The 113,579-nt window shown below is 69.5% G+C and carries 110 protein-coding genes and 1 tRNA gene (1 of these 111 running past the window's edge); 77 read left to right on the top strand and 34 right to left on the bottom strand.

From position 1 onward, the window contains the following. The 16 genes from ABZX79_RS20305 to ABZX79_RS20230 all read left to right on the top strand — a co-directional run. A protein-coding gene (locus ABZX79_RS20305; protein ID WP_355259201.1) for a phage major capsid protein crosses the window boundary here: on the top strand, window positions 1–192 show its end. 723 nt of this gene lie to the left of the window's left edge; 192 of the gene's 915 nt are visible here — the last part of the coding sequence; its start codon lies off the left edge, out of view; its stop codon occupies window positions 190–192. A gap of 68 nt (window positions 193–260) precedes the next feature. Continuing rightward, a complete protein-coding gene (locus ABZX79_RS20300; RefSeq protein WP_355259198.1) occupies window positions 261–674 on the top strand; it encodes a hypothetical protein in 414 nt (137 codons plus the stop codon). Window position 675: 1 nt separating this feature from the next. Continuing rightward, window positions 676–1,122: a hypothetical protein gene (locus ABZX79_RS20295; protein WP_355259196.1), complete on the top strand. Its 447-nt coding sequence runs from the start codon at window positions 676–678 to the stop codon at window positions 1,120–1,122. Beyond that, window positions 1,119–1,451: a hypothetical protein gene (locus ABZX79_RS20290; protein WP_355259193.1), complete on the top strand. Its 333-nt coding sequence runs from the start codon at window positions 1,119–1,121 to the stop codon at window positions 1,449–1,451. The genes ABZX79_RS20295 and ABZX79_RS20290 overlap by 4 nt, the downstream gene beginning before the upstream one ends. A 98-nt stretch (window positions 1,452–1,549) precedes the next feature. Then, window positions 1,550–1,924 carry an HK97 gp10 family phage protein gene (locus tag ABZX79_RS20285; RefSeq protein WP_355259190.1) on the top strand — a complete coding sequence of 125 codons (375 nt, stop codon included), beginning with the start codon at window positions 1,550–1,552 and terminating at the stop codon, window positions 1,922–1,924. Beyond that, entirely contained in the window at window positions 1,924–2,376 is a 453-nt protein-coding gene (locus ABZX79_RS20280; protein ID WP_355259187.1) for a hypothetical protein, read from the top strand. Before ABZX79_RS20285 ends, ABZX79_RS20280 begins: the two co-directional genes overlap by 1 nt. Window positions 2,377–2,384: 8 nt before the next feature. Continuing rightward, the gene (locus ABZX79_RS20275) at window positions 2,385–2,552 is read left to right on the top strand and encodes a hypothetical protein (protein ID WP_355259184.1); all 168 of its coding nucleotides are present in this window, start codon (window positions 2,385–2,387) and stop codon (window positions 2,550–2,552) included. Between the two features lie 2 nt (window positions 2,553–2,554). Beyond that, window positions 2,555–3,115 carry a hypothetical protein gene (locus ABZX79_RS20270; RefSeq protein ID WP_355259181.1) on the top strand — a complete coding sequence of 187 codons (561 nt, stop codon included), beginning with the start codon at window positions 2,555–2,557 and terminating at the stop codon, window positions 3,113–3,115. A 14-nt stretch (window positions 3,116–3,129) separates the two neighbouring features. Continuing rightward, window positions 3,130–3,534, top strand: coding sequence for a hypothetical protein (locus ABZX79_RS20265; RefSeq protein WP_355259178.1), 405 nt, complete (start codon window positions 3,130–3,132; stop codon window positions 3,532–3,534). Between the two features lie 92 nt (window positions 3,535–3,626). Further along, window positions 3,627–3,821: a hypothetical protein gene (locus tag ABZX79_RS20260; RefSeq protein ID WP_355259175.1), complete on the top strand. Its 195-nt coding sequence runs from the start codon at window positions 3,627–3,629 to the stop codon at window positions 3,819–3,821. A 6-nt stretch (window positions 3,822–3,827) separates the two neighbouring features. Next, a complete protein-coding gene (locus ABZX79_RS20255; RefSeq protein WP_355259172.1) occupies window positions 3,828–8,222 on the top strand; it encodes a hypothetical protein in 4,395 nt (1,464 codons plus the stop codon). Next, window positions 8,222–9,427 carry a hypothetical protein gene (locus ABZX79_RS20250; protein ID WP_355259169.1) on the top strand — a complete coding sequence of 402 codons (1,206 nt, stop codon included), beginning with the start codon at window positions 8,222–8,224 and terminating at the stop codon, window positions 9,425–9,427. Before ABZX79_RS20255 ends, ABZX79_RS20250 begins: the two co-directional genes overlap by 1 nt. 3 nt (window positions 9,428–9,430) lie before the next feature. Next, a complete protein-coding gene (locus tag ABZX79_RS20245) occupies window positions 9,431–12,298 on the top strand; it encodes a hypothetical protein (RefSeq protein ID WP_355259166.1) in 2,868 nt (955 codons plus the stop codon). Between the two features lie 9 nt (window positions 12,299–12,307). Next, window positions 12,308–12,937: a hypothetical protein gene (locus ABZX79_RS20240; RefSeq protein WP_355259163.1), complete on the top strand. Its 630-nt coding sequence runs from the start codon at window positions 12,308–12,310 to the stop codon at window positions 12,935–12,937. Further along, window positions 12,930–13,886, top strand: a complete 957-nt coding sequence (locus tag ABZX79_RS20235) for a hypothetical protein (protein ID WP_355259160.1) — start codon at window positions 12,930–12,932, stop codon at window positions 13,884–13,886. Before ABZX79_RS20240 ends, ABZX79_RS20235 begins: the two co-directional genes overlap by 8 nt. Window positions 13,887–13,896: 10 nt before the next feature. Continuing rightward, on the top strand, window positions 13,897–14,100 hold the full coding sequence (locus tag ABZX79_RS20230; RefSeq protein ID WP_355259157.1) for a hypothetical protein: 204 nt from the start codon (window positions 13,897–13,899) through the stop codon (window positions 14,098–14,100). A gap of 94 nt (window positions 14,101–14,194) precedes the next feature. Here ABZX79_RS20230 and ABZX79_RS20225 read toward each other — a convergent pair whose 3' ends face one another. From ABZX79_RS20225 to ABZX79_RS20195, 7 genes are read right to left on the bottom strand one after another with little or no spacing between them, the layout of a single operon-like run. Continuing rightward, a complete protein-coding gene (locus tag ABZX79_RS20225; protein WP_355259154.1) occupies window positions 14,195–14,380 on the bottom strand; it encodes a hypothetical protein in 186 nt (61 codons plus the stop codon). Then, window positions 14,380–15,240, bottom strand: a complete 861-nt coding sequence (locus ABZX79_RS20220; RefSeq protein ID WP_355259151.1) for a hypothetical protein — start codon at window positions 15,238–15,240, stop codon at window positions 14,380–14,382. Before ABZX79_RS20220 ends, ABZX79_RS20225 begins: the two co-directional genes overlap by 1 nt. Further along, the gene (locus ABZX79_RS20215) at window positions 15,237–16,250 is read right to left on the bottom strand and encodes a glycosyltransferase family 4 protein (RefSeq protein WP_355259148.1); all 1,014 of its coding nucleotides are present in this window, start codon (window positions 16,248–16,250) and stop codon (window positions 15,237–15,239) included. The genes ABZX79_RS20220 and ABZX79_RS20215 overlap by 4 nt, the downstream gene beginning before the upstream one ends. Beyond that, window positions 16,250–17,203 carry an NAD-dependent epimerase/dehydratase family protein gene (locus ABZX79_RS20210; protein WP_355259145.1) on the bottom strand — a complete coding sequence of 318 codons (954 nt, stop codon included), beginning with the start codon at window positions 17,201–17,203 and terminating at the stop codon, window positions 16,250–16,252. Before ABZX79_RS20210 ends, ABZX79_RS20215 begins: the two co-directional genes overlap by 1 nt. Then, entirely contained in the window at window positions 17,200–17,556 is a 357-nt protein-coding gene (locus tag ABZX79_RS20205; protein ID WP_355259142.1) for a hypothetical protein, read from the bottom strand. Before ABZX79_RS20205 ends, ABZX79_RS20210 begins: the two co-directional genes overlap by 4 nt. Window positions 17,557–17,612: 56 nt before the next feature. Then, window positions 17,613–18,125, bottom strand: a complete 513-nt coding sequence (locus tag ABZX79_RS20200; protein ID WP_355259139.1) for a hypothetical protein — start codon at window positions 18,123–18,125, stop codon at window positions 17,613–17,615. Continuing rightward, a complete protein-coding gene (locus ABZX79_RS20195; protein ID WP_355259136.1) occupies window positions 18,122–18,766 on the bottom strand; it encodes a hypothetical protein in 645 nt (214 codons plus the stop codon). Before ABZX79_RS20195 ends, ABZX79_RS20200 begins: the two co-directional genes overlap by 4 nt. 456 nt (window positions 18,767–19,222) lie before the next feature. Here ABZX79_RS20195 and ABZX79_RS20190 point away from each other — a divergent pair, with 456 nt between their 5' ends. From ABZX79_RS20190 to ABZX79_RS20150, 9 genes are all read left to right on the top strand, one after another. Further along, window positions 19,223–20,284 (top strand): hypothetical protein, encoded by a 1,062-nt coding sequence (locus ABZX79_RS20190; RefSeq protein WP_355259133.1) that lies wholly within the window; start codon window positions 19,223–19,225, stop codon window positions 20,282–20,284. Between the two features lie 8 nt (window positions 20,285–20,292). Beyond that, entirely contained in the window at window positions 20,293–20,646 is a 354-nt protein-coding gene (locus tag ABZX79_RS20185; protein ID WP_355259130.1) for a hypothetical protein, read from the top strand. Window positions 20,647–20,667: 21 nt separating this feature from the next. Then, on the top strand, window positions 20,668–21,012 hold the full coding sequence (locus ABZX79_RS20180; RefSeq protein ID WP_355259127.1) for a hypothetical protein: 345 nt from the start codon (window positions 20,668–20,670) through the stop codon (window positions 21,010–21,012). Further along, window positions 21,009–21,695, top strand: a complete 687-nt coding sequence (locus tag ABZX79_RS20175; RefSeq protein ID WP_355259124.1) for a collagen-like protein — start codon at window positions 21,009–21,011, stop codon at window positions 21,693–21,695. Before ABZX79_RS20180 ends, ABZX79_RS20175 begins: the two co-directional genes overlap by 4 nt. A gap of 8 nt (window positions 21,696–21,703) precedes the next feature. Then, window positions 21,704–22,624, top strand: coding sequence for a hypothetical protein (locus ABZX79_RS20170; RefSeq protein WP_355259122.1), 921 nt, complete (start codon window positions 21,704–21,706; stop codon window positions 22,622–22,624). A gap of 338 nt (window positions 22,625–22,962) precedes the next feature. After that, window positions 22,963–23,349, top strand: a complete 387-nt coding sequence (locus ABZX79_RS20165; RefSeq protein ID WP_355259119.1) for a hypothetical protein — start codon at window positions 22,963–22,965, stop codon at window positions 23,347–23,349. Further along, window positions 23,342–23,527, top strand: a complete 186-nt coding sequence (locus ABZX79_RS20160; protein ID WP_355259117.1) for a hypothetical protein — start codon at window positions 23,342–23,344, stop codon at window positions 23,525–23,527. Before ABZX79_RS20165 ends, ABZX79_RS20160 begins: the two co-directional genes overlap by 8 nt. Before the next feature lie 27 nt (window positions 23,528–23,554). Continuing rightward, on the top strand, window positions 23,555–23,806 hold the full coding sequence (locus tag ABZX79_RS20155; RefSeq protein WP_355259114.1) for a hypothetical protein: 252 nt from the start codon (window positions 23,555–23,557) through the stop codon (window positions 23,804–23,806). Next, window positions 23,803–24,951 (top strand): tyrosine-type recombinase/integrase, encoded by a 1,149-nt coding sequence (locus ABZX79_RS20150; protein ID WP_355259111.1) that lies wholly within the window; start codon window positions 23,803–23,805, stop codon window positions 24,949–24,951. Before ABZX79_RS20155 ends, ABZX79_RS20150 begins: the two co-directional genes overlap by 4 nt. A 234-nt stretch (window positions 24,952–25,185) precedes the next feature. Here the strand turns inward: ABZX79_RS20150 and ABZX79_RS20145 are convergent, their stop codons facing one another. Then, on the bottom strand, window positions 25,186–25,464 hold the full coding sequence (locus tag ABZX79_RS20145) for a hypothetical protein (protein ID WP_355259108.1): 279 nt from the start codon (window positions 25,462–25,464) through the stop codon (window positions 25,186–25,188). A gap of 128 nt (window positions 25,465–25,592) precedes the next feature. On the opposite strand from ABZX79_RS20145, the gene ABZX79_RS20140 reads away from it, so the two are divergent. Then, the gene (locus ABZX79_RS20140) at window positions 25,593–26,471 is read left to right on the top strand and encodes a Ku protein (protein ID WP_355259105.1); all 879 of its coding nucleotides are present in this window, start codon (window positions 25,593–25,595) and stop codon (window positions 26,469–26,471) included. Between the two features lie 22 nt (window positions 26,472–26,493). Here the strand turns inward: ABZX79_RS20140 and ABZX79_RS20135 are convergent, their stop codons facing one another. After that, a complete protein-coding gene (locus ABZX79_RS20135) occupies window positions 26,494–26,769 on the bottom strand; it encodes a hypothetical protein (protein WP_355259102.1) in 276 nt (91 codons plus the stop codon). A 60-nt stretch (window positions 26,770–26,829) separates the two neighbouring features. Continuing rightward, on the bottom strand, window positions 26,830–27,162 hold the full coding sequence (locus ABZX79_RS20130) for a DUF6233 domain-containing protein (RefSeq protein ID WP_355259099.1): 333 nt from the start codon (window positions 27,160–27,162) through the stop codon (window positions 26,830–26,832). A 65-nt stretch (window positions 27,163–27,227) separates the two neighbouring features. On the opposite strand from ABZX79_RS20130, the gene ABZX79_RS20125 reads away from it, so the two are divergent. Then, the gene (locus ABZX79_RS20125) at window positions 27,228–27,536 is read left to right on the top strand and encodes a hypothetical protein (protein ID WP_355259096.1); all 309 of its coding nucleotides are present in this window, start codon (window positions 27,228–27,230) and stop codon (window positions 27,534–27,536) included. 124 nt (window positions 27,537–27,660) lie between these two features. Here ABZX79_RS20125 and ABZX79_RS20120 read toward each other — a convergent pair whose 3' ends face one another. The 3 genes from ABZX79_RS20120 to ABZX79_RS20110 are packed head-to-tail and all read right to left on the bottom strand — an operon-like array spanning window position 27,661 to window position 28,367. Then, a complete protein-coding gene (locus ABZX79_RS20120; RefSeq protein WP_355259093.1) occupies window positions 27,661–27,879 on the bottom strand; it encodes a hypothetical protein in 219 nt (72 codons plus the stop codon). A 40-nt stretch (window positions 27,880–27,919) separates the two neighbouring features. Beyond that, window positions 27,920–28,090: a hypothetical protein gene (locus ABZX79_RS20115; RefSeq protein ID WP_355259090.1), complete on the bottom strand. Its 171-nt coding sequence runs from the start codon at window positions 28,088–28,090 to the stop codon at window positions 27,920–27,922. A gap of 31 nt (window positions 28,091–28,121) precedes the next feature. Then, window positions 28,122–28,367: a GntR family transcriptional regulator gene (locus tag ABZX79_RS20110; protein ID WP_355259087.1), complete on the bottom strand. Its 246-nt coding sequence runs from the start codon at window positions 28,365–28,367 to the stop codon at window positions 28,122–28,124. Window positions 28,368–28,512: 145 nt separating this feature from the next. Here ABZX79_RS20110 and ABZX79_RS20105 point away from each other — a divergent pair, with 145 nt between their 5' ends. Continuing rightward, window positions 28,513–28,692 (top strand): hypothetical protein, encoded by a 180-nt coding sequence (locus tag ABZX79_RS20105; protein ID WP_355259084.1) that lies wholly within the window; start codon window positions 28,513–28,515, stop codon window positions 28,690–28,692. 290 nt (window positions 28,693–28,982) lie between these two features. On the opposite strand, the gene ABZX79_RS20100 is transcribed toward ABZX79_RS20105, so the two are convergent. The 4 genes from ABZX79_RS20100 to ABZX79_RS20085 form a co-directional block, all read right to left on the bottom strand. Then, on the bottom strand, window positions 28,983–29,222 hold the full coding sequence (locus tag ABZX79_RS20100; RefSeq protein ID WP_355259081.1) for a helix-turn-helix transcriptional regulator: 240 nt from the start codon (window positions 29,220–29,222) through the stop codon (window positions 28,983–28,985). Between the two features lie 556 nt (window positions 29,223–29,778). Next, on the bottom strand, window positions 29,779–30,831 hold the full coding sequence (locus tag ABZX79_RS20095; protein WP_355259078.1) for an ABC transporter substrate-binding protein: 1,053 nt from the start codon (window positions 30,829–30,831) through the stop codon (window positions 29,779–29,781). A 146-nt stretch (window positions 30,832–30,977) separates the two neighbouring features. Then, complete coding sequence (locus ABZX79_RS20090) at window positions 30,978–32,777, bottom strand: AMP-dependent synthetase/ligase (protein WP_355259075.1); 1,800 nt, start codon at window positions 32,775–32,777, stop codon at window positions 30,978–30,980. 263 nt (window positions 32,778–33,040) lie between these two features. Then, a complete protein-coding gene (locus tag ABZX79_RS20085) occupies window positions 33,041–33,916 on the bottom strand; it encodes a LysR substrate-binding domain-containing protein (RefSeq protein WP_355259072.1) in 876 nt (291 codons plus the stop codon). A 128-nt stretch (window positions 33,917–34,044) separates the two neighbouring features. On the opposite strand from ABZX79_RS20085, the gene ABZX79_RS20080 reads away from it, so the two are divergent. Together ABZX79_RS20080 and ABZX79_RS20075 are read left to right on the top strand one after the other, a co-directional pair. Continuing rightward, entirely contained in the window at window positions 34,045–35,076 is a 1,032-nt protein-coding gene (locus ABZX79_RS20080; protein ID WP_355259069.1) for a bile acid:sodium symporter family protein, read from the top strand. A gap of 175 nt (window positions 35,077–35,251) precedes the next feature. Continuing rightward, window positions 35,252–35,665 carry a (2Fe-2S) ferredoxin domain-containing protein gene (locus ABZX79_RS20075; protein ID WP_355259066.1) on the top strand — a complete coding sequence of 138 codons (414 nt, stop codon included), beginning with the start codon at window positions 35,252–35,254 and terminating at the stop codon, window positions 35,663–35,665. Between the two features lie 68 nt (window positions 35,666–35,733). Here ABZX79_RS20075 and fdhD read toward each other — a convergent pair whose 3' ends face one another. Genes fdhD through ABZX79_RS20050 form a run of 5 tightly spaced genes read right to left on the bottom strand, consistent with a single transcriptional unit; the run spans window position 35,734 to window position 42,740 of the window. Beyond that, window positions 35,734–36,573, bottom strand: a complete 840-nt coding sequence (gene fdhD, locus ABZX79_RS20070) for a formate dehydrogenase accessory sulfurtransferase FdhD (RefSeq protein ID WP_355259063.1) — start codon at window positions 36,571–36,573, stop codon at window positions 35,734–35,736. Between the two features lie 5 nt (window positions 36,574–36,578). Then, window positions 36,579–37,439 (bottom strand): 2Fe-2S iron-sulfur cluster-binding protein, encoded by an 861-nt coding sequence (locus ABZX79_RS20065; RefSeq protein WP_355259060.1) that lies wholly within the window; start codon window positions 37,437–37,439, stop codon window positions 36,579–36,581. Next, window positions 37,436–39,814: an NAD(P)H-dependent oxidoreductase subunit E gene (locus tag ABZX79_RS20060; protein ID WP_355259057.1), complete on the bottom strand. Its 2,379-nt coding sequence runs from the start codon at window positions 39,812–39,814 to the stop codon at window positions 37,436–37,438. The genes ABZX79_RS20065 and ABZX79_RS20060 overlap by 4 nt, the downstream gene beginning before the upstream one ends. Beyond that, entirely contained in the window at window positions 39,805–41,736 is a 1,932-nt protein-coding gene (locus ABZX79_RS20055) for a molybdopterin-dependent oxidoreductase (protein ID WP_355259054.1), read from the bottom strand. Before ABZX79_RS20055 ends, ABZX79_RS20060 begins: the two co-directional genes overlap by 10 nt. Then, on the bottom strand, window positions 41,733–42,740 hold the full coding sequence (locus ABZX79_RS20050) for a 2-dehydropantoate 2-reductase (protein ID WP_355259051.1): 1,008 nt from the start codon (window positions 42,738–42,740) through the stop codon (window positions 41,733–41,735). Before ABZX79_RS20050 ends, ABZX79_RS20055 begins: the two co-directional genes overlap by 4 nt. A 237-nt stretch (window positions 42,741–42,977) precedes the next feature. On the opposite strand from ABZX79_RS20050, the gene ABZX79_RS20045 reads away from it, so the two are divergent. From ABZX79_RS20045 to ABZX79_RS19960, 18 genes are all read left to right on the top strand, one after another. Further along, window positions 42,978–43,925: a beta-ketoacyl-ACP synthase III gene (locus ABZX79_RS20045; RefSeq protein ID WP_355259048.1), complete on the top strand. Its 948-nt coding sequence runs from the start codon at window positions 42,978–42,980 to the stop codon at window positions 43,923–43,925. Window positions 43,926–44,080: 155 nt separating this feature from the next. Continuing rightward, on the top strand, window positions 44,081–44,755 hold the full coding sequence (locus ABZX79_RS20040) for a GntR family transcriptional regulator (protein WP_355259045.1): 675 nt from the start codon (window positions 44,081–44,083) through the stop codon (window positions 44,753–44,755). A gap of 62 nt (window positions 44,756–44,817) precedes the next feature. Beyond that, the gene (locus tag ABZX79_RS20035; protein WP_355259042.1) at window positions 44,818–45,108 is read left to right on the top strand and encodes a hypothetical protein; all 291 of its coding nucleotides are present in this window, start codon (window positions 44,818–44,820) and stop codon (window positions 45,106–45,108) included. 203 nt (window positions 45,109–45,311) lie between these two features. Then, window positions 45,312–46,493, top strand: coding sequence for an ROK family transcriptional regulator (locus tag ABZX79_RS20030; RefSeq protein ID WP_138901409.1), 1,182 nt, complete (start codon window positions 45,312–45,314; stop codon window positions 46,491–46,493). 209 nt (window positions 46,494–46,702) lie between these two features. Further along, window positions 46,703–48,196 carry a sugar ABC transporter ATP-binding protein gene (locus ABZX79_RS20025; RefSeq protein ID WP_355259039.1) on the top strand — a complete coding sequence of 498 codons (1,494 nt, stop codon included), beginning with the start codon at window positions 46,703–46,705 and terminating at the stop codon, window positions 48,194–48,196. Beyond that, window positions 48,193–49,239, top strand: coding sequence for an ABC transporter permease (locus ABZX79_RS20020; RefSeq protein WP_355259036.1), 1,047 nt, complete (start codon window positions 48,193–48,195; stop codon window positions 49,237–49,239). Before ABZX79_RS20025 ends, ABZX79_RS20020 begins: the two co-directional genes overlap by 4 nt. Window positions 49,240–49,298: 59 nt before the next feature. Continuing rightward, the gene (locus ABZX79_RS20015; protein ID WP_355259033.1) at window positions 49,299–50,339 is read left to right on the top strand and encodes a substrate-binding domain-containing protein; all 1,041 of its coding nucleotides are present in this window, start codon (window positions 49,299–49,301) and stop codon (window positions 50,337–50,339) included. Between the two features lie 58 nt (window positions 50,340–50,397). Next, window positions 50,398–51,636 carry a Gfo/Idh/MocA family oxidoreductase gene (locus ABZX79_RS20010; protein ID WP_355259030.1) on the top strand — a complete coding sequence of 413 codons (1,239 nt, stop codon included), beginning with the start codon at window positions 50,398–50,400 and terminating at the stop codon, window positions 51,634–51,636. A 14-nt stretch (window positions 51,637–51,650) separates the two neighbouring features. Further along, window positions 51,651–52,655, top strand: a complete 1,005-nt coding sequence (locus ABZX79_RS20005; protein ID WP_355259027.1) for a sugar phosphate isomerase/epimerase family protein — start codon at window positions 51,651–51,653, stop codon at window positions 52,653–52,655. Between the two features lie 424 nt (window positions 52,656–53,079). Further along, a complete protein-coding gene (locus tag ABZX79_RS20000) occupies window positions 53,080–56,784 on the top strand; it encodes a ThuA domain-containing protein (RefSeq protein ID WP_355259024.1) in 3,705 nt (1,234 codons plus the stop codon). 71 nt (window positions 56,785–56,855) lie between these two features. Next, a complete protein-coding gene (locus tag ABZX79_RS19995; RefSeq protein WP_355259021.1) occupies window positions 56,856–58,028 on the top strand; it encodes an inositol-3-phosphate synthase in 1,173 nt (390 codons plus the stop codon). After that, window positions 58,025–59,092 carry an SCO3242 family prenyltransferase gene (locus ABZX79_RS19990; RefSeq protein WP_355259018.1) on the top strand — a complete coding sequence of 356 codons (1,068 nt, stop codon included), beginning with the start codon at window positions 58,025–58,027 and terminating at the stop codon, window positions 59,090–59,092. Before ABZX79_RS19995 ends, ABZX79_RS19990 begins: the two co-directional genes overlap by 4 nt. Next, window positions 59,089–60,000, top strand: coding sequence for a sugar phosphate isomerase/epimerase family protein (locus tag ABZX79_RS19985; protein ID WP_355259015.1), 912 nt, complete (start codon window positions 59,089–59,091; stop codon window positions 59,998–60,000). The genes ABZX79_RS19990 and ABZX79_RS19985 overlap by 4 nt, the downstream gene beginning before the upstream one ends. Continuing rightward, window positions 59,994–60,758 carry an EboA domain-containing protein gene (locus ABZX79_RS19980; RefSeq protein WP_355259012.1) on the top strand — a complete coding sequence of 255 codons (765 nt, stop codon included), beginning with the start codon at window positions 59,994–59,996 and terminating at the stop codon, window positions 60,756–60,758. The genes ABZX79_RS19985 and ABZX79_RS19980 overlap by 7 nt, the downstream gene beginning before the upstream one ends. Before the next feature lie 6 nt (window positions 60,759–60,764). Then, window positions 60,765–61,616 carry a TatD family hydrolase gene (locus ABZX79_RS19975; RefSeq protein WP_214973620.1) on the top strand — a complete coding sequence of 284 codons (852 nt, stop codon included), beginning with the start codon at window positions 60,765–60,767 and terminating at the stop codon, window positions 61,614–61,616. Window positions 61,617–61,630: 14 nt separating this feature from the next. Further along, window positions 61,631–62,809, top strand: coding sequence for a metabolite traffic protein EboE (gene eboE / locus ABZX79_RS19970; protein ID WP_355259008.1), 1,179 nt, complete (start codon window positions 61,631–61,633; stop codon window positions 62,807–62,809). A 2-nt stretch (window positions 62,810–62,811) separates the two neighbouring features. After that, window positions 62,812–64,236: a nucleotide pyrophosphatase/phosphodiesterase family protein gene (locus ABZX79_RS19965; protein ID WP_355259625.1), complete on the top strand. Its 1,425-nt coding sequence runs from the start codon at window positions 62,812–62,814 to the stop codon at window positions 64,234–64,236. A gap of 17 nt (window positions 64,237–64,253) precedes the next feature. Beyond that, window positions 64,254–65,303, top strand: a complete 1,050-nt coding sequence (locus ABZX79_RS19960) for a sugar phosphate isomerase/epimerase (RefSeq protein ID WP_355259005.1) — start codon at window positions 64,254–64,256, stop codon at window positions 65,301–65,303. Between the two features lie 16 nt (window positions 65,304–65,319). Here ABZX79_RS19960 and ABZX79_RS19955 read toward each other — a convergent pair whose 3' ends face one another. The 4 genes from ABZX79_RS19955 to ABZX79_RS19940 all read right to left on the bottom strand — a co-directional run bounded on the left by ABZX79_RS19955 (window position 65,320) and on the right by ABZX79_RS19940 (window position 71,910). Then, window positions 65,320–66,708, bottom strand: coding sequence for an OFA family MFS transporter (locus ABZX79_RS19955; protein ID WP_355259002.1), 1,389 nt, complete (start codon window positions 66,706–66,708; stop codon window positions 65,320–65,322). A gap of 119 nt (window positions 66,709–66,827) precedes the next feature. Next, on the bottom strand, window positions 66,828–68,978 hold the full coding sequence (locus ABZX79_RS19950) for an acetate--CoA ligase family protein (RefSeq protein ID WP_355258999.1): 2,151 nt from the start codon (window positions 68,976–68,978) through the stop codon (window positions 66,828–66,830). Further along, entirely contained in the window at window positions 68,978–70,207 is a 1,230-nt protein-coding gene (frc, locus tag ABZX79_RS19945) for a formyl-CoA transferase (protein ID WP_355258995.1), read from the bottom strand. The genes ABZX79_RS19950 and frc overlap by 1 nt, the downstream gene beginning before the upstream one ends. 20 nt (window positions 70,208–70,227) lie before the next feature. Continuing rightward, window positions 70,228–71,910 (bottom strand): thiamine pyrophosphate-binding protein, encoded by a 1,683-nt coding sequence (locus tag ABZX79_RS19940; RefSeq protein WP_355258992.1) that lies wholly within the window; start codon window positions 71,908–71,910, stop codon window positions 70,228–70,230. A 168-nt stretch (window positions 71,911–72,078) separates the two neighbouring features. Between ABZX79_RS19940 and sucC the strand changes: the two genes are divergently transcribed. From sucC to ABZX79_RS19925, 3 genes are all read left to right on the top strand, one after another. Next, window positions 72,079–73,212: an ADP-forming succinate--CoA ligase subunit beta gene (gene sucC, locus ABZX79_RS19935; protein WP_355258989.1), complete on the top strand. Its 1,134-nt coding sequence runs from the start codon at window positions 72,079–72,081 to the stop codon at window positions 73,210–73,212. A gap of 12 nt (window positions 73,213–73,224) precedes the next feature. Beyond that, window positions 73,225–74,103 (top strand): succinate--CoA ligase subunit alpha, encoded by an 879-nt coding sequence (gene sucD, locus ABZX79_RS19930; RefSeq protein ID WP_355258986.1) that lies wholly within the window; start codon window positions 73,225–73,227, stop codon window positions 74,101–74,103. Between the two features lie 279 nt (window positions 74,104–74,382). Further along, the gene (locus tag ABZX79_RS19925) at window positions 74,383–75,927 is read left to right on the top strand and encodes an aldehyde dehydrogenase family protein (protein ID WP_355258983.1); all 1,545 of its coding nucleotides are present in this window, start codon (window positions 74,383–74,385) and stop codon (window positions 75,925–75,927) included. A gap of 10 nt (window positions 75,928–75,937) precedes the next feature. Here the strand turns inward: ABZX79_RS19925 and ABZX79_RS19920 are convergent, their stop codons facing one another. Continuing rightward, window positions 75,938–77,266, bottom strand: a complete 1,329-nt coding sequence (locus tag ABZX79_RS19920; RefSeq protein WP_355258980.1) for a DUF2254 domain-containing protein — start codon at window positions 77,264–77,266, stop codon at window positions 75,938–75,940. 181 nt (window positions 77,267–77,447) lie between these two features. Here ABZX79_RS19920 and ABZX79_RS19915 point away from each other — a divergent pair. From ABZX79_RS19915 to ABZX79_RS19875, 9 genes are all read left to right on the top strand, one after another. After that, window positions 77,448–77,535, top strand: a tRNA-Leu gene (locus tag ABZX79_RS19915). Window positions 77,536–77,936: 401 nt separating this feature from the next. Further along, a complete protein-coding gene (locus ABZX79_RS19910) occupies window positions 77,937–80,255 on the top strand; it encodes a hypothetical protein (RefSeq protein ID WP_355258972.1) in 2,319 nt (772 codons plus the stop codon). 28 nt (window positions 80,256–80,283) lie between these two features. Beyond that, window positions 80,284–81,132, top strand: a complete 849-nt coding sequence (locus ABZX79_RS19905; protein ID WP_355258969.1) for a hypothetical protein — start codon at window positions 80,284–80,286, stop codon at window positions 81,130–81,132. A gap of 253 nt (window positions 81,133–81,385) precedes the next feature. After that, on the top strand, window positions 81,386–81,619 hold the full coding sequence (locus tag ABZX79_RS19900; RefSeq protein ID WP_355258966.1) for a hypothetical protein: 234 nt from the start codon (window positions 81,386–81,388) through the stop codon (window positions 81,617–81,619). Window positions 81,620–81,658: 39 nt separating this feature from the next. Continuing rightward, entirely contained in the window at window positions 81,659–83,416 is a 1,758-nt protein-coding gene (gene frdA, locus ABZX79_RS19895) for a fumarate reductase (quinol) flavoprotein subunit (RefSeq protein WP_355258963.1), read from the top strand. Next, window positions 83,413–84,171 carry a succinate dehydrogenase/fumarate reductase iron-sulfur subunit gene (locus ABZX79_RS19890; RefSeq protein ID WP_355258960.1) on the top strand — a complete coding sequence of 253 codons (759 nt, stop codon included), beginning with the start codon at window positions 83,413–83,415 and terminating at the stop codon, window positions 84,169–84,171. Before frdA ends, ABZX79_RS19890 begins: the two co-directional genes overlap by 4 nt. Beyond that, window positions 84,168–84,575 carry a hypothetical protein gene (locus ABZX79_RS19885; protein WP_355258957.1) on the top strand — a complete coding sequence of 136 codons (408 nt, stop codon included), beginning with the start codon at window positions 84,168–84,170 and terminating at the stop codon, window positions 84,573–84,575. The genes ABZX79_RS19890 and ABZX79_RS19885 overlap by 4 nt, the downstream gene beginning before the upstream one ends. Window positions 84,576–84,587: 12 nt before the next feature. Then, window positions 84,588–84,938, top strand: a complete 351-nt coding sequence (frdD, locus tag ABZX79_RS19880; protein ID WP_355258954.1) for a fumarate reductase subunit FrdD — start codon at window positions 84,588–84,590, stop codon at window positions 84,936–84,938. A gap of 411 nt (window positions 84,939–85,349) precedes the next feature. Beyond that, a complete protein-coding gene (locus tag ABZX79_RS19875; RefSeq protein ID WP_355258951.1) occupies window positions 85,350–86,525 on the top strand; it encodes an amidase domain-containing protein in 1,176 nt (391 codons plus the stop codon). A 33-nt stretch (window positions 86,526–86,558) separates the two neighbouring features. Here the strand turns inward: ABZX79_RS19875 and ABZX79_RS19870 are convergent, their stop codons facing one another. Together ABZX79_RS19870 and ABZX79_RS19865 are read right to left on the bottom strand one after the other, a co-directional pair. Continuing rightward, complete coding sequence (locus tag ABZX79_RS19870) at window positions 86,559–87,227, bottom strand: hypothetical protein (protein ID WP_355258948.1); 669 nt, start codon at window positions 87,225–87,227, stop codon at window positions 86,559–86,561. Then, window positions 87,220–87,750 carry a SigE family RNA polymerase sigma factor gene (locus tag ABZX79_RS19865; protein WP_355258945.1) on the bottom strand — a complete coding sequence of 177 codons (531 nt, stop codon included), beginning with the start codon at window positions 87,748–87,750 and terminating at the stop codon, window positions 87,220–87,222. Before ABZX79_RS19865 ends, ABZX79_RS19870 begins: the two co-directional genes overlap by 8 nt. A 181-nt stretch (window positions 87,751–87,931) precedes the next feature. Here ABZX79_RS19865 and ABZX79_RS19860 point away from each other — a divergent pair, with 181 nt between their 5' ends. Next, on the top strand, window positions 87,932–88,411 hold the full coding sequence (locus tag ABZX79_RS19860) for a VOC family protein (RefSeq protein ID WP_355258942.1): 480 nt from the start codon (window positions 87,932–87,934) through the stop codon (window positions 88,409–88,411). Here the strand turns inward: ABZX79_RS19860 and ABZX79_RS19855 are convergent. Next, window positions 88,396–89,802, bottom strand: coding sequence for a pyridoxal-dependent decarboxylase (locus ABZX79_RS19855; RefSeq protein WP_355258939.1), 1,407 nt, complete (start codon window positions 89,800–89,802; stop codon window positions 88,396–88,398). The genes ABZX79_RS19860 and ABZX79_RS19855 overlap by 16 nt on opposite strands. 128 nt (window positions 89,803–89,930) lie before the next feature. Beyond that, entirely contained in the window at window positions 89,931–90,722 is a 792-nt protein-coding gene (locus ABZX79_RS19850) for an FCD domain-containing protein (RefSeq protein ID WP_355258936.1), read from the bottom strand. A gap of 188 nt (window positions 90,723–90,910) precedes the next feature. Here ABZX79_RS19850 and ABZX79_RS19845 point away from each other — a divergent pair, with 188 nt between their 5' ends. Beyond that, window positions 90,911–92,251, top strand: a complete 1,341-nt coding sequence (locus tag ABZX79_RS19845; RefSeq protein ID WP_355258933.1) for an MFS transporter — start codon at window positions 90,911–90,913, stop codon at window positions 92,249–92,251. Window positions 92,252–92,466: 215 nt separating this feature from the next. Here ABZX79_RS19845 and ABZX79_RS19840 read toward each other — a convergent pair whose 3' ends face one another. Next, the gene (locus ABZX79_RS19840) at window positions 92,467–93,828 is read right to left on the bottom strand and encodes an aminopeptidase P family protein (protein WP_355259622.1); all 1,362 of its coding nucleotides are present in this window, start codon (window positions 93,826–93,828) and stop codon (window positions 92,467–92,469) included. Between the two features lie 201 nt (window positions 93,829–94,029). On the opposite strand from ABZX79_RS19840, the gene ABZX79_RS19835 reads away from it, so the two are divergent. The 6 genes from ABZX79_RS19835 to rbsD all read left to right on the top strand — a co-directional run bounded on the left by ABZX79_RS19835 (window position 94,030) and on the right by rbsD (window position 102,152). Next, the gene (locus ABZX79_RS19835) at window positions 94,030–95,997 is read left to right on the top strand and encodes a zinc ribbon domain-containing protein (RefSeq protein ID WP_355258930.1); all 1,968 of its coding nucleotides are present in this window, start codon (window positions 94,030–94,032) and stop codon (window positions 95,995–95,997) included. A 319-nt stretch (window positions 95,998–96,316) separates the two neighbouring features. Continuing rightward, window positions 96,317–97,333, top strand: coding sequence for a LacI family DNA-binding transcriptional regulator (locus tag ABZX79_RS19830; protein ID WP_355258927.1), 1,017 nt, complete (start codon window positions 96,317–96,319; stop codon window positions 97,331–97,333). Then, complete coding sequence (locus ABZX79_RS19825) at window positions 97,330–98,853, top strand: sugar ABC transporter ATP-binding protein (RefSeq protein WP_355258924.1); 1,524 nt, start codon at window positions 97,330–97,332, stop codon at window positions 98,851–98,853. The genes ABZX79_RS19830 and ABZX79_RS19825 overlap by 4 nt, the downstream gene beginning before the upstream one ends. Continuing rightward, a complete protein-coding gene (locus tag ABZX79_RS19820; RefSeq protein ID WP_355258921.1) occupies window positions 98,843–100,801 on the top strand; it encodes a substrate-binding domain-containing protein in 1,959 nt (652 codons plus the stop codon). The genes ABZX79_RS19825 and ABZX79_RS19820 overlap by 11 nt, the downstream gene beginning before the upstream one ends. Before the next feature lie 26 nt (window positions 100,802–100,827). Next, the gene (locus ABZX79_RS19815) at window positions 100,828–101,763 is read left to right on the top strand and encodes a ribokinase (RefSeq protein WP_355258918.1); all 936 of its coding nucleotides are present in this window, start codon (window positions 100,828–100,830) and stop codon (window positions 101,761–101,763) included. Continuing rightward, on the top strand, window positions 101,760–102,152 hold the full coding sequence (gene rbsD, locus ABZX79_RS19810; RefSeq protein WP_355258915.1) for a D-ribose pyranase: 393 nt from the start codon (window positions 101,760–101,762) through the stop codon (window positions 102,150–102,152). The genes ABZX79_RS19815 and rbsD overlap by 4 nt, the downstream gene beginning before the upstream one ends. Before the next feature lie 109 nt (window positions 102,153–102,261). On the opposite strand, the gene ABZX79_RS19805 is transcribed toward rbsD, so the two are convergent. Beyond that, complete coding sequence (locus ABZX79_RS19805) at window positions 102,262–102,771, bottom strand: CHRD domain-containing protein (RefSeq protein WP_355258912.1); 510 nt, start codon at window positions 102,769–102,771, stop codon at window positions 102,262–102,264. A gap of 139 nt (window positions 102,772–102,910) precedes the next feature. Further along, the gene (locus ABZX79_RS19800; protein ID WP_355258909.1) at window positions 102,911–103,801 is read right to left on the bottom strand and encodes a S1 family peptidase; all 891 of its coding nucleotides are present in this window, start codon (window positions 103,799–103,801) and stop codon (window positions 102,911–102,913) included. A gap of 183 nt (window positions 103,802–103,984) precedes the next feature. Between ABZX79_RS19800 and ABZX79_RS19795 the strand changes: the two genes are divergently transcribed. From ABZX79_RS19795 to ABZX79_RS19755, 9 genes are all read left to right on the top strand, one after another. After that, window positions 103,985–104,176 carry a hypothetical protein gene (locus tag ABZX79_RS19795; RefSeq protein WP_355258906.1) on the top strand — a complete coding sequence of 64 codons (192 nt, stop codon included), beginning with the start codon at window positions 103,985–103,987 and terminating at the stop codon, window positions 104,174–104,176. Further along, entirely contained in the window at window positions 104,170–104,340 is a 171-nt protein-coding gene (locus ABZX79_RS19790; protein ID WP_355258903.1) for a hypothetical protein, read from the top strand. Before ABZX79_RS19795 ends, ABZX79_RS19790 begins: the two co-directional genes overlap by 7 nt. An 83-nt stretch (window positions 104,341–104,423) precedes the next feature. Further along, the gene (locus tag ABZX79_RS19785; protein WP_355258900.1) at window positions 104,424–106,679 is read left to right on the top strand and encodes a glycosyl hydrolase; all 2,256 of its coding nucleotides are present in this window, start codon (window positions 104,424–104,426) and stop codon (window positions 106,677–106,679) included. Window positions 106,680–106,828: 149 nt separating this feature from the next. Continuing rightward, a complete protein-coding gene (locus tag ABZX79_RS19780; RefSeq protein ID WP_355258897.1) occupies window positions 106,829–107,611 on the top strand; it encodes an SAM-dependent methyltransferase in 783 nt (260 codons plus the stop codon). A 233-nt stretch (window positions 107,612–107,844) separates the two neighbouring features. Next, window positions 107,845–108,381 (top strand): hypothetical protein, encoded by a 537-nt coding sequence (locus tag ABZX79_RS19775; protein ID WP_355258894.1) that lies wholly within the window; start codon window positions 107,845–107,847, stop codon window positions 108,379–108,381. Then, window positions 108,378–108,878, top strand: coding sequence for a hypothetical protein (locus tag ABZX79_RS19770; protein ID WP_355258891.1), 501 nt, complete (start codon window positions 108,378–108,380; stop codon window positions 108,876–108,878). Before ABZX79_RS19775 ends, ABZX79_RS19770 begins: the two co-directional genes overlap by 4 nt. A 71-nt stretch (window positions 108,879–108,949) precedes the next feature. Continuing rightward, a complete protein-coding gene (locus ABZX79_RS19765) occupies window positions 108,950–109,855 on the top strand; it encodes a LysR family transcriptional regulator (protein ID WP_355258888.1) in 906 nt (301 codons plus the stop codon). Window positions 109,856–109,942: 87 nt separating this feature from the next. Further along, on the top strand, window positions 109,943–110,584 hold the full coding sequence (locus tag ABZX79_RS19760) for a cysteine dioxygenase family protein (RefSeq protein ID WP_355258885.1): 642 nt from the start codon (window positions 109,943–109,945) through the stop codon (window positions 110,582–110,584). A 230-nt stretch (window positions 110,585–110,814) separates the two neighbouring features. Continuing rightward, the gene (locus ABZX79_RS19755; RefSeq protein ID WP_355258882.1) at window positions 110,815–113,442 is read left to right on the top strand and encodes an AAA family ATPase; all 2,628 of its coding nucleotides are present in this window, start codon (window positions 110,815–110,817) and stop codon (window positions 113,440–113,442) included. The last annotated feature ends 137 nt before the right edge of the window (window positions 113,443–113,579 follow it).

Below are 113,579 nucleotides of genomic sequence, written 5' to 3'. Positions count from 1 at the left end.
ACAGGTCGCCCGATCATGGCGTTCGTCAACCCGGAGCTGATGCTCCTCGGCGTCCGTAGCGGACCCGAGTCCGTCTTCATCGACGGCCGCGACGGACTGTCCGCCCTCACCGACGAGTCGATCCTCAAGATGCGCGCCCGCCGCGGCTGGGCATACGGCCACCCCAACGGTGCCGCCATCCTCGTCGGCTGACCTTCCCTACAAGACCTCGTACCGCCCAACGGCTCCGGGCGGTACGGGCTAACCCAGGGAGGTGAGCCGTGGCAACAAGGAAGAGCACCAGCAGCAAGACCGAAAGCCCCGAGCAGGTCCGGCAGCGGCAGTTCCCCGCCAAGGCCGGCGAGGAAGCCGTCGAGGTCGACCAGCGGTCACCGGACGGCGCCAAGGGCACCCGGCACATCAAGGAGTTCGTCGTACCGGCCGCCCGCTGGACCGGCGAGGACTACCAGCACGAAGCCAACCGGGCGGCCCTCGTCGGCGAGGCGATCCAGCGCGGCCTCCACCCGCGCGGCGACGTTGCGTTCGACGGCCAGGAAGACCACCCCGACGGGGTGTCGCTGATCCTTACCTACTCCGTGGACACCGTGCCGTCCTCGGTGGACCACAACCCCGAGGACACCACCACCCCGCGGGACGTCATCGACGGCGACACCAGCAAGAGCAAGGACGACTGACATGGTCGACGCCTGGGCCACCCCGCAGCAGGTCATCGACGTCACGGGCGTCACCGTGACGTCGGCGCTGCTGACTCAGGCGCAGGCCGCCATGGAGGTCCACTCCAACCGGATCTTCGCCGACACGGCACGCATCCGGCCGCGAGACGCGTACTGGCTGGGGCGGGCCGTCGCCTACCAGGCGGCATGGATGCAGGGCCAGTACGACCTGAACACCCGCATGGACGCAAGCCAGGTGCAGCAGGACGGCCTCGTCGCCTCACTTGAGGAAAAGGCCATGGTCCTCGCCCCGCAAGCCAAGTGGGCGCTGCAGCGCTGCTCGTGGATGCGGTCCCGCACCGTCCACGTGCGGTCCCCGCTTGCCGACGGGCAGCGCGGCGTCGCCTCAGCACTCTCGGAAGCTGGCGACGAGCAGCACGCTTGGCAGCCCTTGGGCGGTGGCAGATGATCGCCACGACCCTCGTCAGCGTCCTCCGCGGCACCGAGACCGACGCCTTCGGAGACGAGAAGGACACGGCCACCGTCGCCGCGTCCGGCATCCCGGCCGAACTCGTCGAGTCCACCAGGCGAGCGCAGGAGCCGGCCACTGGCACACCGCGGATCATCCGCACGCACATCTGCCGGGTGCCCCCGACCACGGACGTCACCGAGACCGACCGGATCAAGGATCAGGTCACCGCCGAGATCTACATCGTCGTGTCGGTGACCAAGAACGCCAACCCGGTCATGGCGCAGCCCCTGCGCCTGGACCTGAAACGAACAGGACGAGCCGCCTGACGGCTCCGACAAAGCAACTCGCCCCGCCGGAACAACGGCCCGTAAACGGCCAGCCAGCAGGGCGGCACGACAGCCAAACCGTAAAGGGAGGTGCAGGGATGGGCGCTGAATTCCGCCTGGTCGTCAACAGCGGCTGGCCCGACGAAGTCGATGACGCCACCACCCGCTACCTCCACAAGCTCGGACCCGAGATCGAGAACGACGCCAAACGGTTCGCCGCCGTCGACACCGGGCTGATGCGCTCCCGGATCTACCACGAGGTCAACCGCGGCGAGCTCCGTGTCGGCGTCCGCAACGTCGACTACTGGATGACCGTCGAGTTCGGGTCTGCTCCCCACGTCATCGTGCCGAACACGAAAAAAGCTTTGCACTGGCCGGGGGCCGCGCACCCCGTGGCGCGCGTCAACCACCCCGGCACCCCCGTTCAGCCCTTTCTACGCCCGGCCCTCTATCGGCAGCGGGGGGCGCTCTGATGGCCGTCACCCCGCGCGCGAACAGCGAGCTCGTCGCCGTCGCCTGGCTGCAAGGCGCCACTGGCATGGAAGCCGGCCAGGTCGCCACGACCCTGCCCACGGATGTGTCCGCCTGGGAGGCCAACGGGTTCGTACAGGTCGGTCCCGCGGTAGGCGGTGCGCCGCAGCTCCACTACGCGCTGCGCGAGCCCGTTGTCCAGGTCGACTTCTACGCCGTCAACCCAGCCTCCGGGAAGCCCCCGTGGGGCAAAGCGGCATCGCTCGCCGAGCTGGCGGTGGCCGCTACCTACGACGAAGCGCGGATGCAGCGCACCCTCACCCTCCCGGCCGGCTACCCCCAGGCCCGGGTCATGACCGCCCACTTCATCTCGGAGCCGCGCCGCCTGCCTGGTGACGACTCCTCCTACGCCCGCTTCCAGGCCGACCTCGCCTTCCACTGGATCACCCTCTAGGAGCAGCCGTGCCCACCATCCGCACCACCATCCAGCCCCACGTGGAACTCGAAGTCGATGAAGCCGAGTACCTCGACCTGAAGCGTCAGGGCATCCTCCTCGAGGCGCCTGCTGCTCCTGCCGCCGCACCGGCCAAGCCCAATCCCGCCGCCGCTGCGAAGCCGAAGGAGAGCTGACCATGTCGGTCACCACCACCAACCTGATCATGGGTCCGGCGACCCTCTACATCGCGAACTTCGGGGCCACCGAACCCCTCGACACCGCCGTCAACACCACCCCGGCCGCATCCGCATGGACCGACCTCGGCGGCACCCAGGACGGGGCCAAGCTCAACGTCGACCAGACGTACACCGACCTCGAGGTCGACCAGCTCGTAGATGTCGCCGGCGCGCGCCTCACGAAGCGGCTCTTCACCATCGAGACGAACCTGGCCGAGCCGACGCTCGAGAACCTCAAGTACCTCCTCAACGACGGCACCGCGGCCAGCGGGTCGGGCTACAAGAACTTCGAGCCGATCTACGCCAGCTCGGCCACCCAGCCCACGTACCGGGCGGTCCTGCTAGACGGATTCGGCCCCGGCCAGCTGCGACGCCGGTTCATCGTCCGCAAGGTGCTGTCCAGCGACAAGGTCGAGAGCACCTACAAGAAGGACTCGCAGACCCTCTTCACCGTCAAGTGGTCGGGGTTCTACGTGTCGTCCGTAATCGCACCGTTCAAGGCCATCGACGAGACCGCCTAAGCCCAGGAGCAGCTGTGACCACCAAGACACCCGCACGCCCCGCACGTCCCGCAGTGAAGGCCGAGGCGGACGAGATCTTCCAGATCACCACGTCCGCCCCGGCCCCTGCCGAGGACGACCGCAAGCCGCTGTTCTCGGTCGACGGTGAGAATTTCACCGTCCCGAAGAAGATCGACGAGCGGCTGACGTTCCTCGCCATGAACAAGATTCGCACCGACGGGGCGGTGATGGGGTCGATGTACCTGATCGAGCTCCTCCTCGGCAAGGAGCAGTACGGGCAGCTCATTGCCCTGTACGAGCAGGAGCGCATCAAGCCCCCCGAGTTCGACCAGGTCACCGGCATGGTCAGCGACCTGTTCTTCGCCCACTTCAAGGACGACGAGCCGGACAAGGCGGGAAAAGCTTCGGACGCTTCGTAACCCACCTCTGCAACCACGCCTGGGTCACCGACCACCTGGACGACCTGGACGCCGACTTCCTCGCCATCTACCGCATCGACCTGGAGACCACGGTGGTGGGAGCCAAGCGGTTCCTGCAGCTCGCCAACCGGCTCCCCGCCTACCAGGGCGTCATCGCCAACGCCATGGCCGCCGAACAGAACGCCGAGGAGGCCGCCCCAGGCGGCAGCCCCGGCCAGCCTGAGGAAGTCAGCATTGACGCCATGAACCTCATGATCCCCGGCCTGATTGAACGAGTGGAGGTGTAACCCCCGGTGTCCTTCCTGGTTGCCAGCGGCCACGTCAGCGTCGAAGCCAAAACAGGCGACGCCAAGCGGGACATCGCCCAGCTCATCAGGACCTTGGGCGGGCTGGGGCCTGCCTCCACTACTGCCGCCGGCGGCCTGGAAAAGCTTCGCGACCGCGGGGCAGCGGCAGCCCGAGCTCTCCATTCCCTCGGCAACAAGGCTGACGCCGCTGAGCGCGCGCTGGTGGGTCTACGCGCCGTGGCTGGCACCATCAAGGTCACCGCGGAACTCGATGACGACACCACCTCAGGCGTCGCCGCAGTAAAGGCTGCCCTCCAAGACCTGAAGTCGGAGGGCCCGGTACGGCTGAACGTCACCTTCGACGGGCAGGCCGCCCAGATCATCGCCGCGGCTCGGGCGATGCGCGACCTGCGAGGCGACGCCGTCACTGCAGGCACAGCGCTCGGGCGACTCGCCACGCGGGCTGCTGAAGCTGCCATCGCACTCAATTCACTGGAGCAGCAGGCAGAAGACGCGGCCCGCGCTCTTCGTAACCTGCGGGGCCGTGCCGTTGCCGCCGCCTTCGCGCTCGCCGAACTCCGGGACCGTGCCACCTCGGCGAACAACGCCCTACGCACCCTCGCCAACCGGGCCGGCACAGCTGACGGCCGCCTCGGCGATCTGTCCACCCGCACCCGCAGCCTCCGCGGGGACATGGACGACCTCGATGGCAGCGTGACAAACCTGACCGGCCACCTGGGCGGTCTCAACGGCAGATTCGGCAACCTCGGAAGGTCGGGCGGCCAGGCAAGCGGCGGCATGCGGCAGATGATGATGGCCGCCATCGCGCTGTCGCCCGCCCTGATCCCGGTGGCTGCCTCAGCAACGCTCGTCGGCAGCCAAATGGTCGCCGGGCTGGGCGCCGGTGCCGTGGCCGTGGTGGCGTTCGGTGCCGCCCTGGCCCCGCAGATCGTCGCCATGAGCAAGATCGGCGAGGCTCAGAAGGCGTACACCGATGCGGTCAAGGAGCACGGGGCTGCGTCGAAGGAAGCCCTTGCGGCCGAGGTCACCTTCGGGAAGGCGGTGGGCAGGTCATCACCGGAGGTCCGTAAAGCAGCCGCGAGCCTGTCCGTCATGAAAGACGAGTACAAGGCTTGGTCGAAATCGCTCGAGGGCGACACCCTTGGCGTGGCGACCAAGAGCTTCGCTGTCCTGGGCGCCATCTTCCCGCGGCTGACACCGGTGGTGCGGGGTGCATCCGTTGAGTTGAGCCGGTTCATGACGATCGCCGCCGGGGGTGTGGCGGGCTCTGGGTTCAAGCGAATGATGGACGACTTCGCAGTGTTCGCCCAAGGGTCCCTGCAGAAGGCCAACAACGGCCTCGTCCACATGATGCGGACCCTGTCGCAGGGCGGCCTGTCTAGCGGCGGCCTGGCCGAGTTCATCAAGTACGCGAAGGAGAACGGGCCCCTCGTCGGGCAGGCGCTGCGGAACATCGGCGAAGCCTTCGCAAAGCTGATCGCAGGCGCCTCTGACGTGGGCGTCAGTCTCCTCACAGTCATCAGCGCCATGGCAAAGCTCGTCGCCTCCCTGCCGACCAGCCTGATCACGACGATGCTGCAACTCGCCATCGCGATGAAGGCCGTCACTTTGGCGGCGGCTGGCGCGAGGGCCGTCGGCTTGGCCTATGCCGCGCTGAGGGTGCAGCTGATCGCTATGGGCACTGCGGCGGTCGGGGCATCTGGCGCACTGATGACGCTGAGGGTTGCGTTCGCCGCACTGTCAACCGGGGCCAAGCTGGGCGTCGTTGTCGCGGGTGTGGCGCTGCTGGTCGTGGCCATTAAGAAGATCAGCGACGCGGGGCGAGCAGCCCCCCCGGACGTAGACAAGCTGACAACGTCGCTGGGGCGGCTGGCTCAGACCGGGAAGCTGTCCGGTGAGGCGGCGCGGGTCCTCGGCGAGGATCTGGGTGGACTGTCGACGGCACTGAAGACGCTGTCGGACCCATCGATTGGCGAGGGTGTCGAGAAGTGGCTGTCGGACCTGACCGGCATCGACACGGTGAACATCAAGGAAGCTAAGGCGCCGATCGAGGGCATCGACAAGGCCCTGGCCGGGATGGTCAAGGGAGGCAACCCGCAGCTGGCCGCCGCCGCCCTCGCTGAGCTGGGCAAGAACGCGAAGGCGAACGGCCAGGACATGAGCGAGCTGCGGCCGATGCTCGACAGCTACGACTCAGCCCTCGCTGACTTGGCCTTCGAGAACAAGTTGGTCGCCGACTCAATGGGCGTGTTCGGCCGGCAGGCCCAGGCGACGAGCGCGAAGCTCGACGCCCAGAAGGCCAGTGCGGAAGGTCTGCGTCAGGCGATCACCAACCTGAACGACACCAACCGGGCTGCATACGACTCGCAGATTGCTTTCGAAGGGGCGATCGATGCCCTGACTGCCTCCTTCAAGGAGCATGGCGCCAGTCTCGACTTGGACACCGAGGCGGGGCGCAAGAACGGCACGGCCATGTCGGGGGCGGCGAAGGCCCACGATGAGATGGTCGCTGCGGGGCTGGCGGCTGGTGAATCTCTCGGGTCCATGACGAGCAAGTCGGGGACGCTCCGCGCCGAGATGATGCGGCTGGCTATGACCGTCTTCGACAACAAGCAGAAGGCCACCGCTTACGTCAACACGTTGCTGGGCACCCCGGGTGAGATCAAGACCATGGTCAAGCTGGAGCGCGCGGAAGCTATCAGTGGCCTCAAGAGCGTTCAGGCGGAGATCAAGAAGACGCCGGGCGCCAAGAGCGTCAAGGTCAGCACACTGAATGCCGCAGCCATCAAGGCCCTGGAAGCTGTTGGACTGAAGACACGCAACCTGCCCGACGGACGCACCGAAGTCTTCACGAAGAACGGCCAGTCCCTCGGGGGGATCGGCGCCGTGCTGCGGGCGCTGAACAACCTGGACGGCAAGACGGCCAACACCTACACCACGCACACCGTCACCTACCACAAACGCACCACCTACGACAAAGACGGCAGCGGCATCCCGGACTCCGTGCAGGCACCCAAGGGCGCCACGGGCGGCAGGTACACGGGCCGCTCGTTCACCGGGTACGCGTCGGGCGGCCCTGTGCGAGGCCCAGGCACAGGCACCAGCGACGACGTGTTCGCGCCCTGGCTGTCCGCCGGCGAGTGGGTGATCAAGGATGCGGCCGTGCGGAAGTACGGCGACAAGTTCATGGCGTCCGTCAACGACGGCACCCTCAAGCTCGGCCCTGGCTTCGCGAAGGGCGGGAAGCTCACTGAGAAGCAGAAGGAGGCGGCGCGAACTCGCGCCGATGCTCGCGGCTCGCTGAAGAACAACGCGACCCTTACCGACATGTCGATCATCGCGAGCGGTGGCAAGGGGAACGCGGAGATCTCGTCCACCCTTGGCAAGGAACGCTCCGAAGGGGCGCTGGTCGACTTCCTCAACAAGCTGCAGACCACGGTGTCGAAGGCCGGGTTCTCGCCGAAGACGAACAGTGCACTCCAGAAGCAGATCACCGCCTCGGCGAAGAAGCTGTTCGCCCAGAACGACGCCCTGGACAAGGTCACGGCCAGCCTCGACAAGGCCAAGTCCGGGCTCGACGACTTGAAGGGCAAGTTCGACAGCCTGAAGACGTCGGTCGCCAGCTCGCTGATTGGTTTCGCGAACGTCACGAAGATCGGTAAGTACGGGACGTCGCCCGAGACGCTGATCAAGCAGCTCCAGTCGGACACCACTCGCACCACGGACTTCGCCAAGCAGCTCGAGCAGCTCAAGGCCAAGGGTCTCAACGGAACGGCCATCTCCGACATCGCTCAGGCTGGTGTCGCAGGCGGCGGCATGGCTACCGCAGAGTCGCTCCTCACCGCCACACCTGAGCAGATCGCGAAGATCAACGAGTTGCAGAAGCAGCTCACCGCGTCCGCCAACGCCGCAGGCAAGACGACCGCTGACGCCATGTACGGGGCCGGGATCAAGGCTGCGGAGGGCATCGTCGCCGGGCTGACCGCGAAGAAGGCGGCCATCGAGTCCGCGATGATGTCCATCGCCAAGGCCATGGAAGCCGCGATCAAGAAAGCGCTGGGGATCAAGTCGCCGGCCAAGAGGTTGGAACCGGTCGGTGACTTCGCCTTCCAGGGTGTCGAACGAGGCTGGACCAAGAGCATGACGAAGGGCCGTACCCTCCTGTCCGGCAGTGCGGCCCCCGTGTACCGGCCGAACATGCTGACCGCCCCCGGGGTGTCTATGCCGCAGGGCACAGGGGCGGGCATCGTCGTCAACCTCAGCCCCACATTCCACACCATGACGCTGCCCTCCGTAGGGGAACGGAAAGCGTTCGCCAAGGCCATGGCCGCCGAGTTCAGCGACGCGATCCGTGAGCGCGACAGGGAGAGGCGACGCTGATGCCACAGGGAGACTACGGAGACCTCACCATCGGCCGCCTCCTACTCCGGGAGACGTTCAAAGCCGACGAGACGGCGGGCGACAAGCGGTCCCTCGACCTGGATGGGCAGGAGTCAAGCCCGCCACTGACTCGCGCGGCGCTGGTGTGGCGGCACGACAACGTGATTGCCCTCGAGCAAGGCTGCATCGTGCCGATCACCTTCACGGACAAGCCGGAGCGCAACTGCTACGGGATGATCGACAACGTCAGCGCCGGGTACACCGAATGGCGCGGCGAAGTCCTTACCTGCGACTGGAAGGTCTCCCTCGTCCGCCAGGGGTCCGATACCGAAGTCGACCTCCAGAGCAGGCTCACCGGCGCCGTGCGGCTGAACGACTTTTCGCTGACCGGGGAGCGCTGGCACGCCCCGTCGATTGGCCACTACGCCTACTACACCGGGTCATCCAATCCCACGAGCATGACCCGCACTGGTGCCGATGGCGTCATGACCGTATACCGCACTATCCCCACGGGCGTTTCCCCGCGTTGGGGCTGCGCACCGGCCAGCTACCTCAACGGCAGGGCCAAGCTCACCTCGTCCGGCACCGAGCTATGCGGCATCGACCAGACCCTGTCACCCACCGGCTGGGCGCTCACCAACGGGCTCGTCAACGTTACGACCAGTGCTTCGGGCACCCTCGACGTGCAGGCATACACCGGCGGGGCTTGGCGCTCCAAGCTGTGGAACGTCAGCGTGGCCGGGTCAGCGTCGTCCATCACGTCCTGGGATGGGGCGACGCTCCTCCGCAATGATCCGGAGCACGTCATCCTGCGCCTCACCAAGGGCCTCAACCCTGGACGGGCGACGTTGGATCTGGCCCTGCGCCGGGGCAGCCGGTTCGTCGAGGGCTACCTCCAGGTCGGCACCTCCGCAACCCTGGCCGCCTACCGGTCCACGCTCGAGACGAATACGTCGTTCGCTGCGTCCGGGTACGTGACAGCCACCTCGAACGACGCCGACAGCAACAAGTTCGCCGCCGGATCCGCAAGGACGTTCACCGCGCACGCCAACGGCGGCCTGACGAAGGCGGCGGCAACCAGCCTGGACTTCTGGATCGGCGTGGCAGCAGGCGGCACCGCGGCAGTCTCCGGCGACGCAGCCACCGACCTGCGGAACCAGTACGTGGCCGCTTTGCCCGAGACCATTCACGTTGTGAGGCGGTGACCAATGCCCGTAGCCGAAATTCTGACCGCCCTGGGCAGCTGGGACCTGACCCTCAAGTCCACGACGCCACCTGACCTGTGGGACCGGCTTGACCACTTCGGGCACGTCGCGTTCCTGCCCGGCCGCCTCGACCCCGCCCAGTACGGCGACAACCTTCTCGACGTCGCCCGGTACGTCGGCGTCGTCCGCAAGCGCGACAACTCCGGCGACGACCGCCGCACCAAAGTCATCGAGCAGGGCTACGAGCTAGCCGGCGTCGGCATGGCCATGTGGCTCGGCGACGAGGATGACAAGGGCGACGTCTACGAAAACGCTGTCACCCCAGCCTCTGCCAGCTTCGCCACGGCCATCACCGCCCTGCTGCCTGCCTCCGGGGCCGTCACCGCCGGTACCATCCATGCGGTGCCTGGCGTGTACTCCGGGAGGCACCAGTACGAGACGCCGCGCAGCGCCATCCAGTACGTCTGCGACACCTTCGCCGCCTCCGCGGGGGAACCCGTCTCCTGGCGCGTCAACGCGGACGGGACCCTGGATGCGGGGCGCGAGAGCGACCTGTACGTCACCACTCCCACCTGCGTCATCTCCCGCAAATCCGCAGGCAAGGACACCAGCGGGCTCGAGTCCGTGCCTGGCGCCTTCGGGGTGACCCGCGATGTGGAGGACTTCACGACCCGCGTGGTCCTGCTGGCCGAGGGCGAAGGCGAATCCATCGCCACCGGCACCGCGGACATCGGGCCCGGCCTGAACCCGTACAAGAACATCCACGGCGGGGCGCTCAAGCTCACCAGGCTTGCGTCCGAGTCGGACACGACGGTCACCAACGCCGACGCCCGTGCCGCTGTCGTCCTCAGCCAGTACACGTCCAGCCAGGACGAACTCGTCGTCGAGACCGACAACTACTACATCGAGGGCTCCTTTGCCGTCGGCGACTACGTGTGGGTGTACGACCCCAACGCCGGACTCGTCGACACCGCCAACGAGATCACCTTCCGCGGGGAACGCCTCAACCCCATCAAGTTGCAGGTCACCGAGGTCAAGTGGCCTGTCACCGAGGGATACGCCGTCGCCTACCGGGCCACCGACGGTACCTGGTTCGACCTGACGGACTACGTCGTCTGGGACGGCAGCCACACCGTGTACGTCACCGTCGGAGGCTTCGCCCGCGCCCTCCAAGGCGGCGGCGAACCGGTCGGATCCCGCCCCAACCAGGACACATCCGTGCCTGGCGTACCGGTGCTCGTCGAGCCGTTCGTGGGCTCCGCCTACCTCGACTCCCGCGGCTTCACGAGAGCCAGGGTCATCCTCGCCTGGAACGCCCCGAACAACGTCGACGGCTCCACCATCCTCGACGGGGACCACTACGAAATCCGGTACGCAGTCGACGCCGACATGCTCTACCCCTCCACCTGGGCGCAGGTCTCCCAAATCACGTGGGCTGCGATGGAGACGTGGGCGCAGCCGTTCGTCGCCCCAACGGGCCGGTGGCAGACGATGCTCGTGGCCTGGGGGGAAGCTGCAGCCCAGCTTCAGGACTTGTCGCCCGGCGTGGGCTACGACGTGCAGATCCGCGCTGTCGACAAGATCGGCAACACCGGCGCCTGGTCAAGCATCACAACGTTCGTGGCGTCCGAGGACAACATTCCGCCCTCCGCGCCGGCCGCGCCGTCGGTCGCCGCCTCCCGCATTGCCGTACAAGTCACCCACCAGCTCGGCAAGAGCTCGGGGGGCACGTTCAACCTGGAGTCCGACCTCGACCACCTTGAGATCCACGTCGACTACGAGCCCACCTTCACCCCGAGCACCACCACCCTCAAGGGCAAGGTCCGCGCCAACGCGGGCATGATCCAGGCTCAGATCCCCGTCGTCGCCACCGTCCAGGTGGAAGAGACCTCAGCCCGCTACGTGCGGGTCGTCGCGGTCGACATCACCGGCAACAAGTCCGGACCATCCGACGCGGCGTCCGCAACCGCTTTGCTGATCGACGACGCGCACATCTCCGACCTGACTGTCAGTAAGGTCACCGCAGGCACCATCTCGGCCTCGTGGGTGATGGCCGGTGAGATCAAAACCGCAGACACTGGGGCCCGCGCCCGAATCAGCGGAGCAGGGTACGAGCTGTACAACGCTGCCGGGACCAGGACCCTGTTCGCTGACGCCGCAACGGGCGACATCACCGTTCAAGGACAGTTGGTCTCGGGTACGGCAGGGCGCCGCCTGGAAATCAACCCGACGTCCACGCTCCTCCCCGAGATCCGGTTCTTCGCCAACACTGGTGCGAATTATGGCTACATCAACGCCATCAGCTCAGGTACTGACTCCAATCTCGGAGTCAACGGGGGGACGTTCGACGATGCCGGGGTCACCGTGTTCCCGCGCCTCTTTCTGACGAGCGGCACCAGCGAGTTGGCCATTCTCCGCAGTGACACTCAAGCCCGACGGGGCGGTTTCGTGTGGGCGGCCTCGAGCGGCGTTTACGTCGGCCACAACTCTGGCGGCGTCGAAGGGGGCATCTTCTCCGCCACCGCTGGCGAGGGCGCAATCGGTTTCGATGACGGCGGGGCGAACGAAAACAGGATGCTGTTCGGTAACAACGGGATCACTCGCCACATCGGTAAGTGGCGGGATTTTGTGAGCCCCGACAGCAACGAGGGCCTCTTCACGGGGTCCGTCAGCCCGACAGACGATGCGTCCTCTTTTGCCCTGGGCTACGGGCCGACGATGGCGTCCGCACTTCTGCCACTGACCACGATCCGCGACAACATCGTCCACTCCGACACAATCACCGCCGCAGACACGACCGGGTTCACCGTCAGCATCAGCCCCGCCGCATCCGGCCCCTGGGCGGTCTACTTCTGGTGCTTCAGGATCTGAGAGGCAGGCATGGCGCAAACCTACGAAGTCATCTCGGTCACCGAGTACTTCCCCAACCCGGACACCCCGTGCTGGATGGTGACCATGCGGAGGCCCGACAACGGTCTCCACCAGTTCCTCTTCCCCCAGGCAACCTTGGCGCACCGGGCAGCCGAGTACGGCATCGATGCCGCAGACACCGACACCCTGCTCGACATCGTCCTGCACGAACAGTTCGCGCCGCATCCTGAAGATCCCGTCACTGCGGCGGACGACCCGGTGGCCAAGGCCGGGCTGAGATCCCCGGCCGTTGCATCCCGGGGCACGGTCCGCGTGGGGGACCTAGTGCCCACCACCCTGTACACCGCCAGCACCACGGCCGAAGCGCGTGTCGCGCACCTGATGCGCATCGAGCACGCCAAGACGCACGTCGTCCGAGTCGCCGCACCATCTGACGCACAGGCCGCTGACCCGCTCGACGTCATCCGCCGAACCCCCGTCGACGCTGCCGCCGTGACCAAGCTGCGTGCCCGTGTCGACGAAAACCGCCGACGCCTCCAAGGCGAACGCATCCCACGCCAACCAGAGCGCGCCCTGCCCTATGACACCGCAGCAGACCACCGCACCGCCAACATGACCAAGGAGGCCACCCGTGCCTGAACCGTCCACAACCCGGCTCGGCCTCTACCGGCCGCTGAACAACGGCTCCGAGAACGTCAACGTCCAGACCGACCTGAACCAGAACTGGGACAAGGTCGACCTCGCCGCCGGGTTCCAGATCGTCACCAGCACCACCCGGCCCGCCACGCCCTACGCAGGCAAGGGCATATCCGAAAGCGATACGGCGTACCGCACGTACTTCTCCAACGGGACCGCGCCTGCGTCCGCCTCCTGGGTGGAGATTCCCAACAGCACCGGCAGCTTCGGGGCAAACCTCAACCTGGCCCTCGGTAAGCAGATCAACATTGGGGCCAGCGCCTCGACAGCCGCCCACGCCATCCGCCTTGCGACAGCCACCGACTCCGCCATCTCCAGCCGGGCCGTCGGCGACGCGGCGTCCCGCATCCTTCTCCGCGCCGACGGAGAACTCTCCTGGGGCAACGGAACCGCTGCCGCCGACACCAACCTCTACCGGTCCGCCGCCGACACCCTCAAAACCGACGACGCGCTCATCGTCACCGGCGACCTCACCGTCAGCACCACCACCTGGACCGCTTACACCCCGACCGTCGGGAACGCGGGCACGGCCACCTGGTCGCAGCGCCTCGGCTGGTACAAGAAGATCGGCAAAGTTGTCTGGTTCGAGATCTACCTCGCCGCATCCGGCGTAGGCAGCGGCACTTCGAACCTCTCCGTCACCCTGCCGTCCACCATCTACCGCGACGGCGGCGGCGCCGGAACCACCAGGCAGGCGTTCTTCATGAACGCAGCCAGCGTCGTCGCCGGCACCAACAGCTCCGTCTCCGGCACCGGAAGCGCCGTGTGCCTGGCAGGAGGAACGGGGGCAGTCGTCGACCAGCTGCGCGGACCCACCGATATCCCCATGCGCGGCGAGCAGATCGGCGCGAGCACGATCATCACCATCCAAGGCTGGTACCGAGAAGCATGAGGAGCCTCAAATGGCCATGGACCCGCCCTACATATCCGTCTCAGCAGTCAACTCGGACCTCGGCATGACGTCGACCGTCCACGTCAAGATCGTCACCGACGAGAGCAACCTCAACGAGGCCACACTCATCGACGGAATCAAGGACGTCATCACCGCCAGCGGCCTCGCCAACCCGACGGCCACCAAGTACAGCCTGACCCAGGCAACCGTCTAGACCAGGAGGCCACCGTGTCCACGTTCGAAACGATCGTCGCGATCAGCGTCGCCATCATGGCCGTCTGCGCCCTCGTCGGAGCACTCCGCCGCGGCTAGTCCTGCCCGTCTGCCGGGCGCATCGTGGGGGACTGCTCTACGACGGGCCCGGCAGGCTCCTGCTCCACCTGCGCCTCCAGCTCCCTGACACGCGCCTTCAGCAGGACGTTCTCGTGGAACAGATCCGTCGCCGTCTTGCGGTAGCCGTCGAACGCCGCTTCCATGCTGATCTGCTGGGCCATCACGCCACCTTGTCTGCAAGTTCGCGGTACCGGTCGAGGAGGTCGGTGCCGTTGAGGAAGGGGTGCTGCGGGAAGAAGCTCCAGTGGCTGACCACGGCGTTCCCCCGGATGATGTTGGGGCGGCCGGTGGCGAGCGGGTGGTGCACGGTGTGCCAAGACTCCTCCTCGTCGGGCACGAGGACGCCGGGGCGGTCGAGCGCGGCATAGTCCGCGCCACGACTGGCGAAGCAGCTGACGGAGAACTGGGTGCCGGGCGCGAGAGGGAAGTCCTGGTAGAGGTACAGGTCCTCCACAGTGCCCGCTTCGATGTGGTCGAGGAGCATCTCGTGGAGCTTGACGGCGAAGGGTCCGTTGGCCCAGCCGGTGGGGTCCATGCAGTACGCCTTCACCTCACCCCACTCCATGGGCACCTTGCCGCACATCTGGAGGAAGTGGGAGCAGATCGCGTTGTTGATGATGATCGGGAAGACGGCGATGGGGGCGGGCATCTCGATGCGGGCGCGCACCAGGTTCTCGATGGCGTCCTCGTGCAGGTAGACGACGTCGTCATCCAGGCGCAGGTAGATCGCCTCGGGGTCGGTCATGTACCGGTACGCAAGGCCCGTGTACCGCTGCTTGGGGAGTCTCCCGAGGTTGACGCCGTCGGGCCGGTGCTTCAGGTGGAACCAGGGGAACTGCTCGTCGAGTTCGTGGGCGAAGGCGATGTCGCCTTCCTGGCCCGTGGGGTCGGTGTTCATGAACGCCCACACCTCGTCGACCAAGCCGCGAGCGACATCCCGCTCCAGGTACTTGATCAGGATGCTGTAGGTGCGACGCCGGCCGTAGGGCGACCAGGCAATCACACGCTTGCCATCAATCATGCGGCTGTCCTCTCTACGGCGGGCGCAGAGAGCGCCGCCTCCCATTGACGGTTGAGCGCCTGCAGGATCGCCCCTGAGGCCTCCGCGCGGGCCGCCATGCCCATCCGCTGCCGCAGGTCGGGATCGTCGACGAGCCGCTTGAGGTAGCGCCCCCACTGGTGCTCACGCTTGACGAGGAAGCCGTTCTCGCCGTGCCGGATCACCCGCCGGTACGGCTCAATGTCCGAGGCGATCAACGGAATGCCCAGCATCGACGCCTCCAAGAACTTCGTCGGATACTTCGCCCGGTTGAACGCGATGTCCCGGTACGGGGCCACCCACACGTCGAAGGCGCTGACCGCCTGCAGGTAATGCCCGAAGTTCGGCACCCACCCCAGGGCGCCCATGCCCTTCCCCCGCATGCCGAGACCCACCGCCTGCGCCGCGTCGATCCCGACCAGCCGCACCGCGACCCCGCCCGGCCGCGGGTACTGGGCAATCCGGGTCAGCGCCCGGACCGCCATCGGCAGCTCGGCGACCGTGGAGCTTGTGCCGGCCCAGCCGACGGACAGCACCTCGGGGTCGTAGTCGCGCGGCTGCCCCAGGTACTGGGCGGGCAGCCCGTTCGGGACAACCCGCACATCACCGTGATAGTCGCGCATCACCGCGGCCAACGGCTCCGAGCAACACGTCACCGTGTCAGCCAGGGCCATGTTGTCGAGCAGGCCCTTGCGCATGGCAGGGTCCGACCAGACGCGGTACGCGGCCTCGTTGCTGGGGTCGAGGTGAAGGTAATCGTCGTCCAGGTCGAGGACCAGGCGGATCCCGCGGGCCTTCATCGTCCGCCACGCACGAGACGGCGCCGACTTCGCGACCCGGCAGCCGACCACCACATCCAGCTCCTGCCAGTCCTCCGGGAGCAGCATGCCGCCGGACACCTGGTGCCCCAGCCACTGCAGCGACATGCCGGGCAGGATCGCCCGGTACACGCCCGACCCTGCCTCGTCAGCCGACCAGAAGTGGATGCGCATCACGCCGCCAGATAGCCGGGGAGCCAGGCGTCGTGGAAGTACTCGACGGTGCGGCGGATGCCGTCCTCCAGCGGGACGAAGTCCGCTGCGTCCAAGCCGATCTGCTTGAGCGTCTCAGTGTCGGAGGACACGACGGCGTTCGGGATCTCGCCGGGCCGCATGGGCAGATGCACGACGCCGACCGGCTCGCGGCCGGTGAGCAGTGCGGCGTGCTCGCCGACGAGGCGGGCGATGTCGTTGACGGTGCGCGACTCCAGCGGGCCGACCTCGACGGGGCGCTCGGTGGGCCCGTGCTCGGCGGTGTACTCCAGGGCCGTGACGAAAGCGTTCGCGACGTCCGCGACGTACACGCAGTCGCTGATCTGTGTGCCGTCGCCGTACACCTCGATAGGGGACCCGGTGAGCGCCCGGCATGACAGGGCGGGCAGGATCTTGCGTACCTTGCTGGTGCCGTAGGGGGCGGCGACGGACTGGCCGGGGCCGTAGGCGTTGACGGGGCGGACGATCGTGATGCGACCCCCGTCCCGGTACAGGTTGTACATGCGGGCCAGGTCTTCAGCCGCCGACTTCGTGATGGTGTAGCAGCCTGTGCCGATGAGCCGGAAGGCGTGGTTGCCGACGCCGGCATAGACGGTGGGCAGGTTGTACTGGGCTGCGGCTTCGAAGACGTTCAAGGATCCGATGATGTTCGTCTCGGCGGACGGTCGCGGGTTCGTGATCGTTTCCTGGGTGCCGAGGACGGCGGCGAGGTGGATGATCCCGTCGGCGTGGGCAGCGGCTTCGGTGACGGCGGTGGGGTCGCGGACGTCGGCGAGGAAGAACTCCTCGCTGTCAGCGAGGTGCTGGCGTCGGTCCTGGTGGTCCATGACGATGGCTTGGTGGCCGCGCGCGGTGAGTTCCTTGCGGATCCATGAGGCGATGAAGCCGGACCCTCCTGTGACCAGTACCTTCATGCCTCTTGCTCCTTGTACATGCCGTAGTGATGGAGACGGTCAACTACCCGCCGGGTGAGGTCGCCGACGAGATAGCAGAGGACTTCCTCGTTCTCCAAGGCGTCCTCTGGGCCGCCGTGCTCCGGCAGCCAGTCCATGCGGTAGATGCCCATGGCGGCATGCGTAACCTCGTGCACGATCACGCTGGTCCCGAGTCGCTGACGCCAGAGTCGGATCAACGCCATGGTCGGCCCGGGCGACGTGTAGGCGTGGCAGACACCTAGGGCCTCGGCGAAGTACCCAGGCTCCGCGGCGATGTGGCGGGTAGCCGCCGAGCGCAGTTCGACTAGATCCTCGTACACCTGCACAGCCACGACTCGCCTTTCGCCGGATGAGCGGGACGCGACGCGGAATCGGCAGGCTAGGTCACTCATGAGCCGCTTCTCCATGGCGCTGCCGCCTGTGCGGCGCGGGTGACGGCGTCCCAGAATTCGACAGCCGCCGAGTCGGGCTGGTAGTTGGGGCCGCGCGCGATGCTGCCGTCGGGGCGGATGCCGACGATGAGCGTCCCGTCGTCGGCGCGCAGGGCGATCACGTACTCCGGCTGGGGAGCGTGAAAGGCGACGGGGCTAGCCGAGGCGCCCGCTGGCCGCTGCTCGTCCTGGTCCACAATCTGCGCTGCTTGCTGCGTCGCCTCGTGGGCTGTGGCGTCGTCCACGAGGAAGCGGTGGCCGCAGTGCTCGAACAGGATCCCCAGGTCGCCGGTGAAGTGGTTCGGGGGCCGCCCCGTGCTCACCTCGTCGGGAGCAACGTTGCAGGTCGGGCAAGGGGGAAGCGGGCGGCGGATGAACTGCTGGCCGCGCTTCTGCTGCCGCTGCCGGTGCTCGATGGCCACAGCTAGGGGGAGGAGCTGCTCGACCGTGAGGTACGTCGGCTCGCTCATCGCCCACCTGCCGGCCTGGGGCGATTCTCAAGGACGACGGAGGCCGCGTCAGGGTCCTGGCAGTCGATGCGGGAGCAGGTGACGTAGCCACCGTCGCCCAGAAACAGACTCTGACCGTGGCAGGCGGGGCAACGCCCTTGAATGTTGCCCTGGGTGCGCAACTTGGCGCGCGCCGCTTCGGACTTCAGCAGCTCGCGGCACGCCGTGGTGAGGATGGTCGGCCAGTCTGGGGTTTCACCCACGCCTGGGTTGGTGACGTCAATGCCCAGTGCGTCGCGAACCAGGTTGGCGAGGGCGGGGCTGTCGCTGCCCGCCGACGACTCCTCGCCTTGTCCACTTGGGGAGAACAGATGTCCGGCTGCCCCTCGGGCGAGGGCTTCCTGGCCGGGGTGGTTGATGCAGGCCTCGCTCGAGCCGCAGAAGGCGCATGTCGTCGGTGCTAGCGAGTCGTTGTCGATGCAGCAGCCGGGGCGGCAAGCATCGGCCGGGGGCGGATTCTCGTCTTCCCATGCGTCGACTACGGCCCTGATGGACCGGATGTCGGCTTCGGGGAGCCGGAGGGCGATGACCATTTCGTCGGCCCAGAGGGTGAACCAGCCGTCGCCTTGCTCGATGGCGTCGCCCTCGGCCCGGTAGGTCATGCCCCAAGCGGTACGCACCTCGTACATCGCGACTGGGGGGCGACCGACGTTGCCGGGCTCAGGGGCGCCCTTCCCCGTCGCTGCATCCTCCCTTCCCTGCGGGAGGTGTTCGGGCGCCCACCTGCTCAGGGCGTCGTACCAGGACCAGCCTTCGACGGCCGGTAGAACGTCTGCGCCGACGTACTCGCGGGTGAGGCGGATGGCTTCCGCCAGCTCGATTACGGCTGGTGGGCGTTGCGGGTGCGCTGAAGGGCTCATGTGCTTGCTCCAGGTGCGGGTGAGTGCGGGTTGTGCGGGTTTGGTGCGGCGGGGCCGTGGACCCGCACGGCCGTGGCCCCGCCGCCGGGCCCTGAGCCGACCCGAGGTCAACCATACCCGTAACCTGTGATTCGTAGGTGATAGGCGGGTTGTTAGCTACGATTCAAAGGATGCTGCTGCCGTGCTGAGGAGACCCGCATGAAGACCGGCCCACAGAAATACCCCGGCGCCAGCACCACGTACTGGTACCAAACCCGGTACGGCGGCACCCCGATGGAGTCGAACGTCGGCGTCGTCCACACCACCGAGGGCCGGGTCCTCCCGTCCTACGGCGACGGCGCGAGCGCACCGAACTTCACCGCCGTGCCCGACTTCGCCAACAAGCGGCTCCGCTGGTACCAGCACTTCGACTTCGACGTCTCCAGCCGCGCCCTCGTCAACCGCAGCGGCGGGGTCGACACGAACACAGCCAACGCCGTACAGGTCGAGCTCGTCGGCACCTGCGACGAACGAAACGCCACCACCTGGGACGGCAAGCGGGCCGGCGTCGACTACACCTTCTGGCCCGACGCCCCCGACTGGGCACTCAAGGAACTCGCCCACTTCGTGCGGTGGGCCCACGCCGAACACGGCCTCCAGATGAAGTCCACCATCACCTGGAAGCCCTACAACAAGGGCCAGGTCGGAGGCTCCTACGGGGCCAACGGGGTCCGCCTCACTGGAGCCCAGTGGGGCTCCTACTACGGATGGCTCGGCCACCAGCACGTTCCCGAAAACGACCACGGCGACCCCGGCGACATCGACTTCGCCCGCGTCCTGGCCCACGCCACCGCGAAGCCCACCACGCCCACAGCCCCCGCCGAGGAGGACACCGACGTGCCGCACAACCTCAGCCTCACCGACCAGCGCGACAAGCCGCTGATCCCCGGCAAGTGGACCTCGGTCGCCGTCGAGTCCCTCGACCTGCTCAAGGACGCCAAGGCGTACACGGCAACCGCCTGGCTGAACCTGACCGCGCCCGAGGGCGGCACCGTGCAAGGCCGCTGGTACCACCACCGACCGGACGGCTCCCGCTGGGCCGGGCCCATCACCGAGCGCACCACCACCGGCGGCGGCAGCTTCCTCGACTTCTCCCACGTCGGCTCCGTCGACCCCGGCGAAGTCGTCCGCTTCGAGGCCGTGTACTACCCGGCCGACGACGCCGACCTCAAGTCCACCCTCATCACGACCGCGCGTGTGCGCGGCCTCTACTGGAAGTGAGTCCCCGCATGAGAATCCTCGGCCGCGAACCGGCACTCATCGTGAACAGCTTCGGCGCCCTCCTCGCCATCCTCGTCAGCTTCAACGTCGGCCTCGACAGCACAGAGGCAGGCTGGCTCGTCGCCTCCCTCGCCGCCGTGTTCGCCGCAATTGCCGCAGCCCTCACCCGGCCGATCGCCCCGAACGCCTTCACCGGCCTCGTCGCCGTCGTCGCCGCCACCGTCACCGCGTTCGGCTTCGAACTGTCCGCCGAACTCGTGGCCTCCATCAACGGTGCGGTCATCGCCGGCCTGGCCCTTCTGTCGCGCGGTCAGGTGTCGCCGGTATCCCCGTCGACGCTGGCGCGGCCGACGAGTGTTTGACCCATCTGATCGGAGCCTGCTGTGTCTGATCCGACTGCGGGCGAACTCGAGCGCCGGTACAACGAGCGATTCGCCGACTTCCGCGAGGACTTGCAGAACGTGCAAGCCCAGCTCGACAAGCGGGTGTCGGTCGAGCGCTACCAGACGGACCAGCACTACGGCGACGAAGCGTTCCGGCAGCTCGGCGAACGGGTCAAGGCCATAGAGGAGGCCCGCAGGGAGGAGGCCCGGCAGGTGGACGCGGACCGGCGCACGGCGGAGGCTCAACGCCGCGTCGACAAGCGGCTGCTGCTCACCGCTTTCATCGTCCCGGTGCTCCTGATCTTCCTCCAGGTGTACCTGGCCACGAGGGGAGACGGATCGTGAGCGCCCACAAGCTTTCGCCACGGGCCCATCTCGCGGACCTGCGGTACGCCCTCACGGTCCTCGCCGCAATCAGCGCGTTCGCCTGGATCGTCATCACCATGCAGGGGCAGGGCTCCGAACTCCGCAACGAGCGCGAGGCGCGAGACGCACTTGCGCAGCAGGTGCAGGACATGGGGGGCGACCCCGTCGCCGGCCCGCCCGGCAGCAGAGGCGAGACCGGCCGCGGCGAACCGGGCCCGTCCGGTCCGCCCGGCCCCGAGGGTGAGCCTGGCGACCGTGGACCTGTGGGTGGGGTCGGCCCCTCCGGGAAACCGGGCGACGACGGTAGCGACGGTAGCGACGGCGTGGGCGAGACCGGTCAGCCAGGCAAGTCAGGAGAGCCGGGCACCGACGGCGCCACGGTGGTGGGCCCGCCGGGTCCGGCTGGACCGCAAGGCGAACCGGGCCCGGCCGGACCTGCCGGCGAGCAGGGGCCGACCGGAGAACAGGGCCCGCAAGGCGAGCCCGGCGCGGATGGTCGAGACGGCACGGATGGCCAGGCATGCCCCGAGGGGTACAGCTGGCAGACCCCCGACTACGACCCGAACGCCAAGGTCTGCCGCAAGGACGCCCCCGACCCGGAACCCCCGCCAAGCAACACGCAGCCCAAGGCCCTTGACCCGTTCCGTCGGCAGTACCCGTAGGAGGCCCCATGTTCCCCGTAGGCGTCGAGACCGTCACCGTCACCGCGGGGGCGTCCGGCTACCGCACCCTCGACGGCGACGCGTATGCGGGCACGATCCGGTTCACTCCGTCGGTCAGCCGCGTCACCTCCGCAACCCACGGCGTCATCGCCCTCGGCACGGTCAACGCCACGCTCAACGCCTCCGGCGGATTCAGTGAGACGTTGCTGGCCACCGACGCCGACGACTTCAACCCATCAGGCTGGACGTACCGGGTCGACGAGGAATTCACCAACGCCCCAGGCCGCGCCTACGACATCAGCCTCCCCGCCGGAGCGCCCACCGTGACCCTGCCTGCCTTCTCCCGGGTGGAGTCGTCAGTCGGCACGGTGTCGTCGCCTGCCGTGCTGTCCGTCAACGGCGAGAGTGGCGTCGTCACGCTGACCCCACCCGACATAGGCGCCGACCCGGCAGGCACCGCTGCGGCGGCCGTCGCCACGCACACGGCGGACACCACAGCCGTCCACGGCATCCCTGACACGGCCGCACTCGAGACGGCAGCCGGCGCCCTAGCCAAGATTGCCGCCCACGCCGCAGCCGCAGACCCTCACGGCGACCGGGCGTGGGCCAGTGGCATCTTCGCGACCATCACCGTCGTCAACACGCTCACCGGCACCGTCACCACCCTCAACGGCTTCCTCGACGACATCTTCCTCCGCCTCGCCGCCATTGAGCAGGGCACTGCATTCCTCGCCGGCGTCAACACCAACATCGTGAACGTCGCCTCCAAGCACACCCTCGACGGGGCAGGCGACAAGCTCGGCTTCCACGGGGTGCCCTCCGTCGCCAAGCAGACCGTGAGCGGATCCCGTGCGGACGGGACGGCTCTCGCCAACCTGCTGACCGCGCTCGCGACACTCGGACTCATCACCGACGGGACGACCGCCTGAGCGCATCGGTAGCGCATAACGTTCCCTTATGCGTTAAGAGTTGGGGCCCTCTGGCGGGGGTTTCGAGGGGCTCGCGACGTACCGGTGGAGAGCAGTCACGATGACGTCCGTGATGGTGCGCTCCTCTTGCTTAGCCTTCTCGGTGGCCGCTTTCCAGAGCGGGTCGGGCACGCGGACGTTGTGCTTGGGCGTCTCGCCGGTCTTAGGCCTGGCCACTGCGGCCACCTCCTCGAATGTGTAGGGACAGAAACTAGCATCCGCCTGCCATGACGGCTTGACAAGGGGGCATTCCGAGCGCATTCTGTAGGTACAGAAACTAGCCGTGAGCAGGTGAAGAAATGGCCAGGCGCTATCACCCGAGGCGAGTCCGCGACTACTACGCCCACACCCTGAAGCCGCACGGCCCCGTCGAGTGGGCGGACCAGCGCACCTCCATGGCCGACGCCTACACCGCCCTCTGTCTCCATGCCGGCGTCGACATCGACGACATCGACCCAAGTGACGGCCTCGACTACTCACGCCGCCAGTACGACGCGGTACGCGACTCCTGGCAGGACCTGATCGAGCAGCACGGGATTAGCGACTGGGCGACCCGCGAAATGTCGAAGACGTTCGAGCGCTGGTCCACCCGGCGCCCGCAGTTCACCGACGACGACAACTGGCTGAAGCTGGCGGAGCAGTGGCAGCTCACGCACGTGGACCGCAAGGAGGGTCGTCATGGATGAGGCGGCGCGCGAGCGTGGGCAGCGGATGCTCTTCGATGTCTTTGACGCCCTGCGTGCAGCGCAGAGCGGTCGGCCGATCCCGGGCTACGTCGAGAAGCGGTGGCGCGAGGAGATGCGGGCCACCGCGCGGGCGGAAGCTCTTCGGAGGCTGCGCTCCGAACTCGACCTGCCTGCCTGACAGCAACGCTTTCAAGGAGGACCCGAAATGGCATACGACTTCGTTAAGTTGATCAGGGACATCACCGGCCGGTACGGCGTAACCGTCCCCACCCCGGCCGCCAAGGAAATCGTCGCCGTCTTCGAAGGCGGACACCAGCAGTTCACCGCCGACGTGATGGCCATCTGGGCTGGATGGACGTCAGGCACGCTCACAGAAGAGGACGCGATGGCCGCGATCTCCGACCGGTACAGGGAGCTTCAGCAGTCAATGAACGACGGAGGCTCTAAGAAGCCGTGAGCGAAACCCTCCCCAACCGAACCGCCGGGCAGTCGATCGCGCTGCCCGGCTCGGACCTGTTCGAGGAAGTCCGCCGCAAGCTCGTCGACGACCTCGGCCAAGTCCAGGTCGACCGGCGCGGCCAGGAGCGCATCTACCGACCGCGCGCCGAACTCCTCGCCGAAGCCGTCACCCTCGAGACGTTCGTCTGGATCATGGACTGGCTGTCCTCCACCCGGCGCGGCAGCCTCCAGACCAAGCGCAACTACGTCGACGACATCCGCCGCGTCTGGGGCAGCTACGCGCAGGAGTTGGGACACGAGCGGTTCGCACTCGGCCGCTTCACGCCCGACCACATCCGGGCATGGCGACTCCGCATGGAGGGTCGAGGCAACCCGCCGACGACGATCTCCCGCTACCTCAACGCACTCTCCTCGCTCCACACCTACGCCGCCCAGAAGATCGACCTCCCACGGAACCCCGTTACCCAGGACGACCGGCCCAAGGTCGACAAGGGCAACACATCCCGCAGCACCCCCGTGCTCGAAGTCGAGGAGATCCAGGCCGTCGCCAAGGCGGCAGAGAACGAGTTCGACGCCCTCGTCGTACTGCTCCTCTACACGCTCGCCGGCCGCGTCTCCGAAATGGTCGCCGCCGACGTCACCGACCGGATCGAGCGCGGCCGACGCTCCTTCCTCGACGTCACCCGCAAGGAGCACAAGGAGCGCATCCTCCCGCTGCCCACCACCGTCGCCGAACTCCTCGACGCCCACACCGCCGGCCGCACTGAGAACGCTCTTCTCCTCGACTCCAGCGGCCAGCGGCTCGACCGGCATGACATCGCCAGGCTCCTCACTCGCCTCGGACGCAAGGCGCGCGTCCTCACCTGCCCGGCCGTCGACAAACCCGGCCACGCCTTCGCCCGGTGCAAGGTCTGCCGGAAGCTCACCCCGCACGTCCTCCGGGCCAGCCGCATCACGCACATGCTCGACGCCCACGTCGACCTCGCCGAAGTCCAAGCCTTCGCCGACCACGACAACCCCGCCACGACCGTCGGCTACTGGAACCGGCGCAAGAAGGGGGAGCGGAACGCTGCTCACGTCGACGCGGCCGAAGCTCTGTTCGTCGGCATCACGGACCGGTTCGCCGCCCCTCAGGCCCCGTAGTCGTGGGCATCAGCCGCCCCACGCGATCAACGTTTTCCGGTCACGCCTCTATTGCTGTGGCTGGTTCTGGTGCAGTGTGGTGATCGACGGCACCCCCCTAGCCCCCAGGCAGAGGAGTTGCCCCATGGCCCCGCCCGCGGCAGCAGGCGGGGCCGCGCCGTCCCTCCCGACCTCCCCCCGGGAGGGCCGACGCCTGCGCGGCGCCGACCCCCATCCCGTGTTGAGCAGGGGTGCCTATCCGACGTTGCGGTGGAGGTCCCGCACGTCGGCGCCGGTGGCGGTGAGGGTGCCGTCCTGCTGCTCGTAGTGGGAGAGGGCGAGGCCGAGGCCGAAGAAAGTGGGCGCCCACTCGCCGATGAAGAGGCCCCAACGGTCGGCGCGGGCGAGCCCGGTGCCGGGTTCCATCTTGAGCGACCCGGCCCAGACGGCGACGGTGAGGCCGATGGAGGCGAGTGCGGCGGTGTAGGCGTGCTCGCTGCGCATGCCCATGTCGTGCAGCTTCTTGATGACCATGGCGTGCTCCGTTCAGTGGCGTGGTTCGACAGACCCCCCGACCGTTCCGATCTACCGTTACACGAGACATGCCGGGCCGCCGCTTGGTGCGTAGGCTGGTCGTCTCGGGGCTGTCACGGAGGTTCGTCATGCCCCGCCCCATCTGGTCCGGCGCGATCAGCTTCGGTCTGGTCACGATCCCGATCCAGGTTGTGAGCGCCACCGAAAACCGCTCGATCGCCTTCCATCAGATCCACCAGGCCGACGGTGGCCGCATCCGGTACCAAAAAGTCTGTGAGCTGGACGGGCAGGTGCTCGACCAGAACGAGATCGGGCGAGGCTATGAGGTGTCCCGCGACACGATCGTCGAGGTGACGGACGCCGACCTGGACGCCATGCCGCTGCCCACGGCGAAGGCGATCGAGATCGTCGCGTTCGTGCCAGCCGAGAGCATCGATCCGATCCGCATCGGCGACAGCTACTACCTGGCCGCCGACGGGGTCGCCGCGAAGCCGTACAAATTGCTGCGCATGGCACTGGAGCGCTCGAGCAAGGTCGCCATCGCGAAGTTCGCCTGGCACGGCCGCGAACGGTTGGGCCTGCTGCGGGTCAAGGGCGACGCGATCGTCCTCCACTCGATGCGCTGGCCCGACGAAATTCGCTCACCGGAGTCGCTTGCGCCCCGGCCGGCGGAGGTGACCGACGAGGAGATCGACGCAGCCGTGGACCTGATGGACGCCATGGCCGTAGACGACCCCTCGGGCTTCCGCGACCACTACCGCGACGCCCTCGAAGACCTCCTCGCCGCGAAAGCCCAGGGCATGAAACCGGAGAGCGCCCCGCAGCCGCCTGCCGCCCCAGTCGTCGACCTCATGGCCGCGCTGCGTGAGTCGATGGAGTCGGCCCGGCGGGCGCGCGGCGAAGACCCTGCGAGCGTCCACGACATGGCCGAGCACTCGGAGCGGAAGGCGAAGGCGCCAGCTAAGAGGACGGCAGCGAAGAAGGCGGGCCGGAAGCCCGGCGCCTAGCCGAGGTAGCGGACTTCCCGCGTCAGGAGCCGTCGCGATTCTGGCGTTGGGCCTCAAGGAAGGCACGCAGGACATTCGGCATCGCCCACGTCGAGTCTTGCCCCTCTCGGGCGACGGCGACTGATCTTGCGCCGAACGGCGCGGCGTGGTTGGCGGCGTGGTTGTACGTCTGCGCGAGGTCTTCGGGGATGCGGTCACCGTCTTGCACCTCAAGCATGCGGGCCCGGCCCGACTCGCCGATGCTCTTCCACCATTGGAGGAGCCACTCCGGTTCGCTGTCTCGCTGGCTGTCGTTCATGCATCCAGGGAAGGCCCGGCCTCTGTAGCCGCGCCAGTGCTCGAGGCCATTCGAGTAGTCCTAGCCGAGCCACCCGAGGTCCGTGTCCGGCCGGCATACCTGGCACGCCTCGATCCCCTCGGCGAGCGCCCGTAGCGCCTGCTCCCGGCTGATGGGTCGAGGTCGTCCGCCTGCGAGGGTGCACCCGCCGACGTGTACGGCGAGGGGCGGCCCGCCTTGGCCGATGCCCTGCTGCAGCACCCAGTCCGGGGGTGGCGGCAGAGGCCGCTTGCGCTGCTCCTCGGCTTCCCGCTGCTGGGCGGTGGTGATGGCAGCCCGAATGCGGTCGAGCTGCACGGCGTGCCAGTGCTCCAGGGTGCGGAGGCGGGGCAGGTCAGGCGGCAAGTCGGACATGTGTTCGAGTCTACGACTGTCGGGGTGGGCTGCCACACTGAGGGCAGCCCATCGAGGAGGAGCCCGTGTTCGGCTGCCGGAAGCACGGCCCGCGCTGTCAGGTCCCGTGGGGCTACGACGAGGCCCACACCGACAGCGCACGCCCCTACACGCTCGACGAGCTCGCCGAACGGGAGGCGGGCCCACACCGCTACGCCTACCCGACCGTCACGGAGTACGAGCAAGCCTTCTATCTGTGGCGCGCCTTGCGAGTCGACGCCCGGCTCGCCAAGGCCGAGCAGGACGCGAAGGATCAGGTGATGCTGGCGCGCATGGGCATCAACGCCAGCAGCGTCTGGGAAGCCGCCACCCTGCTCGCCAGCCGAGTCGCCTGACCCCACCCTCGTTGTCAGTGCCCGCTCGTAGACTGGGCGCCATCATTCGCTGCGAGCATGCGGTGGATTACTGCTGGCCCCGCTCCACCCCGTTGATGCCGGGGCGGAGCGGGGCTTGCTGCTGTCAGCCCTCCTGCGCGGCCTTCTTCAGCGCCATCTCCACCTCGTACCGGTTCTGCCCGGTCGCCTCAGCGTGCGCCGTCACCGCAGCCTGCACCCGAGTCGAGGCCTCCCGCCACGGGGCCCACGTCTCGCGGGTGTACCCCTCCCGCATCGCCTCGTCGTAGGCGGCCACTGCCGCGCGCTGGAGCTGGATCAGGTCGTCGTTGAGTTCGATTGCCACGGGCGGATCGTAGACCGTGGGTCTGACAGTGGCCCGCAGGTCACGCCGCCTCGACGACGGACGCCTTGACCGCCTCCGCCCACTCCTCCAACAGCGCCTGATACCGGGCCGCATCCGACAGCGCACCATCCACCCACAAGGCGCGCATCTCCGCGTTCACCTCAGCGGCAGACCGCACAGAGCCGCGGTCAGCGGGGGGAGTCGGGGGCATGCGAGAAGGCTACGCCGCAGGACTGACAGTGTCAGGGTGCCGGCGGAGGCTGATCGGAGACGAACGACCCCAGCCCTGGCTCGGTATAGATGAGCCCCTCAGTCCTGAGTGCTCGGTGGACTTTCTGCCCCGTCGCCGCGGCGATGCCGAACTCCGCTTGCAGCTGCAGGACGGACGGCACGCGGGTCCGGGGCGGGTAGGTCCCGTCGGCTATGCGCGCACGCATCACCTCGGCGACCTGCCGCCATCGTGGCTGGTCAGGGGCAAACTCGATCACCCTTCCACGCTAGGCAGGCCACAGCGCTCTAGGCGAGATGTGGCATGGCTAGCACGCCATAGCACGCACCGCTAGGCTCAGGACAGAGAGAACCCCGGCGACCGTGTGACCGGCCCCGGGGCGTGGACGACTAGCAGGAGTCGACATGGCGGATTCTACGGACCAGGCAGCGGCCGGCGAAGTGGCAGGGCCGACCCCACTGCAGCAGGCCTGGGGCGTCTTCATCCTCCATATCCAGGACTGCGCCACCTGCCGCACCGGCATCGACTGCGCCGACGCCGCGACACTCAAGGCGACCCTGCGTGAAGCGCGAGCTGCGGCATGAGCGCCCCACCCCACCCGCGGCCCGCCACGTACACCACGGGGGAGTGCCAGCTGGGCGAGCACGGGCTGTGCCACGGCAACAGGCAGATCCGACTCCGACCGGGTGAGGTCCCGGTGCAGACGCTGCGCTGCGCCTGCAGCTGCCACCGGCGCCGATGAGGCGGGTCCACACGGGGCGCGAACGGAGTGCACCGACGCGTGCGTGGCACACGCTTTGCCGGACGGCAGTTGAGTAGGAGCGTCAGCACCGCAGCACCATTTCGGCCCTGACCGCGCCGCGATGCGCCCGCTCTACTCGCGCACCAACTCGGCGAGTGGCGTTTCAAGTGCATTGGCGATGAGGAGGAGGTCGGCGAACCGTGGGTCTCGGACGGCGTTCTCGTATCGCTGGATGCTGCGGCGTTCCAGTCCCGCCCGGTCGGCTAGCTGGTCCTGGGAGAGCCCCTGTGCGATACGAAGTGCGGCGATCCGATGGCCGAGCTCTCGGCGGCGGGTGTGGATCCAGTCGGGGAGAGGTGTTCGGCGGGGCACTCGACAAACGCTCTGGCCGTGCCGATCATGAGTCAGTACCCAAACGGTCGCCTTATGTGCTGACGGTGATCATATCCGTGTGGGAACTGGAGTTCGAACCGACCCGCCGTATGCCCTATCGGCATATGCCAAAGAAGGGTTCAATGGGCACCGGGTTGGCCACCGATTAACGCCGGCCGGTGACGAGCCCGTGCGTTGCGCGACGGCCGCCCGTTCTCCGAGCACCCCCGGAGGGCGGGCGGTCACATCTTCTTTCCTGTCCGAAGATGCTCAAACTCTTTCGCCGAGTGACGTATGTGACCGTGTCATGTGCACAGTGCACTCGTTGGACAGGGTGGCCAGGGTGGGGGCTGCTAAACACCTCCCCAGGTGGCATCCCCACCCTGGTCTCCCGCCGCATCCCTGCCCATTCCTCTCCCAGTGGGAAACAAGTGGGAGATGATCATGGTGAACTTGGGCCGACTGTAGCTGACTCGAGCTAACTAGGGGCGAGTTCTCCCAGGTCAGTAGCCCAGCAATAGCAAGCGCTCCAGGCGGTCGGGCTGGAAGCGGCGTCTCAGCCCAACACCATGTGCATATTGAGCGGCACGTCCTTGCCGCCCGCCGCCTTCCTGATGTCCTCCTTGAACTGCCGCATCCCCGCACTGTCCGACTCGAACGGCTCGAACTGCACCAGCACATGCACCCCGTCCAGCGCCTGCCGCGTCGCGTCCTTGGCGAGCAGCCCCGGGTCGTAGTCCGTCGGGTCGGACAGCACGCCCTTGAAGCCGCCGCGCTTGAGCGTCGTGAACAGGCCGATGTTGTACGGCGTCTGCATCACGGAGATCACGACGTCCGGCGCCTTGCCGCCGTCGCTGCGCATGATCTCCTTGGTGTACGCCGACCAGTCGCTCGGCACCGACGTCGCGGGCACCACGGCCTTGGCGTACGACACCTTGTACCCGGCCGCCTTGAAGCCCTGTGTGAAGGTACGGATGCCGAACTTGCCGGCGTCGTTGTCATTGGCGAGCAGCGCCACCGACTTGCCCTTGGTTCCGCCCAGCACATGGCCCAGCCCTTCCGGCCAGGTCTGGTTGAGCGTGCCGCCCGGCATCGGGACCAGGCACCCGTTGAAGCCGTAGATGTGCTTGGGCCCGCAGAAGGAGGGCAGCGTGCCCCAGCCGAAAGTCGGCACCTTCTGCTGCTCCAGGAAGTCGGCGCCGGAGAAGGTGACCGAGCTCATCGGGGCGACGGCGAAGACCTTCTCGCGCTGGACGAGTTTGCGTGCCGCGGCGAGGTTCTTCGCGGGGTCCTGCCCGTCGTCCTCCGCGCCGAGGTAGTCGATCTTCCGGCCGTTGACGCCGCCCTCCGCGTTCGCCCGGTCGTAACGGGCCTTCGCGCCGAGGTCGGTGTCCTTCTTGGAGTACCCGCTCGCGGTGGTCATGGAGACGATGCCGCCGACCTTGATCGAGCCGGCGCTCACTCCACGTACCGAGCCGCTGCCGCCCTTCCCCGCGCCGTTCGCGCCGTCGTTGTCCGAGGCGCCGGTCGATGCGGAGTTGCAGGCGGTGGCGGTGGCGAACAGCAGCACTGCGGCGGCTGCGGCGATGGTGCGGATCGGTCGCGACACAGTGGGGTCCCTCCCTTGGGATGCCCGCATTCTGTGGTTGACCTGATGAACCGTCAATAACTGACGCATCGACAATTGACGATACGTCAGAACTCTGCGAAATCCGCACCGGTCGCCACCGGTCGCCACCGGGTCGCCACCGGTCGTCATCGGTAGAGCGCGTCGACCTCCACCGCGTACGCCGCCTCGATCGCCCTGCGCTTGAGCTTGAGCGAGGGGGTCAGCAGCCCCTGCTCCTCGCTGAACTGGTGGGCCAGTATCCGGAACGTACGGATCGACTCGGCCTGGGAGACCAGCGTGTTCGCGGCCACCACCGCACGCCGTACCTCCATCTCCAGATCGGGATCTCGCACCAGGTCTGCCGCGTTCAGCGGCGGTTTGTCGCGCATCTGGAGCCAGTGGTCCACGGCCTCCTGGTCGAGCGTGACGAGCGCCGCGATGTACGGCCTGTCGTTGCCGACGACGATGCACTGGGCCACCAGCGGATGCGACCGGATCCGTTCCTCCAGCCCGGTCGGCGACACGCTCTTGCCGCTCAACGTCACCAGGATCTCCTTCTTCCGCCCGGTGATCGTCAGGTAGCCGTCCTCGTCCAGCGCGCCGATGTCACCCGTGGCCAGCCAGCCGTCGCGCAGTACGGCGCCCGTCGCCTTCGGGTCGTTCAGATACCCGGAGAAGATCTGGCCGCCGCGCAGCCAGATCTCGCCGTCGTCGGCGATGTGTACGGTCGTGCCGGGCAGCGGCAGCCCGACCGTGCCGAAGCGGGTGCGTTCGGGCGGGTTGGCGGTGGCGGCCGCCGTCGACTCGGTGAGCCCGTACCCCTCGAAGATCGTCACGCCCGCCCCCGCGAAGAACAGGCCGAGCCGCCGCGACATCGCGGAACCGCCGGACATCGCGTGCCGCACGCGCCCGCCCATGGCCTCGCGTACCTTCGCGTACACGGCCTTCTCGAAGAACTGGTGCTGGAGCCGCAGCGCGGCGGAAGGCCCGGGCCCGGTGCCGAACGCGCGGTGCTCCTGCGCCTCGGCGTACCGCACCGCCACCTCGACGGCCTTGTCGAAGGGACCGGCCTTCCCTGCTGCCTCCGCCTTGCGCCGGGCCCCGCTGTAGACCTTCTCGAAGATGTACGGCACGGCCAGGATGAACGTGGGCCGGAAGGTGACCAGGTCCGGCATCAGCGCATGCGCCGCCAGCACCGGCTGATGACCGAGCTTGACCCGCCCCCGTATCGCCGCGACCTCGACCATCCGCCCGAAGACATGCGCGAGCGGCAGGAACAGCAGCGTCGCCGCCTCGTCGCCCGGCTTGGAGTGGAACACCGACTCCCAGCGGCCCAGGACGGTGTCGGACTCGTACATGAAATTGGCGTGTGTGAGCACGCACCCCTTGGACCGCCCCGTGGTCCCCGACGTGTAGATCACCGTCGCCACGGAATCCGGCGTCACCGCCCGCCGGTGGCGGTGCACCACGTCGTCGTCGATGTGCGTCCCTGCCTGGACGAGTTCGGCCTCCGCCCCCGCGTCCAGCTGCCACAGGCGCTTGAGCATCGGCAGCCGGTCGACCACCGAGCCGATGGTCATCGCGTGGTCCTCGTGCTCGACCATGCAGGCGGTGACTCCGGCGTCGTGCAGGGTCCAGAAGACCTGATCGGAGGAGGCAGTGGGATAAATCGGCACTGGCTGGGCGCCGACGGTCCACAGTGCGAAGTCGAAAAGCGTCCATTCGTAGCGCGTACGCGACATGATCGCGACCCGGTCGCCGAACCGCACACCGTGCGCCAGCAGCCCCTTGGCGATGGCCAGCACCTCATCACGGAACCGCCCCGCGGACACGTCGTACCAGCGGCCGTCCTCGCCCTTGCGTCCGAGCGCGACGCGGTGCGGATCCTCCTCGGCATGATCGAAGACGACGTCCGCCAGCCCGCCGACCTGAGGCGCCGTCGCCATGGGTGGGACAGTGAACTCGCGCAATGACCTGCTCCTTGTGGCGCTCCGCACAGCGCCGTGACGCTACCTCACGGTTTCTGCACGTGGGAGGGGAACGCGGAATCCGAACTTCTGTGCATATGCACAGCTCAACAGCTGGAATGCGGTCACATGGTGAAGGCTCGGACGCTCTCCTGACCGTGGAGTAAGTAAGGCGCTCGGGGATCTCCACGGAATCTGTACGCCCACTCCGCATCTACCACTCGAAATCCACGACCCGACATCTACGAACCGACCGGTGGCCGGTGCAGGCGGTCGCCGCCGGCCAGGATCGCCGCCGCGAGCGCGTCCGCCGCGTCCTGGGCGGTGGCCCGTCTGCGGCCGTGCAGCAGGACGAAGTCCACGCCGCCGAGTTCCGGCAGGCCCGCCTTCGCCGGTACGGGCGCCAGGCCCGGCGGGATCAGGCCGCGGGTGTGCGGCATGACACCGAGGCCGGCGCGGGCCGCCGCGATCAGTCCGCTGAGGCTGCCGCTCGTACAGGCGATGCGCCACGGGCGGCCGTCCTCCTCGAGGACTTCGAGGGCGCGGGCCCGGGTGATGCCGGGCGGCGGGAAGACGATCAGCGGGACGGGGCGGTCGGGGTCCAGGCGCAGGGACGGCGCGCCGATCCACGTCAGCGTCGACTGCCAGACCAGCTCGCCGTGGGTGTCGCCGGGCCGCCGCTTGGCCAGCACGAGGTCGAGGCGGCCCGCTTCCAGCTGCTGGTGCAGGGTGCCGGAGAGCTCGACGGTCAGCTCCAGCTCCACGTCGGGATGGTCCCTGCGGAATGCCTCCAGAATCTCGGGCAGCCGGGTCAGTACGAAGTCCTCCGAGGCGCCGAAGCGCAGCCGGCCGCGCAGGCGGGTGCCGGTGAAGAAGGCCGCGGCCCGCTCGTGGGCGCGCAGGATCGTACGGGCGAAGCCGAGCATCGCCTCGCCGTCCTCCGTCAGCTCCACGTGGTGCGTGTCGCGGGTGAAGAGCCGGCGCCCGGTCGCTTCCTCCAGCCGGCGAACGTGCTGGCTCACCGTGGACTGGCGCAGGCCGAGGCGCCGGGCGGCCTGGGTGAAGCTGAGGGTCTGGGCGACGGCCAGGAAGGTGCGGAGCTGGGCGGGCTCGTACATGGGCCGAGCGTAACTCGGTCATCGACAATCGTGATGACAGTGAGTTCGGTATATGGGATTCCCGATCGCTCGGAAGAGGAGGAACATGGAGCGGGCACGTATCGCCCGAGAGCAAGCAAGTGGAGCCAATGAGTCGCCGCACGTCGTTTCAGCTGCCGTCCTGGCTGCCGGTCGATCCGTACATCCTGATGCTGATCGGGACGGTCGTCCTCGCGACACTGCTGCCGGCGTCCGGCACGGCCGCCGAAGCCGTGGGCGGGGTCTCGACCGGGGCGGTCGCGCTGCTGTTCTTCCTGTACGGCGCGCGGCTCTCCACCCGTGAGGCGCTGGACGGGCTTCGTCACTGGCGGCTGCACATCACGGTGCTCCTCTGTACGTTCGCGCTCTTCCCGCTGCTCGGTCTCGCGGCGAAGGGCCTGGTCCCGTACGTCCTCACGCCCGAGCTGTACGGCGGCCTCCTCTTCCTCTGCCTGGTCCCCTCCACCATCCAGTCCTCGATCGCCTTCACCTCCATGGCGCGTGGCAACGTGCCGGCGGCGATCTGCGCGGGCTCCTTCTCCAGCCTCCTCGGGATCCTCCTCACTCCGCTGCTCGCGGCGCTGCTGATCGGGGGGAGCGCGGGCGGCTTCTCCGCGGACTCGGTGCTGAAGATCGTCCTCCAGTTGTTGGTCCCGTTCGTGGCGGGCCAGCTGCTGCGGCGGTGGGTCGGCGGGTTCCTGGTGCGGCACAAGAAGGCGCTGGGTTACGTCGACCGCGGCTCGATCCTGCTGGTCGTCTACACCGCGTTCAGCCACGGCGTGACCGAGGGCATCTGGCACCGGGTGAGCCCTGGCCGGCTCGGGGCGCTGGTGGGGGTGGAGGCGGTGCTGCTCGCGGTGATGCTGACGCTGAGCTGGTACGGGGCGAAGCGGCTCGGCTTCGGGCGCGCGGACCGGATCGCGATCCAGTTCGCCGGGTCGAAGAAGTCGCTGGCGGCGGGGCTGCCGATGGCGAGCGTGCTGTTCGGGGCGGAGGCGAGTCTGGCGGTGCTGCCGTTGATGCTGTTTCACCAGATGCAGCTGATGGTGTGCGCGGTGATCGCGAAACGGCGTGCGCGGGATGCGGATGCGGGGCGGGGGGATGGGATGCGGTCGGTGCCTTCGGTGACGGTGCCGGGGTGAGGCCCTGCGGGGCTTTTCCCCTACCCGCCCCTTCCCGAACTGGGGCGCTGCCCCAGACCCCGCTCCTCAAACGCCGGAGGGGCTGGATTTTCCGGCGGGTAGGGGACAGCGCCGCAGGCAACCCGCACCGCACCCGCACCCCCACAAGGGCCGCCGGACCTGGCAAGATCGTCAAGTGACTTCCGCGATACGTCCCTTCGGGCCCCGCCCCTGCGCCCTCACCGTCTGCCGCGGCTGCTGCTGCGGCGACGCCCGCAAGAACCCCGGTACGGACCACGACGGCCAGCTGCGCCGCCTGCGCGACGCGGCCGCCGCTTCCGGCGGGCGGCTGATCGTGCGTACCAGCGACTGCCTCGGCCCGTGCGGACAGGCGAACGTCGTGGTCGTCCAGCCCTCCACCGAGGGCCGAAGGAGAGGCGGCCGCGCGGTCTGGGTCGGCTGGGCGCTGGACGACGACTGTACGGACGACATCCTGGCCTGGGTCGCCGCCGGAGGCCCGGGCGTCGCGAAACCCCCCGCCACACTGGCGCTCCAGTTCATCCCGCCCCCGGCAGAGGCCAGGCAGCGAGCGAGGCGCGGCCGGCGCTGAGCGGAGAGGCCCGGCCGGCGCAGGGGGCGCTCCCCGCCGGCCGGGCCCGTACCGTGTCGCGGGGCGCGTCAGACCCCGGAGTGCAGGGCGATGCGCTCGTCGCCCGCGTACACGTTCATGTTCGGCCCGCGCAGGAAACCGACCAGCGTCAGACCCGTCTCGGCCGCCAGATCCACCGCCAGGGACGAAGGCGCCGAGACCGCCGCGAGCACCGGGATCCCGGCCATCACCGCCTTCTGCGCCAGCTCGAACGACGCCCGGCCGGAGACCAGCAGCACCGCACGCGACAACGGCAGACGGCCGTCCCGCAGCGCCCGGCCCACCAGCTTGTCGACCGCGTTGTGCCGGCCCACGTCCTCCCGTACGTCGAGCAGTTCGCCCGCCTCCGAGAAGAGCGCGGCCGCGTGCAGCCCCCCGGTCCTGTCGAACACCTCCTGCGCGGCACGCAGCCGGTCGGGGAGGCCGGCGAGCAGCTCGGGCGTCAGCCGGACCGGCGGAGAATCGCCGATCGGAAAGCGGGCAGTCGTGCGTACCGCGTCCAGGCTCGCCTTGCCGCACAGCCCGCACGACGACGTCGTATAGACGTTGCGCTCAAGGGTGATGTCGGGGACGGGCACACCGGGCGCGAGCTTCACGTCCACCACGTTGTACGTGTTCGCGCCGTCCGCCGTCGCCCCGGCGCAGTACACGATCGACTGCACGTCATCGGCGGCCGCCAGCACGCCCTCGCTCACCAGGAACCCCGTCGCCAGCGCGAAGTCGTCGCCCGGCGTGCGCATCGTGATGGCGAGCGGCTTGCCGTTCAGCCGGATTTCCAGTGGCTCCTCGGCGACCAGGGTGTCCGGCCGGGCGCTCACCACGCCGTCCCTGACGCGGATGACGCGGCGGCGCTCGGTGACCCGTCCCATGATGATCAGTCCCGACTCTGTACGTGCTGGTAGCCGAAGCGGCCCTTGATGCAGAGGTTGCCGTGGGTCACCGGGTTGTCGTGCGGCGAGGTGACCTTGACGATCTCATTGTCCTGCACGTGGAGAGTGAGGTTGCAGCCGACGCCGCAGTACGCGCACACCGTCGTCGTCTCCGTCTGGGACGGCTCGTCCCAGGTCCCGGCCGCCCGCATGTCGAACTCCGACTTGAAGCTGAGCGCGCCGGTCGGGCACACCTCGATGCAGTTCCCGCAGTACACGCACGCCGAATCCGTCAGCGGGGCGTCCTGCTCGACCGAGATGCGGGCGTCGAAGCCGCGGCCCGCGACGGCGATGGCGAAGGTGTTCTGCCACTGCTCGCCGCACGCGTCCACGCACTTGTAGCAGAGGATGCATTTGTCGTAGTCGCGGACGTAGAGGTCGTTGTCGATCTTGGGCTGTTCATTGAGGCGGGCCGCGTCGGGGCCGAAGCGTTCCGGCTTCGCCTCGTACTCCTTGATCCACTCTGCGGCGCGGGGCGTCGTGGAGAGGTCGGTGGACGAGGCGAGCAGCTCCAGCACGATCTTCCGGCTGTGCCGGGCGCGCTCGGTGTCCGTAGTGACGATCATGTCGGGCTCGGCGCGGCGCGAGCAGGCCGGTGCGAGCGTACGGGCGCCTTCGACTTCGACGACGCAGACGCGGCACGCGTTCTTGGGGGTGAGGGTGTCGCCCTGGCAGAGGGTGGGGATGTCTTTGCCGGCGGTCCGGCAGGCGTCGAGGATGGTCGACCCCTCTGGGACGCGGGTCGCGGCGCCGTCGAGGGTGAACTCGATCAGCCTGCGCGGCGGTTGAAGCGGAATCGCGGTCATTCGAAGGCTCCCAGGCGGTCGATGGCGGACTCGACGGCGTTCCACGCGGTCTGGCCGAGACCGCAGATCGAGGCGTCCCGCATGGCCCCGCCGACCTCGCGGAGCAGCGCGATGTCGCCGGCGGCGGCAGCGCCCGTACGGTCCTTGATCCGGTGCAGGGCTTCCTCCTGCCGTACGGTCCCGACCCGGCAGGGCACGCACTGCCCGCACGACTCGTCGCGGAAGAACTCGGCTATGCGGAGGAGGATCGCGGGCAGTTCGATGGTGTCGTCCAGGACGAGGACGACTCCCGAGCCGAGGGTGGCGCCGGCGGCGCGGGTGCCTTCGAAGGTGAGCGGGATGTCGAGTTCGTCCGGGCGTACGAAGCCGCCGGCTGCTCCGCCGAGGAGGACGGCGCGGAGGTTGGGGGGTGGGCCTCCCGCGAGTTCGAGGAGGTCGCGGAGGCGGGCGCCGAAGGGGAGTTCGTAGATGCCGGGGCGTTCGATCTGCCCGGAGACGCAGAAGAGTTTGGTTCCGGTGGACGATTCGGTGCCGGTACGGGCGTAGGCCGCGGCGCCGGTGGTGAGGATCGGCAGGACGTTGACGAGTGTCTCGACGTTGTTGACGGCCGTCGGCTTTCCGAAGAGGCCCTTCTCGACCGGGAAGGGGGGTTTGCTGCGGGGTTCGCCGCGCTGCCCCTCGATCGAGTTGAAGATGGCGGTCTCCTCGCCGCAGATGTACGCGCCCGCGCCGCGCCGGATCTCGATGTCGAAGGCGTAGCCGTGGCCGAGGACGTCGGGGCCGAGGAGGCCGCGGAGTCTGGCCTGGTTGATGGCGTGGGTGAGGCGTTCGTACGCGCGGGGGTACTCGCCGCGGAGGTAGAGGTAGCCCTGGTGGGCTCCGGTGGCGTACCCGGCGATGGTCATGGCCTCGACGAGGGCGTACGGATCGCCCTCCATCAGGACACGGTCCTTGAAGGTACCGGGCTCGCTCTCGTCAGCGTTGCAGACGAGGTAGTGGGGGTGGTCGGGCTGCCCGGCGGTCGCTTCCCATTTCCGCCCGGTGGGGAACGCGGCGCCGCCGCGGCCGACGAGGCCGGCGTCGAGCACCTCCCGGATGACGTCGGCGGGGCCGAGGGCGAAGGCGCGGCGCAGGGCGGTGTAACCACCGGCGGCGCGGTAGGCGTCGAGGCTGTACGGGTCGATGCCGCCGATCCGGCGCAGCAGGACGAGGTCCGGGTCGCCGGCCTGGGGTACGGCGGCGGTGGCGTCCGGCTCCGGCGGTGCGTGTTCCGGCGCGGCGACGGCGGCGACCAGCGCGTCTGCCGTGGCGGGTGCGATGACGGCGGCGGCGCGGGTGCGCGGTGCGGCTGGCTGCGGCGCGTCGGGCTGCGCAGGGCGGGGCTGCGCCGCGTCGGGCTGCGCCGCGTCGGGCTGCGCCGGGCGGGGGTGTGCTGCGTCGGGGTGCGCTTGGCTGGGCCGCGTCGCACCAGCCACGTCCGCGCCTGCGGCAGGGCGCGCTACGTCGGGCTGCGCCACCGCGGGCTGCGCCACCCCGGGCTGCGCCGCGGTGGGCTGTGCCGGGGCGGCCGCGTCCCCGCCTGCGGCGGGCTCTTCCCCCACCCCGCCCCTTCCCGTAACCAAAGGGCTCCGCCCCCTGGACCCCCGGTCCTCAAAAGCCGGACGGGCTGAATTCGCGGGTTGGCGTACGCCGTCCTCCGCCGCCATGGGCGGCGCGGAGCTGCCGGTCTGGGGTCTGGGGGCATGCCCCCCACGCGGCGGCAGCCGCAAAATGTCACTGCGGGAAGGGGCGGGGCTGGAGAAAGCCTCCCGCTCCTCCGGCGGAGCCCCCGCCAGGGGGCCCGGCCCAGCAGCCGCACCGGGGCCCGCAACAGGCGCCGTAACCCCCACCTGCAACAGCAGCGCCGCCGGGGCCCGTTCGCACAGGCCCAGGCAGGGGCTCGGCTGCCATACCGCGCCACCCGCGGCCGAGCCCGCCGCCCCCGCCACCTCCTCCAGCCCCGCGCACACCGCCGCCGCCCCCCGTGCCGCGCAGGCCAGGTCCGTGCACACGTACAGAACCTTCGCCGGGCGTGGCTTCACCGAGAACATCGCGTAGAACGTCGCCACCCCGTACGCCTCCGCCGGCGGCACCGTCAGCCGGCGGCAGATGTAGTCCAGCGCGCCCTCGCTCAGCCAGCCCACCCGGTCGTTGACCGCGTGCAGCGCCGGGAGGAGGAGGTCGCGGCGCTCGCGTGCCGCCGCGCCGCGCGCCCAGCGCAGGTCGGTTCCGGAGCGGTCCGCGCCCTCCCAGCCGGATTCCGGCGGACCCAGCAACTCGTCCACCGCCGCCCGTTCGTCCCCGGACGGCTCCGCGTTCGTGTACCTCAGGTCCATGCCGGCACCAGCTTCTCTATCCGGATCGCCGACGCCTTGAACTCGGCCGTCCCCGCGATGGGGCAGTTCGCCTCGATCGTCAGCTGGTTCGTGTCGACCTCGTCGGGGAAGTGCATCGTCATGAAGGCCAGTCCCGGCCGCAGCCCGGGATCCACCCACACCGGGGCGGTCACCGCGCCCCGCCGTGACGAGACCCGGACCTCCTCGCCCACCTCGACGCCGTACGCCGCCGCGTCCTCCGGGCAGAGTTCGATGTACTCGCCGCGCCGCAGCGGGGACGCGAAACTTCCGCTCTGGACACCGGTGTTGTACGAGTCCAGCCGGCGGCCCGTGGTCAGTCGCAGCGGATAGTCCTCGTCCGTCAGGTCGACCGGCGGGTCGTGTGCCACCAGGCCGAAGGGAGCGGCCGGGCCACGCCGCTCCGGGTCCGTCTCCCACAGTCGCGCGTGCAGGAAGGTGGAGGGGAGGCGGTCCGTGTCGGGGCACGGCCACTGCAACCCCTGGTGTTCCTCCAAGCGGTCGTACGTCATGCCGTAGTGGTCGGGGGAGAGGGACCGCAGTTCGTTCCAGACGGACTGCGAATCCGCGAACTTCCAGTCGTGGCCGAGCCGCTGCGCCAGCGCGCAGATGATGTCGATGTCCTCCCGGGCCTCGCCCGGCGGCTTCACCGCCGCCCGCACCCGCTGCACGCGCCGCTCGCTGTTCGTCGTCGTCCCGTCCGTCTCGGCCCACGCGGCCGTCGCGGGCAGGACCACGTCCGCCATCTGCGCGGTCTTCGTCAGGAAGATGTCCTGTACGACCAGGTGGTCCAGGGCCGCCAGCCGCCGCATCGCCTGTTCGCTGTCGGCCTCCGACTGGGCCGGGTTCTCACCGATGCAGTAGACGGCTCGCAGCTCACGGCTCTCCATCGCCTCGAACATCTCCGTCAGCGTCATGCCGTACCTGGGCTGGATGACCGTCTGCCAGGTACGTTCGAACTTCCCCCGGGCCGCCGGGTCCAGGATGTCCTGGAAGCCGGGCAGCCGGTTGGGGATGGCGCCCATGTCACCGCCGCCCTGCACGTTGTTCTGGCCGCGAAGGGGCTGCACCCCGGCGCCGTACCGGCCGACATGGCCCGTCAGCAGTGACAGGTTGATGAGCGCCCGCACGTTGTCGGTGCCGTTGTGGTGCTCGGTGATGCCCAGCGTCCAGCACAACTGCGCCCGTTCGGCGGTGGCGTACGCATGTGCCAGCTCCCGGATCGCGGCCGCCGGAACTCCCGTCACCTTCTCCGCCGCCGAGAGAGTCCATGGCTCCACCAGTTCGGCGTACTCCGCGAAGCCTGTCGTGGCGCGCTCCACGAACGACCGGTTCACCAGCCCCGCGTGGATGATCTCCCGCCCCATCGCGTGGGCCAGCGGGATGTCAGTCCCCACATTCAGGCCGAGCCAGCCCTCCGCCCACTCGGCGGTCGAGGTGCGGCGCGGATCGACGGCGTACATGCGCGCGCCGTTCCTGATGCCCTTCAGGACGTGGTGGAAGAAGATCGGGTGAGCCAAGCGTGCGTTGGAGCCCCACATCAGGATGAGGTCGGTGTGTTCGACCTCTTCGTACGACGAGGTGCCGCCGCCGGAGCCGAAAGCGGCCGAGAGGCCGGCGACGCTCGGCGCGTGACACGTCCGGTTGCACGAGTCGACGTTGTTGGTGCCCATGACCACCCGCGTGAACTTCTGGGCTACGTAGTTCATCTCATTGGTCGCGCGGGCGCAGGACAGCATGGCGAAGGCGTCCGGGCCGTACGTGTCCGTCGCCCGCCGGAAACCGGCCGCCGCCCGCTCCAGCGCTTCTTCCCAAGTCGCCTGCCGCAGCGTGCCGTTGGAGTCACGTACCAGCGGGTGAGTCAGCCGGGTGTACTGCTTCGGTTGCCTGTCCTTCTTCTTCACTGTGCGCTCCCGGTTGAGGTGGGGGAGGGGGTGGTGGGGGAGGAGGTGGTGGCCAGCAGATCCGCCAGCGCGTGCACCGCCCGCAGCGTCGGTACGTCCGTGCCGGTCAGGCGGGCGAGTTCTACGACGGCGGCCAGCAGCACGTCGAGTTCGAGCGGCTTGCCCTTCTCCAGGTCCTGGAGGGTGGACGTCTTGTGGTCGCCGACGCGCTCGGCGCCCGCGATGCGCCGCTCCACGGAGATCTCGGGGTGGCAGCCGACGGCGGCCGCGACCTCCAGCGTTTCGCGCATCATCGACTCGACCAGTGCGCGGGTGTCCGGATGGCGGCAGATCTGCCCCATGGTGGCCCTGGCCAGCGCGCTGATGGGGTTGAAGGAGATGTTGCCGAGCAGCTTGATCCAGATGTCGTTGCGGAGGTCCGGCTCGACCGGGCATTTCAGGCCGCCCGCCCGCATCGCCTCGCTGAAGTCCAGGCAGCGGCGCGATACGTCCCGGCCCGGCTCGCCGATCGAGAAGCGGGTGCCTTCCAGGTGCCGTACGACGCCGGGTGCCTCCAGCTCGGTCGCGGCGTACACGACGCATCCGATGGCGCGCGCCGGCGGCAGGGTCGCGCTGACCGCGCCCGCCGGGTCGACGCTCTCGATGCGGCGGCCGGTGTACGGGCCCGGCAGGCCGTGGAAGTACCACCAGGGGATGCCGTTCTGGGCGGCGATCACCGCCGTACGGTCGTGCAGGAGGGGGTGGACGAGGGGGCCGGACGCCGCGTACGAGTTGGCCTTGAGGCCGAGGAAGACGTAGTCGACGGGCCCGACCTCTGCGGGGTCGTCGGTCGCGGCGGGCCGCGCGGTGAAGTCGCCGCGCGGGCTGAGGACGCGTACGCCGTCACGGCGCATGGCCGTGAGGTGTGCGCCGCGGGCGATCAGGTGGACCTCGGCGCCCGCGCGGTGGAGCGCGGCCCCGACATACGCGCCGATTGCTCCGGCGCCGACAACTGCGACTTTCACGGGGCTCTCCGATCGGTGAGGGACCGAGTAAGGGGGAGCGGGGAGGGTGCGGGACCGGACTGTTAGAGTCGACAGAATATTGTCTACAGTATGCCTTTAGGGGGGTCAAGGGTCGCCGTCAGCAAGAAGCTCCAAAGAGTCGGGGGCGAATCCTGTCGAATCACATGCCGTCGTACTGGTGAGTCGCAAAGAAGACTGGACCGTTCCGACTGTCCGCAAAGAGGGGTGGAACCGCCAATGACCGGCTCACGAGTCGTCGCGCTCGGGCACTATCAGCCTGCCAAGGTGCTCACGAACGACGATCTGGCAGCCATGGTCGACACCAGTGACGAGTGGATCACCAGCCGCGTCGGCATCAGGACGCGCCACGTCGCGGGCCCCGACGAGCCCGTGGACGAGCTGGCCGCGCACGCCGGAGCCAAGGCTCTGGCCGCGGCGGGTCTCACGCCCGCCGACATCGACCTCGTCCTGGTCGCCACTTCCACCGCGATCAACCGCTCCCCGAACATGGCCGCCCGCGTCGCGGCCCGCCTCGGCATGGGCTCACCCGCCGTGATGGACCTCAACGTCGTCTGCTCGGGCTTCACCCACGCACTCGCCACGGCCGACCATGCCATACGCGCCGGATCGGCCACCCGCGCCCTGGTCATCGGCGCCGACAAGATGGCCGAGATCGCCGACTGGACCGACCGCACCACCTGCGTGCTCGTCGGCGACGGCGCCGGCGCGGCGGTCGTCGAGGCCTGTGCCGACGACGAGGAGCCGGGGATCGGGCCGGTGCTGTGGGGCTCGGTGCCGGAGATGGGGCACGCCGTACGGATCGAGGGCACGCCCCCGCGCTTCGCCCAGGAGGGCCAGTCCGTCTACCGCTGGGCCACCACCCAGCTGCCGCCCATCGCGCGCAACGTGTGCGAGCGGGCCGGCGTGACGCCGGAGGAGCTGGCGGCGGTCGTCCTGCACCAGGCGAACCTGCGGATCATCGAGCCCGTCGCGCAGAAGATCGGCGCGGTGAACGCGGTGATCGCCCGCGATGTCGTCGACTCGGGCAACACCTCGGCGGCCAGCATCCCGATGGCTCTGTCCAAGCTGGTCGAGCGCGGCGAGATCGAATCCGGCGCGCCGGTGCTGCTCTTCGGCTTCGGAGGCAACCTGTCGTACGCGGGCCAGGTCATCCGCTGTCCTTGACGTCTTCCTGACCGTCTCCATGGAATGGTGACTGGGCCTCGGTGGTGTCGCGCCGGGGCCCAGACTTGTGCCGCGGATGCGCTCGGTAGACTGTAGACGATAGCCAATTAGCGTTGGCGACGCTCGCCGATGTTGGCCCGAAGGGGGACACCGCGATGTTGTCCGCAGGACTGCCGCAAGGGACCGTACCCAAGCTGGAGAGGCCCGGACCGCTCCGCGAGCGCGTGTACGAGGCGCTGCTCGAACTCATCACCACCCGGGCCCTGCGGCCCGGCCAGCACCTGGTCGAGAGCGAGCTCGCCGGGCACCTCGGTGTGTCCAGGCAGCCCGTGCGCGAGGCGTTGCAGCGGCTCAATACCGAGGGGTGGGTCGATCTGCGGCCGGCGCAGGGCGCCTTCGTGCACGAGCCGACCGAGGAAGAGGCCGACCAGCTGCTCTCGGTGCGTACGCTCCTGGAGGCGGAGGCGGCCAGGCTCGCCGCCGCCAACGCCGGGTCCGCGGGGATCGCCGCGCTCGAAGAGGTGTGCGCGAAGGGCGAGCAGGCCGTCGCGGACGACGACGTGGACCTCGCCGTGTCGCTCAACGCCCAATTCCACTCCAAGGTCATGGAGTTGGCCGGCAACGTCGTCCTCGCCGAACTGGCGGCGCAGGTGGGCCGGCGGGTCCGCTGGTACTACACGCCGGTCGCCCGGCAGCGCGGTAAGCAGTCCTGGGTCGAGCACCGCGCGCTGATCGCGGCGATCTCGGACCGCGACGAGCAGCGGGCCACCGAGATCATGCGCGCCCACACGGAGCACACCCGCACCACCTACCATCAGCGCGTGGCGTAGGGCGCGCCGCACCACGCCCCCACCAGCAACTCCCCAAGGATGGAAACAGCCCCATGCTATTGATGATCCTCATTGGTGCGGTCGTCGTGGGCCTGGTAGTCCTCGGCGTCGTCGTCGCCGTGGTCGCGAGCCGACGCAACCGTCAGGGCGCGGGCCCGGCCCCGGCCCCCGTCCCGGGCGGTTACCCGTACCAGCCCGGGTACCAGGCCCCCAACCAGCCCGGATACCAGGCCCCGCATCAGCCCCCGTACCAGCCGCTGCCGCAAGGCCAGGTGTATCCCACCCCTCCGCCGAACCAGCCCCCGCACACCCCCAACCCGTACACCCAACAGCCTCCCGTCCAGGGGCAGTAGGCACCTCTGCTCCGAACGCGCCCGGCCCTCCCACGGCCGGGCGCGTTCGGCATTTCAGCAGCAGGGCGTTCTTTGTCCTCGCTGTGGAGAAAGTTGTAGTGGATTCCTGCGCAACTTCTTCCCAGTCCCGGCAGCCGCTGCTACGTTCCCCTCCAAAGCCCGGCAAGAACGGCCGACGAGGCAGGGAGGGGCACGTGAGACGGATGACGGCTCGACCCGCGAACGCGCATCAGGCGCGACTGCTCCGCCTCCTGCGCGACGGCGGACCCAACTCCCGCGCCCAGCTGGGCGATCAGATCGATCTCTCCCGTTCCAAACTCGCTGTCGAGGTCGACCGGCTGCTCGACACGGGTCTGGTCGTCGCCGACGGCCTCGCCGCCTCGCGCGGCGGCCGCCGCTCGCACAACATCCGGCTCGCGCCCGCCCTGCGCTTCCTCGGCATCGACATCGGCGCCACCTCGATCGACGTGGCCGTCACCAACGCGGAGCTGGAGGTACTCGGTCACCTCAACCACCCCATGGACGTACGGGAAGGCCCGGTCGCGGTCTTCGAGCAGGCGCTCGCACTCGCCGCCAAGCTCAAGGCGTCCGGCCTCGCCGAGGGTTTCGACGGGGCGGGGATAGGGGTGCCGGGCCCGGTCCGCTTCCCCGAGGGTGTGCCGGTCGCGCCGCCGATCATGCCGGGCTGGGACGGCTTTCCCGTACGGGAGGCGCTCAGCCAGGAGCTGGGCTGCCCCGTCATGGTCGACAACGACGTGAACCTGATGGCCATGGGGGAGCAGCACGCGGGCGTGGCGCGCTCGGTGGGCGACTTCCTCTGCGTCAAGATCGGCACCGGCATCGGCTGCGGCATAGTCGTCGGCGGCGAGGTCTACCGGGGTACGACCGGCAGCGCCGGCGACATCGGCCACATCCAGGTCGAACCGGAAGGCCGCGCCTGCGCCTGCGGCAACAAGGGTTGCCTGGAAGCCCACTTCAGCGGCGCCGCGCTCGCCCGCGACGCCGAGGACGCGGCCCGCTCCGGCCGCTCACCCGAACTGGCCGCGCGGCTCGAAGCGGCCGGACGGCTCACGGCCGCCGACGTAGCGGCGGCGGCTGCCGCCGGCGACGCCACCTCGCTCGACCTCATCCGCGAGGGCGGCAACCGCGTCGGCCAGGTCATCGCCGGACTCGTCAGCTTCTTCAACCCCGGGCTCGTGGTGATCGGCGGCGGGGTGACCGGCCTCGGCCACACCCTGCTCGCCAGCGTCCGCACCCAGGTCTACCGCCAGTCGCTGCCGCTCGCGACCGGCAACCTGCCCATCGTCCTGGGCGAGTTGGGGCCCGCCGCCGGCGTGATCGGCGCGGCCAGGCTCATCAGCGACCACCTGTTCTCGCCTGCCTGACCCCGGCCGGCGCACGTACGACCCGTACCGCTCCGTACGCAACACAGCTCCACCGCACAAGGCCGGCTTCGCCGTGCCCAGCTTTGCCCTGCCCTGCCCTGCTCGCTCACCGGCCGCCGCACCAGCCGAGGGGAACCGTCATGGCACCACCGCAAGCAGCACCACCGCAAGCAGCACCACCGCACGCAGCTCCACCCCTTCTTCTCACGATGTCCGGCATCACCAAGTCCTTCCCCGGCGTCCGCGCCCTCGACGGCGTAGACCTGGAGGTCCAGGCGGGCGAAGTCCACTGCCTGCTCGGCCAGAACGGCGCCGGAAAGTCCACCCTCATCAAGGTGCTCGCGGGCGTACACCAGCCCGACGGCGGCCGGATCACCTGGCAGGGCGCCACGGTCGCCCTCAAATCGCCCATCGCCGCCATGCGCCTCGGCATCGCCACCATCTACCAGGAACTCGACCTGGTGCAGGGCCTGTCGGTGGCCGAGAACATCTTCCTCGGCCACGAGCCGACCACCGCCGGCTTTGTCGTACGCGGCAGGGAGGCCCGCGCGTCCGCGACCGCCCTGCTGAAGCGGCTCGGGCACCCCGAGATCGACTCCGCAAGCCTGGTCGGTACGCTCTCCGCCGCCCAGCAGCAGATCGTCTCCATGGCGCGGGCCCTCTCCCACGACGTACGCCTCATCGTGATGGACGAGCCGTCCGCCGCCCTCGACCCGGACGAGGTCGACAACCTCTTCCGTATCGTCGCCGGGCTCACGGCGGACGGCGTCGCCGTCGTCTACATCTCCCACCGGCTCGAAGAGATCCGCCGCATCGGTGACCGCGTGACCGTACTCAAGGACGGACGCGCGGTCGCGGTCGGACTGCCCGCCAAGAGCACCCCGACACGTGACGTCGTCGCGCTGATGACCGGGCGAGATGTGGAGTACGTCTTTCCCGAGCGCCGCGTGGAAGACGCTTCGGCCGCCGAGCCCGTGCTCAGGGTCGAAGGGCTCGCCCGGGAAGGGGAGTTCGCGGCGCTCGATCTCGACATCCGGCCCGGTGAGATCGTCGGCCTCGCCGGTCTCGTCGGCTCCGGCCGCTCCGAAGTCCTGGAGACGATCTACGGGGCGCGCAAACCCACCGCCGGGCGCGTCCTCGTCGACGGGCAGCCCCTGCGCCCCGGCAGCGTCCGCGCCGCCGTCCGCGCTGGCATCGGCCTCGCCCCCGAAGAGCGCAAGGCCCAGGGCCTGTTGATGCTCGAATCCGTCACCCGCAACGTGTCCGTGTCGACCCTGTCCCGCTTCTCGCGCGGCGGCTGGCTCGACCGTACGGCCGAACGCAAGGCCGCCCGGGCCGCCACCCGCGAACTGTCCCTGCGGCCCGACAACCCCGACGCCCGCATCCGCACCCTCTCCGGTGGCAACCAGCAAAAGGCCGTACTCGCCCGCTGGTTGCTGCGCGGCTGCCGCGTCCTGCTGCTCGACGAGCCGACGCGCGGCGTCGACGTCGGGGCGCGCGCCGAGCTGTACGCCGTGATCCGCAGGCTGGCCGACGAAGGCCTCGCCGTACTTCTCGTATCCAGCGAAGTCCCGGAAGTCCTGGGCCTCGCCGACCGGGTGCTGGTGCTCAGGGAAGGGCGCGTCGTCCACACGGCGCCCGCCCGGGAGCTCGACGAGCACCGCGTACTCGACCTCGTGATGGAAGGAAGCCCGACGCCATGACGCAGCCTGTCTCACCGGAGCGGCAACAGCATCAGCAGGACGGTCCGGCCGTCACCACGGCCAAGTCGCCCACGGAGCAGCCGGGTTCGCGCAGGCTCGGGCTGCGCCTCGACGTACGCAACGTGTCGCTGCTCGGCGTACTGGCCGTCCTCGTCGCGGTCGGTGGCTTCACGAAACCCGAGCAGTTCCTGGACAGCAGCAACCTCCAGCTCGTCCTCACCCAGGCCTCCGTCATCGGGGTCGTCACCGTCGGCATGACCTTCGTCATCACCAGCGGCGGCATCGACCTGTCGGTCGGCGCGATCGTGGCGCTCGCCTCGGTGTGGGCGACGACGCTCGCGACCCAGGAGTACGGCTTCGCGGGCATCCTCTTCACGGCGGTGGTCGTCGGCCTGGCCTGCGGACTCGTCAACGGGCTGCTCATCGCGTACGGCGGGATGGTGCCGTTCATCGCGACGCTCGCCATGCTGGCCTCGGCCCGCGGACTCGCGCTCCAGATCACCGACGGCAAGACGCAGATCGTCACCGTCGAATCCGTACTCGACCTCGGCATCCCGGACTCGTACGTCCTCGGCATTCCGCCACTGGTCCTGGTCTTCGCGGTCGTCACCGTCGTCGGCTGGCTGTTGCTCAACCGCACCACCTTCGGGCGGCGTACGGTCGCGGTCGGCGGCAACGCGGAAGCGGCCAGGCTCGCCGGCATCGACGTACGCCGCCAGCGCCTCTACCTCTACCTGCTGTCCGGACTGTGCTGCGGAATCGCGGCCTTCCTGCTGATCATCCTGTCGGGGTCCGGCCAGAACACGAACGGCAACCTCTACGAACTCGACGCCATCGCCGCGGCGATCATCGGCGGGACGCTGCTCAGCGGCGGGCGGGGCACGATCGTCGGCTCCGTACTCGGTGTCCTCGTCTTCACCACGATCACCAACATCTTCGCGCTCAACAACCTGCAGAGCGACGTACAGCAGATCGCCAAGGGCGCGATCATCGTCGCCGCCGTATTGGTCCAGCGCCGAACGGCGCGCGACGGCGAGGCCTGACCTCGCACCGCTTCTCTCCCACACGTTTGTACGTCCTGACCTGAAGGGTTGGAACCGCCATGCCAGAAACCAGTCGCAGAGGGCTGCTCTTCGGCACCGCAGCCGTCTCCGCGGGCGCCCTGCTCACCGCCTGCACCAGCAACGAGCCCAAGGAGAAGGCACCGGCCGCCAACAGCGAGCCGGCCGCCGCCGACGACAAGCCCGGCAAGAAGGTCACCATCGGGTTCGCGGGCCCGCAGGCCGACCACGGCTGGCTCAACGCCATCAACGAGAACGCCAAGTCGCGCGCCGAGAAGTACTCCGAGGTGACGTTGGAAATCACCGAGGGGTCGAACGACACCGCGGCGCAGATCGGCCAGGTCCAGACGCTGATCAACAAGAAGGTCGACGTACTGGTGATCCTGCCGGCCGACGGCAAGGCGCTCACCCAGGTCGGCCTCCAGGCGATGAAGGCGGGCATCCCCGTCATCAACCTGGACCGCATCTTCGCCTCGCCGCAGGCCTACCGCTGCTGGATCGGCGGCGACAACTACGGCATGGGCCTCAACGCCGGCAACTACATCGGCGAGCAGCTCAAGGACAAGCCGAACGCCAAGGTCGTGGAGCTCGCCGGGCTCGACAACCTGGAGCTGACCAAGCAGCGCAGCCAGGGCTTCGCGGACGCCCTCAAGAACTACCCCAACGTCAAGCGTGTCGCCCGGCAGGCCGCCGACTTCACCGTCGAGTCGGGCCAGGCGAAGATGGCGCAACTGCTCCAGGCGCAGAAGCAGTTCGACGCGCTGTGGAACCACGACGACGACCAGGGCGTGGGCGCCCTGCGCGCCATCCAGCAGGCCGGGCGCGACGACTTCCTGATGGTCGGCGGGGCGGGGGCCAAGGCCGCGATGGACGCCATCAAGGCGGACAACAGCGTGCTGAAGGCCACTGTCCTCTATCCGCCGACCATGGCCGCCTCGGCCATCGACCTGGCGCGGGCGCTCGGCCAGGGCAAGGGCGTGGGAGGAATGTCCGAGCTGGAGATCCCGGCCTCGATCACCCTCTACTCGGCCGTCGTCACCAAGGACAACGTCGACGAGTACCTGCCGACGGGCTTCAGCTGATCGGGCCGCCCGCCCGCCCCCACCGTGCGAGTGACCAGTTCGACGAGGAGGAATCCGTATGGCCCGCAAGGAAGAGACGGAGACGGCGACGGAGACAGGTGCGGAGGCGGTGGCCGACGCCCCGCCGACGCTCGGTGTCGGCATGGTCGGATACGCGTTCATGGGAGCTGCCCACTCACAGGGCTGGCGCACCGCGGGCCGCGTCTTCGACCTGCCGGCGCGGCCGGTCCTCGCGGCCGTCTGCGGACGCGACCGTACGGCCGTACGTGCGGCGGCGGACCAGCACGGGTGGGCCGCGGCGGAGACCGACTGGCGGGATCTGATCGCCCGCGACGACGTGCAGATCGTCGACATCTGCACGCCGGGGGACAGTCACGCGGAGATAGCCATCGCCGCGCTGGAGGCGGGAAAGCACGTGCTCTGCGAAAAGCCGCTGGCCAACTCGGTCGCCGAGGCGGAGGCCATGACGGCCGCCGCCGAGCGTGCGCGCGGCCGGGGTCAGGTAGCGATGGTGGGCTTCAACTACCGCCGGGTGCCGGCCATGACGTACGCCCGTCGGCTGATCGGGGAGGGGCGGCTGGGGGCGCTGAGGCACGTACGGGTCACGTACCTCCAGGACTGGCTCGTCGACCCGGAGTTCCCGCTGACCTGGCGGCTTCAGCGGGAGTACGCGGGCTCGGGCGCGCTCGGCGACCTGGGCGCGCACATCGTGGACCTCGCGCAGTACCTGGCGGGGGAGCCGCTGGTGGGGGTTTCGGCCATGACGGAGACGTTCGTACGGTCGAGGCCGCTGCCGGCGGGCGCGACGGCGGGGCTTTCGGGGGCCGGGGGCTCTGAACGGGGAGCGGTGACGGTCGACGACGCGGCGCTCTTCACCGGACGGCTCGCCTCGGGCGCGCTGGCTTCCTTCGAGGCGACCCGTACGGCGGCGGGCCGCAAAAACTCGCTGCGCATCGAACTCAACGGCGAGCGCGGCTCACTGGCCTTCGACCTGGAGCGCCTCAACGAACTGTCCTTCCACGACCACACCGAGCCGGCCGTCTCCTCCGGCTTCCGGCGGATCCTGGTGACCGAGCCCGGCCATCCGTACCTGGAGGCGTGGTGGCCGCCCGGCCACGCCCTGGGTTACGAGCACACCTTCGTCCACCAGGCCCGCGACTTGCTGCACGCCATCGCCACCGGGACCTCGCCGGAGCCGTCGTTCGCGGACGGGCTGCAGGTGCAGCGGGTGCTGGCGGCGGTGGAGGAGAGCGCCGAGAAGAACGCGATCTACACGCCCGTACTCCCGCTTCCGTAGGAGGTCGTTTCCGTATGCCACGTCCATTCACGCTCTTCACCGGCCAGTGGGCCGATCTGCCGCTGGAGGAGGTCTGCCGACTGGCCCGCGACTTCGGTTACGACGGCCTCGAACTCGCCTGCTGGGGCGATCATTTCGAGGTCGACAAGGCGCTGAGCGAACCCGGCTATCTGGAGGGCCGGCATCAGCTGCTCGACAAGTACGGCCTGAAGTGCTGGGCGATCTCCAACCACCTGGTCGGCCAGGCGGTCTGCGACGCCCCGATCGACGAACGGCACCAGGCCATCCTCCCGTCGCGGATCTGGGGTGACGGCGAGCCCGAGGGCGTACGGCAGCGGGCGGCGGCCGAGATGGCCGACACGGCCAGGGCGGCGGCGGCCTTCGGCGTCCGTACGGTCATCGGCTTCACCGGGTCGTCGATCTGGCACCTGGTGGCGATGTTCCCGCCCGTACCGCCGCACATGATCGAGCGGGGTTACGAGGACTTCGCCGAGCGCTGGAACCCGATTCTGGACGTCTTCGACGCGGAGGGCGTGCGCTTCGCGCACGAGGTGCACCCGAGCGAGATCGCGTACGACTACTGGACCACGCACAGGGCCCTGGAGGCTGTAGGTCATCGCCAGGCCTTCGGCCTCAACTTCGACCCCAGCCACTTCGTGTGGCAGGACCTGGACCCGGTGGGTTTCCTGTACGACTTCCGGGACCGGATCTACCACGTGGACTGCAAGGAGGCTCGCAAGCGGCTCGACGGCCGCAACGGCCGGCTCGGCTCGCACCTGCCGTGGGGGGATCCGCGGCGGGGGTGGGACTTCGTGTCGGCCGGACACGGTGACGTGCCGTGGGAGGACGTATTCCGGATGCTGCGCTCGATCGGGTACGAGGGCCCGGTGTCGGTGGAGTGGGAGGACGCGGGGATGGACCGCCTCACCGGCGCCCCGGAAGCGCTGGCCACGCTGAAGCGGTACGACTTCGACCCACCGAGCGCGTCGTTCGACGCGGCGTTCGGGGGCGCGGACTAGGAGCTGGGGCGCTGCCCCAGACCCCGCTCCTCAAACGCCGGAGAGGCTGGGTGGTGCGGCCGAATCCAGCCCGTCCGGCGTTTGAGGACACGCCCGTAGGGCGTTCGGGGTCTGGGGCTTGCCCCAGTTCGGGAAGGGGCGGGGTGGGGAAAAGCCCCGCAGGGCAGCCCGGCGATCGCACCGCCGCCGGGGCGGTCCCCGCTGCCCGGACGCCCCTTTGTCCTGCGGCGGGAGAAAGTTCAACTTACCTGCCGCGCAAGCCCTTTCCGTTCCGGACGAACGCGGCTACCGTCCCTGAGGTGTACAGGACATGACTCCGGTTCCGGCGTGACGGCGCACTCCGGTTCCGGTTCCCGAAAAGAGAGCTTCCCGCCCGGCGTTGGTGCAGGACGAGCACCGCCCGGCCCACTCCCGGAGGACACTCGTGCACAGGAAACTGCTCAGAGCCGGATCGGCCCGCAAGGCCCTCGCACTCCTCACCGGCAGCCTCCTCGCCGCCACTTCACTCACCCTCTCCACCCCTGCCACCGCCGCCGATCCACCGGTGGCACCCGTCGCCGCCGAGGACTTCCAGCAGGTCACCCTCGCCAAGGGCGAGCCCGAGACGGGCGAGCCCATGTCGCTCGCCGTGCTTCCCGACCGCAGCGTCCTGCACACCTCCCGCGACGGCGAACTCCGCATGACCGACAGCGCCGGCAACACCCGCGTCGTCGGCACGATCCCGGTCTACTCGCACGACGAAGAAGGCCTCCAGGGCATCGGCATAGACCCGAAGTTCAGCGAGAATCGGCGGATCTACCTCTACTACGCACCCCCGCTGGACACGCCCGCAGGCGACGCTCCCAACGAAGGCACCGCCGCCGACTTCGCCAAGTTCGACGGCGTCAACCGGCTCTCACGCTTCGTACTCAAGGCCGACGGCACCCTCGACAACGCCAGCGAGAAGAAGATCCTCGACGTACCCGCCACCCGCGGCATCTGCTGCCACGTCGGCGGCGACATCGACTTCGACGCGCAGGGCAACCTCTACCTCTCGACCGGCGACGACTCCAACCCCTTTGCCTCCGACGGCTTCACCCCCATCGACGAACGTCCGAACCGCAACCCGGCGTACGACGCACGCCGCACCTCCGGCAACACGAACGATCTGCGCGGGAAGATCCTCCGTATCAAGGTGAACGAGGACGCCTCCTACACGGTTCCCGAAGGCAACCTCTTCGCCCCCGGCACCGCCAAGACCCGCCCCGAGATCTACGCCATGGGCTTCCGCAACCCCTTCCGCTTCAGCGTCGACAAGCCCACCGGCGTGCTGTACGTCGGCGACTACGGCCCCGACGCCGGCGCGGCCGACCCCGCGCGCGGCCCGGCGGGACAGGTGGAGTTCGCCCGCGTCACCAAGCCCGGCAACTTCGGCTGGCCGTTCTGTACCGGTAAGAACGACGCGTACGTCGACTACGACTTCGCGACGAAGGAGTCCGGCGCCAAGTTCGACTGCGCCGCCCCCAAGAACACCTCACCCCACAACACCGGCCTGACCGACCTGCCGCCCTCCCAAGAGGCCTGGATCCCGTACGACGGCGGCTCGCTCCCCGAGTTCGGCACCGGCTCGGAGTCCCCGATGGGCGGCCCGGTCTACCGGTACGACGCCAGCCTCGACTCCCCGGTGAAGTTCCCCGAGGCGTACGACGGCGACTTCTTCGCGGGCGAGTTCGGCCGGCGCTGGATCAAGCGCATCGAGCAGGACGCCAACGGCGCCGTACAGTCCATCAACCCCGTGCCGTGGACCGGAACCCAGGTCATGGACTCGGCCTTCGGCCCCGACGGCGCCCTGTACGTACTCGACTACGGCACCGCCTGGTTCGGCGGCAACGAGCACTCCGGTCTCTACCGCATCGAGAACGCCACCGACGGCCACTCACCGGTCGCGGAAGCCGCAGCCGACAAGACATCGGGCCAGGCCCCGCTGCGCGTGAAGTTCTCCTCCGCAGGCACCGCCGACTCCGACGGCGACGCGCTCACCTACTCCTGGACGTTCGGTGACGGCGGAAAGTCGACCGCCGCCAACCCGACCTACACGTACAAGAAGAACGGCACGTACACCGCGACCGTCACCGCCAAGGACACCACCGGGCGGACCGGCTCGGCGAGCGTACAGATCGTCGTCGGCAACACCGCGCCCAAGGTGACGCTGGAACTGCCCGGTGACGGCCAGCTGTTCAACTTCGGGGACGACGTTCCCTTCAAGGTGAAGGTCACCGACCCGGAGGACGGCACGGTCGACTGCGCCAAGGTCAAGGTGACGTACATCCTCGGCCACGACAGCCATGGCCACCCGATCACTTCCGCCAACGGCTGCACCGGCACCATCAAGACCCCCGCCGACAGCAGCCACGACCCCAACGCCAACATCTTCGCGGTCTTCGACGCCGAGTACACGGACGGCGGAGGCGGCGGCCAGGCCCCGCTGACGACCCACGCCCAGAAGGTGCTCCAGCCCAAGCAGCGCCAGGCCGAGCACTACTCCACCCAGAGCGGCGTAGCCCCGCAGAGCAAGCCGACCGCGCACGGCGGCAAGACCGTCGGCGACATCAGTAATGGCGACTGGATCGCCTTCAAGCCGTACCGCGTCGGCGACGCCACTTCACTCACCGCACGCGTCTCGTCGGGCGGAGCGGGCGGCACCCTCGAAGTCCGTACGGGATCACCGGACGGCAGGCTGATCGGCTCCACCGTCGTCCCCGTGACCGGCGGCTGGGACGTCTTCCAGAACGTCACCACCACCATCAAGCGGCCCCCGGCCGGCACCACCACCCTCTACCTGGTCTTCAAGGGCGGCGCCGGAGCGCTCTACGACATCGACGACTTCACCTTCTCCACGGCGAAGAGCGACGCCACCCCCAAGAAGCGGGTCCTGGTCTTCTCCAAGACCGCCGGTTTCCGCCACGACTCCATCGGAGCGGGCATCACCGCACTCAAGGAACTCGGCGCGGAGCGCGGCCTCGCCGTCGACGCCACCGAGGAACCGAAGCAGTTCACACCGGAGAACCTCGCGCGCTACGACGCGGTCGCGTTCCTTTCGACGACCGGTGACGTCCTGAACACCAACCAGCAGACGGTCTTCGAGCAGTACGTCGCCGACGGAGGCGGCTACCTGGGCATCCACGCGGCCGCCGACACCGAGTACGACTGGAAGTTCTACGGCGGACTCGTCGGCGCGTACTTCCACTCGCACCCGCAGATCCAGCCGGCGACCGTACGCGTCGAGGACCACGACCACCCGTCGACCGCGCACCTGGACACCAGCTGGCAGCGCACCGACGAGTGGTACAACTACCGCACCAACCCGCGTGAGCAGGCCCGCGTCCTGGCCACCCTCGACGAGACCAGCTACACCGGCGGGAACATGAAGGGCGACCACCCGATCGCCTGGTGCCAGCCGTACGAGGGCGGGCGCTCCTTCTACACGGGCGGCGGCCACACCAAGGAGTCGTACGCCGAACCGGCCTTCCGCAAGCACCTGCTGGGCGGAATGCTGTATGCCACCGGAATCGCCAAGGCCGACTGCACGCCCTCCAAGGGCTACCGGTCGATCTTCAACGGCGAGACCCTCGACGGATGGAAGCAGGCAGGCCCCGGTTCCTTCGAAGTCAAGGACCGCACGCTCAACTCCGTCGGCGGCATGGGCCTGCTCTGGCACCAGGCCAAGGAACTGAAGTCATACTCCCTGAAGCTCGACTGGAAGATGGCCGGTGACGACAACTCCGGGATCTTCGTGGGCTTCCCGGCCTCCGACGACCCGTGGTCGGCCGTCAACAAGGGGTACGAGATCCAGATCGACGCGACCGACGCCCCCGACCGCACCACCGGGTCCGTGTACGGCTTCAAGGCGGCGAACATCACCGCCCGGGACGCCGCACTCAACCCGCCGGGGGAGTGGAACGCGTACGAGATCAGGGTCGAGGGAGAACGGCTCCGGGTCTTCCTCAACGGTGTGAAGATCAACGACTTCACGAACACCGACCCCGCCCGCAGCCTGGCCCAGGGCCACATCGGCATCCAGAACCACGGCGCCGACGACCAGGTTTCCTTCCGCAACATCAAGGTCAAGGACCTGCCCGCAGGCTCCTAGGGCCAACACCACCAGGACCGGCGGCGGGCGGGAGCACGCCGAGCCCCCGCCCGCCGTCCTCTGGTCTGTACATGCCCGTCTCTACAGGGAGGCAGCCCGTGACGACCACGATCCATTCCGAAGACACGAGGGCGACGCACACGGCACGGACCGGAGTGTGGTTCGTCGGAGCGCGCGGCTCCGTCGCCACGACCGCCGTAGCCGGCTGTGCGGCCCTCAGCGCGGGCCTCCACGCGCCGGACGGCATGGTCACCGAGACCCCGCCGTTCGCCGGGAGCGGCCTGGCGCCGCTCTCCTCGCTGGTCTTCGGCGGACACGACACGGTGAGCTGCCCCCTGCCCAAACGGGCCGAGGAACTGGAGGCGGGCGGCGTCCTGCCGCACGGCCTGTCCTCGGCGGTACGAAGCGAACTGGCGGCGGCGGACCGCGAGATCAGGACCGGCGGCCCACTGCCGGGTGACACACGCGGCGACGAGGAACTCATCGACGCATTCGCCGCGCACCTGCTGGACTTCGCGCGCCGGCAGCGCCTCGACCGGGTGGTGGTCGTCAACGTCGCATCGACAGAACCCGCACCCGAAGACCTCCACTCCCTCCCGCCCAGCTCCCTCTACGCGGCGGCGGCGCTGCGGGCCGGCTGCCCGTACGTCAACTTCACCCCCTCCACCGGGCTGCGCGCACCGGCCCTCCAGGACGCCGTCGCGGCCAGCGGCCTTCCCCACGCGGGACGCGACGGCAAGACGGGCCAGACGCTGCTCCGTTCCGTGCTCGCCCCGATGTTCGTGCAGCGCGCCCTGTCCGTACGGGCATGGTCGGGTACGAATCTCCTCGGCGGCGGGGACGGAGCAGCGCTGGCCGACCCGGCTGCCGCGGCGGCGAAGAACGCGGGCAAGAACCGCGTCCTGACGGACACCCTCGGCGCGCTTCCCGAGGGCGACGTCCACATCGACGACGTACCGGCGCTCGGTGACTGGAAGACGGCGTGGGACCACATCGCCTTCGACGGCTTCCTGGGCTCACGGATGACGCTCCAGACGACGTGGCAGGGCTGCGACTCGGCGCTCGCGGCGCCGCTGGTTCTCGACCTGGCCCGGCTGCTGGCGCGCGCCCACGAGGTGGGCATCTCGGGCCCGCTCCCGGAGCTCGGCTTCTACTTCAAGGACCCGGACGGCGGCCCGGCGGCGCTGGCGGAACAGTACGAGGCGCTGCTGGCCTTCGGGTCGCGCCTGCGGGAGGCCCGATGACCCCGCCCACCCACCTGATTGCCTGGGCGGAACTCCTCCGTGTGTCCGCCCTGTTCACCGTCCCGGGTGACGCGGTGGCGGGCGCGGCGTCCATCGGCGTACGCGCCAACCGGGGCACGGTCCTGGCGGTCGGGTCCTCCCTGTGCCTGTACGAGGCGGGCATGGCCCTGAACGACTGGGCGGACCGTGCGGAGGACGCGGTGGACCGCCCGCACCGCCCGATCCCGTCGGGCCGCATCACCTCCGGCGCGGCCCTGGCGGCGTCCGCCGCCCTGACGGCGGCGGGCCTCGCCCTGGCGGCAGGGGCGGGTCGCAGGGCTCTGGGGACGGCTACTGCCTTGGCCGCCACGATCTGGGCGTACGACCTCCACCTGAAACACACCCCGGCGGCCCCGGCCGCGATGGCCACGGCCCGCGCCCTGGACCTGCTCCTGGGCGCGACGGCGACGGCGGACGCCCTGCGGGCGTGTCCTCAGTCGCTGCCGGCAACTCCAGCCCGTCCGGCGTTTGAGGACCGGGGTCTGGGGCGGAGCGACAGGTTCGGGCAGGGGCGGGTAGGGGAAAAGCTCCGTAGGACATGCCCCGGTCCCGCGAGGGCAGCGGCCGGCGACTCCGCCGTGCGGAACGCACTGGCCGCCGCAGCGATGCTCGGCGCGCACACCTACGCCGTCACAGCCGTCTCGCGCCGCGAAACCCAGGGCGGCTCAACAGCCGCGCCACTCGCCGCCCTCGCGGCGGCCGCCGTACTGGCCACCCTGGCCGCCCGCAAACGCCCGGCGCCCGCACCCACCCACCACAAAGCGGTCCGCCTCGCCGGCTGGCTGGCGACCCCCGCCACCCTCGCGGCCACCGCCTACTTCCGCACCGCGGCCAAACCCCTCCTCCACGCCGCACTCAACCCTTCCCCACCCCTCACACAGCGCGCCGTCGGCGGCGGGATCCGGGCCATGATCCCGCTGCAGGCCGCGCTCGCGGCGCGCAACGGAGCGGTTGGGGCCGGGGCGGCGCTCATGGGGCTCGTACCCATCGCCCGGAAGCTGTCGCGAAAGGTGAGCCCCACATGAACGCCAGTGCCGCCCCCACCCCCACCCCCATCCGCTTCGGCTACGGCACCAACGGCCTCACCGACCTCCGCCTGGACGACGCCCTCGCCCTCCTCGCCGACCTCGGCTACGACGGCGTCGGCCTCACCCTCGACCACATGCACCTCGACCCCCTCGCCCCCGAACTCTCCGCCCGCACCCGTCAAGTGGGCCGCCGGCTGTCCCAGCTCGGCCTCGCCGTGACCATCGAGACCGGCGCACGGTACGTCCTCGATCCGCGCCGCAAACACGGCCCGTCCCTGCTCGACCCGGACCCGCAAGGCCGCGCCGCCCGCGCCGAGCTGCTCGTCACAGCGGTACGCGTTGCCGCGGACCTCGGAGCCCACGCCGTCCACTGCTTCAGCGGCGTCACCCCGGACGGCACCTCGCCCGACACCGCCTGGCAGCGGCTGACCGAGTCACTCGCCCCCGTCATCGACGCCGCCGCCACCGCCGGCGTACCGCTCGCCGTCGAGCCCGAACCCGGTCACCTCCTCGCCACCCTCGCCGACTTCCACTACCTGCGCCGGATCCTCGGCGACCCCTCTCCCCTCGGCCTCACTCTCGACATCGGCCACTGCCAGTGCCTGGAACCGTCGTCGCCCGCCGACTGCGTACGCGAGGCCGCGCCCTGGCTGCGGCACGTCCAGATCGAGGACATGCGCCGCGGCGTACACGAGCATCTGCCGTTCGGCGACGGCGAGATCGACTTCCCGCCCGTTCTGGACGCACTCGCAGCCACCGGCTACCAGGGCCTGACAGTCGTCGAACTGCCCCGCCACTCGCACGCCGGCCCCGACCTGGCCGAACGCTCCCTCGACTTCCTGCGCAAGGCGACGCGGGCGCTGCCCACCGAACCGGCCGTCCCGGCAGGAGGCGCCCGATGCTGACCGAACTGACCAACGGCGCCCCTCCCTCCGCCCTTCAGGCCGCACTCGAACAACAGCTCACCGGAGCGGCCCGCGCCTGGCTCCACGAGGCCCTGGCCGAGGCGGAAGCGGAGGCGGTGGCGGTCGCGAAGGAGAAGCCGAAGGCCGAAGCCCACTCCGCCGAGCCGGCGGACGGCCCCCAGTGGACGCTGCCCTCCTGGGAGATCCGCTTCGCCGAAGCCGGCCGCCACTGCCGTCCGATTCAAGGCACCGAGTCCACCCCGGACCCCCATAGCGCCCAGGACCTGGCCGACACCGCACGCGTCCTCCTCCTGCACGCCGCGCGAGCCGACCACGCCACCATTACCCGGCTCTACACCCACGGCACCGCCGCCGAACGCCGCGCGGTTCTGCTCGCCCTGCCGCATGTGATCGGCACAGCGGCACCCGCCGATTCCGCCCTTCCGCTCGTCGAAGACGCCCTGCGCACCAACGACACCCGCCTCGTCGCCGCCGCAGTCGGCCCGTACGCCGCCGAGCACCTCGACCAGCACGCCTGGCGGCACGCCGTCCTCAAGTGCCTGTTCACCGGCGTACCGGTCGACGTCATCGGCGGCCTGGCCCCGCGCGCCCGCGCCGACAGCGAACTCGCCCGGATGCTCCGCGACTACGCCGCCGAACGCACCGCCGCAGGCCGCCCCGTCCCGGACGATCTCCACCGCGTCCTCGCCCTCACGGCCGTCCCGTACCTCTCGGCCGCCCCCACAGAGGAGTCCTGAGTTCTGATGCGCATCTTCGACCCCCACATCCACATGACATCCCGCACCACCGACGACTACCAGGCGATGTACGCCGCCGGGGTCCGCGCCGTAGTCGAGCCCTCTTTCTGGCTGGGCCAGCCCCGCACCTCGCCCGCCAGCTTCTTCGACTACTTCGACGCCCTCCTCGGCTGGGAGCCCTTCCGCGCCTCCCAGTACGGCATCGCCCACCACTGCACGCTCGCCCTCAACCCCAAAGAGGCGAACGACCCCCGCTGTACCCCCGTTCTCGACGCGCTTCCCCGCTACCTCGTCAAGGACTCCGTCGTCGCCGTCGGCGAGATCGGCTACGACTCCATGACCCCTGCCGAGGACACCGCCCTCGCCGCCCAACTCCAGCTCGCCGCCGACCACGGGCTGCCCGCCCTCGTCCACACCCCGCACCGCGACAAGCTCGCCGGTCTCCACCGCACCGTCGATGTCATCCGCGAATCGAACCTCCCCCCGGACCGCGTCCTCCTCGATCACCTCAATGAGACAACCGTAAAGGCCGCCACTGACAGCGGCTGCTGGCTCGGCTTCTCCATCTACCCCGACACCAAGATGGACGAGGACCGCATGGTCGCCGTCATCAAGGACCACGGCACAGAGAAGGTGCTGGTCAACTCCGCCGCGGACTGGGGAAAGAGCGACCCGCTCAAGACCCGCAAGGTCGGTGACGCCCTGCTCGCCGCAGGCTTCTCCGAGGACGACGTCGACCAGGTCCTGTGGCGAAACCCCGTCGCCTTCTACGGCCTCAGCGGCCGCCTCCACCTCGACGTGTCCGACGCCCCGGAGCCGCTCCACGAGGGCAACTCCATCCTCCGCGGCGGGGAATGAGGGGAGGAGACGCCATGCGCTTCCGCCACCCCGACGGATCCACCGTCCACCTCGCGTACTGCACCAACGTCCACCCCGCCGAGACCCTCGACGGCGTACTCGCCCAGCTCCGCGACCACTGTGAGCCCGTACGCAGACGCCTCGGCCGGGACCGCCTCGGCATCGGCCTGTGGCTCGCGAAGGACGCCGCGCACGCGCTGATCACCGACCCGGCCGCCCTGCGCGGCCTGCGCGGCGAGCTGGAACGGCGGGGCCTGGAGGTCGTCACCCTCAACGGCTTCCCGTACGAAGGGTTCGGCGCCGAAGAGGTCAAGTACCGCGTCTACCGGCCCGACTGGACCGAGCCCGCGCGTCTCGACCACACCACCGACCTCGCCCACCTCCTCGCCGCGCTGCTCCCCGAAGACATCACCGAGGGCACCATCTCCACCCTCCCCATCGCCTGGCGCACCCCCTTCAACACGGCCCGCGCCGACGCCGCCCGCACCGCGCTCACCACGCTCGCCGAACGCCTCGACGCGCTGGAAGAGCTCACCGGCAAGTCCATCCGCATCGGCCTCGAACCCGAGCCGGGCTGCACCGTCGAGACGACCGCCGACGCCATCGCCCCCCTCACGGCCCTGGCCGCCCAGGCCGCCGCGCGCATCGGCATCTGCGTCGACACCTGCCACCTCGCCACCTCCTTCGAGGACCCGGCGACCGCCTTGAGCGCCCTCACCGCAGCCGGCGTCCACATCGCCAAGGCGCAGCTCTCCGCCGCCCTGCACGCCGAACACCCCCACCTCCCCGAAGTACGCGAAGCCCTCGCCGCCTTCGCCGAACCCCGCTTCCTCCACCAGACCCGTACCAGCACGAGCGCAGGCCTGCGAGGCACCGACGACCTCGACGAGGCCCTGACCGGCGCGGTGCTCCCCGACGGCGCCCCCTGGCGCGCCCACTTCCACGTGCCCCTCCACGCCCCGCCCGCCCCGCCGCTCGCCTCGACCCTTCCCGTACTCCAGGACGCGCTCGCCCGCCTCGTCGGCGGCCCGGCGCCGCTGACCCGCCACCTCGAAGTCGAGACGTACACCTGGCAGGCACTCCCGCCCGAGCTGCGACCCCGCAACCGCACGCAGCTCGCCCACGGAATCGCCGCCGAACTCACGCTCGCCCGCGACCTCCTGGTCGACCTCGGCCTCAAGGAGCTGCCGTGACAGTGACAGAGAAGACAGCGACAGAGAAGACAGAGGCAGAGACCTCGCCCACGCCCCTCCTCGTCCTGGACGTCGTCGGCCTCACCCCTCAGCTCCTCGCCCACATGCCGAACCTCAAGCGGCTCGCCCAGTCCGGCTCCCAGGCCGCCCTCGGAACCGTCCTGCCCGCCGTCACCTGCGCCGCCCAGTCGACCTTCCTCACCGGCACCACCCCCGCCGAGCACGGCATCGTCGGCAACGGCTGGTACTTCCGCGAGCTCGGCGAAGTCCTCCTCTGGCGCCAGCACAACGGCCTGGTCTCCGGCGACAAGATCTGGGACGCCGCCCGCCGCGCCCACCCCGGCTACACCGTCGCCAACATCTGCTGGTGGTACGCGATGGGCGCCGACACCGACTTCACCGTCACCCCCCGCCCCGTCTACTACGCCGACGGCCGCAAGGAACCCGACTGCTACACCCGCCCCCCGTCCCTCCACGACGAACTCACCGAGAAATTCGGTACGTTCCCCCTCTTCCACTTCTGGGGCCCGGGCGCCGACCTCGTCTCCTCCCAGTGGATCATCGACGCCACCCGCCACATCCTGCGCACCCGCCACCCCGACCTGGCCCTGTGCTACCTCCCGCACCTCGACTACGACCTTCAGCGCTACGGCCCCGACGACCCCCGCGCGTACCAGGCCGCAGCAGAGCTCGACGCCGCCGTCGCGCCGCTGCTCGACGACGCGAAGGCCGAGGGCCGTACCGTCGTCGCGCTCTCCGAGTACGGCATCACCCGGGTCACGCGCGCCGTCGACATCAACCGGGCCCTGCGCCGCGCCGGCCTCATCGAGGTCCACACCCAGGACGGCATGGAGTACCTCGACCCCATGACCTCACGGGCGTTCGCCGTCGCCGACCACCAGCTCGCGCACGTCTACGTACGACAGCCCGAGAACCCCGAGAACATGGCAGCCACCCGTGCGGCCCTCGCGGACCTCCCCGGAATCGCCGAACTCCTCGACGACGAGGGGAAGAAGAGCCACGGCCTCGACCACCCCCGCTCCGGCGAACTGGTCGCCGTGGCCGAACCCGACGCGTGGTTCACGTACTACTACTGGCTCGACGACGCGAAGGCCCCGGACTTCGCCCAGCTCGTCGAGATCCACCGCAAGCCCGGCTACGACCCCGTCGAGCTCTTCATGGACCCCCTCGACCCGTACGTACGCCTCAAGGCCGCCAAGGCCCTCGCCCGCAAGAAGCTCGGCATGCGCTACCGCATGGCGGTGGTGCCCCTCGACCCCTCACCTATTCGCGGCAGCCACGGCCGCCTCCCCGAGCGCGACGAAGAAGGTCCGCTCATCCTGTGCTCCACCCCCCGCGCTGTAAGCGGCCGCCTGGCGGCCACCGATGTGAAAGCCCTGCTCCTCCATCTTGCCGGACTGCACTGACAAAGGGAGTTCCACGCATGAGCCGCAAGACCACCACCAGCACGACCACCGACCCCGAGCTCACCCACAAGCTCTCCAGACGAGGCATGCTCGGCGTAGCCGCCGGCGCCACCGCGGCCGCCCTCCTCGGCGCCACGGCGCCCACTGCTGCCGCTGCCGAACAGACGGCCCCCGGCCGTGGCCGCCCCGTCCTGCCCCCCGGCCGCCTCGGCATCCAGCTCTACTCGCTCCGCGACAAGGTCTCCACCCTCGGCTTCGCCAAGGTCTTCGCCGAGCTGGAGCGTTTCGGTTACGACGAGGTCGAGTACGCCGGATACACCCAGGGCTCCGCGGGCCCCATCACCCTCGCCCAGCTCCGCCGGCTCACCCGCGACCACGGTCTGCGCGGCATAGGCAGCCACGTCGGCTACTACTCCGACGGCAACCCCAACGCGTACACCTTCGCCCAGAACCTCACCAAGGTCCTCGACGACGCCCAGGCCCTCGGCCTCAAGCACATCGGCACCGCGTCCGGGCCCTGGCGTTACGGCGCGACCGTCGACGGCTGGAAGCGAGCCGCCCAGGACTTCAACACGTACGGCGCGGCGGCCAAGGCGCGCGGCATGAAGTTCTACCAGCACAACCACGCCGAGGAGTTCTCCTTCGCCACCGACAAGCCGAATGTCCGCCTCTACGACGTGCTGCTCGCCGAGACCGACCCCGACCTGGTCTATCTGGAGATGGACATCTACTGGGCGTACGCCGCCCAGTTCCGCTTCGGCAAGCGCGTCGACGGCACACCCGCCCCCTTCGAGCCCCTCGACTACGTACTGAAGCAGCCGGACCGCTACCCGCTCTTCCACGTCAAGGACGGCGAACACGACGCATCCGCCCGCGACGGCTACCGGATGGCGGACGTCGGGGACGGAGACATCGACTACCAGCGCTTCATCTCCGCTGTCTCGAAGACCCGCGGCGGGCGCCGTGACCACCACTGGCAGGCGGAACACGACAACCCGGTCGAGTCGTTCGCCTTCGCCCGCAAGTCGAGCGCGCACTTGCACTCACTGCGTGAGAAGGACTGCTAACGGCTAGCAGCAGCAGTCAGACCGCGTCGCGGCTGATCGGCTGCGGGTTCGGCTTGATGTGCCGGGCCCGCGGCCGCCCCGGCGGGTGCAGGAAGATCGCGATGAAGCCGGCGAACAGGGAGATCGAGCCGGCCAGTACGAACGCCCCGCCGTACCCCCAGGCGCCCACGACCACCGCGCCCATGCCGGACCCGAGCAGCCCGGACACCAGCTTGGAGCTGTAGACGAGCCCGTAGTTGGAGGCGTTGTTGTTCTCCCCGAAGTAGTCCGCCGTCATCGCCGCGAACATCGGGAAGATCGCGCCGCCGCCGAACCCGGAGATACTGGAGAAGATCAGGAAAAGCGGCAGATTCCCAATATTTCCCGAGAACAGGATTCCGTACTGGGAAAGCCCCAGCACGATGCAGACGAAGATCAGGCACTGCTTGCGGCCGTACCGGTCGGAGAGCCAGCCGATCACCCCGCGCCCGGTCCCGTTCACGATCGCCTTCAGGGACATCGCCGTGGCCACGATGCCGCCCGCGAAGCCGGCCTCGTCACCGAACGGCACCTGGAAGGCGATGCCGAATATGTTCACACCCGACGTACACAGCAGGCAGAACCACATCAGGCCCACGCGCCCCGTCTGCCACGCCTCCCTCGGTGTGTACTGCTTCACGGCCGGCGGGTTCTTCTCCATCGCGCGCCGCGCCCGAGGGTCGTCCGGCTTGCGCAGCGGGTCTATCTCGGCGGGCCACCAGTTCTTCGGCGGGTCCTTGAAGAAGTACCCCGCGAAGGCGACCACACCGGCGAGGAAGACGCCGACGGCGACCAGCACCCACCGGAAGTTCGTCAGGTCCATGTAGCCGGTGAAGATGAACACGAACGGCACGGAGCCATAGGCGAACCCGCCGTTGACGAAGCCCGTCTTGCCGCCCTTGCGCTCCGGATACCACTTGCCGACCATGTTCACGCAGGTCGCGTAGACCATGCCGGCGCCCATGCCGCTGAACATGCCGAAGCCGACGTACGCCACGATCACATGCGGCGCGAAGGCCAGCGACAGATAGCCGAGCAGCGTGCCCACCGCGCCCAGCATCATCGCCCAGCGGGCCGGCAGTTTCCCGCTCTCCCGCAGCTTCCCGGCCGGGAAGGCCACCGCCGCCTGGAAGAACACCCACACGCCGAGCATCCAGAAGATGTGCTGGCTGCCCCACCCGTGGGCGGTGTGCAAGGTCTCCTCGGCGGACGCGAACGCGTACTCCGCCGAGCTGATGCCCATCATTCCCACCCACGGCAGGATGACCATCCACTTGCGTGGCCGGCCCATGATGTCCACATCGGTCTCGCCGAGCCGGTACATCCGGCCGTTGGCGTCCGTCACCTCCCTGTAGGGGACGGATGAGGAGATGTCTGTTGTCGCCATGTCGATCGAACCCCTTGCGTCGAAGATGCCTGGGCAGCGCCCCCTGTCCGTTCTCTTCGTGCCGGGGCCGCGCGGCGAGCGGACGCCGCCGGCCCCGGTGGTTCGAGCCGCTGCTCAGCTCATCGACCGCCCCCCAACAACCCGGCAGCGCGCGCCCATTGGTACTTCGCGCCGAGCACCTCGACCGGCTTCTCCGTCGTGTACGGATACGCGACGACTCCCCGCTCGTAGAGGTACGCGCACGCCTCCTCGACCTCCACATCGCCCGCCAGCGACGCGACCACCGGCTTCTCGATGCCGCGCGCCCTGAACTCCTCCACCACTCGCGCCGTCAGCTCCGCGAAGACCATCGGCGGCGTGACGATCGTGTGCCAGTAGCCGAGCACCAGCGCGTGAATCCGCGGGTCCTCCATCCCCAGCCGGATGGTCGCCTCGTACGTCGAAGGGGGCTCGCCACCCGTGATGTCGATCGGGTTGCCGGCTGCCCCGAAGGGAGGGATGAAGGCCTTGAACGCCGCGTCCAGATCGTCCGGAATCTCCATCAGGGACATCCCGTTGTCGACGATGGCGTCCGACAGCAGCACACCCGACCCGCCCGCCCCCGTGATGATCACGACGTTGTCGCCCTGTGGCGTCGGCAGCACGGGCAGCGCCCGCGCGTACTCCAGCATTTCGTTCAGGCCCGGCGCCCGGATCACCCCGGCCTGCCGCAGGATGTCCTCGTACACCGCGTCGTCACCGGCGAGCGCCCCCGTGTGCGAGCCTGCCGCCTTCGCGCCCGCGCTCGTACGGCCCGCCTTCAGCACCACGATCGGCTTCTTCGTCACGGTCGCCCGCGCCGCGTCGACGAAGGCGCGCCCGTCCTTCAGATCCTCCAAGTGCATGGCGATACACGTGGTGTTGGAGTCTTCGCCGAACCAGGTCAGCAGGTCGTCCTCGTCGAGGTCCGACTTGTTGCCGAGCCCGACGATCGCCGAGACACCGGTCTTTGTCGTACGAGCGAAACCGAGGATCGCCATCCCGATGCCGCCCGACTGGGAGGTCAGCGCCACCCCGCCCTTGACGTCGTACGGCGTGCAGAAGGTCGCGCAGAGGTCCTGCCAGGTCGAGTAGTAGCCGTAGATGTTCGGCCCGAGCAGGCGTACGCCGTACCGCTCGGCGATGGCGACGATCTCGTCCTGGAGCGCGTGCTCGCCGGTCTCCGCGAAGCCGGACGGAATGAGCACGGCATTGGGAATCCCCTTGCGCCCCACCTCCTCCAGCGCCGCCGCAACGAACTTGGCGGGGATCGCGAAGACCGCCACATCCACCTCACCGGGAACGTCCGTCACACTCTTGTACGCCTTGCGGCCCAAGATGTCATCGGCGCGGGGATTCACCGGATGGATCTCGCCGGGGAAACCGCCGTCGATGAGGTTGCGCATCACCGAATTGCCGATTTTGCCCTGCTCGTTGGAGGCGCCGACGACGGCGACCGACCTCGGCTGCATCAGCCGCCGCATCGAGGCGAGGATCTCGTCGCGGCTGTACTTGCGCCGGGGCGCGGGAGAGGGGCCGCCGAGCAGGATGCGTACGTCGGCCGCCATCACCCCGCCCGCCGTCGCGAACACGGGGTTCAGGTCGACCTCCGCGATCTCGGGGAAGTCGGCGGCCAGCTCCGAGACCCGCACGATGAGCCCGGCGAGTGCCGTACGGTCCACGGCCGCCCCGCCGCGCACGCCCCGCAGGATCTCGGCGGCCCGGATCGAGTCGAGCATGGAGAGCGCGTCGGCCTCGGAGGCGGGCGCGAGCCGGAAGGTGATGTCCTTCAGCACCTCCACCAGCACGCCGCCGAGCCCGAACGCCACGATCTTCCCGAAGGTCGGGTCCGTGACGGCCCCGACGATGACCTCCTGCCCCGCCGGCACCATCTGCTGGACCTGGACACCCTGGATGCGCGCCCTCGGGTCGTACGCACGGGCATTGGCCACGATCTCCGTGTACGCCGCCCGCACCTCGCCCGGCGTCTTCAGCCCGGTCCGCACGCCGCCCGCGTCCGTCTTGTGCACGATCTCGGGCGAGACGATCTTGAGTACGACCGGGAATCCCATCCGGGCGGCGAAGGCGACAGCGTCGTCCGCCGTCTCGGCCAGCGCCTCCGCCGGCACCGGGATGCCGTACGCGTCGGCGATGAGCTTCGCCTCGGGGGCGGTGAGCGCGCTGCGGCCGTCGAGGCTCGCCGCGTCGAGCACGGCCCGTACGGCAGCGGTGTCATGGGGGACGGCCGCCATCAGATCACTCCGTTCGTCTTGAGCAGCCGCAGCTCCTCGTCGCCGAGGCCAAGCTCGCCGACGTACACCTCCGCGTTGTGCTCACCGAGCAGCGGTGAGGTGACCACGTCGAAGGGCGAGTCGGACAGCTTGATGGGGTTGCCGACGGTGGTGAAGCGGCCGCGCTCGGGGTGCTCGACCTCCACGACCATCTCGTTCGCGGCGAGCGACGCGTCCTCGAAGATTTCCTTCGTCGAAAGGATCGGCCCGCAGGGGATGTTGTGGCCGTTGAGCTGCTCCAGCACCTCCCACTTGGGCAGGCCCGACGACCACTCCTCGATCAGCTGGAACATCTTGCCGAGCTTGGGCAGCCGGTCCGCCGGAGTCGCCCACTCGGGGTCGTCGGCCAGTTCCGGCCGGCCGATCAGCTCGGCCAGCGGCCGCCAGCCGACGGGCTGGACGATGACGTACACGTAGTCGTTGGGCCCGCCGGGCGCGCACTTGACCGCCCAGCCGGGCTGCCCGCCACCGCTCGCGTTGCCGCTGCGCGGCACCTCGTCACCGAAGTCGTCGTTCGGATACTCGGCGAGCGGACCGTGCGCGAGCCGCTGCTGGTCGCGCAGCTTCACGCGGCAGAGGTTGAGCACGGCATGCTGCATGGCGACGTTGACGCGCTGGCCGCGCCCGGTGTTCTCGCGCTGGAAGAGTGCGGCGAGGATCCCGGCGACGGCGTGGATCCCGGTCCCGGAGTCGCCGATCTGGGCGCCGGTGGCGAGCGGCGGTCCGTCCTCGAAGCCGGTGGTGGACATGGACCCGCCCATGGCCTGGGCGACGACTTCGTACGCCTTGAAGTTGGTGTACGGGCCGTCACCGAAGCCCTTGATCGAGGCGTAGACGATCCGCGGATTGATCTCCTGGATGCGCTCCCAGGTGAAGCCCATGCGGTCGACGGCGCCGGGCCCGAAGTTCTCCACCATGACATCCGAGCGGCGGATGAGCTCCGTCAGGATCTCCTTCCCGCGCTCCGTCTTGGTGTTGAGGGTGATGCTTCGCTTGTTGCAGTTGAGCATCGTGAAGTAGAGGGAGTCGACGTCCGGCAGGTCACGAAGCTGCCCCCGCGTGATGTCACCGGTCGGCGCCTCCAGCTTCACCACGTCCGCGCCGAGCCAGCCGAGGAGCTGGGTGGCGGAGGGGCCGGACTGTACGTGGGTCATGTCGAGGACGCGCACGCCCTCAAGGGCCTTGGTCATGGCTGGCTGGCCTCCGTCGCTCACTTGTACATGGTCTGGTTCATGGTTCCGGGGGCGTACACGTCCGGGTCGAGCCACACGTTGATCAGGGACGGCAGCCCCGACTCGCGGGCGCGGCGCAGGGCGGGCGCGATGTCGGCGGGGTCGCGGACCTCTTCGCCGTAACCGCCCAGCATCTGTGCGAACTTGTCGTAGTGGACGTCGCCGAGGGTGTTGCCGACCCGCTCGCGCTCGTCGCCGTACTTCGCCTTCTGGCCGTAACGGATCTGGTTCATCGAGGAGTTGTTGCCGACGATCCCGACGAAGGGGAGGTCGTAGCGGACGAGCGTTTCGAAGTCCCATCCGGTGAGGGAGAACGCGCCGTCTCCGAAGAGCGCCACGACTTCCTTGTCGGGCCGCGCCTGCTTCGCGGCGAGCACGAAGGGCACTCCGACGCCGAGCGTGCCGAGCGGCCCGGGGTCCATCCAATGCCCGGGTGTCCTGGGCTGGACGACCTGCCCGGAGAACGTGACGATGTCGCCACCGTCCCCGATGTAGATCGAGTCTTCCGTCAGGAAGTCGTTGATCTCGCTGACGAGCCGGTACGGGTGGATGGGCGACGCGTCCGACTTCAGCTGCGGCAGACGCTTCTCGATGGCCGTCTGCTCGGCGGTACGCAGTTCCTCCAGCCACGCCTTTCGCATGACGGAGCCGCCGTTGAGCCGGCCGGACGCCGCTTGGGTGGCGGACCGCAGTATCAGTGAGGCGTCACCCACGATCCCCAGGTCGATGTCCCTGTTCTTGCCGACGGTCCGGTAGTCCAGGTCGATCTGTACGACGGTCGCGCTCGGCGAGAGGCGCTTCCCGTATCCCATCCGGAAGTCGAAGGGCGTACCGACGATGATGATGAGGTCGGCGTTGGCGAACGCGTAGCGCCGCGAGAGCTGGAAGTGGTGCGGGTCGCCGGGCGGCAGGGTTCCGCGCCCCGCGCCGTTCATGTACGCGGGCACATTCAGCGTCCGCACGAGCTCGGTCGCCGCGTCCGTCGCCCGTGTCGTCCAGACCTGGCTGCCGAGCAGGATCGCCGGCTTCTCGGCGTGTACGAGCAGATCGGCCAGCTTCTCGATCGCCTCGGGGTCGCCGGCGGCGCGGGTCGATGCCCGGTACTGCCCTGCCAGCGGCACCCGCGCCTTGTCGACGGGCACCTTGGCGTCGAGTACGTCGCGCGGGATCTCCAGGAACGAAGGACCGGGGGCGCCGTGGTAGCACTCGCGGAACGCCATGGACACCATGTCGGCGGCCCGGGCGGTGTCCGGTACGGTCGCGGCGAACTTGGTGATCGGCGCCATCATGTCGACGTGCGGCAGGTCCTGGAGGGACCCCATCTTGTGCTGGGTGAGGGCGCCCTGGCCGCCGATCAGCAGCATGGGCGACTCCGCGCGGAAGGCATTGGCGACACCGGTGACGGCGTCGGTCGTGCCGGGGCCGGCCGTGACGACGGCGCAGCCCGGCTTTCCGGTGATGCGGGAGTAGCCGTCGGCGGCGTGGGCGGCGACCTGCTCGTGGCGTACGTCGACGACGTCGATGCCCTCGTCGACGCAGCCGTCGTAGATGTCGATGATGTGGCCGCCGCAGAGGGTGTAGATGCGGTCGACCCCTTCTGCTTTGAGCGCCTTGGCGACCAAATGCCCACCGGAGATGAGTTCCTGGCTGTCGTCGGGCATGGCGAAGTCCGTTCCCTTCGTAGGGGTACTGGAGCCGTACTGGAGCGGTGACGCGGTACATTGCATACAGTCGACGAATACTGTATGAAGCTTGTTATCCCGCATCCGGTGGGTGGTGTCCAGGGGGCGTGCGGCACTTTCCGACTGACTGAGGATCGAGGAGCCGGTATGGACCTGTACGAGCACCAGGCAAGGGAACTCTTCGCGCGGTACGGCGTATTGGTGCCGGACGCCGAAGTGGTGGACACGCCACGCCGGGCGCGTGACGCGGCGGAGCGCCTCGGCGGCCGCGTCGTCGTCAAGGCGCAGGTGAAGACCGGGGGCCGCGGCAAAGCGGGCGGGGTGAAGCTCGCTGCCGACCCGGCGGCGGCCGAACTGACCGCCCGCCAGATCCTCGGCATGGACATCAAGGGCCACTCGGTCCGCAAGGTAATGCTGGCGCAACCGGTCACCATCGAGTCGGAGTTCTACGTCTCATACGTCCTCGACCGCACCGCGGGCCGCTTCCTGGCCATCGCGTCGGCCGAGGGCGGCATGGACATCGAGCAGGTGGCGGCGGCCCGCCCCGACGCGGTGGCCCGCATCCCGGTCGACCCGGCCGAGGGCGTCACCGCCTCCAAGGCCACCGAAATCGCCGCGGCGGCGGGGCTCCCGCCGCAGGTGGCGCCCGTACTCCAGCAGCTGTGGAAGGTCCTGACCCAGGAGGACGCCCTCCTGGTGGAGGTCAACCCGCTCGTACGGTGCACAGACGGCCGGATCCTCGCCCTGGACGGCAAGGTCACGGTCGACGACAACGCCCGCTTCCGCCAGGCGCGGTGGGGGTCTTATGCGTCCGACGAGCAGACTGACCCGCTGGAAGCCGCGGCGACGGCGAAGGGTCTCAACTACGTCAAGCTCGACGGCGAGGTCGGCATCATCGGCAACGGCGCGGGCCTCGTCATGTCGACCCTCGACGTGGTCGCCGGTTGCGGCGCCCGCCCCGCCAACTTCCTCGACATCGGGGGAGGGGCGTCCGCCCAGGTCATGGCCGACGGCCTGTCCGTCATCCTCTCCGACCCGGCCGTGAAGTCCGTCTTCGTCAACGTCTTCGGCGGCATCACGGCGTGCGACGCGGTGGCCGACGGCATCGTCCAGGCCCTGGAGGCGGTCCGGCTGACCCGCCCCCTGGTCGTACGCCTGGACGGCAACGCCGCCGCCCGGGGCCGCGCCATCCTCGACGACCGCGCCCACCCCCTCGTCCACCAGGCCACCACGATGGACAGCGCCGCCCGCCAAGCCGCCGAACTAGCCATCTCTGCCTGAGGAGAGACCGACATGGCGATCTACCTGACCATGGAGAGCAAGGTTCTCGTCCAGGGCATGACCGGGGCCGAGGGCATGAAGCACACTCGCCGCATGCTCGCCGCGGGCACCGATGTGGTGGGCGGCGTCAACCCGCGCAAGGCGGGCCGGGTCGTGGACTTCGACGACCGTACGGTCCCGGTCTTCGCCGCGGTGTCCGAGGCGATGGCCGCCACAGCCGCCGACGTCACGATCATCTTCGTCCCCCCAGCCTTCGCCAGGGCCGCCGTCATCGAAGCGGCAGACGCGGGCATCGGCCTGGCGGTAGTCATCACGGAAGGCATCCCGGTCCACGACGCGGTCGCCTTCCACGCGTACGCGAAGACACGGGGCACCCGCATCATCGGCCCCAACTGCCCCGGCCTGATCAGCCCCGGTCAGTCGAACGCCGGCATCATCCCGTCCGACATCGCCACCAAACCGGGCCGCATAGGACTCGTCTCCAAGTCCGGCACGCTCACCTACCAGCTGATGTACGAACTGCGCGAGACGGGCTTCACCACGGCGGTAGGCATCGGCGGCGACCCGGTGATCGGAACCACCCACATCGACTGCTTGGCGGCCTTCGAGGAAGACCCCGACACAGAACTCATCATCCTGATAGGCGAGATCGGCGGCGACGCGGAAGAACGAGCGGCGGCGTACATCTCGTCCCACATCACCAAACCCGTCATCGGCTACATCGCGGGCTTCACCGCACCCGAAGGCAAGACGATGGGCCACGCGGGAGCGATCGTCTCCGGCTCCTCGGGCACGGCAGAGGCCAAGAAGCTGGCCCTGGAGGCGGCAGGCGTACGAGTCGGCTCGACCCCCTCCGAGACGGCGAGGCTCGTGCTGGCCGAACTCGCGTGACGTCCCGCACAGTTGAAGACCAGTAGTACCCCTGGTCTCCCGCCGTCACTACTGTCCACACCAGGGCCGCGCCCAGGCGCGCCCGGCACACTTCTCTCTTTCCTCTACGCGTGCGCCACCCTCCAGCCCCTCCGGCGTTTGAGGAGCGGGGTCTGGGGCGGAGCCCCAGTTCGGGAAGGGGCGGGTAGGGGAAGAGAAAGCTCCGCCGGACGCGCCCTCGTGCATGGCGGCCCGCGCCACTCAGTCCCGCCCCGCCCCCTTCACGAGCGGAGAGAACAGATGGCACCCACCCTCACCCTCAAGCCCGGCACGGCCTGGTCCGACGCCTGGCAGCGCTGTCAGGCAGTCGCACCCGAGGCCTTCCAGGACGCCCGCGTACTCAACCACTGGGCCTCTGCCTGGAAGCCCGACGGCCGCACCCTCGCCGCCACCTCACCCGTCGACGGCAGCCCCATCGCCGGCCCGCCGCGCCTGGACGCCCCCACCGCCGACCGGGCGATACGCGCGTCACTCGACCAGCACCGCGCCTGGCGCCACGTCCCACTGCCCGAACGCCGCGCCCGCGTAGCGGCCACGCTCGACGCCCTCACCGAACACCGCGAACTCCTCGCCCTCCTCCTCGTCTGGGAGATAGGCAAGCCGTGGCGCCTCGCCCGGGCCGACGTCGACCGCGCGATCGACGGCGTGCGCTGGTACGTCGACGGCATCGAGCCCATGCTCGCCCACCGCACCCCGCTCGCCGGCCCGGTCTCGAACATCGCCAGCTGGAACTATCCGATGTCCGTCCTGGTCCACGCCATGCTGGTGCAGGCCCTGGCCGGCAACGCGGTCATCGCCAAGACCCCCACCGACGGCGGCGTGGCCTGCCTCACCCTCGCCTCGGCCCTGGCAGCCCGCGAAGGCATCCCCGTCACCCTCCTCAGCGGCAGCGGCAGCGAACTCTCCGCGTCCCTGGTCCGCTCCCCGGAGATCGGCTGCGTCTCGTTCGTCGGAGGCCGCGACACGGGCGCCCGTATCGCCACCGCCGTGGCCGACCTCGGCAAGCGCCACATCCTCGAACAGGAGGGCCTGAACACCTGGGGCATCTGGAACTACTCGGACTGGCCCACCCTGACCTCCCTCATCCCCAAGCTCTTCGACTACGGCAAGCAGCGCTGCACCGCCTACCCGCGCTTCGTCGTCCAGCGGACGCTGTTCGACGAGTTCCTGGCGGCGTACCTGCCCGCCGTACGCTCCATCCGCACCGGACACCCCCTGGCCGTCGAGAACCCCGAAGACCCCCTCCCCGCCCTGGACTTCGGCCCGCTCATCAACGCGGCCAAGGCCAAGGAGCTGGCCGACCAGGTAAGTGAGGCCATAGACCGGGGCGCGGTCCCGCTCCACCGAGGCTCCCTCACCGACGCCCGCTTCCTGCCCGGCCAGGACACCGGCGCCTACCTGCCGCCCGTCACCCTCCTGAACCCGCCCCCATCGTCCCCCCTCCACCACGCGGAGCCCTTCGGCCCGGTGGACACGATCGTCCTCGTAGACACGGAGGCAGAACTCCTGGCCGCGATGAACGCCTCCAACGGAGCCCTGGTGGCGACACTTTCCACCGACGACCCCTCGACGTATGAACGGCTGGCACCCCAGATCCGTTCCTTCAAGGTCGGCCACGGAAAGCCCCGTTCGCGAGGTGACCGCGACGAACTCTTCGGCGGCTTCGGCGCATCCTGGCGAGGCGCGTTCGTAGGCGGAGAGCTCCTGATCCGATCGGTGACCGAGGGCCCACAGCCCGACGAACGCCTCCCGGGCAACTTCCCCGACTACCACCTGATGCCTTGACCCGGAGGGCCTAGCCAATGCCCTGATGATCGGGAAGCAGGGCGAACGCCCGCTCGGCCGCCTCCGGCACCGTACGCTCCACGGCCTGAACGAGGAGCGTACGGTGCCGCACCAGCGGTTCTCTCCTGCTCTCCGGCGCCAGCAGCAACAGATCGTCGATCCCGGCGAGCAGTCGCCGCGACACCTGCGGACTGCCGACCGCGTACCTCCTGATCTCGGCGAACCCGAGGTCCACCAGATCGCCCCACTCCGGTACGTCCTGCACCAACCGCACCGCACCCCGGCCGTCCCGGTGATGCACGGCTCCCAGCGGCATCTCCACCACCGCGGCGAGGAACTGAACGATCCGGTCCAGACACTGCACGGCGGTCGTCGGATCATTGACGGCCGGCGAGAGCGCCCGCAGCGCGATATCGGACAGCTGCCGCAGCCCGAACCCGAGATCCTGATGAGAGGTACGGTCCACCCCGACGGACACGGTGTACTGAAGCGCGCGCCGCGACGGGACCCCGTCACCATGAACCGCCAGCACCGGCGTCCCGGGTACGACAAAGTCCCCAATGCGGGGAATGAGCCGCAAAACCACCCCCTCCCGCCGGGCGGCCCGCACCAACCGCGCGACATTGACGTCCCGCAGCACGCCGGCCCGCCCCTGATGCGCGATCCGCCGGCTCTCGGGCACGAGCAGCTCCGACCCGGACTCCCCACCCGGCTGCCTGCCCAGCACCCGGAACCCCTCTCGCGCAATACGGTCGACGACGGGCCCCACCTGCATCAGCCGCAGCGTGGAAGACACATAACCGATGAACAGCAGCAAACTCAGCACGACCATGATCATCACCACGACGCTCTGCACGAGCGGCACCGTGGTCACCAGCCGCGGATCGGAGTTGCTGTCGTACTGCGTCAGCACCAGCAGCGAGAACAGAAACGTCGCCAGAAACACCGTGAGCGTGAGCTTGGCGATCCGGCTCCGGACGAAGATCCGCACGACCCGCGGCGTGAACCCCCCGCTCGCCATCTGGACCGCCACCAGCGAGATGCTGAAGACCACGCCGATGAAGGTCATCATCGCCGAGCTGATCGTGGTGACGATCGTCTTGGCGTCCTCGACGATCCCGATCAGATCGCTGACCTCGTCGTACGCCTCCTCGCCCTGGAGATACTCAACGATCTCCGCATCGAGCGCCGAGGCCGCCCACCACACGGCGAACACACAGACCAGCCCCAGCGTGGGCGCGAACCAGAACGTATCCCGCAGATGCTCCCGCAACGGCGACAGCGCACGCGGCCGCCGATACCCACGCCCGCGTCGGCCGAATCCGTATCCATAACCCATCCCGCGAACGCTACGCGTACACGGACGGCCACACTCCGTACGCGACACCCCGCGACCCCGGCCGACTCGCGCCGATCGAGGTCGCCGCAAGCCACTGACCACGGGATACGCAGGTGAAACGCGCCGCCAACCCCTGGTATTGTTTTCCATGTCGCCGCGGGAAACCGGGGCCGACCACCTGGTCCGGGTGGCGGAATGGCAGACGCGCTAGCTTGAGGTGCTAGTGCCCTTTATCGGGCGTGGGGGTTCAAGTCCCCCCTCGGACACCAGCTGAGACCCCACTTCACGTGGGGTTTTCTGCATTTCAGGGCCAACAGCCCAAGTGAATCGCCTGGTCAGGCCAGGTATGACAGGCCGAGTCGGCCCGCACCGGAGGCTGCGAGCTTCCGCGCTCCGCGCCCCGTTCTTACGTGAGTGGCCGTACCGGGCCACGGTGTAGCCCGGCGAGTGACGCCGGACGTTCGCGGAGACCTCGACACAGCGCGGGTCCCGCTGGGTCATCGACAGGCGTCGCCGGGGTGCGGAATCGGCCATTTCTGATGCCATTGAGCGTTTCCGGGTCGCGTGTGAACAGTGCTGCCATCATCGGATGCACGCTTCGTCGTTTGACGGAGTACGTTCAAAGAGGGGGACTCTCTTGAGACGGAAGTTATGCACCGCGTTACTCGCGGTGGCTCTGCTGAGTGGCGGGTTGGCCGCGGTGCCGGCGGCCGCCGGGGAAGCAGCGGGCAGCGTTGCCCGTACCGCTGCCTGCAAGGCCCAGCCAGACCGCGGTGAGCGCTGTGTGGGCGTCGCCGCCAAGTTCAACCACAAGATCTCCCTGAGCCGTTCGGCCAGTCTGTCGGTGAAGCTGGATCCCCGGATCGACATACCCGGCGCCCGGCTGGAGATCGACCTCCCCGCAGCCCTGCGGTTCGCCGGGGAACCGGACGGCTTCAAGGTCGCGCGCCACGCCTCCGCACTGCCGGACAACGGCGGTTCGGTGACCACGGCCGTACGCACCGTCGACCTGAGGGCGGGCCGCAGGGCGACGTACTCTCTGCCGGTCGAGGCCGTCAAAACCGGTGAACTCGCTGTACGCGTAAGGGTGCTGCCGCCCGAGGGGTACGGCGTGGCCATCGAAGAACCCGTCCTCCTTACGGTCGGCGAGAACCAGCAGTCCTCCCGGCTCGGCCTCGGCAAGGGCCCTTTCGCGGCCTCGTCCGTCCCCAAGGACGCCAAGCCCACCGCGCCCACCAAGCTGTCCGCCGAAGGACTCGGCACCAAGGGTCTCGCGGAGCCGCACTCCGACGACCCGGCAGCCGCCGGGGAACAGGGCACCGGCGCGTCGGCAGCACAGGCGCTGACCTGCGTACGCGGCTCCTTCAACTACCAGGACGCCGGCGGTGCCTGGCGCACCTCGGCCAACCTCCAGGTCCAGGTCTGGGACGAGGACCCCGCCAACAGTGACGACCTGCTGACCGTCGGCCTCACCGACGACAACGGCGCCTATCGGCTGTGCTTCGACAACAGCACCGACGCACGCGGCGGCCAGGACGTCTATCTCGTGTTCGTCACGCAGAACGGCCAGTGGGGCGTCGAGCGCGACGACGACGACGAATACGAGTTCCGCAGCGGACAGCGCGACAATCTGGGCGACGGAACCACCACCGACTTCGGTGCTCTGCACCCCACCGATGCCCGCCTCCACGGCTCGCTGCGCGCGTACAGCTGGGCCAATGCCGCCTCGGCGTGGACGCCCGGCGACTGCTGGGACTCCAAGGACACCGACTGCCGTCGCATCGACATGAACTGGCACCCGGACGACGACCCGGGCGGCTCCTTCTACCGCCCCGGCGAAGACGAGATCTACCTGGTGCCGCAGGACGCCGACGACCGCAATGTGGTCGCCCATGAAATTGGCCACGCGGTGATGGACGACGTCTACGACGACAACAACTTCGACACCCAGTGCCCGTCTCCGCACATCATCACCCAGACCTCCAGCCGGCCGTGCGCCTGGTCGGAAGGGTTCGGAGACTGGTACGGCGTGGCGGTCTTCAACGACCCCGTCTACGTCGACGGGGGCGCGGCGCCCTTCACCGTCGACTTCGACAACCACACCTGGGGAACCGGCGGCTGGGACAACGGCGACGCCGTCGAGGGCCGGGTGGCGGGCGCCCTCTGGGACCTGGTCGACGGGGCCGGCGAGGCGCCCTGGGACCAGTACGGGGAAGGCCTGACCAACGTCTGGAACACCTTCCTCAACCACAGGGACACCACCTTCCAGGAGTACTGGAACCACCGGGCCGGGGACGGCTACGAAGTGGGGGACGCGGCCCTCGGCAGCCTCTTCCAGAACACCATCGACTACGGCTTCCGTAACCCGCTCACGAACCACGTCCCGCTGGAACGCCCCACTCCCGAACCGGCCCACAACTACCGCTTCGACACCGTGAAGCGCTTCTGGTCCGTCGTCGCGGTGCGCCCGCCGGCCACCGCGGACTACGACCTGTCGCTCTACGACGACCGTGCGCAGAACCAGCTTCTGGGTTTCAGTGGCCAGTTGGCCGGCGTCACCGACTTCGTCGCGGTGAACTCCAACCGTCGTGAGGCAGGCGACTACTTCCCGCGGGTCAATGTCGTCAGCGGCACCGGTGACTACCGGATCGAGGCGGACGAGACCGAAGGCGTCTTCAGCGGCTCTCCGTCCGTCACCCTCGGAGCGGGCCGTCTCGCGGCGGTCTGGGACATCTGTCTGACCGCCGGCGAGAAGGCGACGTACACCGTGACCCCGTCCGATCCGGGCCAGGACGCGGAGCTCTTCGTCTTCGACGCGGACAAGGCCGGGGCCGACCATGTCGACTCCCGCGCAGGGGCCGCCGAGAGCGGCACGGCCAACGGCCCCGGCGGGCCGGAGTCGGTCACGGTCACCCTGCCGGAGGGCTGCCACGGCCTGGTGGTGGTCAACAAGGCCGGCAGCGGCACGTACACGCTGACCAAGTCCTGACTCCGGAAGCCAGGAAAGGCGCAGGCACATGAAGAAGAGGACGGGCGTACGGAACCGGAAGGTCCCGTACGCCCGTCCCACGCACATGCGTACAGCCCTGACCGCTCCCGCTCTGCTGATCACCTTCGTCGTACTCGGCACGTCCTGCGCCGCCCCGCAGGCACCCGCCGCCCCGGAGCCGCCCTCCGTCGGATCCACCGCACTCCTGGTCGGTGTACGGGCGATCCCAGGCACCCCGTCGCCGCAGACCCTGCGCACTCTGCCCCGGCTGTCGGTCTACGGGGACGGCCGTGTGGTCGCGCCGTCCGGCCGCAGGGGCGCCCTGCAGACGGCCACGATCCGCCGACTGTCCGAGGCGCGGGTGCGCGAGCTGTACGGGGACGCGTATACGACGGCCCGTTCTTCGGCCGCATCGCCGGAGGTGGTGGACGGTGGCGTGCTCGCGCTCACGGTCGCGGAAACACGACGTACCGGCACAGCCCGGCCCGCGTCGGTCGAACTGCCACTCCAAGCTGACGAGATCGGGGACTTCTACGAGCGGACGGACCCGGAGAAGTGGCCGGACAAGGCCTTCGAGGGCGGACCGCACCCCTATACACCGGCCTCGCTGGCTGTCTTCGCGACGCCGGCCGAGGACGCGGACGCGGCGCCGGTCGCCTGGCCGTACGACGACCCGGGCCGCACCGGTACCCCCACTCGCGAGGGCCAGTGCACGGTCCTCGCCGCAGACCCCGGCCGCGCCGCCCAGCGCCTGGCCCGCGCCGCCACTGCGACCACCGTCTGGCGGGCACCGGGCGGCCGGACGTACCACCTCGATTTCCGCCCACTGCTGCCGCACGAGCGCGGCTGTGCGGATCTGGGTGATCCTGGCGCCTGACGGCCTCGGGACAGGTCGTCAGGCCGCCGCGGAGTTCTCGGTTCCAGGGCGCCGCTCCTGAAACCGATCGTAGGCCGATCCAGTGCCGTGGAGGCCGCCCTGCCCGCTCTGCGGGGGCGGTCTGGCGGCGGTACGCTCACTGTGAGTGTCTGCGAAGGCCGGCGGAGACCCTGGTGTCCAAGGGAGCTCTGTAGCTACGGGCTGTGACGCCGCCGACGGCGTCGGCCGACCGCAGCCGTCGAGGAGGTGGGCGATGGTCGGCAACACCATTGACTTCACCGAAGAGCGGGCTCCGTGCGGCCGGATTGTCGGCGGGCTGCGCTACCAGGAGGACGACGACGCGGGCCTCTTCATCGACGAGGCGACATACGCGTGCGGCTGTCGTCGGATCCGTCACGAGTTCCATGACGGCAGCGTGCGTGTCAGTGCCGTCCGCCATGACGGCACAGTCCTGCCGGACGAGCACAGCGGCGAGCACGAAGTCTGACGGAGTGCGCACATCGAGTGCGTACATCAAGGTGGTGACATGACCGCTTCCTACGACGTCCTGGTGATCGGTGGCGGCGGGGCGGGACTGCGGGCAGCCATCGCCGTCGCGGAGACCGATCCGCGGCTGAGTGTGGCGGTCATCTCCAAGGTCTACCCGATGCGCAGCCACACGGTCTCGGCCGAGGGCGGGGCGGCCGCTGTCGCCGGCGCCGACGACAGCCTCGACGAGCACGCGTACGACACCGTGTCCGGCGGGGACTGGCTGTGCGACCAGGATGCCGTCGAGGCATTCGTCGAAGAGGCGCCCCGCGAGCTGCTCCGGCTGGAGCACTGGGGCTGTCCGTGGAGCCGCCAGGCGGACGGGCACATCGCGGTACGGGCCTTCGGCGGCATGAAGAAGATGCGCACCTGGTTCGCCGCGGACAAGACCGGGTTCCATCTCCTGCACACCTTGTTCCAGACCGCGCTGTCGTACCGGGACATCGTCCGGTACGACGAGTGGTTCGTCAGCACCCTGCTCGCCGACGACGGGAAGGTGCGCGGTGCGGTGGCGATCGAGCTGGCCACCGGCCGGGTCGAGACCATCACCGCCAACGCCGTGATCATGTCCACCGGTGGGTGCGGCCGTGTGTACCCCTTCACCACCAACGCCAACATCAAGACCGGCGACGGGATGGCCCTGGCCTACCGGGCGGGCGCACCGCTGAAGGACATGGAGTTCGTCCAGTACCACCCCACTGGTCTGCCGTTCACCGGGATCCTCATCACGGAGGCCGCCCGCGCCGAGGGGGGTCGGCTGCTGAACAAGGACGGCTACCGCTATCTGCAGGACTACGACCTCGGCAGACCGGAAACGGGGCCGGTGCTGCGCAGCATGGAGCTGGGGCCGCGCGACCGGCTGTCGCAGGCATTCGTGCACGAGCTCGACAAGGGCAGGACCGTCCCCACGCCGCACGGGCCGGTCGTCCACCTGGATCTGCGCCATCTCGGCGCGGAACTCATCGACGCCAAGCTGCCCTTCGTACGGGAACTGTGCTTGAAGTACCAGAATATCGACCCGGTCCGGGAACTGATCCCGGTGCGGCCCGTCGTCCACTACATGATGGGTGGCATCCACACCGACATCGACGGCGTGGCCGGCCTGGACGGCCTGTACGCCGCCGGTGAGGTGGCCTGCGTCAGTATCAACGGCGCAAACCGGCTGGGCTCCAACTCCCTCCCGGAGCTGCTGGTCTTCGGCGCCCGAGCGGGCCGGGCCGCCGCCGAGTCCGCCAGGGTGGCGGCGGGATCCGGCCCCAGTGCAGCCGTCCTCGCGCAGGCCCGCGACGAGCAGCGCCGGCTGGACCGCCTGGTCGCGCACCACGCCGGGGCCGATCGCCGGGAGCGCATCGCGGACATCCGTACCGCGATGCAGGACACGATGGAGCGCGGCGCCGGGATCTACCGGGACAGGGACTCCCTGGCCACGGCGGCCGAGGAACTGCGCGGGCTGCGAGAACGGTTCGGCGGTGCGGCCGTCGACGATCACAGCCGGACGTTCAACACCGACCTGATCGCCCTGCTCGAGCTGTCGTTCATGCTGGACGTGTCCGGAAGCATCGTCCACAGCGCGCTGCTGCGCGAGGAGTCGCGGGGCGCGCACCAGCGCACCGACTTCCCCGCGCGGGACAACCAGCGGTACCTGGCCCATTCGCTCATCCACCGTGAACCCGACGGCACCGAGCGGGTGGATTACCTGCCGGTGACCCTCACCCGCTGGTCCCCGGGCGAACGCGTGTACGGGAGGCAGTCATGACGGACCGGACAACGACGGACCGGATAACGCTCCAGGTCGCCCGCTACCGGCCGGAACAGGAGACCGAACCGACCTGGCAGTCCTACGAGGTGCCGCTGCGCAAGGAGTGGACGGTCCTCGACGGGCTCAACCACATCAAGGACAACCTGGACGGCACGCTCTCCTACCGCTGGTCCTGCCGGATGGGCATCTGCGGCAGCTGCGGAATGACCGTCAACGGCGAGCCTCAGCTGACCTGTTCCGCCTTCCTGACCGACTCCGCCCCCGGGCCCGTACGAGTCGAACCCCTCGCCAACTTCCCCGTGATACGCGATCTCGTCGTCGAGATCGGCGACTTCATGAACAAGCTGACCGAGGTCAGGCCCTGGATCATCCGCGAAGAGGAAAAGCCCCTCAGCGAGGGCGAGTTCCTGCAGACGCCGGACGAGATGGACGAGTACAAGAAGTACAGCATGTGCATCAACTGCATGCTCTGCTACTCGGCCTGCCCGGTGTACGCACTCGATCCCGACTTCGTGGGACCTGCGGCCATCGCTCTCGCCCAACGCTACAACCTGGATTCGCGTGACGAGGGAGCCGAGGACCGGAGGGATGTCCTGAACTCCGCCGAGGGCGTCTGGGCGTGCACCCTGGTCGGCGAGTGCAGCACAGCCTGCCCCAAGGGGGTCGACCCGGCCGGCGCGATCCAGCGTTACAAGCTCACGGCGGCCACGCGGTCGCTGAAGGACCTCCTGTGGCCGCGGGGGGCGAGATGAGCCAAACGCCGCAGACCCGCCGCCCGGCGCTGTACCGCAAGCCTGTCCCCACCCTCTGGTGGCTGAAGCGCCGCTCCTACTTCGTCTTTGTACTGCGGGAGCTCAGCAGCGTCTTCGTCGCCTGGTTCGTGGTGTTCCTGCTGCTCATGGTGGGGGCGATCGCCGACGGCAGCGGCGAGTACGAGCGGTTCCAGGACTGGAGCGACAACTGGTGGGTGATCGTGCTGAACGCGATCGCCCTGCTTTTCGTCCTGCTGCACACCCTCACGTGGTTCAACCTCGCGCCGCGGGCCATGGTGGTACGGCTGCGCGGCCGACGTGTCCGGCCGGGGTCGATCCTGGCACTGCACTACGTGCTGTGGGCGCTGCTGTCGGCGGCCACCGCATGGCTGATCCTGAGTTGAGTGGGTAGCGCGATGACCAAGAGATCGCCGGAACCGCTGCTGTGGCTGCTGTTCAGCGCGGGCGGAATGGCCGCCGCCCTACTGGTCCCCGTCCTGCTGTTCCTGTTCGGCATTGCATTCCCTCTGGGCTGGCTCCCGGCCCCCGAGCACGCGCACCTGCTCTCGGTGCTGCGGCACCCCGTCACCAAGGTGATCCTTTTCGGGCTGTGCGTGCTGTGCCTGTTCCACTGGGCACACAGGTTCCGCTACACGCTGTACGACGGGCTACAGCTCAAACGGCTGAGCAAGTTGATCAATGTGCTCTGCTACGGGGGCGCGGTACTGGGATCGGCCGCGGCCGGCTGCGTCCTGTTCCGGGTCTGACTGCTGCTGCTCAGGATCCGTCTCGTGCTGGAGGCGGTCCACGTCCACGGGCGTGACCGCCTTCGCGAACGGCAGGGCGTCCGCGTACACGCCGGTCACGGCGACGCAAGCACTGTCAGGAGTGGAAGAAGGTCAGTTGATGAGCCGCTCGGCCGATCCGCGACAACGCTCGGGAGCGTGCGCAGACTGGCCGAACCCAACCCCCGTTCCCTTACGGGCGCAGGATCCGAGGCTGGTAATCCCAACGTCGACCTCCGTGAGCTGAACCGTATATTTTCGGCCCCGTGTGACGAGTGCACCTCAAGGCGGCTCCGGTGTCGCTAGCGTCGTGTCCGACCACTTGGCGTACGCCGTCAACTCCCGTGGCGCAGGCGCCGCGTAGCGGGAGGCAGTCGACACAGGGGAGTACCAGTGATCATCCGCACAGCTATGCGGCGGGCGGCCATTGCCGCTGCCGTTACGGGGTTGGCCGCCTCGGTCCTCGCGAGCAGCCCCGCGCAGGCCGCGCAGCCCGCGCCCGCCGAGGACAAGGCACTGATCGAAGCCGCCAGGACGTACTTCGCCGGGGAGAACGCGATCACCGTGGACGGCGGTTCCACCGCCGCGAACGCGACGCGCAAGGCCCAGGACCTCGAGGTGGCCGCCACCTTCCGCGCCGTACGGGACGACCGCATGGAGGCCCGCGAGCAGCTGCACGGCATCAACGAACTGGCCGGCGTGCGCTATTCGGCCGTCGATACGGAGCTCACTCCGGTCGGCCGGGCCCGTACGCAGGGGGACACCGCGCGCCTCAGCGTGCGCGAGCACACGCAGTACACCTTCGCAGGCAGCAAGGACGAGCCGTACAGCTACACGGTGCGGCACAACCTGTCCTTCGCCCGGTCGGACGACGGCGGCTGGGTCCTTTCGAAGATCGCGACGCAGGACGGCCCGGCGAACCTCTCCACGCCGGAGAAGCTCGACCCGGCCGAGCTGAGTGCGGCCCGGAAGGCGGCCAAGGAGCTCCGTGCCGGGGCCGCCAAGGGCGAGAAGATCACCGACCCGGCCAAAAAGGCGTCCTCAGGGACGGGCGTGCGGGTGGCCGCGGCGTACGACTACAGCGCGATGGTGGACTTCGCCACGAAACACGCCACGCCGGTGCCGGAAGACAACGTCCCCTACGTGCGGGACACGAACGACTGCACGAACTTCATCTCGCACGCGCTGAAGGCCGGCGGCTGGGAGCGGGTCCTCGGCTGGTACCGGAGCGACTCGGCCTGGTGGTACACCGGCAACCCGTGGCCGCTGCCCAGGCACAGCTGGACCTGGGGCGGCGCGCCCAACTGGCAGCGCTTCGCGCGCGACGAGTCGAAGCGGGTGTACGAGCTGTCCGGGCCCTCCAGCCTGGCCATCGCCGACGTGGTGCAGTTCGAGATCTTCCGCTACAGCCCTCCGGGGCAGCCGGGTCACACCATGATGGTCACCGACTTCACGTCCGACTGGATGCCGAAGATGAGTTACCACTCCACGGACACGCTCAACAGGCCGCTCAGCGAGATCATCGCGGAGCGCAGCACCGGTGAGAAGTTCTGGTACTTCCGTACCTGAGCACCGCACGGCGGCGCGCCGCGGTGGCCGGGGCTACGGCTCGGTCACGGCGGCGCGCAGCCGCTCCCGTTCCACGGCGCCCTTCCCGCCGTCGGCGCACGTCAGCACCACCCGTCCGTCGTCGCCGAGCGGCAGCGCCTGCTCCGGGGCGAAGTGGAAGAGGTCGTCTCCCTTCCGGCTGTCGGGGCGTTCCGCCGGGTCGAGGAGCAGTACGTAGCGGCCGGGAGGCGGGAGTTGGACCTCAGCCGTCGGGTACCAGACGGTGACAGATCCGGAGGTCGGCACGCTGGTGCTGCCGTCCGCCAGCGCACCGTCGATGTCGAAGCGGAAGGCGGAACTGTGGGTGATGCCGTCGTCCACGTCGATACGGCCGGCGCGCAGCGTGCCGTACACCGGCCGATAGCCCTGCTCCTGACGGTCCCTGACCTTCTGAGCGGCGGTCTGCAGGCAATCGGCGGAGGCGGTCGGGGCCGGCTCGTCGTGCCCGCCGAAACCCCCGAACACCGTGGGGACAGTCACCGCCGCAGCGACGGCCGCGACCGCGGCCGTCGCGACCGCGAGGCGGCGGCGCAGCAGCCCGCGCCGCGCACGGGCGGTGAACGCCGCGCCCGGTGTGGCGACTTGACCCGGCGACGGCTCCGCGGCCGCCGCCAGCAGCCGCCGCACCTGCTCCTCCTCCTTCGGAAGCCGCTGGTCAGTCATCGGCGGAACCCCTCTCCTGGTCGAGCAAGGACGCACTGAGGAACCCCTGGTCGCGCAGGGCGGACAGGGCGCGGGCGGCACGGCTCTTGACCGTGCCGGGTGAGCAGCCCAGTACGTCGGCGATCTCCCGTTCGGTGAGCTGGTGGTAGAAGCGCAGTACGAGGACCGCCCGCTGCGCCGGAGGGATCGTCCGTAACAGCTCACGGACCGCGACGGCGGTCGTCACCTGGTCCTCATGGCCCGGACGGAGCATCTCCGGCACATGCTCGGCCGGTATCTCCGCACTCCACTGCCTGCGACGGTCCTTGATGAGCAGCCGGACCATCGTGGTGCGCGTGTACGCCTCGGCCGCCTCCAGCCGTCCGATCCGGTTCCAGGCGCGGTACGTGCGCAGCAACGCCTCCTGGGCCAGGTCCTCGGCCCGCGCACGGCCCCCGCCGGTCAGCAGCGTGGCCGTACGCAGAAGGGAGCCGTAGCGCGCGGCCATGAAGGCCGTGAACGCCTCATCCCTGCCGTTCCGCATCCCTGCGCCCCTCACTCGCCGACACCGATGCCGACACCGATGCCGACACCAACTCGGGTCAGCCTCACTCATCAGAGGCGCTGGGGGTGCGATGAGGTTCCATGGGGTTGGCGGAGCCGATGAGTTTGTGGCGCGTAATCGGTCTCTATGGGTACACACCGTTCATGCGCTGGAGGAACCGATGGTCAGCAAGGGATTCACCACTTGTCTGTGGTTCGACGGGCAGGCCGAGGAGGCCGCGAACCACTACGTTTCGATCTTCAAGGACTCCAAGCTCGGACGGGTCGGGCGCTATTCCGATGCCGGGCCCGGGCCTGTCGGCGACGTCATGTTCGTCGAGTTCGAGGCCAACGGGCAGAGGTTCATGGGGCTCAACGGCGGGCCGGAGTTCACCTTCAACGAGTCCATCTCGTTCCAGATCTTCTGCAGTGACCAGGACGAGCTGGACTACTACTGGAGCGCTCTCTCCGAGGGCGGCGCGGAGGTCGCCTGCGGGTGGCTGAAGGACAAGTACGGGGTGTCCTGGCAGGTCGTCCCTGACGGGCTCACTGAGATGATCAGCGACCCCGATCCGGAGAAGGCGAAGCGGACCACCGAGGCGATGCTCTCGATGGTCAAGTTCGACGTCGCAGCACTTCAGAGGGCCTATGCGGGGGAGTAGTCCGTAAGGGAGTGGTCCTCATTGAGCAGTGAGGCGAGTATTTCGCGGACTGTTTCCTCGGTGATGTCCGGGTGGAGGAAGGCGAGGCGGGCTACCGTTTCGCCCTCCCAGACGGTCGGGGTGATGAAGGCCGTTCCCGCGGACAGGAGTTTCTTCGACCAGGTGTAGTAGTCCGAGGGCTGCCAGCCCGCCCGGCGGATCAGGACCACCGTCAGTTCGGGCTCGCGGAGCAGTTCCAGGCCTTCCGTCTCGTCTACCAGGCGGGCCGTGCGGTGGGCCATCGCCGCTCCCTTGGCCACCGCGTCGCGGTACGCGTCTGTGCCGTGTACGGCGAGGGAGAACCACAGCGGCAGGCCGCGCGGGCGGCGCGTGAGGTGGTAGGCGTAGTCGCTCGGGTTCCACGGCTCGTCGGCGTCGTCGGGGGCGTCGGCTCCGTGGATGGCGTCCAGGTACGAGGCGTCCTGCGTGTGCACGGCGCGGGCCAGCTTCGGGTCGCGGTAGAGCAGGGCGCCGCAGTCGAAGGGCGCGAACATCCACTTGTGCGGGTCGACCACCAGCGAGTCCGCGTGCTCGATACCGCGCAGACGTTCCCGCAGTTCGGGGACGAAGAGCGCTCCGCCGCCGTACGCCGCGTCGATGTGCAGCCACAGGCCCCGGGCGCGGGTCTGCTCGGCCACGCCCGCCAGGTCGTCGATGATGCCGGCGTTCGTGGTGCCCGCTGTCGCGACAGCGGCAACGACCGGTGCGCCGCCGTCCCGCTCCGCGGCGTCCAGGGCTTTACGGAGGGCCTCGCCGGTCAGGCGGTGGTCCGTGGTGGGGACCACCAGCGCCTCTACGCCGAGGATGCGCAGCGTATTGCCGACCGAGGAATGGACCTGGTCGCTCACCGCGATCCGGACCGGCGCGCGCTCGTCCAGGCCCAGCCGGTGACGCCCGGTGTCGCGCGCGACGACGAGGGCCGACAGGTTGCCGGCCGAGCCGCCGCTGACGAAGCAGCCGCCGGCGGACGGCGGCATGCCCGCCAGGTCCGCGAAGAGAGCCAGCACCTGGTTCTCGGCGGCGACCGCGCCCGAGGCCTCCAGCCAGGAGACACCGTGCAGGGAGGACGCGGACAGCACCATGTCGAACAGGGCCGCCGCCTTGGTCGGGGCGCCGGGAATGAAGGCCAGGAACGCCGGGTGGTCGCAGGAGACGACGGTGGGCTCCAGTGCGCCGGTGTACGTCCGGAGTACGTCGGCGGGGGGCTGCGGGGCCGGGCCGATCGCGTCTTTCAGGGCCAGCGCCAGTTCCTGGTGGTCGCCCAGGCGGCCGAGCGGCGGCGGGTCCAGCCGGAGCCGGTGCAGGAGGTGGTCCATGACCTGCTGGGTGAGGTCCTCGTCGTAAGAGTGCACGGGGCGGTCTCTCCTGTCGGTCTATGGGGGCGCTGCCGGGAAGAAAGGATTGGGTTTGTAGTGGATCCATTTTGGAGGTTAGGTGGCTTCGGCGCGTGCGTCAATCGTCGCGGCGGGCGGCCGGGGTCTCAGTCCTGCGCGGCGAACTGCTCCAGCAGCGTCAAAAACTGGCGGTGCGAGTCGCGCAGGTGCTCCCGCATCCGGGCCTCGGCGGCGTCCCCGTCGCCCGACAGCACGGCCAGCGCGATCGCCTCATGCTCCTCCCGGAAAGCGAAGCCGAAGTCGCGGTCCGCCGGGTAGATCCGGCTCCAGTCCGAGCCCAGCCACAGGGCGTTGCCGCCCACGAACATCTCCGTGCGCGCCCGCGTCACCGCCTCCGTCAGCACCTCATTGCCGCCCGCGGCCGCGATGCCCAGGTGGAAGGCCGTGTCGACGCGGTGGTACTCGCCCAGGTCCGCGACCTTGGTGTCCAGCAGCGATACGAGCTTGCGCCGGTCTGCCCCCGCCCCGCGTTCGGCCGCCAGCCGCGCCGCGAACGGCTCGATCGCCTGCCGGTACTCCATGTAGTCCCGCAGCGATGCCCGGATGCCCGCGCTGATCGCGGCCCGCGCGCCGTCCCGGCCGCCCGGCCGCGCGGGTGTCACCCGGGTGCCGCCGGAGCGCCCCAGGGTCGTGGTGACCAGGCCTTCCTCGGCCAGCTCGCGCAGTGCCTGCCGCACGGTGTTGCGGCCCACGCCGAAAGTGGCGGCCAGCTCCCGCTCGGTCGGCAGCCGGTCGCCCGGCTCGAACCCGCCGAGCGCGATGCGCTGGCGCAGGGCCTCGGCCACCACCGCGTGCGATGCCGCGTGCCGACTGCCGTTCGCCGGCGCCTGCGGTGTCGTCTGCTCGTCGCTGTTCTTGCTGCTCTTGCTGCCGCTCATGTGCGCGCTCTCCCCGGTCGCCAGGGTCACGCGCCTCCCGTCGTGCCCCTCTCGTAGCCATGTTATTGGACTTTGGCTGGATCCTATTGACACCCGTACAGGCGGCCCTTAGCGTCGCCCCATTCGCTTTGGGTCCCCGCTGAGCCCAATGTCTGACCCCACTGGGTTGGCCGTGAAGGAGTACGCGCATGAGCACAGCCACAGGTGCCGAAACGGCCCCAGGATCCCGGCGCCGGTCCAACCCCTGGAAGGTCGCCGGAGCCTCACTCATCGGCACCAGCGTCGAGTGGTACGACTTCGGCATCTACGCCACGGCCGCCGCCCTCGTCTTCCCCGAACTGTTCTTCCCCGACATGAGCCGCGCACTGGGCACCCTCATGTCGTTCACGACGCTCTTCGTCGGATCACTCGGACGCCCCCTCGGCGCCATCCTCTTCGGACACATCGGTGACCGCTACGGCCGCAAGCGCGCCCTCATCTGGTCGATGACCCTGATGGGCGTCGCCACCTTCTGTATCGGGCTGCTCCCCGGCTACGCCTCCATCGGCGTCGCCGCGCCCCTCCTTCTCGTACTCATTCGCATGATCCAGTCCCTCGCCGTCGGCGGCGAGTGGGGCGGCGCGGTGCTGTTCGCCGTCGAGCACGCCCCGCCGCGACGCAAAGCGTTCTTCGGCTCCTTCCCCCAAGTCGGCGACGGCGTCGGCTACTTCCTCTCCACCGGCGTCTTCGCCCTGGTGGCGATGCTGGGCCATGACGCGCTCGTCGGCTGGGCCTGGCGCATTCCCTTTCTGCTGTCGGCTGTGCTGGTTCTCGTGGGTCTGGTGATACGCCGCACCATGGAGGAATCTCCGGAGTTCGAAGCCGCGCGTCTCGCGGAGCGGAAAGAGGAGAAGCAGGCGACGCCGTTCGTCGCCGTCGTCCGTGACGCCTGGAAGACCTGGCTGCTGGCCTCCGGCGCCTTCCTCGTCACCGTCGGCGGCTACTACATCGTCGTCACTTTCATGTCGACGTACGCCGTCACCGAACTCGGCTTCACCGACTCGCAGGCGGCGGGCGCCGGCACGGCCGCGGCCGTCGTGGTCATCGTGTGCACCCCGCTCGCCGCCCTTGCCGCCGACCGCTTCGGCCTGCGTAAGGTGACGCTCACCGGCATCCTGCTCCACGTGGTCGTCGCCTTCCCGATGTTCTGGCTGGTCGACACCCGCTCGGTGACGGGGCTGTGGCTGGCCATGTGCCTGCCGATGCTCGCCAGCACCATCGCGTACGCCTCGATCGGCACCCTCATCTCCGGCTGGTTCGCGCCCCGCGTCCGCTATACGGGCCTGTCCATGAGCTTCCAGACGGCCGGCCTCCTCGGCACTTTGGCGCCCGCCGCGGTGACCTGGCTGTTCAGTGCCTCCGGGAACTCCTGGACGCCGGTCGCGCTGGCCTTCGCGGGCATGGCGTTGGTCAGCGCGGTCTGCCTGATGGTCTGCGACCCGGCCCGTCGGGGTACTGGTGCGGTGGCAGAGGGCTCGACTGCCGGCTGACCCCGGTGGGTGCCTTGAGTGGGCAAGCCCCCAGCCCCCGCAGACGCCCTACGGGCGTGTCCTCAAACGCCGGACGGGCTGGATTTTGCACCCGCCCCTCACGCGGCGGAGCCGCAAAATGTCACAGCGGGAAGGGGCGGGTAGGGGATAAGCCCCGCGCAGCGGCCCACCCGCCCGCCCCCCTGCACGCAAGCGCTGAAAGGTGCGTCGGCCCGTTATCGCGGCGCCGTGAGCTCCCGCATCCACGCCTCGACCTCCGCAGACGCGCGCGGCAGGCCCGCCGAGAGGTTCTCGTTGCCGTCGGCGGTGACCAGGATGTCGTCCTCGATACGCACCCCGATGCCCCGGTACTCCGCCGGCACCGTCAGATCGTCGGGCTGGAAGTACAGGCCCGGCTCGACGGTCAGCACCATGCCCGGCTCGAGCGTTCCGTCGACGTACGCCTCGGTGCGCGCCGTCGCGCAGTCGTGTACGTCGAGCCCCAGCATGTGGCCCGTGCCCGCCATGGTGAAGCGCCGCTGCAAGGCCAGCTCGTACACGCGCTCGGCGGGGCCCTCCAGCAGGCCCCACTCGACGAGCTTGTCCGCCAGGTGCCGCTGCGCCGCCTCGTGGAAGTCCCGGTAGCGCGCTCCGGGCCGCACCGCGTCGATGCCGGCCTGCTGCGCCTCGTACACCGCGTCGTAGATCTTGCGCTGAAGAGGGGTGAAGGTGCCGTCGATGGGCAGGGTGCGGGTCACGTCGGCGGTGTAGAGGGTACGGGTCTCCACGCCGGCGTCGAGGAGGAGCAGTTCGCCGGGTCGTACGTCGCCGTCATTGCGCACCCAGTGCATGATCGTCGCGTGCTCGCCCGCGGCGCAGATGGAGCCGTAGCCCACGTCGTTGCCCTCCAGGCGCGCCCGGCGGAAGAACGTTCCCTCGATCCACCGCTCCGAGGTGGCGACCGCGGTGGCCAACTCCCGTACGACATCGGTGAAACCGCGGACCGTCGAGTCGCACGCCTTGCGCAGCTCGCCGATTTCCCACTCGTCCTTGACCAGGCGCATCTCGGACAGGGCGGTCTTGAGGCCGGTGTCGCGCTCTTCGTCCGTGTCGACCACGGCTTCGAGCGCGGCGTCGTAACCGCGCACGATCCGGGTGGGTGCCTCGCGGGCGGCGCGCAGCTCGTCGGCGGCCCCGCGGACGTCCCGGCAGGGCAGGCCGAGCAGCGTCGCGGCCTCGGCGAGGCTGTTCCGGCGGCCGACCCACAGCTCGCCCTTGGCGGCGCCCTGCCAGAACTCGCCGCTCTCGCGGTCGGAGCGGGGGAGGAGGTACGCGGTCGCCTCGTGGCCGCCGTCCGCGAGCGGTTCGAGGACCAGCACCGCGTCCTCGGTCTGGTCGCCGGTGAGGTGGACGTACTCGCTGGAGGGGCGGAAGGGGTAGTGGCTGTCGTTGGCGCGCACCTTGAGGTTCCCGGCCGGGATCACCAGGCGCTCGCCGGGGAAGCGGGCCGAGAGCGCGGCGCGGCGCTTGGCCGCGTACGGGGTCTGCTCGGCCGGTTCGAGGTCGCGCCGCTCGGTGTCGGCCCACCCCGTCTTCATCAGTGAGGCCAGTTCGTCGGAGACGCTCGGATAGAGGCTCACATAGTTCCTTAGGTGTCCGTAGCGATTCGTTGTCTGTTGTCGTCGTGGTGCCCGGTATCCGTGGGTGCCGGATATGGGTTCGGGGAGCGAATGAGTGACCTTTTGCGTGAGGTGTCGTTGATCGGATGACAGCATCTGCGGCGGTGGGGAGGGTGGGCGATGGGGCGGAAGGTGCCGCTCGCTCTGGGCGAGACCGCCCGGACCGCTTGCGCTACTGGCCTGCTGCGTACCGGTGTGGTGGAGAAGACCGGTGAGCTCCTGCCCGCCGCTGTGCTGGCGGAGCGGGTCGGCTGGTGTACCGCTCTGGTGTCCGGCATGACCGCCGGTCTGCTGGCCGAGCACTGGAACACCGCTGATGTGGACGTGCTGGCCTCGGGCGAGGACGCAGGGGGCAGGAAGCTGCCGTCGAATGCGTGGATGGCGCTGCGCCGCCTCGGGTGGGCCACGGCACCGCCAGAGGGCATCAAGGTCAATGACCGGATCGTGCGCATGGCGCAGGAGCAGGCCGGACGTGTTCTGCGGTCGGCGAAGTGGCGTGCCGACCTGACCGCCGGGGTCCTCGGCCCGTGGCCCGCCGATCCGGCGAAGCGCACTGTCGAGGAGTGGGACCTGGTGCGTGAGGTGGTGCCCGGCGGGCGGTATCTGCCGTCCAACGTCATCGCCTCCCGCACCCGCCAGATCACCGCCTTCGCCAAGAAGCATCGCCGGATGCCCGCCGATGTGTTCGAGATGGAGAGCGTGCCACGGACAGCGTGCATGCTGCTGCTCTCGGCGTGTGACGGGCAGCAGGCCACCCTCGAACGCGCCGACGAACCGGGCCGGGCGCTGCTGCGGTTGCAGCTGCCCACCCGTCCTGATCCGCGCTCCTACAAGGATTGGACATGGGTTGCCTGCCCCATCAAGCTGCCGCCCACGGTCCCGGCCTCGGCGGTGCTGCACCTGCCCACCCTCCGTATCCGTCAGGGCCGCGTTCGTGTCGATCTCGCCTACAGCCACCCTGTTGCGAAGGCTGCCCGCACCGGTCACAAGGTCGCGCTGGGGGTGGACTGGGGCCTGAACACCCTGCTGTCCGCCGGGGCCGCCCGGCTGCACGATGACGGACAGATCACCGCTCTCGGCGCTGGGGGCATGTTCCGGGCCGCCGGTGTCCTGGCTAAGCAGCACCGCTTGCGCCGCGAGAGTGAGTGCCTGCACGCCAAGGCCGACCACTACCAGCGGCTCATCGGGGGCAACGCCGGCCATCCACTGGCGGCCAGGCATACCGTTGTGACCGACGAGATCCGCTGCGTGTCCGACCGGCGCTCGCACCTCAATGACGCCCTCGCATGGGCTGCCGCACGCTGGGCCGTGGACCAGGCCATCACCGCTACGGCAACCGTCATCTATGTCGAAGACCTTCGCTCCATGGAAGCGCGGGGCATGGGCCGCAGCATCAACACCCGCCTCTCCCAGCAGGTGCGCGGGCGAATCGTGGACCGGATACGGCACCTTGCCGCCGAAGTGGGTATCGCCGTCGTCACCGTCCCGGCCCGCAACACCTCCAAGCACTGCCCGCAGTGTCTTATCCCGCTGCGGCACTGCAAGGCTCCTGACCGGCCCACCACGCCGGGATGGAAATGGGCCCTGTGCCCGTCCTGCGGCTGGCAGGGAGACCGTGATCAGGGCGCGTGGCAGCGCATCGCATCGCGCGGCCTGACCCACCAGGCCAAAACCGTCACCAACCGTGCCGACGGCACCATGGTGATCCGCACGGTCGTGGACACCCTCGAAACCCGCGCGGTCGTCACACCGACCGCGCCGAAGACCAGCCGGGACCGGTCCAAGGCCCGCCCCACCCGGCGACAGGCAACACGCCCCGCGCCCAGGCGACGCAGGGCACCCTCCCCCACCGGCCCTTCGGGACCGACGGGCAAGCGTCCGGAGGGACACGCTCACACGGACCGGCCCCGGCTGCCCCGCGGAGCCCACCGGAACCAGGACGTGACAACAATCAGCACACCCACCAACCGGCATCAGCCGCGAGGAGCAGCACGGGGCGCAGGCTTCCACCTGCACGCCCACGCTACCGCTCCACGGTGGGCAGTCCCGTTGCCAGACACTACGTCTGACATGGGATCACTTAACTGATTAGAGACGCTGTTCTTACGGCCCTTGGACACGCGGAACCCTTTCCCTGTCGCTTGCTCCTGCTGACGGGGCTCAGCGTAGAGACGCTTGGGCCGGAGTGGGGCGTCGGCCGATCAGGCATCCATCCCGCCCCGCCCGCCCGTGCTCATGTGAGTGCGACTTCGTCACGATCTGGTCTCGCTGTGCCCCGGAGGTCTTGATTCCGGGGCATGTAATCGTTTCCAATCACCCGTGTAATCGATTCCACGGGTGAGAGGGCTTCGGCCGACCGCGCCCCAAGAATCGAGGCTCACCGAAACCACAAGGAGGTGGTCCGGCAGTGGCGAGCATCAAGGATGTCGCGGCTGAGGCGGGCGTGTCCGTTGCCACGGTCTCGCGTGTCCTCAACAGTCATCCGTCCGTCAGCCCCGACGCGCGCACCCGCGTCCTCGCCGCCGTCGACGCGCTCGGCTACCGGCCCAACGCCGTGGCCCGCTCCCTGCGCACCGACCAGACCCGCACCCTCGGACTGGTCATCAGCGACGTACTCAACCCGTACTTCACCGCGCTGGCCCGCTCCGTCGAGGAAGCGGCCCGCGCCCTCGGCTACAGCGTCATCATCGGAAACGCCGACGAGCGGCCCGAGTTGCAGGACCACCACGTCCGTACGCTCCTCGACCGCCGCATCGACGGGCTCCTGGTGTCTCCCGCCGACGGAGGCTCCCCGCAGATACTCGACGCGGCGCGCGGCGGCACCCCCATGGTCTTCGTGGACCGCTGGATTCCGGGTGTGGACGTACCCGTCGTGCGCGCCGACGGCTGTCCTGCCGTACGTGACCTGGTCGCCCACCTCCACCGCCTCGGCCACCGCAAGCTCGCCATCATCGCGGGCCCGGCGGCCACCACCACGGGCAGGGAGCGCGTCGAAGCCTTCCGCGAGGCGCTCAGGGAGCACGGACTTCCGCTGCCCGACGCCTACATCGGCCAGGGCGACTTCCAGGCGGACAGTGGGCGGCGCGCCACCGAGCGTTTCCTCGCCCTGCCCGAGCCGCCCGAAGTCGTCTTCGCCGCCGACAACCTGATGGCGCTCGGCGCCCTCGACGCGATCCGCGCGCGCGGCATGCGCGTTCCGCAGGACATCGGGCTCGCCGCCTTCGACGACATCCCGTGGTTCGTCCACACCGACCCGCCGATCACCGCCATCGCCCAGCCGACCGGCGAGCTGGGCCGGGCCGCCGTACGGGCGCTCGTCGACCTCATCGAGGGCCGGCCCCCGCAGTCCGTCACCCTTCCCGCCCATCTCGTCGTACGCCGGTCCTGCGGCGAGGCCGAGCAAAGCCAGAGGAGCAACCTGTGAGCAGCCAGGACGAGTTGCTGCGCATCGAAGGCATACGCAAAACCTTCCCCGGCGTCATCGCGCTCGACTCCGTCGACTTCGACCTGCGGCGCGGCGAAGTGCACGTCCTGCTCGGTGAGAACGGCGCCGGGAAAAGCACGCTGATCAAGATGCTCTCCGGCGCCTACCGGCCCGACAGCGGCCGGATTCTCGTCGACGGGAACGAGGTGCGCGTCCAAGGGGCGCAGGACGCCGAGCGGCTCGGCATCGCCACCATCTACCAGGAGTTCAACCTGGTGCCCGAGCTGACCGTCGCCGAGAACATCTTCCTCGGCCGCCAGCCCCGCCGCTTCAAGATGATCGACCGCAAGCGGATGGAGGCCGACGCGCACGAGCTGCTGAAGCGGGTCGGCGTGCGGGTGTCGCCGAAGGCCAAGGTGCGCGAACTGGGCATCGCCCAGCTCCAGATGGTGGAGATCGCCAAGGCGCTCAGCCTCGACGCGCGCGTACTCATCATGGATGAGCCGACCGCCGTCCTGACCAGCGGAGAAGTGGACAAGCTCTTCCGTATCGTGCGGCAACTGCGCGAGGACGGGGTGGGGATCGTCTTCATCACCCACCACCTCGAAGAGATCGCGGCGCTCGGAGACCGCGTCACCGTTCTGCGCGACGGCCGCAGCATCGGCCAGGTGCCCGCCTCCACGCCCGAGGACGAGCTCGTACGCCTGATGGTCGGGCGCAGCATCGAGCAGCAGTATCCGCGCGAACGTCCGGAGGACGCGGGGGATGCGTTGCTCTCCGTCCGTGGGCTGACGCGCAACGGCGTCTTCCACGACGTCACCTTCGACGTCCACGCCGGTGAGGTCGTCGGCCTCGCCGGTCTCGTCGGCGCCGGACGCACCGAGGTCGTACGCGCGGTCTTCGGCGCCGACCCCTACGACGCCGGAAGCGTCGAGGTGCGCGGCGAGCGGCTCGGCAAGGGCGACGTGAACGCCGCCATGGGCGCCGGGATCGGGCTCGTACCCGAGGACCGAAAAGGGCAGGGGCTGCTGCTCGACGCCTCCGTGCAGGAGAACCTCGGCCTGGTCACGCTGCGTTCGGCCACCCGCGCCGGCCTTGTGGACCGCAAGGCTCAGCGCGTGGCCGCCGCCCGGATCGCCGAGCAGCTGGGCGTACGGATGGCAGGCCTCGGCCAGCAGGTCCGTACCCTCTCCGGCGGCAACCAGCAGAAGGTCGTCATCGGGAAGTGGCTGCTCGCCGACACCAGGGTGCTGATCCTCGACGAGCCGACGCGCGGTATCGACGTCGGCGCCAAGGTCGAGATCTATCAGCTCATCAATGAGCTGACCGCTGCCGGGCATGCCGTCCTGATGATCTCCAGCGACCTCCCCGAGGTCCTCGGCATGAGCGACCGGGTGCTGGTCATGGCCCAGGGCCGGATCGCCGGCGAACTCCCCGCGCACGAAGCGACCCAGGACGCGGTAATGGCGCTGGCCGTGAACGTAACCAAGAACGAAGTGGAGGGCTCCCGTGGCCACTGACACACTCAAGAGCAACACGGGCGCGAGCGCCGGCGCCGCGAGCGCCGTCCGCCGCATCCTGCTCGACAACGGTGCGCTGAGTGCCCTGGTGGTTCTGGTAGTGGCGATGTCGCTGCTGTCCGGCGACTTCCTGACCACGCAGAACCTGCTCAATGTGGGTGTGCAGGCCGCCGTGACGGCGATCCTCGCGTTCGGCGTCACGTTCGTCATCGTCTCGGCCGGCATCGACCTGTCGGTCGGATCGGTGGCCGCCCTCTCGGCGACCGTCCTCGCCTGGATGGCCACGTCCGAAGGCGTCCCGGTGTGGATCGCGGTGATTCTGGCCGTCGGTACGGGCATCGCCTGCGGCCTCGTCAACGGAGCCCTCGTCTCGTACGGGAAACTCCCGCCGTTCATCGCCACCCTGGCCATGCTCTCGATCGGGCGCGGTCTTTCTCTGGTCATCTCGCAGGGCAGCCCGATCGCGTTCCCCGACTCCGTGTCGGTGCTGGGCGATACGCTCGGCGGCTGGCTGCCGGTGCCGGTTCTCGTGATGATCGCGATGGGGCTCGTCACCGCCCTCATCCTCGGGCGTACGTACATCGGACGCTCGATGTACGCGATCGGCGGCAACGAGGAAGCTGCCAGGCTCTCCGGCCTGCGCGTCAAGCGGCAGAAGCTCGTCATCTACGCCCTGTCCGGCCTCTTCGCCGCCGTCGCGGGCATCGTCCTCGCGTCCCGCCTGGTCTCCGCGCAGCCGCAGGCCGCGCAGGGTTACGAGCTGGACGCGATCGCCGCGGTCGTCATCGGCGGCGCCAGCCTGGCGGGCGGCGTCGGCAAGGCGTCCGGCACGCTGATCGGCGCGCTCATACTCGCCGTACTGCGCAACGGCCTGAACCTGCTGTCCGTTTCCGCCTTCTGGCAGCAGGTCGTCATCGGCGTCGTGATCGCGCTCGCGGTTCTGCTGGATACGCTGCGGCGGCGGGCCGGTGGGGGATCGGCGGCCCCCTCGGCTTCGTCGGGTGCGTCCGGGAACGGGCGTAAAGGCGCGGCGAAACTCGCCGTCGGCGCGGTGTGCGTGGCGGCCGTCGTGGGAGGCGTGTCCTTCTTCAACTCCGGCTCGCCGGGTACGACCACCAAGATCAGCATGTCGCTGTCCACCCTCAACAACCCCTTCTTCGTACAGATGAAGGAGGGCGCTCAGGCGGAGGCCAAGGACGCGGGTATCGACCTCACCGTGACGGATGCGCAGAACGACGCCTCCCAGCAGGCCAACCAGCTCCAGAACTTCACCGGCGAGGGCGTGAAGTCGATCATCGTCAATCCGGTGGACTCGGATGCGGTCGGCCCCGCCGTACGGGCCGCCAACAAGGCCGACATCCCGGTGGTCGCCGCCGACCGGGGCGTCAACAAGGCCGACACCGCCACGCTCGTCGCTTCCGACAACGTCGCGGGCGGCAAGCTCGCCGCGAAGACGCTGGCCGAGAAGCTCGGCGGCAAGGGCGAGATCGTCGTGCTGCAAGGCACCGCCGGCACCTCCGCCAGCCGCGAACGCGGCAAGGGCTTCGCCGAGGGGCTCAAGGCGTACCCGGGCATCAAGGTCGTCGCGACCCAGCCCGCGGACTTCGACCGCACCAAGGGCCTGGACGTCATGACCAACCTGCTCCAGTCCAACCCCGGGATCAGCGGCGTCTTCGCCGAGAACGACGAGATGGCGCTCGGCGCGGTCAAGGCGCTCGGCAGCAAGGCGGGCAAGTCGGTGGACGTCGTCGGCTTCGACGGAACGCCGGACGGGCTGAAGGCGGTTGAGAGTGGCACGCTGTACGCGTCCGTGGCTCAGCAGCCGAAGGAGCTCGGGAAGATCGCCGTTCGGAGCGCGGTCAAGGCGGCGCAGGGCAAGAAGGTCGACAGCATGGTGAAGGTGCCGGTCAAGGTCGTGACGAAGAAGAACGTCGCTGACTTCTCTTGACGGCGCATGACGAAAGCAGGACAGGTATGTACGACTACGACCTGCTGGTCGTAGGGTCGGCCAACGCCGACCTGGTGATCGGCGTCGAGCGCCGCCCCGCGCCCGGCGAGACCGTGCTCGGCTCCGACCTGGCCGTCCACCCCGGCGGCAAGGGCGCCAACCAAGCCGTCGCGGCCGCCCGCCTCGGCGCCAGAACCGCTCTGCTGGCCCGCGTCGGCGACGACGCCCACGGGCGGCTGCTGCTGGAATCGCAGCGCGAGGCCGGTGTGGACACCGGTGGCGTGCGGGTCGGCGGGGCGCCCACCGGGGTCGCCCTGATCACCGTGGACCCCTCGGGCGACAACAGCATCGTCGTCTCGCCCGGGGCCAATTCCCGGCTGACCCCCGAGGACGTCCGCGACGCCGGTGCCCTCTTCGCCGGTGCCCGGGTCGTCTCGGCGCAGCTGGAGATCCCGCTGAAGACAGTGGCCGAGGTGGTACGTACGCGGGCGGCCGGGAGCCGGTTCGTACTGAACCCGTCGCCGCCCGCGCCGCTGCCCGCCGAAGTGCTCGCCGCGTGCGATCCGCTGGTCGTCAACGAGCACGAGGCCAGGTACGTCCTGGGACTGGGTGCCGGACCGGGTGACGGACTGGGTGACACGGCGGGCCCGGCCCCCGAGGACTGGGCGCGCGGGCTCCTCGCCCTCGGGCCGCTCTCGGTGGTGGTCACGCTGGGCGCGGAGGGCGCGCTGGTCGCCGACGGGCGTACGGGCGCCGCCGTACGGGTCCTGAGCCCTCGCGTCGACGCGGTGGACACAACCGGCGCGGGTGACGCCTTCACCGCGGCCCTGGCCTGGCGGCTCAGCCTGGGCGAGGACCTGGCTACGGCTGCCGCCTATGCGGTACGCGTGGGCGCCGCCGCTGTCACGAAGGAAGGCGCGCAGGCTTCCTTCCCGACCGCCGCGGAGGTCTCGGCGCTGTGAAGAAGGCCGGAATCCTGAACCGTCGTCTGGCGGGGGCGCTGGCCGAGCTGGGCCATGGCGACGGGGTCCTCGTCTGCGATGCGGGCATGCCGATTCCGGCGGTCGGGCCGCAGGTCGTGGACCTGGCCTTCCGGGCCGGAATACCGTCCTTCGCCGACGTACTCGAAGGGCTGCTGGCCGAGCTGGTGATCGAGGGCGCGACGGCGGCGCACGAGGTGCGGGAGGCGAACCCGGCGGCGGCCGCGCTGCTGGAGGAGTGCCTTCCGGGGCTTGATCTGGTGCCGCACGACGAGCTCAAGGCGTTGTCGGCGGGGGCCCGGCTGGTGGTACGGACGGGGGAGGCGCGGCCGTACGCGAACGTACTGCTGCGCTGCGGGGTCTTCTTCTGACGGGCGTTCGTGTTGCGGCTGCCGCCGCATCCGCATCGTCCCACATCGTCCTCAATCGCCGGACGGGCTTGATACAGCCCGTCCGGCGACGAGAGGACCAGCCGACGCCCTACTGGCGGCGCAGCTGCCCGCGGATGGCGCCGTCGGGGTAGGGGTTGTTGTGGACGTTCGCGTAGAACTTCCCCGGCTTGCAGGCGATCTGCTTCAGTTCGCGGTACGTCAGGACCTTCTCCGCGTTGGCGGTCGTCTGGTGCGGCTTCGCCTTGATGCAGCCCTTCGCCGACCCGTACGTCGGAGTCTTGAGAGTGACGACCACGGGCCCGGCCACACCGCGCTTGCCGGCGTGGATGTGCGCCGCGGTCGGCTGCGAGATCTTGCGTACGTTCAGCGAGTAGCAGAGGGTGCCGTGCTTGATCTGGTACCAGAACTCGCCGCTGCCGTCCGGGTCGCCCGGGCCGGGAACTTCCTGGCGGCCGGTGAGGTCGGCCCGGCCGTGGGCGACCCGGTCGCCGCCGTGGTTGTCGGGGTCCGCACTGGCGGCGGCGGCCGGAACGGCCAGAGTGGCGAGGGCGGCCGCGCAGGAAACGGCCGAGACCATCAGGGTGGTCGGAACACGCATGGACGTCTCATCTCTGTGTTGGGCGATCGGAGCGGCGCGGAGCCCGGTGGCTCGCTCGGAGGTCCGACTGCAGGTTCAACACAAGGACACCCATGCCCATCCCTCAACATTTGTGCGGCTGGATGGGTGCGGACCAGGCTCAGAAGAGAGAGACCCTGTACTTCGCGAGGGCTTCCGGCACCGGCTGGTAGAACGTCGTACCGCCGACCGAGCAGTTGCCGCTCCCGCCCGACGTGATGCCGAGCGCCTTCGTACCGTCGTAGAGCGCGCCGCCGGAGTCGCCCGGCTCCGCGCACACGTTGGTCTGGATCATGCCGCGGACCGTCCCGCCACCGCTGTAGTGGACGGTGACGTTGAGCGCGGTGACCGTACCGCTCTTCGTGCCGGTGGTGGAGCCGCTGCGTTTGACCGGCTCGCCGACATACGCGTTGGCGGCGGTGAAGCCGCCGGGGTGGCTGAGCGAGGTGTTGTCGTAGCGGACCAGCGCGTAGTCGTTGCCCGGGAAGCTGGAGCCGACGGTCGGACCGATCAGCGTGGTCTGGGCGGAGTTGGCGTACCAGGTCTTCACCACGTTGCCGCAGTGGCCGGCGGTCAGGAAGTAGTGGGTGCTGCCGCTGACGACGTTGAAGCCGAGCGAACAGCGGTAGCCGCTCCCGTAGATGGCGTCGCCCGGGCCGAGGAGCGGGGTGAACTTCCCTGCCGTACGCTCGATCCGCAGCGCGGCGGCGTCGGCTCCCGCCGCCTTCCTGATCTTCGCCAGGCCGGCGGCGGACACGGTGCTGTCGGCCGTCACGACGACCTGGCCGTTCGCCCGGTCAACGTGCCATGCCGTGCCGCCGACGTCGGCGTTGAGCACGGCCGCGTCGACCTCGGAGAGCCGGCTCTCGCTGAAGTGCTGTGGGGTGGCTGGGCCGGCTGCCTGGGCGGTCGGCACCATGAGCGCGGTGGCGGCCAGCAGGCCGGCGGCGACGGCGGCGAGCGTGGTTCGTCTCGCTGTGCCGGAGCGGGAAGTGGTGCGCGTGATCCTCACTGGTCTCCTCCTCGGAGCGTCGGGGCCCGGTGGGTGGTGGGCCCTGTGAGGCGCGATCAGGAAAATGGCACAGTCTGGATGTCGTGTTCCTGACAGGCGCTGGGGTGAGTATGCGGAGGCGGCCCGGTCCGCACAAGACCACCGGCCGTCCGCAGTGCTCACGCCCGCCACAAAGGACGCGTCATGACCAGACGGTTCTTCCTCAGCCGGCGCGGCAGCTTCTACCTGGCCGGTGTCGGCGAGTCCGGCCGGCCGTACATCCAGCACCGCGGCGGCCCGCCCGGCTTCCTCGAAATCCTTGACGACCGTCCGCGCCTCGGCTTCGCCGACGTACGGGGCAACCGGACCCGGCCAAGGTCGAACGGGCGGTGCTGATCCACGTCGATGCCTTCGACTGGAACGGCCCCCGGCGCATCCCGCACTTGTTCTCCCGCGAGGCGGGGGAGGCGTCCATCGGCTCACTTCGCGACTGGATCACCGCACTGGATGAGGAGAACGCGGCCCTGCGGGCCGGATCGAGTCCCCTCGCCCATGGCTGAAGTCAACTACTGGTGCTGTATGGGCAATTGGTGAGAGGTTGCGCCTCGTTACGTGCCGTCGAAGTCGCGTAAGGAGTGTGCTCATGCTCAGAACCAGCCGCCGGAGAGTCGGCCGAACAGCACAGTGGGCAGTCGTCGGGGTGGCTCTGGTCGCGGCCGGACTTCTGGCCCCGGGCTCGCAGTCCGCCGGAGCGGCCACGGCTGCCGAGGGCGTTTCCGACGTACTGCGCGGTCCTGCCGCCCCGGCCGAGTACAGCTACCTGCAGAAGAAGATTCCGGGACAAGCGCTGCCCCGCCACGCGTACGACTCCGCCGCTGACCAGGCCGCCGAGTTACCCCGTACGCCCGGCAGGTGGAAGTCCCTCGGCCCCACCAACATCGGCGGACGCATCGTCGATCTCGCCCTCGACCCGCACGACGGCGACACCGTCTACGCGGCCGCCGCCAGCGGCGGGCTGTGGCGTTCGACGAACGCCGGGCGCACCTTCGCCCCTGCCTGGCCGCAGGACCAGACCCAGGCGATGGGCGCCGTCACCACCTCCTCCGACGGGACGCTCTACGCGGGGACCGGCGAGCCCAACCCGGGCGGCGGCAGCCTCACGTACGAAGGCACGGGCGTCTACCGCTCGACCGACGACGGCGCGAGCTGGAAGTCCGTCGGCCTGCGTGATTCCGGTACGGTCGGCGCGCTGCGCACCGACCCCCGGGACCCGGACCGCGTCTTCGCGGCCGCCGCCGGTTCGCTCTACGTCCCGGGCGGTGACCGGGGCGTATATCTGTCGGAGAATGCGGGCAAGTCGTGGCGGCACGTGCTGGACGTACCGAATGAATTCACCGGCGCCGTCGACGTGCAGATCGATCCCTCCAACCCCGACCGGGTGTACGCCGTCCTGTGGGACCGGCGGCGCGAGCCGGACAAGCGCACGTACGGCGGCACGGGTTCCGGTGTCTTCCGCTCCGACGACGGAGGCTCCACGTGGCGGCGGCTCGGCGGCGGACTGCCCGCCTCCGGCCCCGACGTAGGGCGTATAGGACTCGGTGTCGCGGCGTCCGAACGGGGTCGGCTGTACGCGCTGGTGGGCGACGCGAAGGGCGGCTTCGCCGGGTTCTTCACGTCGGCCGACGCGGGGGAAAGCTGGACCAGGCTGCCCGACGACAGCGAACTCGCCCAGTCGCAGGGCGGGTTCTCGTGGTGGTTCGGGAAGGTCTGGGTCGACCCGGACGACTCACGCCATGTACACGCGGCCGGGGTCGCCCTGATGACGTCCAAGGACGGCGGCGCGAACTGGACCGGCGAGAGCAACGCCGTACACGTCGACCAACACGCCATGGTCTGGGACCCGAGCCGCCCCTCACGCGTCTACCTCGGCAATGACGGCGGCGTCTACCGCTCGGAGGCCGACGGCGACCGGGGCTGGACGAAGGCGACGTACATGCCGTGGACGCAGCTCTACAGCGTCGCCACCACCCCGCAGGACACCGGCCGGATATCGGGCGGCGCGCAGGACAACGGCTCGCTGCGGTCCTGGGGCGGTACCGGCTTCAACGAGTATCTGGGCGGCGACGGACTCCAGAACCTCATCAACCCGGCCGACCGCGACAACGTCTACGCCTGTTACCAGTACGGAAATTGCGCCCGCTCGGTCAATGGCGGCAACGCCATGACGTACTTCACGGCCGCGACGACGTCGGACCGGCGCAACTGGTTCACCCCGCTCCAGTTCGACCCGGTGAACCCGCGCGTCATGTACTACGGCGGCAACCGCCTGAACCGCTCCACCGACGGCGGTCTGACCTGGCAGCCCATCAGCCCCGACCTCACCGGCGGGCCGAGCCGCGACAACTACCCGTACGGCACCCTCACCACCGTCGCCGCCGCCCGCGACGGCCGCACCATATGGGCGGGTACGGACGACGGCCGCGTCTGGGTCACCCGCGACCTCGGCGCCAACTGGGTGAAGGTCCTCGAAGGGCAGCCCTGGGTGACGCGGGTCGCCGTCGACCCGAAGGATCCCGGCACGGCGTACGTCTCCCTGTCCGGGTACCGCGCGGGCGAGGCGCAGCCACATCTGCTGCGTACGACCGACGGCGGCGCGAGCTGGACCGATCTCTCCGGCAACCTTCCGCAGGCCCCGGTGAACGACGTGGTCCTGGCCGGCGGCGGCAAGCTCTACGCGGCCACGGACCAGGGCGTCTTCACCAACGGCTCCCGCGGCTGGCGGCGGCTCGGCGGCGGCATGCCACTGGTCCCGGTGGACGACCTCGAGTACGACGCCGTGAACCACCGTCTGGTGGCGGCCACCTTCGGCCGCGGCTTCTACGAGTTCCGTACGCCGTAGTCGTCATAGCCACCCGCTCCGGCTGGAGGGTGCCCCGTATTCAAATTCCTGGCCCACGAAGGGAGTTGCGGGGCACCCTCCGTCGCATCTCATCAGGGGGCGGGGTTAGGTTGGGGCTGACCGAATGGTGTCCTGCAGGAGGCAATTACATGGCTGAGATTGACACGGGGAAGCCGCACTCTGCCCGTTTCTGGAACTACTTCGTGGGTGGAAAAGACAACTACGAGGTGGACCGGCAGATCGGGGACGAGATCAAGGAGATCTTTCCCGGCCTTGTCGATGTGGCCCTGACCAGCCGCCACTTCCTCGGCCGCGCGGTGCGCAGCCTCGTCGCCGAGCAGGGCATCCGACAGTTCCTCGACATAGGTACGGGCCTGCCGACCGCCGACAACACGCACGAGGTCGCCCAGCGGGCCGCGCCCGAATCCCGGATCGTGTACGTCGACAACGACCCGCTGGTGCTCACCCACGCGCGCGCCCTGCTGGTCAGTACGCCGGAAGGCGCCACCGACTACCTGGACGCGAACCTGTACGAGCCCGACGCCGTACTGGCGGGCGCGGCGCGCACGCTCGACTTCGACCGGCCCGTGGGGCTCATGCTCCTCAACGTGCTCGGGCATGTCGCCGACTACGAGGAGGCCCGGGCGCTGGTGTCCCGCTTCGTCGATGCCCTGCCGTCGGGCAGCTACTTGGTGATCAGCGACTGCACGGCCACCAGCGAGGGCATGATCGCCGCTTCGAAGGCTTACAACGCCAGTGGCGCGGTCCCGTACTACGTGCGCAGCGTCGAGGAGGTCGCCGGGTACTTCGACGGGCTGGAGTTCCTGGACCCCGGGTTCGTACAGGTCACGCAGTGGCGACCGGAACAGGGTGACGCAGTGGGCTCGGGCGTTTCGGTCGACGCCTACGCCGGGGTGGCGCGCAAGCCATAGCCGGGCCGGCCCGACCCTGCGCGGAACGGGGCTTCGTCCCGTTCCGCGTTCCTCCCCGGGTTGTCATGCGCACGTACTGTGTTCCGCGTCGCTGTCTGGGGATCCAGGGAACGGGCCGTCGAACTGGCCGGAGGTAAGACGATCGTCGTACATGCGGGGAAGGAGCGCACCTTTGACGCGCGCGTGACCGATCCCGGGAGCCGGCCCGCAGCCCGAGTGTCCAGCCGCGCGATGTGACCGACGCGCAGGGCCACACGTACGAGAAGCCGTGCCTGTACGGCGTGTCCTTCACCGCTCGCGACGACGACGGCGCCGCCGCGTCCCACCGCGTGCCGGTGAGCGTTCAGGGGGAACGCACATGTGTCGCTCCTGGCCGACGTCTGGTACGTCAATACCTGACCGGCGATCTGACGGGACTCGGGAAGGAACGACTCACCTGCTACCTGAAGACCGTGCGGCACGCCAGTGCGGTCTTCTCCGAGACCGTCGACGTGTCCACGCGGGAGAAGGCGGCGGACACGCTCTTCCTCGCCCTGCTCGACCCGGAGCGTGCCTTCGACCGTCAACTGCTGGCTGCCTGGCTGAACTTCGCGAACGGGTCCTTCGGGCCGGGCGAGAAGGTCGACACTGATGGTGACCTGAAGGCGGACACGCCGTTCCTGGAGGCGGTCCAGCACGCTGAGAAGGTACGGCTCGACCCGGATACGACACGGAAGGAACTCGCCGCGCAGGCGAAGATTTTGACGTGCGTCAACGTCCCGCTCGTGTGACACGAATTCTGACGCGGGTACGCCCGTTCCGCGCGGCTGCCGTCACCCTGAGCCTGGGGGTGGCGGCGGCCGCGTGCACGGACCCGCCCGGGCCGTCCGGCGGTAACAGCACCACGACCGCCACACCTGCCCCAACCACCGCGACCGCCCGTCCCTCGCCCTCCAGGACGACCGAACTGCCGTCGCCGTCGCATTCCAAGCCGTCGCCAGCGCCGTCCGCCTCGTCGCTCGTCCTCACCGAGGACGACAGCGGCCGCACGGTGACCCTCAGCAGCGGCGTAACGGCGCGCCTCCGGCTCGACGGTCGCCGGCGCTGGACGCCTCCCGCCGTGGAAGGCGACGGTGCCGCCGTCGTGCTCGTACCGGTCGACTACGAAACCGACCCGGGCTTTCGTGAATGGGAGGTCCGGGCTCTCCGCCCGGGCAACGCCCTGATCCGCACCACCGGACACCCGGGCCCCAGCCGCATACGCATCACCGTCCACGTCACCGACTGAGTCGATTCGGTCATCCATCACGGCCGAAGAAGTGATGTTCGTACGTCCTAAATTCTGCTTATGTTCCAAGGGTGTTCGATACGCGGCACATCAAGACATTCCATGAAGTGGTCAGGACCGGCTCCTACTCCGCGGCCGCCCGCGCGCTCGGATACACGCAGCCCGCGATCACCCAGCAGATGAAGGCGCTCGAACGCGACGTCGGTACGCCCTTGTTCACCCGCTTCGGGCGCGGCCTGCGGCTGACCGAAGCCGGGGAGGCGCTGTCGCGGCACGCGACCGTCATCCTGGAAGACATGTCCGCCGCGCGGCAGCAGATGAGCTCCCTCACCCGGCTGCGCGCCGGGCGCGTGCGCGTCTGCGCCTTCCCCAGCGCCAACGCCACCCTCGTCCCCGAGGCCATGGCCCGGCTGGCCGCCGGCCACCCGGGGATCGGCGTGGAACTCCTGGAGGAGGAGCCGCCCGAGTCGCTGCGGCGCCTCGTGAGCGGTGAATGCGACATTACGCTCGCCTTCACCTATCCGGGGCTGCACGAAGACGTACCGGACGAGGTGATGGAAGTACCGCTGATGGAGGACCAGTTGATGGTCCTGCTGCCGACCGGTCACCCGCTCGCGCGGCGCCGCGCCGTGCGGCTGGCCGACCTCGCGGACGAGCGCTGGATCGCGGGCTGCCGGCGCTGCCGCGTCCACTTCCTGCACGAGTGCGCCGAACAGGGCTTCGCCCCCGACATCGCCTTCACCACCGACGACAACCTTGTGGTGCAGAGCCTCGTCGCGGAAGGGCTCGGCGTCGCCATGATGCCGGGCCTGGTCCTCAACTTCCTCCGCCACCCGAAAGTGGCGGGGCGTGCGTTGCAGCCGCCGTCCCGGCGGCAGATTTCGGCGTACGTCCTGCGCGAGCACCTGCGGATTCCGGCCACGGCGCTGGTGCTCGGAGAGCTGAAGACGATCGCGGCGAACAAGATCGGCTGCTGACAGCGCCCCCGACTCATAAGCGGAGCTTGACCGATGCCGCACAAACCCTCCTTGGACGTCGCGGCGGGGCGGCCCGAGGCTGCGGGTATGACCACTTCGGCTTCTTCGACCGCAGAGACCGCAGAGACCGCAGCGACCGCCGTGACTGCAACGACGGCAGCCACGGCGACAGCCACGGCGGGACGTACGACGACTCGGCTCGCCGTCCTGATCTCCGAAATCCGCGAGGCCGTCGGCCTCGGCCTGCCGCCCGACCCGACGGCGTACCTCGTCGGCGAGCGGCTCGCGCGGCACCTCGGCGCCGACGACCTGCTCACCGCGGGGCAGCGCGCGAGCGATCCGGAGCGCTACCGCCAGCATCTGCTGCACGCGGAGCGCGACGGAAGCTTCTCGGTCGTCGCACTCGTCTGGCTGCCCGGCCAGCGGACCCCGGTGCACGACCATGTGGCGTGGTGCACGACCGGGGTCCACGCGGGCGCCGAACAGGAGCGGCGCTACCGGCTCGTCCCGTCCTGCGACGGCACCGCGGCACGGTTGGTCGCCACGGCCGACATCGTCAACCCGCAGGGGACGGTGTGCGGGTTCGCGCCGCCCGGTGACATCCACCGGGTGTGGAACGCGGGCACGGACGTGGCGATTTCCCTGCACGTGTACGGCGCGGACCTGTCACGCCTGGGCACGAGCGTCCGCCGCGTGTACGAGGCGGGGGATGAGCCGCAACCCCATTGACCGTTCCACGGAGTCGCCATCGCCGTCGGGGTGGTCTTTCTGCGCCGGTTGTATACGACCCCGACCGCCCGCGACCCTACCGGAGGCCCAGAATCCGGAAGCTGGGCCGACCAGTGTCGGAGCGCCGGGTAACGGTCGTTCACTCGTACCGGACCAAAGTGCGCGGATAGATTCCACCCGCCGCGCTGCCCGGCTACGCTCGAGATCCGCCACGGTTTTGGGGAGGGATGATGGTGTCCGGCCCGGAGCACCCGGTCACCGTCCCGCTGCTGGAACGCGAGACGGAACTCGCCGCCGCCGCGCACGCCGTCGAAGCGCTCTGCGCTGACGTGCCCGCCGGTGGAGTTCTGGTTTTCAGCGGCGAGGCCGGCCTGGGCAAGACAGCGCTGCTGTCCGAGATTCGGCGACTCGCCGAGGGACGGTGCGCGGTGTGGTCCGCGCGAGGTGGCGAGACCGTCACCTCCGTCCCCTTCCACGTCGTACGGCAACTCCTGCAGCCCGCGATCGCGCTGCCCGGCGCGGTGGACGCCAGGGAGCTGCTCGGCGACGGGTACGAGATCATCGGCCCCGCGCTCGGCCTGGCGCCGCCCGACGGCCGGGCCGACCCCCAGGGCGTCCGTGACGGCCTGGACACCCTGCTTCTGCGCCTGGCAGCCGCACACCGGCCGCTGGTCCTGATCGTCGACGACGCGCACTGGTCCGACCTGGAGACGCTCGGCTGGCTGGCGTCGTTCGTCCAGCGCGACGACCTTCCCGTGCTCGTCGTCATCGCGTACCGCACCGAGGAACCCACCGGCGACACCGCGGAGTTCATCCGCGCGATGGAAGCCACCGCCCGGCAGTGCGTCTCCCTGCGGGCGCTCACCCCCGACGCCGTGGCGAACCTCGCACGGGCCGCCCTCGGCGAGCACGCGGACGATCCCTTCTGCCGCGAGGTGTGGGCCGTCACCGGCGGCAACCTTTACGAGACCGTGGAGCTCGTCGCCAAGGTGTGCGACGAACGTCTGGACCCCGTCGAGGGTTCCGCGGGCGTCCTGCGCGCCCTCGGCGCGTCCGCGCGCGGCACCGGCCTGATCGCCCGGCTCGAAGAACTGGGCACCGCCACCACCAGGTTCGCCTGGGCGGCCGCCATTCTCGGCACGGAGATCTCGCTGGACCTGGCCGCATCGCTCGCCGGGCTGGGCCGCGCCCAGGCCGGCGACTGCGCCGAACGGTTGCGCGCCGCCCGCATCCTCGCGGGCATGGACCCGATGGAGTTCGTCCACCCGCTCATCGCGGGCGCCGTCTACCGCGCCATTCCGCCGGCCACCCGCACCGCCATGCACGGCCAGGCCGCCTGGGCCGTCACGCAGGCGGGCAGGGGTGCGGCGGCCGCCGCCAGGCACCTCCTCGAAGTCCACCCGGACGACGACCCGGAGCTGGTCGCCCAGCTGCGCGAGGCCGCCTCCGAGCACCTCGCCGTCGGTGCTCCGGACGCCGCCAGGCGCTGTCTGGAGCGCGCCGTCCAGGAGCCTCCGCTGCCCGAAGTGCATGCCTCGGTGCTGTACGAACTGGGCTGCGCCACCCTCCTGACCTCGCCCGCCACCACGGTGGGCCACCTGAGGGCCGCACTCGGCATGCCGGGCCTGGACGCCACTCAGCGTGTGGACGCGGTCTTCCGGCTGTCCCAGGCACTCACCCACAACAACCAGACACGGGAAGCGGCGCAGGTCGTGGCCGCCGAGGTGGCCAGGACCGCCCCCGGCCCCGACCGGATGCGGCTCCAGGCCGTGCACTTCCTGTGGGAGGGCGTCCAGGCGGCTGAGGACGACGGGCCCGGCCGCTCCCGGCGCCTCGCCGCGATGACCGACGGCCTCCAGGGCCGCGACAACTCCGAACGTGTGCTCCTCATACTCAGGGCTTTCGACGCAACCGCACGCGGGGAGAACGCCGAGGAGATCGTGCAGATCTCCGACCGCGCCCTGGTGGACGGCAGGCTCGCGGCCGGCCTCGGCTGGACCAACACCGCCTGGGGCTTCGAGCCGCCGGCGCTGCTCGGCCTCACGTACGCCTTCGCCGACCGGCTCGACCGGGCCGAGAGCCTCTTCGACGAGGCACTGCGCGCCTTCGAGATCTCCGGCTGGAGCGGCGGCCATCTCGCCTTCGCCCACGCCCTCGTCGGCTACTTGCAGCGCAGGCGCGGCAGACTCGCCCAGGCCGAGATGTACCTGCGCGAGAGCCTGCGCCTCGCCGAGCGCGTCGGGAACGGCCTGCCGATGCACTGGGACGCCGCCTGCATGCTCATCGACACGCTGCTCGCACGGGGCAGGGTCGAGGCCGCCCAGGAGGCGGCCGACCGCCACGCCTTCGCGCCGCCGTACCCGTCGTCGATCGTCATTCCCGACGCGCAGTGCGTACGCGGCAGGCTGCTGCTCGCTCAGGGGCGCACCAAGGAAGCCGTCGTCGAACTCGAAGCGGCCGGAGAGGCGTTGACCGCGCGGGGTCGGCACAACGGTGTCATGGCCCCCTGGGCGAGCGATCTTGCCCTGGCGGTGGCCGCCGACGACCCCGGCCGCGCCGCGGCCCTCGCCGCCTATGTGCGGGACCGCGCGGAACGCTTCGGCACGGATACCGCCATCGGGGAATCACTGCGCTGTGCGGCTGCCCTGGAGGAGGGCGAAAGGGCGGTGGAGCTGCTGGCCAAGGCGGTCGCGTTCCTCGAGGGATCCCCTTGTGTGTACGAGCACGCCCTGGCGCGTGTCGAGTACGGCATCGCAGCGCGGTCCGAAGGGGAGCTGACCCGTGGCCTGGCCCTCGCCGAGCAGTGCAGCGCCGACGGACTGGTGAAGCGTGCCCGGGAGGCGCTGCGTTCGCTCTGAGGAACGGCTGAAGGGGGGAGGGTCTGGGTCGTGATCACGGGGGGGGGCCCCCCCCCCGGGGGGGGGGGGGGGGGCCGCGGGGGGGGGGGGGGGGGCGCGGGGGGGGGGGCGGAAGGAGGGGGGGGGCGCGGGGGGCA

Source organism: Streptomyces sp. NPDC002994 (assembly GCF_040611155.1).
Classification (GTDB): Bacteria; Actinomycetota; Actinomycetes; order Streptomycetales; family Streptomycetaceae; genus Streptomyces.
This window is presented reverse-complemented; position numbering and strand designations above follow the sequence as displayed.

Excerpts from the sequence above, each read along its gene's own strand:
- ABZX79_RS20155 (WP_355259114.1), top strand. The coding sequence starts at position 23,555 with ATGGCATACGACTTCGTTAAGTTGATCAGGGACATCACCGGCCGGTAC.
- ABZX79_RS20230 (WP_355259157.1), top strand. The coding sequence starts at position 13,897 with ATGGCCATGGACCCGCCCTACATATCCGTCTCAGCAGTCAACTCGGAC.
- ABZX79_RS19885 (WP_355258957.1), top strand. The coding sequence starts at position 84,168 with ATGAGCCAAACGCCGCAGACCCGCCGCCCGGCGCTGTACCGCAAGCCT.
- ABZX79_RS20015 (WP_355259033.1), top strand. The coding sequence starts at position 49,299 with ATGCCAGAAACCAGTCGCAGAGGGCTGCTCTTCGGCACCGCAGCCGTC.
- ABZX79_RS19905 (WP_355258969.1), top strand. The coding sequence starts at position 80,284 with ATGAAGAAGAGGACGGGCGTACGGAACCGGAAGGTCCCGTACGCCCGT.
- ABZX79_RS20270 (WP_355259181.1), top strand. The coding sequence starts at position 2,555 with ATGTCGGTCACCACCACCAACCTGATCATGGGTCCGGCGACCCTCTAC.
- ABZX79_RS19815 (WP_355258918.1), top strand. The coding sequence starts at position 100,828 with ATGTACGACTACGACCTGCTGGTCGTAGGGTCGGCCAACGCCGACCTG.
- ABZX79_RS20160 (WP_355259117.1), top strand. The coding sequence starts at position 23,342 with ATGGATGAGGCGGCGCGCGAGCGTGGGCAGCGGATGCTCTTCGATGTC.
- ABZX79_RS20140 (WP_355259105.1), top strand. The coding sequence starts at position 25,593 with ATGCCCCGCCCCATCTGGTCCGGCGCGATCAGCTTCGGTCTGGTCACG.
- ABZX79_RS19835 (WP_355258930.1), top strand. The coding sequence starts at position 94,030 with ATGGGGCGGAAGGTGCCGCTCGCTCTGGGCGAGACCGCCCGGACCGCT.
- ABZX79_RS19760 (WP_355258885.1), top strand. The coding sequence starts at position 109,943 with ATGACCACTTCGGCTTCTTCGACCGCAGAGACCGCAGAGACCGCAGCG.
- fdhD (WP_355259063.1), bottom strand. The coding sequence starts at position 36,573 with ATGGGACGGGTCACCGAGCGCCGCCGCGTCATCCGCGTCAGGGACGGC.
- ABZX79_RS19845 (WP_355258933.1), top strand. The coding sequence starts at position 90,911 with ATGAGCACAGCCACAGGTGCCGAAACGGCCCCAGGATCCCGGCGCCGG.
- ABZX79_RS20295 (WP_355259196.1), top strand. The coding sequence starts at position 676 with ATGGTCGACGCCTGGGCCACCCCGCAGCAGGTCATCGACGTCACGGGC.
- ABZX79_RS20130 (WP_355259099.1), bottom strand. The coding sequence starts at position 27,162 with ATGTCCGACTTGCCGCCTGACCTGCCCCGCCTCCGCACCCTGGAGCAC.
- ABZX79_RS20030 (WP_138901409.1), top strand. The coding sequence starts at position 45,312 with ATGACGGCTCGACCCGCGAACGCGCATCAGGCGCGACTGCTCCGCCTC.
- ABZX79_RS20005 (WP_355259027.1), top strand. The coding sequence starts at position 51,651 with ATGCCACGTCCATTCACGCTCTTCACCGGCCAGTGGGCCGATCTGCCG.
- ABZX79_RS20200 (WP_355259139.1), bottom strand. The coding sequence starts at position 18,125 with ATGAGCGAGCCGACGTACCTCACGGTCGAGCAGCTCCTCCCCCTAGCT.
- ABZX79_RS20190 (WP_355259133.1), top strand. The coding sequence starts at position 19,223 with ATGAAGACCGGCCCACAGAAATACCCCGGCGCCAGCACCACGTACTGG.
- ABZX79_RS19940 (WP_355258992.1), bottom strand. The coding sequence starts at position 71,910 with ATGCCCGACGACAGCCAGGAACTCATCTCCGGTGGGCATTTGGTCGCC.
- ABZX79_RS20040 (WP_355259045.1), top strand. The coding sequence starts at position 44,081 with ATGTTGTCCGCAGGACTGCCGCAAGGGACCGTACCCAAGCTGGAGAGG.
- ABZX79_RS20290 (WP_355259193.1), top strand. The coding sequence starts at position 1,119 with ATGATCGCCACGACCCTCGTCAGCGTCCTCCGCGGCACCGAGACCGAC.
- ABZX79_RS20245 (WP_355259166.1), top strand. The coding sequence starts at position 9,431 with ATGCCCGTAGCCGAAATTCTGACCGCCCTGGGCAGCTGGGACCTGACC.
- ABZX79_RS19780 (WP_355258897.1), top strand. The coding sequence starts at position 106,829 with ATGGCTGAGATTGACACGGGGAAGCCGCACTCTGCCCGTTTCTGGAAC.
- ABZX79_RS20010 (WP_355259030.1), top strand. The coding sequence starts at position 50,398 with ATGGCCCGCAAGGAAGAGACGGAGACGGCGACGGAGACAGGTGCGGAG.
- ABZX79_RS20080 (WP_355259069.1), top strand. The coding sequence starts at position 34,045 with ATGAGTCGCCGCACGTCGTTTCAGCTGCCGTCCTGGCTGCCGGTCGAT.
- ABZX79_RS20195 (WP_355259136.1), bottom strand. The coding sequence starts at position 18,766 with ATGACCTACCGGGCCGAGGGCGACGCCATCGAGCAAGGCGACGGCTGG.
- ABZX79_RS20185 (WP_355259130.1), top strand. The coding sequence starts at position 20,293 with ATGAGAATCCTCGGCCGCGAACCGGCACTCATCGTGAACAGCTTCGGC.
- ABZX79_RS20210 (WP_355259145.1), bottom strand. The coding sequence starts at position 17,203 with ATGAAGGTACTGGTCACAGGAGGGTCCGGCTTCATCGCCTCATGGATC.
- frdA (WP_355258963.1), top strand. The coding sequence starts at position 81,659 with ATGACCGCTTCCTACGACGTCCTGGTGATCGGTGGCGGCGGGGCGGGA.
- ABZX79_RS19955 (WP_355259002.1), bottom strand. The coding sequence starts at position 66,708 with ATGGCGACAACAGACATCTCCTCATCCGTCCCCTACAGGGAGGTGACG.
- ABZX79_RS20170 (WP_355259122.1), top strand. The coding sequence starts at position 21,704 with ATGTTCCCCGTAGGCGTCGAGACCGTCACCGTCACCGCGGGGGCGTCC.
- ABZX79_RS20020 (WP_355259036.1), top strand. The coding sequence starts at position 48,193 with ATGACGCAGCCTGTCTCACCGGAGCGGCAACAGCATCAGCAGGACGGT.
- ABZX79_RS19925 (WP_355258983.1), top strand. The coding sequence starts at position 74,383 with ATGGCACCCACCCTCACCCTCAAGCCCGGCACGGCCTGGTCCGACGCC.
- ABZX79_RS19785 (WP_355258900.1), top strand. The coding sequence starts at position 104,424 with ATGCTCAGAACCAGCCGCCGGAGAGTCGGCCGAACAGCACAGTGGGCA.
- ABZX79_RS19840 (WP_355259622.1), bottom strand. The coding sequence starts at position 93,828 with ATGAAGACGGGGTGGGCCGACACCGAGCGGCGCGACCTCGAACCGGCC.
- ABZX79_RS19975 (WP_214973620.1), top strand. The coding sequence starts at position 60,765 with ATGCGCATCTTCGACCCCCACATCCACATGACATCCCGCACCACCGAC.
- ABZX79_RS20240 (WP_355259163.1), top strand. The coding sequence starts at position 12,308 with ATGGCGCAAACCTACGAAGTCATCTCGGTCACCGAGTACTTCCCCAAC.
- ABZX79_RS20060 (WP_355259057.1), bottom strand. The coding sequence starts at position 39,814 with ATGGACCTGAGGTACACGAACGCGGAGCCGTCCGGGGACGAACGGGCG.
- eboE (WP_355259008.1), top strand. The coding sequence starts at position 61,631 with ATGCGCTTCCGCCACCCCGACGGATCCACCGTCCACCTCGCGTACTGC.
- ABZX79_RS19980 (WP_355259012.1), top strand. The coding sequence starts at position 59,994 with ATGCTGACCGAACTGACCAACGGCGCCCCTCCCTCCGCCCTTCAGGCC.
- ABZX79_RS19805 (WP_355258912.1), bottom strand. The coding sequence starts at position 102,771 with ATGCGTGTTCCGACCACCCTGATGGTCTCGGCCGTTTCCTGCGCGGCC.
- ABZX79_RS20220 (WP_355259151.1), bottom strand. The coding sequence starts at position 15,240 with ATGATTGATGGCAAGCGTGTGATTGCCTGGTCGCCCTACGGCCGGCGT.
- ABZX79_RS19960 (WP_355259005.1), top strand. The coding sequence starts at position 64,254 with ATGAGCCGCAAGACCACCACCAGCACGACCACCGACCCCGAGCTCACC.
- ABZX79_RS20090 (WP_355259075.1), bottom strand. The coding sequence starts at position 32,777 with ATGGCGACGGCGCCTCAGGTCGGCGGGCTGGCGGACGTCGTCTTCGAT.
- ABZX79_RS19950 (WP_355258999.1), bottom strand. The coding sequence starts at position 68,978 with ATGGCGGCCGTCCCCCATGACACCGCTGCCGTACGGGCCGTGCTCGAC.
- ABZX79_RS19990 (WP_355259018.1), top strand. The coding sequence starts at position 58,025 with ATGACCCCGCCCACCCACCTGATTGCCTGGGCGGAACTCCTCCGTGTG.
- ABZX79_RS20250 (WP_355259169.1), top strand. The coding sequence starts at position 8,222 with ATGCCACAGGGAGACTACGGAGACCTCACCATCGGCCGCCTCCTACTC.
- frdD (WP_355258954.1), top strand. The coding sequence starts at position 84,588 with ATGACCAAGAGATCGCCGGAACCGCTGCTGTGGCTGCTGTTCAGCGCG.
- sucC (WP_355258989.1), top strand. The coding sequence starts at position 72,079 with ATGGACCTGTACGAGCACCAGGCAAGGGAACTCTTCGCGCGGTACGGC.
- ABZX79_RS19920 (WP_355258980.1), bottom strand. The coding sequence starts at position 77,266 with ATGGGTTATGGATACGGATTCGGCCGACGCGGGCGTGGGTATCGGCGG.
- ABZX79_RS19860 (WP_355258942.1), top strand. The coding sequence starts at position 87,932 with ATGGTCAGCAAGGGATTCACCACTTGTCTGTGGTTCGACGGGCAGGCC.
- sucD (WP_355258986.1), top strand. The coding sequence starts at position 73,225 with ATGGCGATCTACCTGACCATGGAGAGCAAGGTTCTCGTCCAGGGCATG.
- ABZX79_RS19850 (WP_355258936.1), bottom strand. The coding sequence starts at position 90,722 with ATGAGCGGCAGCAAGAGCAGCAAGAACAGCGACGAGCAGACGACACCG.
- frc (WP_355258995.1), bottom strand. The coding sequence starts at position 70,207 with ATGACCAAGGCCCTTGAGGGCGTGCGCGTCCTCGACATGACCCACGTA.
- ABZX79_RS20215 (WP_355259148.1), bottom strand. The coding sequence starts at position 16,250 with ATGCGCATCCACTTCTGGTCGGCTGACGAGGCAGGGTCGGGCGTGTAC.
- ABZX79_RS20045 (WP_355259048.1), top strand. The coding sequence starts at position 42,978 with ATGACCGGCTCACGAGTCGTCGCGCTCGGGCACTATCAGCCTGCCAAG.
- ABZX79_RS20025 (WP_355259039.1), top strand. The coding sequence starts at position 46,703 with ATGTCCGGCATCACCAAGTCCTTCCCCGGCGTCCGCGCCCTCGACGGC.
- ABZX79_RS20145 (WP_355259108.1), bottom strand. The coding sequence starts at position 25,464 with ATGGTCATCAAGAAGCTGCACGACATGGGCATGCGCAGCGAGCACGCC.
- ABZX79_RS20225 (WP_355259154.1), bottom strand. The coding sequence starts at position 14,380 with ATGGCCCAGCAGATCAGCATGGAAGCGGCGTTCGACGGCTACCGCAAG.
- ABZX79_RS19985 (WP_355259015.1), top strand. The coding sequence starts at position 59,089 with ATGAACGCCAGTGCCGCCCCCACCCCCACCCCCATCCGCTTCGGCTAC.
- ABZX79_RS20285 (WP_355259190.1), top strand. The coding sequence starts at position 1,550 with ATGGGCGCTGAATTCCGCCTGGTCGTCAACAGCGGCTGGCCCGACGAA.
- ABZX79_RS19890 (WP_355258960.1), top strand. The coding sequence starts at position 83,413 with ATGACGGACCGGACAACGACGGACCGGATAACGCTCCAGGTCGCCCGC.
- ABZX79_RS19995 (WP_355259021.1), top strand. The coding sequence starts at position 56,856 with ATGCCCGTCTCTACAGGGAGGCAGCCCGTGACGACCACGATCCATTCC.
- ABZX79_RS19755 (WP_355258882.1), top strand. The coding sequence starts at position 110,815 with ATGGTGTCCGGCCCGGAGCACCCGGTCACCGTCCCGCTGCTGGAACGC.
- ABZX79_RS20065 (WP_355259060.1), bottom strand. The coding sequence starts at position 37,439 with ATGACCGCGATTCCGCTTCAACCGCCGCGCAGGCTGATCGAGTTCACC.
- ABZX79_RS20135 (WP_355259102.1), bottom strand. The coding sequence starts at position 26,769 with ATGAACGACAGCCAGCGAGACAGCGAACCGGAGTGGCTCCTCCAATGG.
- ABZX79_RS20105 (WP_355259084.1), top strand. The coding sequence starts at position 28,513 with ATGGCGGATTCTACGGACCAGGCAGCGGCCGGCGAAGTGGCAGGGCCG.
- ABZX79_RS20115 (WP_355259090.1), bottom strand. The coding sequence starts at position 28,090 with ATGCCCCCGACTCCCCCCGCTGACCGCGGCTCTGTGCGGTCTGCCGCT.
- ABZX79_RS20085 (WP_355259072.1), bottom strand. The coding sequence starts at position 33,916 with ATGTACGAGCCCGCCCAGCTCCGCACCTTCCTGGCCGTCGCCCAGACC.
- ABZX79_RS19870 (WP_355258948.1), bottom strand. The coding sequence starts at position 87,227 with ATGACTGACCAGCGGCTTCCGAAGGAGGAGGAGCAGGTGCGGCGGCTG.
- ABZX79_RS20035 (WP_355259042.1), top strand. The coding sequence starts at position 44,818 with ATGATCCTCATTGGTGCGGTCGTCGTGGGCCTGGTAGTCCTCGGCGTC.
- ABZX79_RS19900 (WP_355258966.1), top strand. The coding sequence starts at position 81,386 with ATGGTCGGCAACACCATTGACTTCACCGAAGAGCGGGCTCCGTGCGGC.
- ABZX79_RS20280 (WP_355259187.1), top strand. The coding sequence starts at position 1,924 with ATGGCCGTCACCCCGCGCGCGAACAGCGAGCTCGTCGCCGTCGCCTGG.
- ABZX79_RS19865 (WP_355258945.1), bottom strand. The coding sequence starts at position 87,750 with ATGCGGAACGGCAGGGATGAGGCGTTCACGGCCTTCATGGCCGCGCGC.
- ABZX79_RS20165 (WP_355259119.1), top strand. The coding sequence starts at position 22,963 with ATGGCCAGGCGCTATCACCCGAGGCGAGTCCGCGACTACTACGCCCAC.
- ABZX79_RS19795 (WP_355258906.1), top strand. The coding sequence starts at position 103,985 with ATGACCAGACGGTTCTTCCTCAGCCGGCGCGGCAGCTTCTACCTGGCC.